At 69.5% G+C, this 114,972-nt stretch carries 99 protein-coding genes and 7 pseudogenes; 40 read left to right on the top strand and 66 right to left on the bottom strand.

Annotation, left to right across the window (positions count from 1 at the left end; translation table 11 throughout):
* Positions 1–224 precede the first annotated feature (224 nt).
* A pseudogene (locus tag PUR53_RS40305) lies at positions 225–715 on the bottom strand (transposase); the annotation flags it as partial.
* Between PUR53_RS40305 and PUR53_RS40300 the strand changes: the two are divergent.
* From PUR53_RS40300 to PUR53_RS40290, 3 genes are all read left to right on the top strand, one after another.
* The gene (locus PUR53_RS40300) at positions 705–1,373 is read left to right on the top strand and encodes a response regulator transcription factor (RefSeq protein ID WP_443080418.1); all 669 of its coding nucleotides are present in this window, start codon (positions 705–707) and stop codon (positions 1,371–1,373) included. The pseudogene PUR53_RS40305 and the gene PUR53_RS40300 sit on opposite strands and share 11 nt — an antisense overlap.
* A 139-nt stretch (positions 1,374–1,512) precedes the next feature.
* Positions 1,513–3,489: a pectinesterase family protein gene (locus tag PUR53_RS40295; RefSeq protein WP_329911751.1), complete on the top strand. Its 1,977-nt coding sequence runs from the start codon at positions 1,513–1,515 to the stop codon at positions 3,487–3,489.
* A gap of 260 nt (positions 3,490–3,749) precedes the next feature.
* Positions 3,750–4,382: an ISAzo13-like element transposase-related protein gene (locus PUR53_RS40290; RefSeq protein WP_329911749.1), complete on the top strand. Its 633-nt coding sequence runs from the start codon at positions 3,750–3,752 to the stop codon at positions 4,380–4,382.
* 596 nt (positions 4,383–4,978) lie between these two features.
* Here the strand turns inward: PUR53_RS40290 and PUR53_RS40285 are convergent.
* From PUR53_RS40285 to PUR53_RS40255, 6 genes are all read right to left on the bottom strand, one after another.
* Positions 4,979–7,225, bottom strand: coding sequence for a LuxR C-terminal-related transcriptional regulator (locus PUR53_RS40285; RefSeq protein ID WP_329911747.1), 2,247 nt, complete (start codon positions 7,223–7,225; stop codon positions 4,979–4,981).
* A gap of 1,093 nt (positions 7,226–8,318) precedes the next feature.
* Positions 8,319–9,749 (bottom strand): nickel/cobalt transporter, encoded by a 1,431-nt coding sequence (locus PUR53_RS40275; RefSeq protein ID WP_329911745.1) that lies wholly within the window; start codon positions 9,747–9,749, stop codon positions 8,319–8,321.
* 5 nt (positions 9,750–9,754) lie between these two features.
* Entirely contained in the window at positions 9,755–10,834 is a 1,080-nt protein-coding gene (locus PUR53_RS40270; RefSeq protein WP_329911742.1) for a DUF3500 domain-containing protein, read from the bottom strand.
* A gap of 428 nt (positions 10,835–11,262) precedes the next feature.
* Positions 11,263–12,270 (bottom strand): VOC family protein, encoded by a 1,008-nt coding sequence (locus PUR53_RS40265; protein WP_329911740.1) that lies wholly within the window; start codon positions 12,268–12,270, stop codon positions 11,263–11,265.
* Positions 12,267–13,130, bottom strand: a complete 864-nt coding sequence (locus PUR53_RS40260; RefSeq protein WP_329911738.1) for an alpha/beta fold hydrolase — start codon at positions 13,128–13,130, stop codon at positions 12,267–12,269. Before PUR53_RS40260 ends, PUR53_RS40265 begins: the two co-directional genes overlap by 4 nt.
* 8 nt (positions 13,131–13,138) lie before the next feature.
* A complete protein-coding gene (locus PUR53_RS40255; protein ID WP_329911736.1) occupies positions 13,139–14,749 on the bottom strand; it encodes a bifunctional 3-(3-hydroxy-phenyl)propionate/3-hydroxycinnamic acid hydroxylase in 1,611 nt (536 codons plus the stop codon).
* 128 nt (positions 14,750–14,877) lie between these two features.
* On the opposite strand from PUR53_RS40255, the gene PUR53_RS40250 reads away from it, so the two are divergent.
* From PUR53_RS40250 to PUR53_RS40230, 5 genes and pseudogenes are all read left to right on the top strand, one after another.
* A complete protein-coding gene (locus PUR53_RS40250; RefSeq protein WP_329911997.1) occupies positions 14,878–15,510 on the top strand; it encodes a TetR/AcrR family transcriptional regulator in 633 nt (210 codons plus the stop codon).
* Entirely contained in the window at positions 15,507–16,295 is a 789-nt protein-coding gene (locus PUR53_RS40245; RefSeq protein WP_329911734.1) for a 2-keto-4-pentenoate hydratase, read from the top strand. The genes PUR53_RS40250 and PUR53_RS40245 overlap by 4 nt, the downstream gene beginning before the upstream one ends.
* A gap of 326 nt (positions 16,296–16,621) precedes the next feature.
* Entirely contained in the window at positions 16,622–17,668 is a 1,047-nt protein-coding gene (locus tag PUR53_RS40240; protein WP_329911732.1) for an amidohydrolase family protein, read from the top strand.
* Between the two features lie 93 nt (positions 17,669–17,761).
* Positions 17,762–18,127, top strand: coding sequence for a hypothetical protein (locus PUR53_RS40235; protein ID WP_329911730.1), 366 nt, complete (start codon positions 17,762–17,764; stop codon positions 18,125–18,127).
* Positions 18,128–18,208: 81 nt separating this feature from the next.
* Positions 18,209–18,392: pseudogene (locus PUR53_RS40230) on the top strand (TetR/AcrR family transcriptional regulator); the annotation flags it as partial.
* Positions 18,393–18,413: 21 nt separating this feature from the next.
* Here the strand turns inward: PUR53_RS40230 and PUR53_RS40225 are convergent.
* Positions 18,414–20,033, bottom strand: coding sequence for an MFS transporter (locus tag PUR53_RS40225; RefSeq protein WP_329911728.1), 1,620 nt, complete (start codon positions 20,031–20,033; stop codon positions 18,414–18,416).
* Between the two features lie 475 nt (positions 20,034–20,508).
* Between PUR53_RS40225 and PUR53_RS40220 the strand changes: the two genes are divergently transcribed.
* Positions 20,509–20,913, top strand: a complete 405-nt coding sequence (locus PUR53_RS40220) for a hypothetical protein (RefSeq protein ID WP_329911726.1) — start codon at positions 20,509–20,511, stop codon at positions 20,911–20,913.
* Positions 20,796–21,602 carry an LmeA family phospholipid-binding protein gene (locus PUR53_RS40215; RefSeq protein WP_329911724.1) on the top strand — a complete coding sequence of 269 codons (807 nt, stop codon included), beginning with the start codon at positions 20,796–20,798 and terminating at the stop codon, positions 21,600–21,602. The genes PUR53_RS40220 and PUR53_RS40215 overlap by 118 nt, the downstream gene beginning before the upstream one ends.
* A gap of 96 nt (positions 21,603–21,698) precedes the next feature.
* On the opposite strand, the gene PUR53_RS48435 is transcribed toward PUR53_RS40215, so the two are convergent.
* Both PUR53_RS48435 and PUR53_RS40210 read right to left on the bottom strand, forming a co-directional pair.
* Positions 21,699–21,917, bottom strand: a complete 219-nt coding sequence (locus PUR53_RS48435; protein WP_443080427.1) for a hypothetical protein — start codon at positions 21,915–21,917, stop codon at positions 21,699–21,701.
* A complete protein-coding gene (locus tag PUR53_RS40210) occupies positions 21,854–22,411 on the bottom strand; it encodes a hypothetical protein (RefSeq protein WP_329911722.1) in 558 nt (185 codons plus the stop codon). The genes PUR53_RS48435 and PUR53_RS40210 overlap by 64 nt, the downstream gene beginning before the upstream one ends.
* 50 nt (positions 22,412–22,461) lie before the next feature.
* Here PUR53_RS40210 and PUR53_RS40205 point away from each other — a divergent pair, with 50 nt between their 5' ends.
* The gene (locus PUR53_RS40205) at positions 22,462–22,716 is read left to right on the top strand and encodes an SDR family oxidoreductase (RefSeq protein WP_329911720.1); all 255 of its coding nucleotides are present in this window, start codon (positions 22,462–22,464) and stop codon (positions 22,714–22,716) included.
* A 53-nt stretch (positions 22,717–22,769) separates the two neighbouring features.
* Here PUR53_RS40205 and PUR53_RS40200 read toward each other — a convergent pair whose 3' ends face one another.
* Positions 22,770–23,783: an AraC family transcriptional regulator gene (locus tag PUR53_RS40200; protein ID WP_329911718.1), complete on the bottom strand. Its 1,014-nt coding sequence runs from the start codon at positions 23,781–23,783 to the stop codon at positions 22,770–22,772.
* 276 nt (positions 23,784–24,059) lie between these two features.
* On the opposite strand from PUR53_RS40200, the gene PUR53_RS40195 reads away from it, so the two are divergent.
* From PUR53_RS40195 to PUR53_RS40175, 5 genes are all read left to right on the top strand, one after another.
* Positions 24,060–25,043, top strand: a complete 984-nt coding sequence (locus PUR53_RS40195) for an SDR family oxidoreductase (RefSeq protein WP_329911717.1) — start codon at positions 24,060–24,062, stop codon at positions 25,041–25,043.
* Positions 25,040–25,531 (top strand): EthD domain-containing protein, encoded by a 492-nt coding sequence (locus PUR53_RS40190; RefSeq protein WP_329911716.1) that lies wholly within the window; start codon positions 25,040–25,042, stop codon positions 25,529–25,531. The genes PUR53_RS40195 and PUR53_RS40190 overlap by 4 nt, the downstream gene beginning before the upstream one ends.
* Before the next feature lie 278 nt (positions 25,532–25,809).
* Positions 25,810–27,078: an NADH:flavin oxidoreductase gene (locus PUR53_RS40185; protein ID WP_329911714.1), complete on the top strand. Its 1,269-nt coding sequence runs from the start codon at positions 25,810–25,812 to the stop codon at positions 27,076–27,078.
* The gene (locus PUR53_RS40180; protein ID WP_329911712.1) at positions 27,075–27,908 is read left to right on the top strand and encodes a hypothetical protein; all 834 of its coding nucleotides are present in this window, start codon (positions 27,075–27,077) and stop codon (positions 27,906–27,908) included. The genes PUR53_RS40185 and PUR53_RS40180 overlap by 4 nt, the downstream gene beginning before the upstream one ends.
* On the top strand, positions 27,905–28,864 hold the full coding sequence (locus PUR53_RS40175; protein WP_443080426.1) for an alpha/beta hydrolase: 960 nt from the start codon (positions 27,905–27,907) through the stop codon (positions 28,862–28,864). Before PUR53_RS40180 ends, PUR53_RS40175 begins: the two co-directional genes overlap by 4 nt.
* A 1,043-nt stretch (positions 28,865–29,907) precedes the next feature.
* On the opposite strand, the gene PUR53_RS40170 is transcribed toward PUR53_RS40175, so the two are convergent.
* Together PUR53_RS40170 and PUR53_RS40165 are read right to left on the bottom strand one after the other, a co-directional pair.
* Positions 29,908–30,330, bottom strand: coding sequence for an SDR family NAD(P)-dependent oxidoreductase (locus PUR53_RS40170; RefSeq protein WP_329911711.1), 423 nt, complete (start codon positions 30,328–30,330; stop codon positions 29,908–29,910).
* Positions 30,331–30,436: 106 nt separating this feature from the next.
* Positions 30,437–31,858 (bottom strand): ROK family transcriptional regulator, encoded by a 1,422-nt coding sequence (locus PUR53_RS40165; RefSeq protein ID WP_329911709.1) that lies wholly within the window; start codon positions 31,856–31,858, stop codon positions 30,437–30,439.
* A 213-nt stretch (positions 31,859–32,071) separates the two neighbouring features.
* Here PUR53_RS40165 and PUR53_RS40160 point away from each other — a divergent pair, with 213 nt between their 5' ends.
* The gene (locus PUR53_RS40160; RefSeq protein ID WP_329911995.1) at positions 32,072–33,679 is read left to right on the top strand and encodes a subtype B tannase; all 1,608 of its coding nucleotides are present in this window, start codon (positions 32,072–32,074) and stop codon (positions 33,677–33,679) included.
* 207 nt (positions 33,680–33,886) lie between these two features.
* On the opposite strand, the gene PUR53_RS40155 is transcribed toward PUR53_RS40160, so the two are convergent.
* Positions 33,887–34,321 carry a hypothetical protein gene (locus tag PUR53_RS40155; RefSeq protein WP_329911706.1) on the bottom strand — a complete coding sequence of 145 codons (435 nt, stop codon included), beginning with the start codon at positions 34,319–34,321 and terminating at the stop codon, positions 33,887–33,889.
* Between the two features lie 6 nt (positions 34,322–34,327).
* Between PUR53_RS40155 and PUR53_RS40150 the strand changes: the two genes are divergently transcribed.
* Positions 34,328–34,603: an SDR family NAD(P)-dependent oxidoreductase gene (locus tag PUR53_RS40150; RefSeq protein ID WP_329911705.1), complete on the top strand. Its 276-nt coding sequence runs from the start codon at positions 34,328–34,330 to the stop codon at positions 34,601–34,603.
* Here the strand turns inward: PUR53_RS40150 and PUR53_RS40145 are convergent.
* Together PUR53_RS40145 and PUR53_RS40140 are read right to left on the bottom strand one after the other, a co-directional pair.
* Positions 34,563–34,753: pseudogene (locus PUR53_RS40145) on the bottom strand (SDR family NAD(P)-dependent oxidoreductase); the annotation flags it as partial. The gene PUR53_RS40150 and the pseudogene PUR53_RS40145 overlap by 41 nt on opposite strands.
* 232 nt (positions 34,754–34,985) lie before the next feature.
* Positions 34,986–35,636 (bottom strand): TetR/AcrR family transcriptional regulator, encoded by a 651-nt coding sequence (locus PUR53_RS40140; protein ID WP_329911704.1) that lies wholly within the window; start codon positions 35,634–35,636, stop codon positions 34,986–34,988.
* A 129-nt stretch (positions 35,637–35,765) separates the two neighbouring features.
* Between PUR53_RS40140 and PUR53_RS40135 the strand changes: the two genes are divergently transcribed.
* From PUR53_RS40135 to PUR53_RS40105, 7 genes are read left to right on the top strand one after another with little or no spacing between them, the layout of a single operon-like run.
* A complete protein-coding gene (locus tag PUR53_RS40135; protein WP_329911703.1) occupies positions 35,766–36,935 on the top strand; it encodes a VOC family protein in 1,170 nt (389 codons plus the stop codon).
* A complete protein-coding gene (locus PUR53_RS40130) occupies positions 36,932–37,891 on the top strand; it encodes a fumarylacetoacetate hydrolase family protein (RefSeq protein WP_329911702.1) in 960 nt (319 codons plus the stop codon). The genes PUR53_RS40135 and PUR53_RS40130 overlap by 4 nt, the downstream gene beginning before the upstream one ends.
* Positions 37,888–39,795 (top strand): acyl-CoA synthetase, encoded by a 1,908-nt coding sequence (locus PUR53_RS40125; protein WP_329911701.1) that lies wholly within the window; start codon positions 37,888–37,890, stop codon positions 39,793–39,795. The genes PUR53_RS40130 and PUR53_RS40125 overlap by 4 nt, the downstream gene beginning before the upstream one ends.
* Entirely contained in the window at positions 39,788–40,141 is a 354-nt protein-coding gene (locus tag PUR53_RS40120) for a DoxX family protein (RefSeq protein WP_329911699.1), read from the top strand. Before PUR53_RS40125 ends, PUR53_RS40120 begins: the two co-directional genes overlap by 8 nt.
* Positions 40,142–40,149: 8 nt before the next feature.
* Positions 40,150–41,901, top strand: coding sequence for an FAD-dependent monooxygenase (locus PUR53_RS40115; RefSeq protein WP_329911698.1), 1,752 nt, complete (start codon positions 40,150–40,152; stop codon positions 41,899–41,901).
* Positions 41,898–42,659 (top strand): hypothetical protein, encoded by a 762-nt coding sequence (locus PUR53_RS40110; protein ID WP_329911696.1) that lies wholly within the window; start codon positions 41,898–41,900, stop codon positions 42,657–42,659. Before PUR53_RS40115 ends, PUR53_RS40110 begins: the two co-directional genes overlap by 4 nt.
* Before the next feature lie 38 nt (positions 42,660–42,697).
* Positions 42,698–42,901, top strand: a complete 204-nt coding sequence (locus tag PUR53_RS40105; RefSeq protein ID WP_329911695.1) for a hypothetical protein — start codon at positions 42,698–42,700, stop codon at positions 42,899–42,901.
* Between the two features lie 333 nt (positions 42,902–43,234).
* Here PUR53_RS40105 and PUR53_RS40100 read toward each other — a convergent pair whose 3' ends face one another.
* From PUR53_RS40100 to PUR53_RS40080, 5 genes are all read right to left on the bottom strand, one after another.
* On the bottom strand, positions 43,235–44,314 hold the full coding sequence (locus PUR53_RS40100) for an Ldh family oxidoreductase (RefSeq protein WP_329911694.1): 1,080 nt from the start codon (positions 44,312–44,314) through the stop codon (positions 43,235–43,237).
* A 20-nt stretch (positions 44,315–44,334) separates the two neighbouring features.
* Complete coding sequence (locus tag PUR53_RS40095) at positions 44,335–46,062, bottom strand: thiamine pyrophosphate-dependent enzyme (protein WP_329911693.1); 1,728 nt, start codon at positions 46,060–46,062, stop codon at positions 44,335–44,337.
* Positions 46,063–46,075: 13 nt separating this feature from the next.
* Entirely contained in the window at positions 46,076–46,936 is an 861-nt protein-coding gene (locus PUR53_RS40090) for an amidohydrolase family protein (RefSeq protein ID WP_329911691.1), read from the bottom strand.
* A 149-nt stretch (positions 46,937–47,085) separates the two neighbouring features.
* The gene (gene lhgO, locus PUR53_RS40085; protein ID WP_329911689.1) at positions 47,086–48,294 is read right to left on the bottom strand and encodes an L-2-hydroxyglutarate oxidase; all 1,209 of its coding nucleotides are present in this window, start codon (positions 48,292–48,294) and stop codon (positions 47,086–47,088) included.
* A 32-nt stretch (positions 48,295–48,326) separates the two neighbouring features.
* Positions 48,327–49,775, bottom strand: a complete 1,449-nt coding sequence (locus PUR53_RS40080; RefSeq protein ID WP_329911688.1) for an aldehyde dehydrogenase family protein — start codon at positions 49,773–49,775, stop codon at positions 48,327–48,329.
* A 231-nt stretch (positions 49,776–50,006) separates the two neighbouring features.
* Here PUR53_RS40080 and PUR53_RS40075 point away from each other — a divergent pair, with 231 nt between their 5' ends.
* Complete coding sequence (locus tag PUR53_RS40075) at positions 50,007–50,294, top strand: putative quinol monooxygenase (RefSeq protein ID WP_329911686.1); 288 nt, start codon at positions 50,007–50,009, stop codon at positions 50,292–50,294.
* Between the two features lie 60 nt (positions 50,295–50,354).
* Here PUR53_RS40075 and PUR53_RS40070 read toward each other — a convergent pair whose 3' ends face one another.
* From PUR53_RS40070 to PUR53_RS40015, 12 genes are all read right to left on the bottom strand, one after another.
* The gene (locus PUR53_RS40070) at positions 50,355–51,383 is read right to left on the bottom strand and encodes a methionine synthase II (cobalamin-independent)-like protein (RefSeq protein ID WP_329911684.1); all 1,029 of its coding nucleotides are present in this window, start codon (positions 51,381–51,383) and stop codon (positions 50,355–50,357) included.
* A gap of 3 nt (positions 51,384–51,386) precedes the next feature.
* Positions 51,387–51,866, bottom strand: coding sequence for a GlcG/HbpS family heme-binding protein (locus tag PUR53_RS40065; RefSeq protein WP_329911682.1), 480 nt, complete (start codon positions 51,864–51,866; stop codon positions 51,387–51,389).
* The gene (locus PUR53_RS40060; RefSeq protein ID WP_329911681.1) at positions 51,863–52,651 is read right to left on the bottom strand and encodes an alpha/beta fold hydrolase; all 789 of its coding nucleotides are present in this window, start codon (positions 52,649–52,651) and stop codon (positions 51,863–51,865) included. Before PUR53_RS40060 ends, PUR53_RS40065 begins: the two co-directional genes overlap by 4 nt.
* A 26-nt stretch (positions 52,652–52,677) precedes the next feature.
* Positions 52,678–53,049 (bottom strand): VOC family protein, encoded by a 372-nt coding sequence (locus PUR53_RS40055; RefSeq protein ID WP_329911680.1) that lies wholly within the window; start codon positions 53,047–53,049, stop codon positions 52,678–52,680.
* On the bottom strand, positions 53,046–53,816 hold the full coding sequence (locus PUR53_RS40050; protein WP_329911679.1) for a fumarylacetoacetate hydrolase family protein: 771 nt from the start codon (positions 53,814–53,816) through the stop codon (positions 53,046–53,048). Before PUR53_RS40050 ends, PUR53_RS40055 begins: the two co-directional genes overlap by 4 nt.
* Positions 53,813–55,261: an NAD-dependent succinate-semialdehyde dehydrogenase gene (locus tag PUR53_RS40045; RefSeq protein ID WP_329911678.1), complete on the bottom strand. Its 1,449-nt coding sequence runs from the start codon at positions 55,259–55,261 to the stop codon at positions 53,813–53,815. The genes PUR53_RS40050 and PUR53_RS40045 overlap by 4 nt, the downstream gene beginning before the upstream one ends.
* A 70-nt stretch (positions 55,262–55,331) precedes the next feature.
* Positions 55,332–56,249, bottom strand: a complete 918-nt coding sequence (locus PUR53_RS40040) for a VOC family protein (protein ID WP_329911676.1) — start codon at positions 56,247–56,249, stop codon at positions 55,332–55,334.
* Between the two features lie 97 nt (positions 56,250–56,346).
* On the bottom strand, positions 56,347–57,258 hold the full coding sequence (locus tag PUR53_RS40035) for a LysR family transcriptional regulator (protein ID WP_329911674.1): 912 nt from the start codon (positions 57,256–57,258) through the stop codon (positions 56,347–56,349).
* Positions 57,259–57,361: 103 nt separating this feature from the next.
* A complete protein-coding gene (locus tag PUR53_RS40030) occupies positions 57,362–58,324 on the bottom strand; it encodes a sugar ABC transporter substrate-binding protein (RefSeq protein WP_329911672.1) in 963 nt (320 codons plus the stop codon).
* Between the two features lie 89 nt (positions 58,325–58,413).
* Positions 58,414–59,430, bottom strand: a complete 1,017-nt coding sequence (locus PUR53_RS40025; RefSeq protein ID WP_329911671.1) for an ABC transporter permease — start codon at positions 59,428–59,430, stop codon at positions 58,414–58,416.
* Complete coding sequence (locus PUR53_RS40020) at positions 59,427–60,971, bottom strand: sugar ABC transporter ATP-binding protein (protein ID WP_329911670.1); 1,545 nt, start codon at positions 60,969–60,971, stop codon at positions 59,427–59,429. The genes PUR53_RS40025 and PUR53_RS40020 overlap by 4 nt, the downstream gene beginning before the upstream one ends.
* A gap of 38 nt (positions 60,972–61,009) precedes the next feature.
* Complete coding sequence (locus PUR53_RS40015; RefSeq protein ID WP_329911669.1) at positions 61,010–61,567, bottom strand: carboxymuconolactone decarboxylase family protein; 558 nt, start codon at positions 61,565–61,567, stop codon at positions 61,010–61,012.
* Between the two features lie 232 nt (positions 61,568–61,799).
* Here PUR53_RS40015 and PUR53_RS40010 point away from each other — a divergent pair, with 232 nt between their 5' ends.
* Positions 61,800–62,204, top strand: coding sequence for a cupin domain-containing protein (locus tag PUR53_RS40010; protein ID WP_329911668.1), 405 nt, complete (start codon positions 61,800–61,802; stop codon positions 62,202–62,204).
* A 110-nt stretch (positions 62,205–62,314) separates the two neighbouring features.
* Here the strand turns inward: PUR53_RS40010 and PUR53_RS40005 are convergent, their stop codons facing one another.
* From PUR53_RS40005 to PUR53_RS39960, 10 genes are all read right to left on the bottom strand, one after another.
* The gene (locus PUR53_RS40005) at positions 62,315–62,965 is read right to left on the bottom strand and encodes a CoA transferase subunit B (protein ID WP_329911994.1); all 651 of its coding nucleotides are present in this window, start codon (positions 62,963–62,965) and stop codon (positions 62,315–62,317) included.
* 20 nt (positions 62,966–62,985) lie between these two features.
* Complete coding sequence (locus PUR53_RS40000) at positions 62,986–63,741, bottom strand: CoA transferase subunit A (protein ID WP_329911666.1); 756 nt, start codon at positions 63,739–63,741, stop codon at positions 62,986–62,988.
* A gap of 13 nt (positions 63,742–63,754) precedes the next feature.
* Entirely contained in the window at positions 63,755–64,498 is a 744-nt protein-coding gene (locus PUR53_RS39995) for an SDR family NAD(P)-dependent oxidoreductase (protein ID WP_329911665.1), read from the bottom strand.
* Complete coding sequence (locus PUR53_RS39990; protein WP_443080425.1) at positions 64,495–65,238, bottom strand: SDR family NAD(P)-dependent oxidoreductase; 744 nt, start codon at positions 65,236–65,238, stop codon at positions 64,495–64,497. The genes PUR53_RS39995 and PUR53_RS39990 overlap by 4 nt, the downstream gene beginning before the upstream one ends.
* Before the next feature lie 5 nt (positions 65,239–65,243).
* On the bottom strand, positions 65,244–66,215 hold the full coding sequence (locus tag PUR53_RS39985) for a fumarylacetoacetate hydrolase family protein (RefSeq protein WP_329911662.1): 972 nt from the start codon (positions 66,213–66,215) through the stop codon (positions 65,244–65,246).
* A 106-nt stretch (positions 66,216–66,321) separates the two neighbouring features.
* On the bottom strand, positions 66,322–67,260 hold the full coding sequence (locus PUR53_RS39980) for a VOC family protein (RefSeq protein WP_329911661.1): 939 nt from the start codon (positions 67,258–67,260) through the stop codon (positions 66,322–66,324).
* Positions 67,261–67,286: 26 nt separating this feature from the next.
* Entirely contained in the window at positions 67,287–68,336 is a 1,050-nt protein-coding gene (locus tag PUR53_RS39975) for an amidohydrolase family protein (protein WP_329911660.1), read from the bottom strand.
* Entirely contained in the window at positions 68,333–69,469 is a 1,137-nt protein-coding gene (locus tag PUR53_RS39970) for an FAD-dependent oxidoreductase (RefSeq protein ID WP_329911659.1), read from the bottom strand. Before PUR53_RS39970 ends, PUR53_RS39975 begins: the two co-directional genes overlap by 4 nt.
* A gap of 57 nt (positions 69,470–69,526) precedes the next feature.
* Positions 69,527–70,489 (bottom strand): cyclase family protein, encoded by a 963-nt coding sequence (locus PUR53_RS39965; RefSeq protein WP_329911658.1) that lies wholly within the window; start codon positions 70,487–70,489, stop codon positions 69,527–69,529.
* A complete protein-coding gene (locus PUR53_RS39960) occupies positions 70,486–71,466 on the bottom strand; it encodes a fumarylacetoacetate hydrolase family protein (RefSeq protein WP_329911993.1) in 981 nt (326 codons plus the stop codon). The genes PUR53_RS39965 and PUR53_RS39960 overlap by 4 nt, the downstream gene beginning before the upstream one ends.
* 137 nt (positions 71,467–71,603) lie before the next feature.
* Between PUR53_RS39960 and PUR53_RS39955 the strand changes: the two genes are divergently transcribed.
* The 3 genes and pseudogenes from PUR53_RS39955 to PUR53_RS48430 form a co-directional block, all read left to right on the top strand.
* Positions 71,604–72,518 (top strand): LysR family transcriptional regulator, encoded by a 915-nt coding sequence (locus PUR53_RS39955; RefSeq protein WP_329911657.1) that lies wholly within the window; start codon positions 71,604–71,606, stop codon positions 72,516–72,518.
* Positions 72,519–72,738: 220 nt separating this feature from the next.
* On the top strand, positions 72,739–73,992 hold the full coding sequence (locus tag PUR53_RS39950; protein WP_329911656.1) for an MFS transporter: 1,254 nt from the start codon (positions 72,739–72,741) through the stop codon (positions 73,990–73,992).
* Between the two features lie 127 nt (positions 73,993–74,119).
* A pseudogene (locus tag PUR53_RS48430) lies at positions 74,120–74,524 on the top strand (nuclear transport factor 2 family protein); the annotation flags it as partial.
* Here the strand turns inward: PUR53_RS48430 and PUR53_RS48425 are convergent.
* The 7 genes and pseudogenes from PUR53_RS48425 to PUR53_RS39915 all read right to left on the bottom strand — a co-directional run bounded on the left by PUR53_RS48425 (position 74,470) and on the right by PUR53_RS39915 (position 80,842).
* Positions 74,470–75,381 carry a ricin-type beta-trefoil lectin domain protein gene (locus tag PUR53_RS48425; protein WP_443080424.1) on the bottom strand — a complete coding sequence of 304 codons (912 nt, stop codon included), beginning with the start codon at positions 75,379–75,381 and terminating at the stop codon, positions 74,470–74,472. The pseudogene PUR53_RS48430 and the gene PUR53_RS48425 sit on opposite strands and share 55 nt — an antisense overlap.
* Positions 75,382–76,831: 1,450 nt before the next feature.
* Positions 76,832–77,118: pseudogene (locus tag PUR53_RS39940) on the bottom strand (NAD(P)(+) transhydrogenase (Re/Si-specific) subunit beta); the annotation flags it as partial.
* 125 nt (positions 77,119–77,243) lie between these two features.
* Positions 77,244–77,726 (bottom strand): annotated as a pseudogene (locus tag PUR53_RS39935) (aldehyde dehydrogenase family protein); the annotation flags it as partial.
* A gap of 310 nt (positions 77,727–78,036) precedes the next feature.
* Entirely contained in the window at positions 78,037–79,053 is a 1,017-nt protein-coding gene (locus tag PUR53_RS39930) for an MFS transporter (protein ID WP_329911654.1), read from the bottom strand.
* A 6-nt stretch (positions 79,054–79,059) separates the two neighbouring features.
* A complete protein-coding gene (locus tag PUR53_RS39925; RefSeq protein ID WP_329911653.1) occupies positions 79,060–79,323 on the bottom strand; it encodes a hypothetical protein in 264 nt (87 codons plus the stop codon).
* A gap of 42 nt (positions 79,324–79,365) precedes the next feature.
* Positions 79,366–80,271 carry an SDR family oxidoreductase gene (locus PUR53_RS39920; RefSeq protein ID WP_329911651.1) on the bottom strand — a complete coding sequence of 302 codons (906 nt, stop codon included), beginning with the start codon at positions 80,269–80,271 and terminating at the stop codon, positions 79,366–79,368.
* Between the two features lie 4 nt (positions 80,272–80,275).
* Entirely contained in the window at positions 80,276–80,842 is a 567-nt protein-coding gene (locus PUR53_RS39915; RefSeq protein WP_329911992.1) for an RraA family protein, read from the bottom strand.
* 348 nt (positions 80,843–81,190) lie between these two features.
* Between PUR53_RS39915 and PUR53_RS39910 the strand changes: the two genes are divergently transcribed.
* Positions 81,191–82,114 carry a LysR family transcriptional regulator gene (locus PUR53_RS39910; RefSeq protein WP_329911649.1) on the top strand — a complete coding sequence of 308 codons (924 nt, stop codon included), beginning with the start codon at positions 81,191–81,193 and terminating at the stop codon, positions 82,112–82,114.
* Positions 82,115–82,772: 658 nt separating this feature from the next.
* Here PUR53_RS39910 and PUR53_RS39905 read toward each other — a convergent pair.
* The 11 genes from PUR53_RS39905 to PUR53_RS39855 all read right to left on the bottom strand — a co-directional run bounded on the left by PUR53_RS39905 (position 82,773) and on the right by PUR53_RS39855 (position 94,110).
* The gene (locus PUR53_RS39905) at positions 82,773–84,227 is read right to left on the bottom strand and encodes a HoxN/HupN/NixA family nickel/cobalt transporter (RefSeq protein WP_329911648.1); all 1,455 of its coding nucleotides are present in this window, start codon (positions 84,225–84,227) and stop codon (positions 82,773–82,775) included.
* Positions 84,224–85,330 carry a DUF3500 domain-containing protein gene (locus PUR53_RS39900; protein WP_329911647.1) on the bottom strand — a complete coding sequence of 369 codons (1,107 nt, stop codon included), beginning with the start codon at positions 85,328–85,330 and terminating at the stop codon, positions 84,224–84,226. The genes PUR53_RS39905 and PUR53_RS39900 overlap by 4 nt, the downstream gene beginning before the upstream one ends.
* Positions 85,331–85,788: 458 nt before the next feature.
* Positions 85,789–86,184 (bottom strand): SRPBCC family protein, encoded by a 396-nt coding sequence (locus PUR53_RS39895; RefSeq protein WP_329911646.1) that lies wholly within the window; start codon positions 86,182–86,184, stop codon positions 85,789–85,791.
* Between the two features lie 261 nt (positions 86,185–86,445).
* Positions 86,446–87,906 (bottom strand): aldehyde dehydrogenase family protein, encoded by a 1,461-nt coding sequence (locus tag PUR53_RS39890; protein ID WP_329911645.1) that lies wholly within the window; start codon positions 87,904–87,906, stop codon positions 86,446–86,448.
* A 49-nt stretch (positions 87,907–87,955) separates the two neighbouring features.
* The gene (locus tag PUR53_RS39885; protein ID WP_329911643.1) at positions 87,956–88,756 is read right to left on the bottom strand and encodes an SDR family NAD(P)-dependent oxidoreductase; all 801 of its coding nucleotides are present in this window, start codon (positions 88,754–88,756) and stop codon (positions 87,956–87,958) included.
* A gap of 27 nt (positions 88,757–88,783) precedes the next feature.
* A complete protein-coding gene (locus PUR53_RS39880) occupies positions 88,784–89,632 on the bottom strand; it encodes a fumarylacetoacetate hydrolase family protein (RefSeq protein ID WP_329911642.1) in 849 nt (282 codons plus the stop codon).
* Entirely contained in the window at positions 89,629–90,501 is an 873-nt protein-coding gene (locus PUR53_RS39875) for a fumarylacetoacetate hydrolase family protein (RefSeq protein WP_329911641.1), read from the bottom strand. The genes PUR53_RS39880 and PUR53_RS39875 overlap by 4 nt, the downstream gene beginning before the upstream one ends.
* Positions 90,498–91,106 carry a carboxymuconolactone decarboxylase family protein gene (locus PUR53_RS39870; RefSeq protein WP_329911640.1) on the bottom strand — a complete coding sequence of 203 codons (609 nt, stop codon included), beginning with the start codon at positions 91,104–91,106 and terminating at the stop codon, positions 90,498–90,500. Before PUR53_RS39870 ends, PUR53_RS39875 begins: the two co-directional genes overlap by 4 nt.
* Before the next feature lie 30 nt (positions 91,107–91,136).
* Positions 91,137–91,892 (bottom strand): SDR family NAD(P)-dependent oxidoreductase, encoded by a 756-nt coding sequence (locus PUR53_RS39865; RefSeq protein WP_329911639.1) that lies wholly within the window; start codon positions 91,890–91,892, stop codon positions 91,137–91,139.
* Positions 91,893–91,912: 20 nt separating this feature from the next.
* On the bottom strand, positions 91,913–92,566 hold the full coding sequence (locus PUR53_RS39860; protein WP_329911638.1) for an MBL fold metallo-hydrolase: 654 nt from the start codon (positions 92,564–92,566) through the stop codon (positions 91,913–91,915).
* Between the two features lie 8 nt (positions 92,567–92,574).
* Positions 92,575–94,110, bottom strand: a complete 1,536-nt coding sequence (locus PUR53_RS39855; protein ID WP_329911637.1) for a carotenoid oxygenase family protein — start codon at positions 94,108–94,110, stop codon at positions 92,575–92,577.
* A 184-nt stretch (positions 94,111–94,294) separates the two neighbouring features.
* Between PUR53_RS39855 and PUR53_RS39850 the strand changes: the two genes are divergently transcribed.
* Positions 94,295–95,236 carry a LysR family transcriptional regulator gene (locus PUR53_RS39850; protein ID WP_329911635.1) on the top strand — a complete coding sequence of 314 codons (942 nt, stop codon included), beginning with the start codon at positions 94,295–94,297 and terminating at the stop codon, positions 95,234–95,236.
* 390 nt (positions 95,237–95,626) lie between these two features.
* Here PUR53_RS39850 and PUR53_RS39845 read toward each other — a convergent pair whose 3' ends face one another.
* Positions 95,627–97,798 (bottom strand): alpha-galactosidase, encoded by a 2,172-nt coding sequence (locus tag PUR53_RS39845; RefSeq protein ID WP_329911634.1) that lies wholly within the window; start codon positions 97,796–97,798, stop codon positions 95,627–95,629.
* A gap of 164 nt (positions 97,799–97,962) precedes the next feature.
* On the opposite strand from PUR53_RS39845, the gene PUR53_RS39840 reads away from it, so the two are divergent.
* From PUR53_RS39840 to PUR53_RS39805, 8 genes are all read left to right on the top strand, one after another.
* A complete protein-coding gene (locus tag PUR53_RS39840) occupies positions 97,963–99,036 on the top strand; it encodes a LacI family DNA-binding transcriptional regulator (RefSeq protein WP_329911633.1) in 1,074 nt (357 codons plus the stop codon).
* A gap of 175 nt (positions 99,037–99,211) precedes the next feature.
* Positions 99,212–100,273, top strand: a complete 1,062-nt coding sequence (locus tag PUR53_RS39835) for a LacI family DNA-binding transcriptional regulator (RefSeq protein WP_329911991.1) — start codon at positions 99,212–99,214, stop codon at positions 100,271–100,273.
* A 182-nt stretch (positions 100,274–100,455) separates the two neighbouring features.
* Positions 100,456–101,859 (top strand): ABC transporter substrate-binding protein, encoded by a 1,404-nt coding sequence (locus PUR53_RS39830; protein WP_329911632.1) that lies wholly within the window; start codon positions 100,456–100,458, stop codon positions 101,857–101,859.
* Complete coding sequence (locus PUR53_RS39825; RefSeq protein ID WP_329911631.1) at positions 101,859–102,845, top strand: carbohydrate ABC transporter permease; 987 nt, start codon at positions 101,859–101,861, stop codon at positions 102,843–102,845. The genes PUR53_RS39830 and PUR53_RS39825 overlap by 1 nt, the downstream gene beginning before the upstream one ends.
* Complete coding sequence (locus PUR53_RS39820) at positions 102,842–103,729, top strand: carbohydrate ABC transporter permease (RefSeq protein ID WP_329911630.1); 888 nt, start codon at positions 102,842–102,844, stop codon at positions 103,727–103,729. The genes PUR53_RS39825 and PUR53_RS39820 overlap by 4 nt, the downstream gene beginning before the upstream one ends.
* A 32-nt stretch (positions 103,730–103,761) precedes the next feature.
* Complete coding sequence (locus PUR53_RS39815) at positions 103,762–105,765, top strand: hypothetical protein (RefSeq protein WP_329911629.1); 2,004 nt, start codon at positions 103,762–103,764, stop codon at positions 105,763–105,765.
* Positions 105,766–105,911: 146 nt separating this feature from the next.
* Positions 105,912–107,969 (top strand): beta-galactosidase, encoded by a 2,058-nt coding sequence (locus tag PUR53_RS39810; protein WP_329911628.1) that lies wholly within the window; start codon positions 105,912–105,914, stop codon positions 107,967–107,969.
* A gap of 121 nt (positions 107,970–108,090) precedes the next feature.
* A complete protein-coding gene (locus PUR53_RS39805) occupies positions 108,091–110,634 on the top strand; it encodes an RICIN domain-containing protein (RefSeq protein ID WP_329911627.1) in 2,544 nt (847 codons plus the stop codon).
* 502 nt (positions 110,635–111,136) lie between these two features.
* Here the strand turns inward: PUR53_RS39805 and PUR53_RS39800 are convergent.
* The 4 genes and pseudogenes from PUR53_RS39800 to PUR53_RS39785 form a co-directional block, all read right to left on the bottom strand.
* Positions 111,137–112,462, bottom strand: a complete 1,326-nt coding sequence (locus tag PUR53_RS39800) for an MFS transporter (RefSeq protein WP_329911626.1) — start codon at positions 112,460–112,462, stop codon at positions 111,137–111,139.
* A 143-nt stretch (positions 112,463–112,605) separates the two neighbouring features.
* The gene (locus tag PUR53_RS39795) at positions 112,606–113,556 is read right to left on the bottom strand and encodes a catechol 2,3-dioxygenase (RefSeq protein ID WP_329911625.1); all 951 of its coding nucleotides are present in this window, start codon (positions 113,554–113,556) and stop codon (positions 112,606–112,608) included.
* Between the two features lie 10 nt (positions 113,557–113,566).
* Positions 113,567–114,655 (bottom strand): 4-oxalomesaconate tautomerase, encoded by a 1,089-nt coding sequence (locus PUR53_RS39790; protein WP_329911624.1) that lies wholly within the window; start codon positions 114,653–114,655, stop codon positions 113,567–113,569.
* A 79-nt stretch (positions 114,656–114,734) separates the two neighbouring features.
* A pseudogene (locus tag PUR53_RS39785) lies at positions 114,735–114,972 on the bottom strand (4-carboxy-4-hydroxy-2-oxoadipate aldolase/oxaloacetate decarboxylase); the annotation flags it as partial.

Raw genomic sequence — 114,972 nt, 5'->3', positions numbered from 1 at the left:
GGCGACAAAGAAGTGAGCCCCGGCCGACGCCCGGCCGGGGCTCACCACTGCCGGTAAGCCGGAAGCTGCTTCCCCTGGGCCAGCAGCGCGAGAGCACCAAGTCGTCGACGACGTCGACCTACGTAAGCGAGCCTCCGGCGATTGTGGCTTCGGATCCGGGGGTGCCTCTACGTCCTTCGTCAAGGCACCCCTGTCGGGTTGGGGGTGATTCGGTCTTGCTGGGGTTATACGGCGAGCTCGACGTCCGCGGGCGTGCGGGATTCGTAGAAGGTGCCGTCTCGGAGCATGGCCAACAGGACGCTGATGCGTTGGCGGGCGAGGCGGAGGAGTGCCTGGGTGTGGGTCTTGCCGCGGGTGCGTTGCTTGTCGTAGTAGGCGCGGGAGGCCGGGTCGGCGTTCAGGCAGGCGAAGGCGGACAGGAACATCGCCCGTTGAGCTGGCAGTTTCCGCCCCGTGGCGCGTGTTCACCGTGGATCGAGGTCCCGGACGACTTCGTGGTCGGGGCGAGGCCGGCGTAGGAGGCCAGGTGGGCGGCGGTGGGGAAGCTGGTGCCGTCGCCTACGGTGACCAGCAGGACGGCGGCGGTCCTGACGCCGACGCCGGGCATCGATGTCAGGACCGGGGAAAGAGGGTGCGCCTCCAGCAGGGCGTTGATCTGGGCTTCCATCGCCCGTCGCTGGGTGTGGACGGCGGCCAGGGAGGGGATGACGATGTCAGGGGGAAGGTTCAATGAGCGGCTGGCCCACGCGCACGCACTGTGGACCCTCGGGTACGACGCCTGGATACGCGGCGACCACGACGGGGCCTCCATCCTCGTCCGGAACGTGCTGGAGAATGAGCAGGGCTTCAACGACTACAACCGAGTCGCGCTGATGCTGGAGGAGCTGGCCTGGATCACCGCCGCACGGGGCGACCGGGAGGAAGCGGCACGGCTGCTGGGCGCCGCGCGCACCCTGTGGCGGGACACCGACACCACCATCGCGACCTTCGGCCCGCACATGGTCGAGCAGCATGCCCGCTGCGAGGACGACGTCGTAGGAACCCTGGGCCCGGCCGCGTACGAGCAGACCCTCACGGAGGGCGGCCGCCACCGGGGCCCCGACGAGGCCATCGCCTACGCTCTGCGCGCGCGACCCGAGCCGACCGCCGCAGCCCTCTCCCCGAGCCCGCTGACGCCTCGGGAGCGGGAAGTGGCCGCACTGGTGGCACATGGCATGAGTAACCGGCAGATCGCCTCCGCCCTCGGACGCTCCCCGCGCACGGTCCACGGCCACGTCGAGAACATCCTGGCCAAGCTCGGCTTCGCATCCCGTCCCGGATCGCGTCCTGGTGGACAGCGAACCAGATGCCCACCCCGTAGGACAACCCCGTAGAAATACCCGGGCCGGGACCCACCCAGACCCGTACTAATACCCATGGCCTCGGAGCGGACCCCGCACCGAGGCTTTCGGCATTGACGTACCGGATCTGTGGCGGGAACGCGGCCAACGACCGGTGGCAGAAGGAGCTCATGTGACGAACGAAACGCGGGGTCAGCTTCCCCGGAGGTCATTTCTCACCAGCGCCGTCGCTGTGGCGGCCGGCAGCATGCTGGCCGGCGGCGCGATGCTGTCCGGCGCCCCCAGCGCCAGCGCCGCGACCGGCGCGAATGTCACCTGGCGGATCACCGGTGAGCCCGCAGACGACAGGAGGGGCTACGCCCGAATGCTGAGGGGCGTCACGGACGCAATCTCCGACCACCAGACCAGAACGCTGGACCAGGGTGTCGAAGTGGGGCACCCCGTCGACGTGACCCAGAGCAGCGGGGCCAACGCGTACATCACCATCGATCTGCACGCCGAGGACAGGCCCGAGTTCATCCGGGTGTTCCTGCGCCGGCTGGACGCCTACGTCGTGGGCTGGTTCCCGGGCACCGAGGACGGCGGCGGCGTCGTAACGCTCGGCGACTTTTTCCCGCTGGAACCGAACCTGACGAACGGCCAGGGGGGTATTCCGCAAGGCAGAGCCCGCCTGACCAACGGTCCGGACGACCCTGGCAGCATTACGAACCGCCGGTACGAGAACCTCGCCGGTTACGACGCCCTGAGGGGACAGGGCGCCACCCGCGACAACATGCAGATCAGTGTCCAAAGCCTCAACGATGCCGTGCTGAGGCTGCACGCAGGTGACAGCAGCCTCGTCGGTTACGTCCGGATCGCGGCGGCGTCCATCCTTCAAGTAATCGTGGGAGTCTCCGAAGCCGCTCGGTTCCGGAACCAAGCGGCTGGGACCATCGAGGCGTTTCGAACAGGGCAGGCGTACACCGTCCCCCCGCAACACATAGAGCAGCACAACAACTGGCTCCGGATGAGCGAAACGTATCTGGACGCGTTCCTGAGGGGGCTTCCCGTCCTCTCTGCGACACTGACGATCGGCTCAGTCGTCTACCGCTTGGCGAGAGAACTCGCGAGGGACCTCAACCTGGCCCACCACGCGAGCAAGGACACCTACAGCCACCCCCGCAGCCATAGGGACGAACTTCTCGAGGGCGGCACGCTGCTCGTCGCGGCCAACGGCACCGGCGACCACTGGACCGTGCAGGAGGCGATCAACGCCGCAGACAGTAGCGGCGCGAACACCATCGTCATCGACACGGGTGTCTACCACGAAATCCTCAGCGTCCCGAAGGACAGGACCGGGCTGACGATCGAGGGTGTCTCGGGCCAGCGCTCGGACGTCGTCATCTACAACACCAGGTGCAACGGGATGATCAACCCTGCGACCGGCCTGAAGTACGGCACCCAGGGCAGCGCCGTGGCCACCTTCAGGCCGGCCAACCTGACCGTCCGGCACCTCACGATCAGCAACACCTTCGACCGCAACGCCCACCCGGAGATCAGCCCGTACGAGACCCAGGCCGTCGCGGTCGCCGCCATGGGTGACCGGCAGGTGTACCACAACGTCGCGATCATGAGCCATCAGGACACCCTGCTCGTCAAGGGGGAGACGTCTACGACCCAGGCCCGGCAGTACTTCGTCAACTGCTTCATCCGGGGCGACGTGGACTTCATCTTCGGTAACGCCACCGCGGTGGTCGCCCTGTCCACGATCCAGGTGCTCCCGTGGCCCAACGGCACGATACTCGCGCCGAACACCGACTACAGCAAGAAGTACGGGATCCTGCTCGACAGTTGCACGATCACCACCAGCGGTGTATCGAACGACACGATGCACCTCGGCCGACCGTGGAACAACACGGAGGACGCATGGCCCCAGGCAGTAGTGCGCAGCTGCGACATCGGCGCGGGCATCAAGGACGCGCAACCCTGGACCGACATGCTCCCCGACCAGCCCTGGCGGTTGTTCGGCCGTTTCAGGGAGTACCACAACTTCGGTCCCGGGGCCGGCCACGGCTCGGAGTCACCGCAGCTGACTGACGCCGAGGCTGCCGAGTACACCGCCCAGAAGTACCTGGCCGGCACCGACGGATGGAACCCGCTCGGCTTCTGACCGCAGCCGCGGTGGCAGGCACAACGCCCACCGTCACCGCCCTCGCCCTCGCCCTCGCCCTCGCCCTCGCGGGGCGGTGAACCACGGCGGGGCCGGGACAGCACGACCGTCCCGGCCCCGCCGCCCCCGCCGCGAGCCTCTGGGCCGGCCGTGGCACCGCGCTCGCCGAGACCAGGCCCTTTCCGGGAGGGCCCGTCGGTTGTCTACGGGTTGCTTCCGGGACTTCGGTCCGTTGATGTGGTAAGGGGCGTTTCGATGAGTTGATCGGTCCGCTGCGGGCGAAGCTGGAGGCGGTGTCGCCGCATCCGAACGAGCGTCAGCGGCGGCTGTTGTACGGGGCGGAGGCCCGGCAACTCGGTCGTTCGGTGGGATCGCCGCCGTCGCCGAGGCAGCCGGGGGTCTCCACCGGCTGCGTCTCACGGGAGCTGGCCGAGCTGGAGGAAGACGCTGGACCGGATGGCCGCATCCGCCGTCCGGGAGCGGGCCGCCCACCTGCGGCCGTGAAGGGCCCGGGGCTGCGCACGGCGCTGCTGACCCTGGTCGAGGACGCCACGCAGGGCGACCTGGCAGGGCCGCTGACCTGGATGACGAAGTCACTGAGGCACGCGGCGGACGAACTCGCCGCCCGGGGACACGCGGTGGGCCGCGACACCGTCACCGCCTTGTTGAAGGAGGCCGGGTTCAGCCTGCGCGCGAATGCGCGGGTCCTGGCGGGCAGTTCGCACCCGGACCGCGACGCACAGTTCCGGCATCTGACCGACAAGGTCCGCGAGTTCCTGGCCGCCGGGGACCCGGTGATCAGCGTGGACACCAAGAAGAAGGAGCAAATAGGGCTGACGGACAAGAATACACCAACCTGGCGAGGAACTTACTCGGACTTAAAGTGCAATTAGGCCATATCAAACGCTCTCTGAGTGTCCGGCTGATGCCGGCCGGCCCTCATCTCGTTCCTGATGTCGTTGAGCAACTTGGCGTATTTCTCTCTCGCTTCGGAGGGCTCGGTGCTGATCTTCCAGGTGACGTGCGCGCCGTCCGCGGCGATGGCGCTGGGGGCGGCGGCGACCACCAGGCCCAGGCCGCTAACGGCCATCGCGCTGACGGCTGTCGCGGCGGCAAGGAATGTTCTACGGGAAGGTCAGCCCTGCTCTGTGCTCGTCACTTGAGCAGCTCTTGGTTGGTGGTGGCCCACTGGCCGGGTTGCGAGTGCTGGGAACGGAATGCTTCGCATCCGCGAAAGCCGAATGCTCTGAATTTGCAGGACGCATACACCGCCGGCGGCGGCCACCGACTGTCTGCCCAAGAGGGATGACGGGAGGCAGATGCCGTGTGGTTCGGGCGCACCCCTGGGCGCGGGTTTGAAGCCCGCGGCGCAAGGGCCGCTTTGGTGTGCGTCATGCCGGCAAGCATCGGCGCGGGGTACGCCCCAGGACCATGCGTACTGTTACGCGGCGGGCCCGGTAACGGATCCGCGTGGTTTTACGGGGTTGTCCTACGGGGTGGGCGCCTGGTTCGTTGTCCACCAGGACGCGATCCGGGCGCGGGATGCGAAGCCGAGCTTGGCCAGGATGTTCTCGACGTGGCCGTCGATCGTGCGCGGGGAGCGTCCGAGCGCGGTGCCGATCTGCCGATTGCTCATGCCCTTGGCCACGAGCGCGGCCACCTCACGCTCCCGGCGGGTCAGGGGGCTCGGGGCGATGTCCGGTTCAGGGGCAGCCGGGCCGGTGCCGGTGGCGGCGTAGGTGGGGAGTTCCAGGGCGAAGGCGATGGCCCGGTCGGGACTGCCGTGCAGGCCGCCTTCCGTGAACGCTCTCTCGTACGCGGCCTGGCCCAGGGCGTCGATCACCTCCGCCTCGCAGCGCGCGTGGTGCTCGGCCATTCTCGGGTCGAACGCGGTGATGGCGGTGCCGGCGTCCCGCCATAGGGTGTCCGCGGCGCCCAGCAGCCGGGCGGCCTGCTCGCGGTCGCCCGCACAGGCGGTGGCCCAGGCGAGCACTTCCAGCATTCTCGCGACCGCCGAGTGGTCGTTGAAGCCTCGCATGCTCTCCAGCGCGGCCTGGGCGCGTCCCCTGGTCTCCTCGCGGTCACCTCGTTGCCAGGCGTCGAAGCCCAGTGCCAGCAGGACCTGCGCGCGTCCCCACCGCTCCCCGGTCGCCTCGGCGGCGGTGATCAGGTGCCAGCCGGTCTCCGCCGCACGTGGGTCCCCGACGTAGGCCTGGAGGCAGGCCAGCGCGAGCAGCCAGCCGGCCGCTCCGCGCTCGTCGCCCAGCGCCGTCAGGGCGGCCAGCGCGTCCTCGTACCGGGTCATGGCGTCCCCCACCTGCCCCCGGTAGTGCGCCGACACGCCGCGAAAGCCCGTCACATCGGCCCGTACGGCCGGGTCGCCCAACTGTTCACCCACCGCGTCGGCCTCGTCGAGCCACTGGTCGGCCACCGCCAGATCGCCCTGGCACAGTGCGACCCAGACAGCGCTGATCAGCGCGCGGGCTCGTGCCGGTGAGGGCTCGGGCGCCACCGCCAGAGCCCGGTCGAGCTGACGGCGTCCCTCGCCGAGGAAGCCGCCGACGCACCAGTGGAAGGCCAGCGCGGCGGCCAGCGCGAGCCGGACCTGGGGGTCGGCACCGCAGTCGAGGGCCGCCAGCAGGTTGCCGTGCTCGGCGCGCAGCCGGGCCAGGTTCTCCACCTGCCCCGGGCCGTACCAGCCCGTGTCGACGTGCTGGGCGAGGGCGAGGAAGAAGTCGCGGTGCCGCAGCAGCAGCCGTTCCTCTTCGCCGGAGTCGGCGAGCCGTTCCCGTCCGTACTGCCGGATGGTCTCCAGCAGCCGGTAGCGCGGCTGGCCCTCGACCTCGCAGGTCAGCACCACGGACTGGGCGACGAGCCGGTCCAGGAGGTCCAGTACCTCGCACGCCGAGACCCCTTCGCCCGCGCAGACCTCCTCGGCCGCGTCCAGGGCAAAGGTCCCGGCGAAGACCGACAGCCGGTTCCACAGCAGCCGCTCGGCGGGAGTGCACAGCTCCCAGCTCCAGTCGACGAGCGCGCGCAGCGTGCGCTGGCGTGGCGGTGCGATCCGGCAGCCACTGGTGAGCAGCGCGAACCGGTCCGCCAGCCGGTCCGCGGCCTGGCCGACGGTGAGGGTGCGCAGCCGTGCGGCAGCCAGCTCGATCGCCAGCGGCAGCCCGTCCAGGTCGGCACAGAGCCGGCGGACCTGCGCCTGGTTCGCCTCGGTAACGCGGAAATCCGGCCGGACGGCGGAGGTCCTGGCCTCCAACAGCTCGACCGCCTCGTCCGGGGCCAGCGGGGGCACGGTGAAGACGTGCTCGCCGGTCATACCCAGCATCTGCCGACTGGTCGCCACCATGCGCAGCCCGGCGGCGGCCGACAGCAGCGTCTTCGCCAACTCGGCGCAGGCATCGACGAGATGCTCGCAGTTGTCCAGCACGATCAGCGTGTGCCGCCCGGCCAGGTATCCCGCCAGCTGCTCCGGGACGGGCCGGGTGCCCAGGTCCAGCACCCCCAGCGCGGTCGCCACCGCGTCCGCTACCGCCGACGGCACCCGCACCGGGGCCAGGTCCACCACCCACGCCCCGTCCGTGAAGTACTCGCTGGACGCGGCGGCCACTTCCAGGGCCAGCCGGGTCTTGCCCACCCCGCCGACCCCGGTCAGGGTCAACAGCCGTGCGGTGGCCAGCGCATGACGGACCTCGGCGACCTCCCGGCTCCGGCCCACGTACGGGGTCAAGGCCGCAGGCAGGTTCCCCGCTTCGGGTATCACACGGGTCGGGACAACCATGTTCACTCTCACCGGCAATCGTGTGGGCGACGTGCCGAAGCACCATGGGCATGGTGCGGCCGCAGCACACCGTTGCCCCCGCGGCCTCGGACCCAGCCGAGGCATCTGCCCCTCGCCCCGTGCAATGGCGTCATCCGCCCGGCAGGGGACAGGGACCGCCCCCGGCGGCCGAGGCTCTCAGCGCAACAAGGGCGGCATACTTGGGTGAATCGCCTTCCGCGTGTGCACGTGACGAATATCGGCACCGCACTATCCCTTTCAACTGGAGCAGCCAGACCACACTTGCACACATGCGAGCAATTATCTAAATGACGGTGCTCACAGTCCGCTACAGCAACACCTGGATACTCGACGCCCAGAGCAGAGACGCCAGACGTCCTGACCTGTCTCGTCACGACCGATCCGGCACGTGCGCAAGCACATCCACCGTCATGTCATACGGCTTGCTGCACGGTGGGCGCGAAGCGCACCGGAGGTCTTTCGTCGTGACTAAGCCCAGCCACTGTCAGGGGATCAGGCTCGTCGCCGCTGCAGCCGAGGTCCGGGAGGTCACGGTTTCGCGCGGGGTGTTCTGACCGGTTCCCCGGACGACGCCTGAGAACAGATTTCGTGCGGAGACGGCGCGAAGGGCCCTCGGGTCTACGACTGCTCTGCAGTCAGGCCAGCCTGTCCCGCCCCGAAGGGGTCGCTTCCTGCCTCGCCTTCACCCCCGCAGAGGCAGACGTCTCCGAACTGGTCCGCGTGGCCGCTCCGGATCGGCCGTCGAGGAGTTCTGCCCGGCCGCGAAGAACGAGTGCGGCCTGGACTACTACGAAGTCCGCCGCTACGTGGGCTGGTACCGCCACATCACGCCGCCCATACTCGCGCACACCTTCCTGGCCGCGATGGCCGCCCACGCCCTCGAAAAGGGGGCCGTAGACGCGGTCCGAGCAGTCTCGTTCCCCTCGCCGTGGCAGAAGTGCGACGACTCCTGGATCTTGCCCATTCCCCAGCAGCCCGGCTACCGCGGACCATCACGAACCACCACCTACCTGACGCAGCGTCAGTTCAATAACTGAACATGTACGACGACGAGGACAAATAGAGAAACCCAACTGGAGTACTTACCGAGCAGTCCGCTCACTCCACTGATCGTGATGGTCAGGCCGAGGATGGTCACGACGGCCGCGGAGACCATCGGCAGCCACCGGATCAGCGGGCTCCACCTGTCCGGGCGCTGGAAACTTCCCAGCCTCGTACGGGCGCTGACCAGGATCAGCCCGAGTCCGACCAGCACCCCGGCCAGCCCGACACTGAACGCGACGATCATGGCCAAGCCCAGCGCCGTGCGGTTGAGCCCGATGGCGAGCACGAGCACGCCCAGGGCCTCGGGGCAGGGAATGATGCCACCGGAGACGCCCATGGCGGCGAGACCGCGGAAGGTGGTGGGGACGGTCAGGGGCGCGTGATGGTGGTGATGGCCCTCCCTGTGACTGTGGTCATGGCTGTGCCCGTGGTCGTGCCGGTCGCGCTGGTGCCAGCGGCGCAGTACCAGTCGCGCGCCGAGGACCAGTACGACCGCCCCAGCGGTGATCTCCAGTACCGGCACCAGAATTTCGGGTACGACGAACCGGCCCGCGAACAGCACCAACGTGCCGAGGGCGATCACGGAGGCGGTGTGGGTGATGGTGATGACCGCGCCGAGGGCGACCGCCTGCCGGGGGGTGCTGTTGGCGCCGACCAGGTAGGAGGCGAGGAGAGCCTTGCCGTGTCCGGGTGTCAGGGCGTGAAAGGCGCCGAGCAGGGCGCAGGTGCCGATCAGCAGGAGCAGTGCCCAGGGGGAGGTCAGCGGGGCGCGCAGGGCACCGAGCATCGTCCCCTCCCCCTCCCCCGCGTCGGCGGAGCTCGGAACGGCGGTGACCTCCCCCTCCCTGAACGTCAGCGTCATGGCCCGCCCCTCGTCCCCTCGCTCGAATCCGCTGGGGCGGACCGCGTCCGTCGCCGCGACCAGCACGTCCGCCTGGACCGTCGTACGGACGCCGGGGTCGTACTCGTTAGTGAAGACGACCTGGCCGAGGCTGCCGGGCGAGGGCAGTGCGGCCGTCAGGTTGACGCGTACCGCGCCGCCGGCCGCGGCCAGCAGCGCGTACTCGGCGTACTCGCTGCCCGTCACGGTCAGCTTCACCTCCCGGCCGTCCACGCGCAGCGCAAGGGCCGAGGTCACCCGGTCCAGGTGGGCGGCTCGCTCGTGGGCGTCCAGTTCCCCGTCGCCGTCGGTGTCGATGGACTCGGCGAAGGCAGGCGCCATCAACACGCCTGGTGTGATGGCGAGTTCGACGTCGAGTTGGGTGGTGGTGGGCGTCAGGTACGCCTGCTGCACCACCTCGTCGCTGGGGTGCGCCTCTGCGGGTGTGGCGGCGAGACCTGCCCCGGCGACGGCCAGCGCGAGGGCCGCCGTCCTCCGGGCCAGGCGACGGGTGCGGGGAGAGGTCACGGACTTCAGTCCTCGGCGCCGTAGTCGTTACCGTTCTCGCGGTAGATGGAGTGGATATGGGTGACCCCGCCGGCGTTGGCGCCCTGCCCCTGCTGATGGGCAAACTCGATCGTGAACGACGGGCTCTGCACCCGGTAGTAGATCGGCTGGTCGCTCTCGGTCGAGCCGTACCAGGCGAAGTACGTGTTCTTGAGGTTCTTCTCGGCGTCCGCCAGCCTGGCCTTCGCCTGCTCGTCGTTGAGCGGGGTGATCCACTCGTCGATCAGGTCCAGCAGCAGCTTCTGCTGGTCCGCGTCGAGGTCGGACGCCTTGACGCCCTCGCTCTCCAGGGTCTTGCCGTCCTGCCCGGCGCCCAGCACGATCTCGGTGACCGCCGTGTCCAGCTCGGCCGTGTCGAACTGCTCGTCGTCCAGCGACTGCGCGACCTGGAACGCCTTCTCCGTCTCGCCCTTCAGCGGCTCGACCTCGGAGCCGTCCTTGTCGTAGTACGCGGGCTGGGCGGCCCACAGGGTCGGGCCGAGCGTCATGGTGTCGCCGGTCAGGGTGACATTGACGGCGAGGTGGTGTCCGCCGTACTGGAGCGTCCACTGTCCGGTCTCGGACGGGGTGCCCAGGACGCGGATCCAGTAGTGGTCCGCGCCGAAGTCGAGGTCGATGCCGCCCGCGTCCTTCAGGACGCCGTCGCCGTACGTGATCCCGGTGACCTGCTCGTAGCCGTCCTCGCTGAGCGCCGCCTTGAGGATGGCGAGCACCGCGGCCTGCTGCTCGTCGTCGAGGGAGTCCATCCTGAGGCCCGCGCGCTCGAAGAGCTGGTCGGGCAGGTTGGACCACTGCGACAGGTTGGCCGCGGTGCGCTCGGCCTGCACGGACACCTTCTGTTCGTCGTCCAGGATGGCCAGGAACGCCTTGGTCGCGGTCAGGACCTGGGTGGCCGCATGGCCGCCGCCGGAGCCGGACGGCGTGGTGGCGGAGGCTGAGGTCGAGGCGTCCGTGGACGTCGACGACGACTCGGAGTCACCCGACCCGCAGGCGGTCGCGAACAGAAGCAGGGCAGCAACACCGGCCGCGAGACGGTATTCGGACACGGCAGTTCTCCAATGGAGGGGGAGGGGAGGGTGGAAAGCGGGGAGCGGGGAGCGGGGAGCGGGAGGGAACGCTCCAGGCGGTGGTCATGGGGAATTCTGATGGAACCGTCAAGTGCGATCGGGGCTGATCTCGTTGCCCAGCGGTAGTCGAAAACGCCGTATATGCAGATAGGGCGTGCGTTTCGCCGCTCGATCGCTGACAAAATTGCTAACAAAATGACAGGTTCGGCCGCCTGTCATCGTCGGCCGTCAGCCGCTACACCGATCTCATTCTGAAACGCTCAATAGTGAGGATGCCGTAGGCGCTGGCAACGGCCGCGATGACGTGACTTTGCCCCTGACCAGCAGCGCGGCACGCTGGGCAACGAGATGTGCCCCGCACCCGCCGATCGGGACCGGCTCCGACGCCGGTCCGGACAGGGGCGCTGTCAGTCGTCGGGGATACCGGCACCGCTGAGTGCCGGGACGGTGTTCTCCGGACGGGCGAGGGAGAGAGCGCCGAGCCGGAACTGGTCGAGTTTGTCGACGATGGTCTGGCCGACCGGGGTGTGGCCCCAGATGCTGATGCCCTGGTGGGTGGTGGGTTCCCACGTCGTCTCGTCGATGACGATCGGGTTCCAGCCGACCTCCCACTCGAAGCCCGAGGGGGTGCGGGCGTAGTAGGAGAGTTCCTTGTCGTTGGTGTGCTGGCCGACGGACAGGGCCATGTCGAAGCCGAGTTCGCACACCCGCTGATAGCTCCGGGCCACGTCGTCCAGGGTGCTCACCTGGACGTTGAGGTGTTGCACCCGGGTGCGGATCGGGTCGATGGGCAGGCCGCGGACGGCGGCGATGGCGATGGAGTGGTGGCGTTCGTTGACCCGCAGAAAGCGGATCTTGAGTTTCACGCCGCTGATCGTCTCGTCGATGTAGTCGGTCAGCCGGGCGTCGAAGACGGTGTTGAAGTAGCCCCGCAGCTGAGCCGGCTTGGTGGACGTGATCGCGATGTGCCCCATGCCCGAGTCTCCGGTGACGAACCCGGAGGCGAGCATCCGCAGCGGCTCGGCGGACTTCACCGGGGTGGTGTAGATCTCCTGGGTGATGCCCTTGGGGCCGGGGAAGCGCAGCAGGCGCTCGACGCCCCGCAACTCCGCCTCCTCCTTGGTGCCTTCGACGACGGGGACGCCCTGGGCGCGGATGCGGGCCTCGATCTGCTCGAACGTGCCGTGGTCGTCGAGGTGCCAGCCGGTGGCGACGACGTCCTCGGCGGGCCCACGCCGCAACAGGAAGCGGCACTCCTGGTCGTCGAGCCGGAACCGCATCAGACCGGAGTCGAGGTCGTCGCGGTGCATGCCGATGGCCTCGGTGCCGAACCGGCGCCAGTCGGCGAAGCGGTTGGTCTCGATGACGACGTAGCCCAGGTGGACGGCACCGAAAACCGAAGCGGTGGCGTTCATCGACGGCCTGCCAGGAAGTCGGCGCACAACCGGTTGAACAGCTCGGCGCGTTCGAACTGGACCCAGTGCCCGGTGTTGGCGACCTCGTACAGATCGCAGTTGGGCATCCGCCCGGCCAGCATGGGCCCGCCGGAGGGCCGGTTGACCTTGTCCGCCGCGCCCCACAGCACCAGGGTGGGCACGGGCAGCCGGGCCAGGCGCTTGTCGCGGGTGAAATCCATCTTCCACAGGGCGCGCAGCGACTTCGGGCGCCTCAGCGGCGGAGCCGCGACGACCTCCGGGTCGATGCTGTCCTGGTACCGCGCGTCGATCACACTGTCCGGCACGTCGGCGGCGTTGAATACGAGGTAGTTGCGGATGAACTTCTCCAGCTTCAGCCGCGAGGGCCCGTCCCCGGAATAGTAGTTGAGCAGGCTGTTGAGGCCCGGGGTGGGCAGCGCACGCGTGGTGCCGATCCCGCCGGGGCCCATGAGGACCATCCGGTCGACGCGGTCGGGGGTGTCCAGGGCGAGGCGCAGGGCGCAGGCGCCTCCGTAGGAGTTGCCGACCAGGTGGGCCTTGTCCAGGCCAAGTCGGTCGAGCAGAGCGCGGACCGTGTCGGCGAGGTACCCGAAGGGGTCGGCGCCGTCGACGCCCTTGGCGCTGCGTCCGTAGCCGGGCAGGTCGGGGACGATGACCCGGTACTCCTTGGCCAACTCGGCGATGTTCCGAGCGTAGTTGGCGACACCGGAGGCGCCGGGGCCGCCGCCGTGCAGGAGCAGGACGGGCGGGCCCTCTCCTGTCTCCGCGACGAAGATCTTCTTTCCTGCGACGTCGAGCAGGAACTCCTGCATCGACGGCAGTTCGGTGTGGGTGGTCATGGCAGTCCTTACAGGGTGATCGAGGCGGTCGAGGCGGTCGCGTGCGGCGCCGGGGTGAAGCCGGCGGGAGGCGGCGGGAGTGGGGCGCCGGTGCGTGCGGCGGCGTAGACGTAGGCGTCCGGGCGCAGGGCGAGGGTGGCCGCGCGGTGCTCGGCCATCCAGGGCAGTAGGACGCCGTCGCTGTCGACGACCGTGCCCTCGGCCGGCTTGGAGCCTGCGGGCGTGACGGTCAGCGAGGGAACACCGGCGCGGCCCCAGGCGGGCTGGGGCACGGACGGTCCGCGGTGCAGGAGCACCCAGCGGCCGCCGAGTACGTCGTCCAGCCGTACGCGTTCACCGTCGGGGCCGGTCACCCAGGGCTGCGGGATCTGGTGGCCGGACGCCTTGGTGCGGGGGCGGGCCTGGAAGCCGTCGGCGTAGTGGGCGACGGGTATCCAGTTGGAGTCCTGGAGCCAGTTGCTGAAGCCCGGTATGCGGTTGAGGGCGCGCAGTGCGGTGTTCCGGATGCGGGTCACCGGGAGGCGCCGTTCGGTGATGATCCGTCCGACGAACACCGCACGCTTGGTGATCTCCTTGACGTGTGGCTTGCGTTCGGTCTCGTAGCTGTCCAGCACCGTCTCGGGCAGTTCGCCGCGCAGTACGGCGGCCAGCTTCCAGCACAGGTTGGCCGCGTCGCGTACGCCGGCGGCCATGCCCTGGCCGATCCACGGCGGCATGGCGTGGGCGGCGTCGCCGGCCAGGAAGACGCGGCCCATGCGGAAGCGGGCGGCGAAGCGGACATGGTGGCTGTAGACGGTGGCCCGCAGAACTTTGATGCTGTCCCGGCTGATGCCGTACCGGGACACCATCGCGGAGATCGCGTCGTCGGTGGTCAGGTGCTGCTCGTCGTCGCCGGGCAGGATCGGGAACTCCCAGCGGTGGTGACCGAGCGGGGTCGGGCAGTCGACCGCCGGGCGGGCCGGGTCGCAGCGGAAGCGCAGCCGGTCGTGGTCCGGCCAGGGCTTGAGCATCTCGGTGTCGATGACCACCCAGCGGTCCTCGTACGTCTTGCCCTCGTAGCCGATGTTCAGTTGCGCACGGATGAGACTCGACCCGCCGTCGGCCGCGATCACGTACGACGCGCGCAGCCGGGAGACGGAGTCGTCGGCGGTCCCTACCACCGTCAGTTCCACGCCCTCGGCGTCCTGTCGCAGCCGCAGGCATTCGTGCCGCAGCCGGATCTCCACGTTCGGGTGGCGGTCCACCCCGTCGCGCAGAACCTGCTCCAGCGCCGGCTGGTAGATGAACATCTGCGGCGGATGTCCATGGCCGCGCGTGGTGGGGTGCGCGCTGAGGAAGGTGCGGCCCCGAGCGTCGACGAAGTCGAGCGGCCGCTCGGCCAGCATGTCCTGCTTCAGCCGCTCGGCCAGGCCGATGCGCTGCCAGATCCGCATGACCTCCTCGTCCGTGGAGATCGCCCGGGCGCGGGCGTAGACCTCGGCGTCGCGTTCGAGCACGACGACCCGCAGGCCCATCGCCCCCAGCAGGTTCGCCGCGGTCACACCCGTGGGCCCGTAGCCGATCACCGCCACGTCGTACGCACTGTCGTCGGCTCTGTCCTTGGCGCTGATTTCACTCACCAGGCCACCTCACTGTCGTCCCTGATGCTACGACTCTTGTTGTAGCGTTTACTCCAATTGGAATAGCCGCTACGGTAAGCTGGGTGCTGGAGACGGTCAAGAGCCGGCACAACAGGAAGGGCGCCTTCATGACCAAGCCGCAGACGGCGCGCAAGAAGCGCGCGAACGGGGTGGAGTCGCGGCAGCGCATCCTCGACGCCACCGTCGAGATCGCGGGCGAGCGCGGGTACGAGGGCACGTCCATCGCGGCGGTCAGCGCCAAGTGCGGACTGCCCGCCAGCTCGATCTACTGGCACTTCAAGGACAAGGACGACCTGATCGCCGCGGTCATCGAGCGCAGCTTCGAGACCTGGCTGAAGGCCGTCGAGCTGCCGGGAGAAGAGACCGGTACGCCACAGCAGCGGATCGCCACCATGGCGGCGAACGTGGCCAGGTCGCTGATCGAAGCGCCCGACTTCCTGCGCCTCGGCCTCATGCTCGCCCTGGAGCGACGACCGGTGGAGCCCCGGGGCCGGACCGTGTTCCTCCAGGTCCGTGACGTCACCCAGCAGAAGATCACCGAAGTTATCGAGGCGCTCGTCCCAAACCTGCACGAGGACGACGTGCGCACCCTAAGCACCTACGCCGTCGCGGGTGCCGACGGCCTGTTCATCCAGCGGGAGATCACCGGTGACGGCGTGGATCTGGTCGCACTGTTCAAGCTGCACGCACAGCTGGTCTACGAGGCGGCGGTCCGTATGGCGGCGAGGAGCGAGGGATGACCCTGACAGCCGAAGAACGCGCGCAGGCGGCACGGCTGCTGCGCCATGCCGAGCAGCGGGTGTCTCCGATCGCCCCCCTGTCGGTTCTGCTGCCCGCCCTGGACCTGGCCGATGCCTACGCCGTCCAGCAGGCCAACATCGCCCGGCGCCTGGCCGACGGCGCGAGCGTCGTCGGCCACAAGGTCGGCCTGACCGCAGCGGCGATGCAGCAGCTCCTGGCCGTCGGCGAGCCCGACTTCGGCCAACTGCTGGACGACATGGTCCACCGCGACGGCGCGCGGGTCCTCGCGGCGCGCTACTGCGGGCCGCGCGTCGAACCGGAGATCTGTTTCCGCCTCGCCGAGCCCCTCCGCGGTCCCGACGTCACCGTCGGCGACGTCCTGGCGGCCACCCAGGCGGTCGCCCCGGCGTTGGAGATCGTCGACAGCCGCATCCGCGACTGGAAGATCACCCTGCTCGACACGGTCGCCGACAACGCCAGCACCGCCGGCCTGGTCCGCGGCCCCTGGACACCCCTGGCCGACGTGCCCGCCCTGGCCGACGTCACTGTCGACCTGCTCGTCGACGGCGAGCGCGTCGCTTCGGGCAGCGGACGCGAGGTACTCGGCCATCCGGCCGCCGCCGTCGCCTGGCTGGCCAACACCCTCGCCACCTTCGGCACCGCCTTGGAGCCCGGACACGTGGTGCTGCCCGGCGCCATGATCACCGCCCCCTTCGTGAGCGCCGGCCAGAAGATCGAGGCCCGCTTCAGCGCTCTCGGCCCGGTGTCGGTGACCTTTGGGTGATTCGCCTTCCACTTGAATCACCCGACCTGATTCACCCGACGAGTATCCGCATGCCGCCTGCTCCCGCCCCGTCACCACTCGCCGTCATCGGCTCCGGGCGCCACCGGCATGCCGAGCCGCATGACGAAGCCCGCGTGCCTCGCCCGGTCGGCCGGGAGTAGCTGGCCAGCTCAGCCGCGACCGGTTCGCCGTACCAAACCCTGTCGACGTTCTCGTGCGACGACTAAGGCTTCGCCTCGTCCAGCTGAACGCGGGACACGGTCGGCGGTCAAAAAAGGCGCTGCCCGACGTGACCCTCGACCCGCTCACCACCTGGAGGCTGCCACATGACTGGCATAGCAGGACGCATCGACGTCCACCACCACCTCATCCCGCCCTTCTACCGCAGCCTCCTCGCCAAGGCGGGCATAGCCGAGGCCGGTGGCCGCGCGCTACCCGACTGGAGCCCCGAGGGGGCCTTGGCATCGATGGACCTGCTGGGTACCGCCATGGCGATCGTGTCCGTCTCCACCCCCGGCACGGGCTTCCTCACCGATTCGGACGAGGCCGCCGACCTGGCCCGGCGCCTCAATGACTTCTCCACTTCCCTGGTCGCCGAACACCCCGGCCGCTTCGGGCACTTCGCCACCCTGCCCATGCCCGATGTCGCTTCCTCCGCGGCCGAGGCCGAGCGGGCCCTGGACGAGTTGGGCGCCGACGGCGTCACCCTGCTCGCCAACAACCAGGGAACCTATCTCGGCGCGGACGGCCAGGACGCACTGTGGCGGACCCTGAACGACCGCAACGCCGTCGTCTTCGTCCACCCGGCCGAGCTGCCCGCGCCCGCCGTCGAGAACATCCCGCCGTTCGCCGCCGACTTCCTCCTCGACACCGCCCGGGCCGCATACCTTCTCGTCCGCAACGGCATCGTGCGCAGGTACTCAGACATCCGGTTCATCCTCAGCCATGCGGGCGGTTTCGTGCCGTACGCCTCCCACCGCATGGCCGTCACCATCGCCGGCGACACCGGCCGCAGCCCCCTGGACGTGCTGGACGACTTCCGCGCCTTCTATTTCGACACCGCCCTCTCCTCCAGCCCCGCCGCCCTGCCCACCCTGCTCGCCTTCGCCCGCCCCGGCCACATCCTGTTCGGCAGCGACTGGCCCTTCGCCCCCACCGCGGCCGGTCAGTACTTCACAGGCGGCCTCGACACCTGCGTCGACTCAGGCACCCTGACAGCCGTCAACCGCACCAACGCCGAAGGCCTCTTCCCCCGCCTGGCCGGCGCCCCCACACCGGCTCCGGCGCGTCCGGCCCCGATGCGCCTGCGCCACGCCGCCCAACGAGCAGCTGCCCGGCTCGTCTTCAAGCTCGTCCAACCCGGTACAGATTGAGGCCCTCCCCATGAGCGCCATCCCGCACCCCGGACACCTCGGACACCGAGGAGCAGGCGCAGTTCGTACCGGTCACCAAGGGAATCCGCATGGATGGCGTACGTGACCCTCGCCGACGCCACGGTCAGTGAGGACGACCTCCTCGCGTGGGCCGCCGCGCACGTGAGCGAGGCAGCCGCCGCCCCCAAGGCCGTCCGCGACCTTGACGCGCTCCCAGTCACCGCGGTCGGCAAGCCGTACAAGCTCCCGCTGCGCGCCGACGCCACCCGCCGCGTGCTGCACGACCTCCTCGGCGATGTCGACGATGTCGAAGAGATCCGCGCCGACTCCGGGACGGTGACGGTCACCGTGACGCTGCGCGCCCAAGCAGCGGCCGCCACCACGGCCGAAGTGGAGCGCTGGGTCGGCAACTTCGCCGTGCTTTGCCGCATCGTCTCGGAGCACGAGGGAGACGACTGACATGGTCGCCCTCATCGTCCTCACCGCCGTCCTGGCCCTCCGGCTCAGCGCGCGGATAGCCAAGTCCTACGCAGAACTCACGACCCGGCCTTCGCCCTGTCCGCAGGAGGTGGGACCCTGCTGTCCCGGGTGGAGTTGAGGTCCACCCGGGACAGCCTGGGCGGCGACGAGGCCACCGGCGAACCTGGCCAAGATGCTCCTTCTCCTGCTGGGCGTTCCGCCGGACGACGCCCGCGAGGTCGCCCGGCGCCCGCTGCCCGATCTCGGCCGAGGAGGCCGGCCGGGATCACTGCACGGAGTCGCTGTACTTGGCGTCGCGGGCTTCCGCCTCCGCCTCCCCCGTCGGCCGGTGCTGGTCGGCGCTGCGGCTGCCGGGCAGGACGGCGAGGACGATCAGGGTGCCGACGGCCATGATGATGCCGCCGATGAGGCTGGTGTGCGCGACGCTGTGCGCGAAGGACTCATTCACAGCGTCCACCAGGGCCTGCGCCTGCTGGGCACCCGTCGAAGGGGTCTTCGCGAGCTGCTCGGCGACCGCGAGGCCGCCGCCCACGGATTCCTTGGCTGTCTCCAGCGCATCGGCCGGGAGTTGCCCGCCGACCAGGTCGGTCAGCTTGTCCTTGTATGCCGTGCCCAGCAGTGAGCCGAGGATCGCGATGCCGAGGGAGCCGCCGAGTTCCATGGAGGTGTCGTTGGCACCACCGCCGACGCCGAGTTCGGACTCGGGGAAGGAGCCCATGATGGTGTCGGTGGCCGGGGACACGCTCAGGCCGATCGCGAAGCCGAGCAGCATCATCGGCGTCAGGAAGTCGGTGTACGTGGAGCCCTTGTCGACCAGCGTGAGCAGGAAGACACCCGCCGTGCCGATCAGCATTCCGGCCACGACCATCGGCTTCATGCCCAGCTTCGGGGTCAGCTGCCCGGTCACCACGGCGCCTAGAAAGACGGCACCGGCCAGCGGCAGCAGGCGTACGCCGGTTGCCAGCGCGTCGTAGCCAAGGACGAACTGCAGGTACTGGGTGGAGTAGTAGATGGCGCCGAAGGTACCGAAGAAGAAGAACAGCACCGCGAGCATCGCACCGCTGAAGGGGCGCAGCCGGAACTTGCGCACGTCCAGCATGGGGTGCGGGTGGCGCAGCTCCCACGCGACGAAGGCGACCAGGCCGACTCCGGCGACCACCGCGGCGGCGATCGGGCCGGCGCCCCAGCCGAAGTGCGGGCCCTCGATGGTCGCGTAGACCAGGCAGCCGACGGAGACGATGGAGAGCAGACCGCCCACATAGTCGATCCGGCCCATGCCTTCCGCCTTGGACGGCGGGATCAGGACCAGCGCGCCGATGACGGCGACGACTGCGATGGGGACGTTGATCAGGAAGGTCGAGCCCCATGCGTGGTCCTCCAGCAGCCATCCGGCGACCAGCGGGCCGACGGCGATGGCGAGACCGGAGGTGGCGGTCCAGGCCGTGATGGCCCGGGTCCGCTCGCTCTTGGGGAAGGTCGCGACCAGCAGGGACAGCGTGGCCGGCATGACCACGGCGGCGCCCACGCCCATGATCGCGCGGGCCGCGATGACCAGTACGGTCTCATCGACCAGGCTGCCCATCACCGAGCCGCCCGCGAAGATCACCAAGCCGGTGACGAGGGCGCCGCGGCGGCTGTACTTGTCGCCGATCGAGCCCAGCACCAGCATCAGCGCGGCGTACGGGACGGTGTAGCCGTCGATGACCCACTGCAGGTCACTGCTGGACAGGCCCAGGTCCGTGGTCATGTCGGGCGCGGCCACGATCAGCGATGTGTTCGCCATGACCACGATCAGCAGGCTCAGGCACAGCACGATCAGAGCCCACCAGCGGCGGGGATAGGGCCCTGTCATCTTCTCGACGGGTGTTGCGGCGATCAAGGGCATGGGGGCTCCTGGGACGAGTTAATTGCACATTAACGGGCAGGTTAGTTTATTGCCCACCGATGTGCAAATATTTCCGGGACCCCTTGCCCCTTCCCCGCCAGAGGTGCTGATGTGACGAACCGACCAGACCCGCACGTGCCACGGCGCCGCGCGGCGCGTACCACCCGCGAACGCATCCTGGAGGCGGCCGGGCAAGAACTGGGCCGCAACCCCGACAGCAGCCTCGCCGACATCGCCGAAGCCGCGGGCGTGGCACGTCGAACCGTCTACGTCCTACTTCGCCCGCCGGACCGCGCTCGTCGAGGGACTCGCCGCGGACGCGGGGGAAGCGATACGCCTCGCGGTCACCGTCGGGAAAACGCCGTCCCCCGACCCGGCGAGTGCACTGGCGCGCTTCGTCCTCAGCCTGTGGCCGGTCGGCGATCGCTACCGCACACTCATCGCCCTCGCCTGCCGGGATCTGGGAGCCGATCGGGTGAGCGAACTCCTCTCCCCCGCCCGCGACACGGTCGCCGGGATCCTCGCCCGCGGCCAGCGGCAGGGCGTCTTCCACACCAGCGTTCCGCCCGGCCCCCTCAGCAGAGCCCTCGAAGCACACCTGCTGGCACTGCTGGACAGCGTCAACTTCGGGACCTGGGCCGATGACGGCACCGGCGCAGCCACCGCCGCGCTGATCGTCGCGGGCGTCGGCCAGGACGACGCAGCTTCCACGGCCCAGCGTCTGCACGGCGCCGGGCACAGCCACCCCTCTGAAGGAGTCTCATGCGCCAGCCCCGGTACGGATATGAGGACGACGTCACGTACGCGTCATTCGAGCCACCCGCGGCGCCCCGCAGGGCCCGACGGCCGGTCGTCGTCGGCGTCGTCCTGGTCGCGCTGACCCTCGTGCCCCTCGCGGTCGACCGGGTCGCGACGGCTCGCGTGGAGTCGGGCACGGCGAAGGCATTCCAGCAGGGCATGGACACACCCGAGCGGCCCGAGGTCCGCGTCCGCGGCTACCCCGTGCTGACTCAACTGGCCTCCGGCACCCTGCGGCACGTGGACATCACGGCGCACGACATACCCGCCGACGGGTCCGCCCGCCCTCTGCCGGTCTCCCGACTCGACCTCGCACTGGACGGACTGTCGAAGTCCGGCGACGACACCGCGGCGGTGGCACGCTCGGCGGAGGCGACGGCCTACCTGTCGTACACGGACGTGTCCCGCGTCATCGGCCTCGAGGTCTCCCAGGGCACCCGCCCGGGCCGGATCAATGCGAGCGTCCTGCTGCCCCTCGGCGGTGAGGTCACCGTGACGGCCACCGTCTCGGCGGTCCCCAACAACCGTGTCGCCTTCAAGGACTTCGAGGTCACGGGCGGCGCACTGGCCACCACCCAAGCGCTGATCGACAAGATCTTCGAGAAGCCGATCCGGCTGCGGAACATCCCCGAGGGCCTGCACCTGCGCTCGGTCACCCCCACGGCGAGCGGACTCAGCGCTCGCTTCTCCGGCGAGTCGGTCACTTTCCGCCCCAGCAGCGGGTCACAGCGCGACTCGGCTCAGGACAACTCGTCGTACCGGCAAGCGTGATGACGATGATGAGCCCTCGGCCGTCCGCGGTTCCAGAAGAGACCGTGCGGGTCACTGCCTCCCGCGTGCCGTCATCAGCCCGAACCCGGCGAGTATTCAGGGATGGGACGGTAGAAGCGTGAGGTGACCTCGTAGGGACGCGGGACCGGCGGCACCGAGTGCCGCGAACGCGGCGAGCCAGGTGCGTACTTCGTGCGCGGAGTTGCCAGCGTCGGCGGCCATCGCCTCGGGAGTGAGCGCGTCACAGGAGGTCAGGTCGCCGGAGGTGCAGATGTCGAGGAACCGCTCGTCCCATTCCGGGTTGAGATCCTTGATGTCCGCCTCGCCGAGGGCGAACTGCCTCGCGGTGTCGGTGACGCTTGCTGACGGGCGGCCCGGGCGGCGGCCGTCGGGTGCCTGCCGTTCAGCAGCATGTCCCGCTGCGCCAGCGTTGCCGACGCCCACTGAGGCACGGGCGGATCATGGGACACCCCGCCGGAACCGATCACCAGAACGCGCTCGGACAGATCGCGCAGACGGCTGCCGACGGCCTCTCCCATACGGCGGACGCGGCGCATGGAGGTGAAGGGCCGGGCCATGACGAAGACCGGGATGACAGACCGGTCGTCGATCCGGCCGAAGAGGAACTCCAGTGGCTGGACCGCTCCGTGGTCGACCTCCATGCGGCGGGAGATCGCCATGTCGATGTCCTGGTCGAGGACATGCTGGGCCAGTGCCTCGGCACGGTCGGCGGGAACGTCCAGGGGGCCGGACCGTGTGTCGTAGTCGCCGACGGCGCGGGCGGAGTAGCCGATGCAGAACGGCGGCATGAGTTCGTAGAAGAAGCCGTTGCAGTGGTCGAGCGAAGGAGACGACCAGGGTGGGGGGCGAACTCCTTGACGAAGTCCCGTGCGGTGGTGAAGGCCCCCTCGACGGCCTCGCGGACATCCGCCGACGGTTCACCGAAGACCAAGTTCCAAGCCGTGGCACTCGGTACGCCGTAGAGGCCGTACCGCTGCGCCGGATCGGCACCCCGGGCGAGGTGTCCGACACAGTCCTCTTCGTGCTCTCCGATGCCTCGCGTTTCGTCACGGGCCACACCCTCGTGGTCGACGGTGGCGGTCGCCACCGCTGAGCGCGGCAGCGGGGCCCCGAATCCCCGCGAGTGGCTCCGAAATCCCCTCGGGTTCAGCGGTTGCCGCGCCGGAGCGCCGTCGGCGTCTGCCCGAACCAGCGCTTGCAGGCTCGCGTCAGTGCCGACTGTTCGGAAAAGCCCAGGGCGAGCGCCACATGCGACATCGAGAGGGAGGACTCGATCAGGTACTGCTGCGCGAGCTCCCTCACCGCTTCGTCACGCAGGTGGTCGAAACTGGTCCCCTCCGCGGCCAGGCGACGCTGTAGCGTCCTGGGGTGGAGTGCCAGCATGCTCGCCACCTGCTCCAGGCTCGCTGCCGCCCGCCCGCCGGCGGTTCGCGCCATCGCGGTGCGCACCAGGTCGGCCGTGGACGAGCCAGGGGCCGGATAATGCGTGTGGAGGTAGCTGGTCGCGATCCGGCGGATCGTCTCATCGACGTCCTGGAGAGGGACGTCCATCAGAAGCTCGTCGATGATCAGGGCGCCATGCGCCCGTTCCGGTCGCACTTCGGCTCCGAAGAACCGCACATAGCACGACAACGGGGCGGCGGGCGAGTGCGGCAGCAGTACAGCACGGGGCCGGTATCCACCCCTGACGACGAGGCCGAGGAGTCGGTGGGCCGTGGCGAGACTCAGGTCCATCGCCTGTCGGGCGGGCGGACGGGGGTCGAGCACCATCTCGAAGCGCATCGCGACGTGGCCGGGGAACTCCTGCCCTGCGGGAATCAGCGCCAGGGTGAGCGACGGACTGTGTACGAACAGGTACTGCGCCGCGGTCTGGATCATTTCCCGCACGGTCGGGGTGTTCTGCAGGACCAGGGCCAGCGGTCCAAGTGCGGTCGGATCCTGAGCATGCGCCATCCGCAGGCCGAAGTCCGGGCAGCGGAGAGCTATCGCCGATGCCTCCAGCAGGTGCATCGCGGGGCGCGCGGGGACCAGGGCATCCTCGTACTCCAGTGCGTGACCGGGCAGGCGCGCCGACGCGAGCAGAGCGTCCGGGTCCCCGCCGAGCTCGCGGACCAGACTCGCCCAGCCCCGCAGGGTTGCCGCCCGCACCAGTGGTTCCATGTCGCGCAAGGTAAAAATTCTGTCGCCTGGTGTCAAGCAAACCCAGGTGTGCCGCGCCACACTCTCTGCTGGCGCCAGTTACTTCAGGTAGCGGACACGCCGTTGCGGGCCAGGGGACAGGCTCGCCAGCCAGCAGGGTCACATGCCAGGTCCGGCCGCCGGGACGCGTCGTGGACAGGGCAGGTGACGGACCGAATATTGGTCGGGCTGCTGTCCTGAGCCCACCCGCCATCGGCCTGCGGCCCAGTCCGCACCCATCGAAAGGTATGGAGCCGCGTGACCGCATTCAAAGGCAGGGTGGCCGTCATCACCGGAGCGGGCTCCGGTATCGGTCAGGCGCTGGCCGTAGCACTCGCGTCCGAGGGGCAAGGCTGGCACTCTCCGACGTCGACACCCGGGGTCTTGCCGAGACAGTACTGCGGGTCGAGGCGCTCGGCGCGGACGTCGAGGCAGCGCAGGGTCGACGTCACCGACCGAGAGACTGTCCAACGGTGCGCCGGCGAGGTCGTCGGCCGGTTCGGGAACGTCCACCAGCTCTACAACGACGCCGGCCTGGCCTACCACGGCGCGTTCGAGCGGTCCGCACTCGAAGACATCGAGCAGATCATGAACATCGATTTCTGGGGCGTGCTGAACTTCAGCAAGGCGTTCCTGCCGCACCTGATCGCGTCGGGCGCAGGACACGTGGTCAACATCTCGAGCATTTTCGGTCCGATGACGGTGCCCGGCCAGACCGCCTACAGCTCGGCGAAGTTCGCGGTGCGTGGCTTCACCGAGTCGCTGCGCCAGGACATGCTGGCGGCCAGTCACCCCGTCAAGGTCACGTGCGTCCACCCGGGCAGCGTCAGGACTGCCATAGCACGCAACGCGGGTATGGCGGCCGGTGAGGACCGGTCTGCGGTCGTCTACCTCTTCGACCGCAAGATGGCCCGCCTCTCCCGACGACGCGGCGCGGACGATCCTGCGCGGCGTGCTCAGAAACAAGGCACGTGTACTCGTCGGCGCCGACGCCAAGCTCTTCGACGCCTTCATCCGCATCGTGGGGCCCTCCTACCAACGCGTCACCGCGGCCGTCGCGGCACGAGCGCTTCCCAAGTAGTAGCGATCTGCCGTCCTGGACGACCGACCACGAGGCATCTGCGCATCACAGCAACCCATCAGGTAGAGGAGAGCCGCCTGTGCCTACCCCGCCGACGAGCCCTGTATTTGCCGAAGGCTCATCCGCCGCAGAACCCAGGTCTGGGAACGCGATGTCGATGAACAACGCCCCCCAGCATGCAAATTCGAGACGCGCGTTGTTCACCGGCGCGACCGCAGCCGGCCTGAGCGCCATCCTGGCGGCCCGCGCCCCGCAGGCAGCTGCGGCCGCCTCGGATCCAGTCAAACTCGTGTGCGCCCTCCGACGGCGGGAAGACCTGTCGGCCGCCGAGTTCTACCGCTACTGGCTGTACGACCACGGGCCCCATGCCACGAAGCAAATCAAGAAGCTCGGGGGCTACCGTTACGTCCAGAGCCACACCAACAACTCGGACCTCAACCTCCTCTTCACCGCATCACGCGGCCAGGTGGGTCGGGCCTTCGACGGCGTAACCGAAGTCTGGTTCCCCTCGCGCGAGGCGTTGGTCAAGGCGCTCGCCTCGCCGCAAGGAGCGGAGGCCAACCTACGGCTCGCTGAGGACGAGAGGAACTTCATCGACCTGCCGCGGTCCTCGTACTTCTTCACCAAGGAACATGTGCTGCTCGGCTAGAAGACAGGGAGCACGAAGGACAACGGAACCTTGCCACCAAGCCGGTCGAGGACAGCGGGCGTGGGCAAGGTCGTCGAGCGGCTGATGGACCGCGCCAACGCGGAACTCCCCGCCGCTCCGTCCGCACCGTGCGGCCCACGCGTCACCGCGCCTGTCTCGGCACGAACGCTTCCTGATCACCAACGACCGCCGGCACCAGCGACCGGCGCGTCGTGGCCGAGTCGTCCACGACGCGCCCGAACAATCACAGCAGCTCATGAGGTAGAGGAGAGCCGCCGATGTCTACTCCCCCGACCAGCCCGCTCCTGCGTCCCTTGCAGATCGGCACGCTCACCGTGCCGGGACGGCTGTACAAGTCTGCAACCAGCGAGACCCGGGCCACCGACGACGGGTACGTGACCGACGAGTTGCTCGAGTTCTACGAACCCATGGTGCGAGCCGGGACCCCGCTCATCGTGACCGGAAACCTCTACGTCTCCCGGCAGTCCAAGTCCGCGGGACGTCAGGCCGGCATCGACGCCGACGACAAAAAGGCCGGACTGCGGGACTGGGTCGACCTGGCCCACAGCGGCGGCAGCCTCCTGATCGCCCAGCTCAACCACGGCGGCCGCCAGATGGTCAAGTCGGCGGACCCGGGCAAGACGCCGGTGTCCGCGTCAGCGGTGCGCGAGCCCCTTTACGGGACGAAACCGCGGCCCCTGCGCCTGGACGAAATCCCTGCAGTGGTCGAGACCTTCGCCGCGGCCGCGGAGCGGGCCCAGGACGTGGGGTTCGACGGAGTGCAGATCCACGCCGCCCACGGCTACCTGCTCAGCCAGTTCCTCACCCCGCACACCAACCGCCGAACGGACGAGTACGGCGGCAGCCTCGACAACCGGATGCGCCTACTGCGCGAGGTCTTCCGCGCTGTTCGCGCCCGGGTGGGCGACGACTTCCCCGTGCTGCTCAAGCTGAACGGCACGGACATGCTCCCGCTGCGCCGGGGCGCGACGACCGCCGAACTCGTACGCGTCGCCAAGGCACTGGAGAGCGAGGGCATCGACGCGGTGGAGATCTCAAGGGCCCACTACGAGTCGTGGCCGGGCATGATCCTGGGACACTACAAAGGTTTTATCCGCGGACAAATCACCGAAGGATCAGGGATGGCCATGACGCGTCGGCGCCGCATAGCGATGCTCGCCGCGGCCCCCGTCATCGAAGGCGTCGCGGAACGTCTCGCTCCTGGCAGTGAGGGTTTCAACCTCCCCCAGGCCGAGCAGTTCACCGCGCAGCTGGACATCCCGGTGATCTGCGTCGGTGGGTTCCATACGAGGACCGGGATGGAGTCGGCCATCGAGAACGGCCGCTGTGACGCCGTCTCGGCGGCCCGAGCCATGATCGCCGACCCGTTCCTGTTCAAGAACGTGCAGGCCCCCCTGCCAGGACGGCCGGTGTGCGAGTACCGCAACGGATGCATCGCCCGTTTCGGCGGCAAGCCGATCGACTGCTACGTCGAGCCGATCCGCATCCAGAAGAACCACATGCTGCAAAAAACGGAGCAAGCGTGAACCACATGCCCACCCACCACGAACCCCGCGGCGCCCGCCTGGGGAGCACGACCACCGGGAATGCGACCATTCCCGTACCGACCTCCTCAGGAATCTTCGCAGTCTGGCTCCGCGAGGATCTGACGAGAGAAGCCGCCGTCGAGTACTGGAAGGGACCGCACGCACGGATCGTCGAGGGGCTGCCCACCAACGCCGAGTACCTCCAGCATCACTTCTCGCCCACCGATCACGGCTACTGGCCCTCGTCTCCCACGGTCGGCACCGTCGTGCCCCCGAGCTGGCGCTGCGACGGTATCGCCGAGGTCCGCCTGGCGAGCATGGCCGCCGCGATCACCTCCCCGGCCCGCCTGCGGAAGGTGTACCTCGACGAGCAGAACGTCTTCGACCGGGTCCTCGGAAACCTGACCGGCCCCCGAGGAGGCCGCTGGTGGACCGAAGGCCACGACACGAACGTCGGCCACCGCACGGTCCTGCTGCTGCGCCGACGCCGCGGAGTGGGCCGCCACGCCTTCCGCAAGTACGTCCACGACCGCATCGGCCCCGCGCTTCATGAGGCTGGTGCGCGCGACCTCCGCACGTACACCTTCCTCCGCTGGTCCTCGCTTCCGCACCCCACACCCGGCATCTCGCACGACAATCCGGTCTTCCGCCGCTACCACGGATGTGTCGTCCTCGGAGCCGACAGCCGCGCCGCCATGGACGGGATCCTGGCGTCCAAGCCGGTCGCCGACCTCGTCGCTGACCAGCACACGGTCATGACAGGCGTCCACGCGTTCACCGTCGAGCACACCGAAGCGGTCACCACGACGGTCCCACCGGTCCGGCCCTGACACACGCCACCTGCGGGGCTTGGCGGCAAAGGGACTACAAGGAGAAGCAAGTAAGCAACCGGCTGGACGTCACCTTCGGGTCGGGCGGCGAGAGGTGTGCGGCCTGGCTCTATCCCGCCAAGAGCCCTTCGAGCCCGATCGTGCTCCTTGGCCACGGCCTCGGCGGGGTCCGTGAGATGCGGCTCGATGCGTTCGCCGAGCGCTTCGCCGACGCCGGCTACGCCTGCCTCGTGTTCGACTATCGCCACTTCGGCTCAAGCGGCGGTGAGCCACGCCAGTTACTCGACGTCAAGCTCCAGCTGGACGACTGGGCGGCCGCGATCGGCTACGCGCGGACCGTGGCCTGCGTTGATCCCGAGCGGGTCGTGCTGTGGGGATCGTCGTTCGGGGGCGGCCATGTGATCATCGCCGGCGCCCGCGATCGACGCGTCGCCGCGATAATCTCGCAGTGCCCGTTCACGGACGGTCACGCGTCGGTTCGGGCGGCGAACCCGCTCGGCCTGGCCAAGGCCACCGGGCTCGCGCTTCGCGACGCCGCGGGCACATTGCTCAGGCGCGCACCGACGATGATCGCCACAGCTGGCCCACCCGGCTCGGCCGCGCTGATGGCGGCGCCCGACGCCGAGCCCGGCTATCTGGCACTCGTCCCCGAGGGTGCGCCGTTCCGCAACGAGGTCGCGGCCCGCTTCGCGCTTCATGTCGGGTTGCACCGCCCGGGAAAGCGGGCGGTGGACCTGCGCTGCCCAGCGCTGTTCCAGCTATGTGAAAGCGACAGCGTCGCGCCGGCGAAGGCGGCGGAGAGGGACCTGCGCAGAGCGCCGAAGGGCGAAATCGTCACCTATCCCTACGGGCACTTCGACATCTACGTCGGAGCGCCGTTCGAGCACATCGTGGCCGACCAGCTCGCGTTCCTGGAACGGCGCGTGCCGGTCGCCGACCGGCAGGAGCTCGCCTGACGTCTTTGGCTCGCGTTCCCGCTCAACGGCCGCACAGTCGTGATCAACGGCTGAACCGGCGGGCTGGTAACCCTCGTGCGCGCCAAGTTCGCGTCCGGGGCCGCCGATGTCGCCCTGCTCGGCCTCGGCTGCGAGGCAACCGCCCTGCCACGCGACAGAAATCGGTGTGACCGCGTCGCCGCGACTGGGTGGCCGATATCCGCGACCTCTCCTCGCTCCCAGAACGCGATGGACTGGGCAGCCGAGCACTTCGACCGGCGATTCCGTTCCCGCCGTCCCGTCGGCCCCGCGACAGGCAACAACGTTACGCAGAGGTGGATCCGGTCAAGGGCCCCTCATCAGCGGTCAGGCGGTTCACAACGGGGCGACTGCCTTGAAAGCAACGGCGGCGCAGGAACATGTTGCGGGTGTCAGCGGGGCTGGGGCCGGGCCACCGTGCCGGGTCGGTGAGTGAACAAGTCACCCTTGGCCAGGGCCCGGCAGAGGCTGGTCCGGCGAGTGATGCGCGGGCTGTTTCAGGCTGTGGTCCGGCCGCCGGGCCCAGGCACGCAGCTACCCCGCGGGATGCGTGTGCCAGCCCTGGACGGGACGCTTCTGGCCGTTCCCGCCTCCGGACTGTCCGCAGGTGAAGGTGCTCGCGTTGGTGGAGTGCTCGACGCGCGGTGCTGGACGCGGTGATCGTCACTTTCAACGGCTCCGAGCGGATCGTGTCCGCCAACTGGAGGCCCACATCGGTGCCGGAACCCTGGTCCTGGCCGACTGCGGGTGGACGTGACCGCCGCCTCGGACTCACCGAGATCGGCGGAAGCCTGCTGCCGCGACGGCGCTCACGCGAGTGCCCTCGCAAGAGCGATGTCGTGCATCACCCAGTACGGCAGCGATGTCCCTGACGGTAGCCGCTGGGCGAGGCTGGCTTGCAGGTTCGCCAGCTTCTTCATGGCCCGCAAACGGGGCTCCTTGCTCCGGGGCCGATACGACGGTCTGCCCCCATCGAACCGAGCCGCGCGCGCTCCTCCTTGCTCTCACGGCCGGTTCGGTGCCCCTCAGATCACCGTCTCTCGGCCATCGATGACGACCACGGAGCCCGTGGTGGACCCTGCGTCGGCGGAGAAGGCGTGACAGACCGTCCCGGCCAGCTCCTCCGGTCGCCCGATACGTCCGAGGGGCCTGCAGGTCGAGGCCCGAGCAATGCCTTTCCACGGGCTCCCTCCCCCACGAGCCGTCCAGAGCGGCTCGGTCAAGCCGGTGAGGACACGCCCCGGAGCCACCACGTTGACGCTGACGGCCGGGCCGATCTCGGGTGCCAACTGCCGCGTGAACCCGACGATCGCGGCTTTCGCCGTGCCGTACGGCACGTTCCCCTCCTGCGCGACGAGCGCGGACCGACGCGACGTTGTCGACGCCCGCCGTCCGCACCGGCTGGTGGGCCGCGACCAGCACGTCTTCCTGCGTGGTCGTGCGGGCACGGGGGTCGTACGCGTTGGTGAACGTGACCGCGTGGGCGCGGGTCAACAATTCTGTCGACCGACGCATCTGGCCGGTAATCAACGGCCACTGGTCAGCGGCCCATACTCACAGGCAGCGCACAGTCGTGGTCGGCACGGTGGTCGGATCGTCGAGGATCCGGTCTCGGCCCACCTGGACGGCCCCGTGGAGCGTGGCGTCGGCGCCGAGGACGCCGGCGGACACGGTGAGTCCCACGCCCGGGATCTCGGTGCGGCGTCCGGTGAGGCGGGCGTCGATGCCGGGGGTCAGCCAGGGCGCCCACTCGGCGAGGTAGCCGCCGAGGATGGCCTCGCCGGCGTCGGTGGCGCTGGCGACGGCCAGGAGTGCGGCGCCCAGGGCGTGGCCGGCGTGGTCGAGGGCCGCGAGAGCCTGAGGGTCCACCGACCGGAGGCGGCGGCCGAGTTCGGCTCGGTCGTCGGCGGGCCGCTGGCCTGGGGCGAGGGGGCCCATCCCGGCAGCCGCGATCAGGGCCCTGAGGCTGAGATAGGTGTCCAGGCAACCGCGCGAGCCGCACAGGCAGGGCCGGCCGTCGAGGGACACCGGCATATGGCCGATCTCGCCGGCCATGCCATGGCTGCCCTGATGGACACGGCCCCCTACGAGCAGTCCGCCACTGACTCCGATCTCGCCCTTGACGTAGACGACGGTGTCGGGATGGCTGACGCCGGCGGCGGCCAGGGCGTGGTACTCGGCCAGCGCGGCCACGTTCGCCTCGTTGACGACCTCGACCGGACAGCCCAGGGCAGGCAGGTGTCCGGCGACAAGCGCCGCCAGATCGGTCACCCCCCACCCGAACCCGATGGCCGCCCCGACCACACCCCCGATCACCGGCCCAGGCACAGCGACGACAACCCGCCCCACATAGGCGCCCCCGGCCCGAGCGACCGCACGCTCGACGGCCCGGGCGATCGTCTCGGCCACAGGCCCGGGCTTCCGCCCGGCCTTCCACCTGGGCATCGGCCCCCTCATCGGCCCAGTTCGCCGCCCGGCCGCCGATCCAGCGATCGGCCCGCCTCCCGGTCCCGCATCCGGTCCGGTCACTGACCCGGTCATCCGCCCCGCCCCCGGTTCCCCCACCGGACCATCCGCCGGCCCAGGAACCCCCGCCGGACCCCCTACCGGCGGCCCAGGAGCCCCCAGCGGCACGTCATGCGCCAGCCGCTCCGTATGCACGACCGCACCCTCAAGATCCGCGGCCCACACATGCACGTACTCCCACGTCACCTGCACGGCCACCGTCCATACCCGCCCCGGAACCAGCCGCAGCAGCCGGCGCGGGCGCCCCCGCCCGCCCGAGGCCGCCACGCCAGCCTCCTCCACCAGGCCCCGCTCGACAAGGTCCGCGACCAGCGCCGTCACCGAGGCGTGCACCAGCCCCGTGGCGACGGCGATCTCGGTGCGCGCACAGGGACCGGACGCCTCGATGCGCCGGAGCACGAGGGACAGGTTGGTGCGGCGCACGTCCGCGGAGTCGGCTGGGCTGATCACGCAACCGATTGTCCCCGATCGGTCTGGTAGCGTGAAAGAATATTTTTCAGAGATTGAAAAATTTAGCTGAGCGTTCCCTGAGAAGTCGACGAAATTGTTGACGATCCTCTCGAAGTGTCACTAACTTCATGAATGCCAACACAACGGGCACCAACTGCGTGACAGAGGAGAGAGACCGTGAAGCACAGGGCAATGAAGCGCAGGACTGTCGTCATGGGGATCGGCGCGACCGCGGGTGTCGCGGCGGTCGGGGGCATCGCGCTGACGGCGCAGGCGTCGGGCGAGTCCGGCGGCAAGAAGGGCTCCACGACGTCCTCGGACGCCCTGGTCTTCGACAAGGACGACTACACCGAACTGACGGAGACGATCACTGACGCGGCCGGCACCGAGCACTCAGTGATCTACCACTTCTACAAGCCCCGCAACTACGTCACCAACCCGAGCGACGACAAGCACCAGAGCCTGGTCGTCAGCGTCCCGGTCAAGATCGACGGCAAGGCGGTCGACGCCTCCAGGGCACCGATCGTCCTGGCGAACGCGGTGGGCGCCTACATGCCGTCGAGTGTGGCGACGGCCACGGGCGTGGGTCAGGCCGCGCTGGAGATGGGCTCCATGGGCGGCGGCACCGGCGGGATGCCCAGTGGGATGCCGTCCGGAATGCCCAGCGGAATGCCGTCGGGCGGCCCGGGCGGGGGCGGCACGGGAGCCATCAACGGGATGGTCAACCTCGCGAAGCTGGCCCTGGTGGCGGGCTACGTCGCCGTGGAGCCCGGCACGCGCGGCCGCAGCCTCACCGACTCGGACGGCACCTACTACGGCACGGCCCCCGCGGTCATCGTCGACCTGAAGGCGGCTGTCCGGTACATCAAGTTCAACAAGGGCCGCATCCCCGGCAACACCAACCGGATCGTCTCCACAGGCACCAGCGCCGGTGGCGCCGTCTCCGCCCTGCTGGGCGCGTCCGGCGACAGCAAGCTCTACGCCAAGTACCTCAAGGAGGCCGGCGCGGCCGACGCCTCCGACGCGATCTTCGCCACCGGCGCCTGGTGCCCGATCACCGACCTGGAGCACGCCGACGGCGCCTACGAGTGGAACTGGGGCAGCAACGTCACCCAGTCCACCGGCAAGGTCGTCGACCAGGCGGTGTCGAAGGAACTCCAGTCCCAGTTCGCCGAGTACCAGGCGAAGTTGAAGCTGCGCGGCCTGAACGGCTACGGCGCCCTGACGGCCCGTAACTACGACGACTACCTGCTCACGACCTACCTCCAGCCGTCCGCCACCAAGTACCTCACCGGCCTGTCGGACTCCGAGCGCGAGACCTACATGGCCAAGAACACCTTCATCACGTGGTCCGGCGGCAAGGCGACCTTCACGTGGGAGGACTACCTCACCCACGTCGGCGTGCGGAAGAAGACGACCCCGGCCTTCGACGCCTTCGACCTGTCGGCTGGCGAGAACAACGAGTTCGGCACCGGCACGACCGCGACCCGCCACTTCACCGCGTACAGCGCGAAGAACGACAGCACGGGCCTCAGCACCAAGCGGGTGGCGAGCGACATTCCAGAGCTCCTGAACCTGATGAACCCGATGTACCACCTGCTTGAGAAGCACAATCCGAACCGGTCGAAGCACTGGTGGATCCGCCTGGGCACCAGCGACACCGACACCTCGCACGTCATCGCCGCCAACCTCGCCGCCGCCGTGGACAACCTCGGCGACGACGTCAACCACGCGTACTACTGGGACCAGGGCCACGCCACCAACGAGGACCCCGGCGACTTCATCACATGGGTCGCCAAGGTCACTGGCTACAAGAAGTAGACCGCCGGAGCAGCCCTCCGCCCCAGGCACACGCATACACATGGCGTCCGCCTCGTCGGTGCGCCCCCAGGAAGTCATCCACCACGGTGCCGAGCCCGTCTGCACCAGCCGGGCTCGGCACCGTGGTGTTCCCGCGCCCACCGAGGCTGCAACAGACGTGCACTTTGACTCGTATCCTCCGCCGGTGCTTGATGCAGCCGACCCATCTCAGGGGCGGTCGAGGTCCTCGTACACGGTGAGCAACCCGCGCAGCGCGCCGCCGACAGCGGCGACGTACATCCGCAGGACGTGGTCGAGGCCCTCGTCGGGGTGGGTCAGCCACCAGTGGCCGAGTTGCTCCCCGATACCTGAGATGACGTGGGCGGCTGCCAGGAGGCTTGGCCGGTCGACGCCGGCGATATCGGGCGGGGCAAGATCGGCGATGCGCTCGATGGTGTGCCGGCGAAGCCTGATCAGCTGTGCGGCCATGTCGCCCCCGAGGCCGGAGGAGCAGGTGAGCAGCAACGCCCACCGGCGCGGGTTGTTCGCGACGAGCTCGAGAAAGACGGGGCCTCCGGCGGTGATCAACTCGTCCATGTTGCCACCGGTTGTCGAGATCGCCGTGGCAAGGGTGTCCTCGAACTTCTGCCGGGCTCGTCGCACGCAGGCGTGAACATCGGATCGACCTCCGGAGTGCTCACCTCACCCTTCGCCGGTGTGTACTGCTCCACCAAGTCCGCCGTCCATGCCCTCACCGACGCCCTGCGCATGGAACTCGCGCCCTTCGGGATCACCGTCGTACGCATCGAACCGAACCAGTTCCGCACCCCCTTCGGCGACACCGCGACCGCCGGCCTGACCGCCCGCATCTCAGACGCTTCGGCCTGGACAGGCGTCATCCGTCGCCAGGTCGGCACAGGTCGGCCCTCAGCGCCTCCGCCTTGATGCCGCGCCGGTGGTGCAACTCGGCCGCCTGCTCAGGCAGCCGCTTCGTGTCGCGTGCCACCAAGACGAGGTCTGACCGCCAGCCGCCATCCGCCGAGCGAAGGCGGCACCGATACCCGCGGTCGAACCGGTTAGCCAAGCGAACTCCACGAAACCGCCCCGGTACCGACCTTCGCCTGTCCAGTCCACACTCAACACCGATCACAGCCACACCTGCCGTCACCGTTGGTTGGCCTGCCACCCAAGAAGACTGCCGCGAGGCGGAGAAGTCTCGGACGCCGACGGCTTCGTTCCGCTGACCCCTCTCCTCGCTGAGCCGGGCCTCTGGGGCCCGGTGTGCGATGCACCGAAACCCCACACCTCGCAGACCGGATGACGGCGCTCAACCGACGACGGTGTCACCGAGATCGATGTCGGGCAGGTCGAGTGAGCAGATCCGCGCGGCCTCGTCGGCGGGGATGCCGAAGTGACGCAGGAGGCCGCGGGCGACCAGGTCCGAGGAGTACGCGTCGTCACGGTCGGACTGCGCATGCAGCAGGGAGCCCAGGGCCAGCTGAGCACTGACCGTCATCGCCAGGGCGAGGTCCAGGTCCTCCACCTCGAATCGCCCGGCATCCGTCGCGGTACGGATGTCGCGCAGCGCGCGCGGGGCCAGGCCCCGGTCGGAGTAGGCCACTTCGAGCCCATGATTGAGCAGAACCAGACTGAGCTGCGGGAAGCGGCGGTGCAGGCGGCCGGTCATGCGGAAGCTCTGGGCGTACGCGACTGCGGGATCGTCGATGTCCGCGGTGAGCCGGTCCATCAGATCGCCGAACCACTCCAGTACCTCCTCGACCGCGACGCGGAAGAGGTCCTCCTTGGTGTCGAAGTGGTTGTAGAACGAACCGACCCCGACGTCGGCAAGCTCGGTGATCTCCTGGATGGGGATGTCACTGCGCCCTTCTGCCAGCAGGCGCTGGGCAGCGCGCACCAGCGCGCTCCGCGTCCGGGCCCTTCGCCGGTCGGCTCGCCGGGCCGCGGTCTTCTCGGTCATGCCCCCTCCATCCCACCCGCACTCGATCCACCTGCACTCTAACCGCCCCGCACCACATTTGAACATTTCTTCATTTCTATTGACTGACGTTACCTTCGGAAGTGAAGCTTTCTTCAGGAGGTGGTGACCATGGCTGTTCATCCCCATGCCGAACCCGGCACTCCCGACGGCCCTCACGGGACGCACAACGACCTGCACTCCGAGCAGGGCGCACTCGCCGGAGAGCATCCGGGCCGGGCGGCGAATCCGGTGGTCAAGGTCCACGACATCGCGTGGCTGGAGTTCCACAAACCCGACCTGGACCGTGCCGAGACCTTCGCCCGGGCGTTCGGCTTCGTCACGTCGTACCGCGACGGCCGCGAGCTGCACCTGCGGGGAACGCAGGCGGGCGCGCCCTGCGTGATCATCCGCAAAGGCCGCACCTCGCGGTTCGTCGGCCCGGCCTTCCGCGCCGCCGACACCCGCGACCTGCTGCGCCTGGCCCAGGCCACCGACACTCGGGTGCACCCGCTGCCCTCGACGCTAGGCGGATCGGTCGTCGACCTGCGCGATCCCGGTGGGCTTCGGGTGCGTGTTGTCGCCGACACGGACGACCTGCCCGCCCTGCCCGGGCAGGAGCCGCAGCGATTCAACGTCGGCGGCGACATCGACCGGGCCAACGCCGCCCAGCGACCGCCACGGGAACCGTCCGGCGTACGGCGTCTGGGCCACGTGGTCCTGCAGTCGACGACCTACCTGCGGACGCTGAACTGGTACCTGGAGCATCTGGGCCTGATCGTCAGCGACTTCCTCTACTACAAGGGGCAGCGCGAGCGCGGCCCGACGATGAGTTTCATCCGCTGCGACCGCGGCCAGACCCTGACCGACCACCACACCCTGGCGCTGACACTGGGGCCCTCCAACCGGTACGTGCACTCGGCGTACGAGGTGAGCGACCTCGACGCGCTGGCCGCCGGCGGTCAGCACCTGCTTGACGAGGGCTACTTCCGGTCCTGGGGGATCGGCCGGCACATCCAGGGGAGCCAGATCTTCGACTACTGGCGCGACCCCGACGGCTTCCTGGTCGAGCACTTCACCGACAGCGACATGTTCGACTCCAGCCTGGAGCCCGGCTGGGCGCCCATGACGGCCTCCGGCCTTGCGCAGTGGGGCCCGCCGACCACCAAGGACTTCCTGGGCGTCGCGCCCGGCCGCGAGTCGCTGGCCGAGCTGCGCTCGATCGTCGCCGCCCTCCGATCCGACGACAACGAATTCGACTTCGAACGCCTGCGCGGCCTGTTGAAAGTGGCTACCTCATGAGCATCTCAGTCCTCCGCACCTCCGACGCGTGGTGGGTCACGCTCGACGAGCTCCGGGCCGTCCCGGTCGAGACCTCCGCGACGACGACCGCCGAACTGCTCGACGACGTGGTCACGGTCCACATGGCCCTGGCCGAGGCTCGCTCGGGCACCCTCGCGGCCGAGCCCCGCCGCATCGCCGACCTCCCGCTCGTCTCACCGGTCACCGCGCCGTGCCGGGTGGTCGCGCAGATGACCAACTTCGTCTCGCACGTGCGCGACTCGGGCATGGACCCCGAGACCGTCCCGCTGACGTTCTTCCGCAAGACTTCCGGCTCCATCAGCGGCCCGTTCGACGCGATCGTGAAGCCGGAACATGTCCGGTTCCTCGACTACGAGATCGAGCTCGGACTGGTCATCGGGAGCCCTCTCGCGGTCGGCACCACCGTGACCGCCGCCAACTGGAAGGACCACGTCGCCGGCCTGGTCATCACCAACGACATCTCCGCACGCGACGTACAACTCCCCAAGACCCAGTTCTACGAGGCCAAGTCCTACCCGACCTTCACGCCGGTCGGCCCCTCCCTGGTCCTGCTCGACGCCGACGAACTCGACCGCCTCGCCGAGCTCAGGCTGGTCCTCAAGGTCAACGGTGAGGTCCGCCAGAACAGCGACCTGACCGACATGATCTACAGCCCGCTGCGGGCCCTGCAGGAGCTTTCCCGTTTCCAGGCTCTCGCCCCCGGCGACCTCGTCCTCACCGGCACGCCCGGCGGTACGGCCCTCAAGGCGCCGCCCAAGCCGGTGGAGATCATCGGCGCGCTGCTGCCGCCGGCGGCGAAGTGGAAGGCGTTCTTCAAGTCCCAGGCCAAGAACGAGAAGTACCTCCATGACGGGGATGTGGTGGAGCTGTCCATCCGTACCCCTGACGGTGCCATCGACCTCGGCACCCAGCAGAACAAGGTGAGGTACGCGTGACCACGATCCCCGACACCCACGTGGCCTGGCCGCGCTACGACCACCCCGACGACCTGGCCGTCCTCGAGGCCATCCCGCTGTCAGAGCGCGGGCTGCCGGGCACGTCGTACGACCTGTTGCGGCGGACGGCCGAGCAGTGGCCGGAGCGGACCGCGCTCACGGTCCTCCCCGACGGCGCGTCCTGGCGTACGCCGCAGACCCGCACCTACGTGGATCTCCTCTCCGACGTGCACCAGGCGGCCAACGCCTTGCACGGTCTCGGCGTCCGCCGCCACGACACCGTCGCACTGCTCTCCCCGAACTGCGACGAGTTGATCACCGCGCTGCTGGCCGCCCAGCTCGCCGGCATCGTCACCCCCGTCAACCCCGCGCTCTCCCGGGACCACGTCGCCGAGCTGATCCGCCGGGCCGGCGCCCGCGTGGTCGTCACCCCCTCCCCGGAACTGGACCCCGAGACGTTCGCCACCAGCACCGAACTAGCCCGGGACGGGCTGGTCGACCACGTGCTCGTCCTGCGCCCGACGCCTCGGCAAGGGGGCGCACCGCTGCCGGCGGTGGAGAACGCCACCGTGGCCTACCTCAGCGACCTCGCGGCCGACTGCCCGAGCGAGCACTTCCTCGGCGAGCCGCCCACCACCACCGACCTGGCCGCGTTCTTCCACACCGGCGGCACGACCGGGGCACCGAAACTCGCCGCACACACGCACGCCAACGAGATCAGCGACGCCTGGATGATCGCGGCCAACTCCGTACTGGACGAGGACTCCGTCGTCTTCGCCGCGCTGCCGTTGTTCCACGTCAACGCGCTCGTCGTCACCCTGCTCGCACCGCTGTTGCGCGGCCAACAGGTCGTGTGGGCAGGCCCGTTGGGCTACCGCGACATCCCCCTCTACCGCGAGTTCTGGCGCATCGTCCAGCACTACAAGATCGCCACGATGAGCGCCGTACCCACGGTATACGCGGTCCTGGCCGCCTGCCCGGTCGACGCGGACATCAGCTCTATGCGCTGCGCGATGGTCGGCGCCTCCGCGCTGCCTGACGGCATACGCTCCACGTTCGAAACGGCCACCGGGATTCCGCTCCTCGAAGGCTACGGTCTGACCGAGGCGACCTGCGCCAGTGTCCGCGGCTTCCTGGAACTCCGCCGGCCAGGATCGGTCGGACAGCGGCTGCCGTACCAGCACATCAGGATCGTCGACACGGAGACGGGCGCGGAACTGCCGGCCGGTGAGACCGGCACCGTCCACATCAGCGGCCCCACGGTCTTCCCCGGTTACGTCGAGGGCCGCGACGACGACGGCCACCGGATCAGCGGCCAGGGCAAGGTGGTCGACGGCTGGCTCGACACGGGCGACCTCGGCCACCTCGACGAGGCCGGGTTCCTGTACCTCACCGGGCGGGCGAAGGACCTCATCATCCGCGGCGGCCACAACATCGACCCCCGCATCGTCGAGGACGCCCTGCTCTCCCACCCCGCGGTCACCGGCGCCCAGGCCGTAGGACAGCCCGACCAGCGTGCGGGTGAGGTGCCGGTGGCGTACGTGACCCTCGCCGACCCCGCGATCCGTGAGAACGACCTCCGCGCCTGGGCCGCCGCACACGTGAGCGAGGCAGCCGCCGCTCCCAAAGCGGTCCGAGTCCTCGACGCGCTCCCCGTCACCGCGGTCGGCAAGCCGTACAAGCTCCCGCTGCGCGCCGACGCCACCCACCGCGTGCTGACCGACGCCCTCGACGGCATCGGCGACGTCGAGGAGATCCGCGCCGACGCCGGCTCCGGAACGGTGACAGTCACCGTCACTCTGCGCGCGCAGGCACCGGCCGCCACCACAGCCGAAGTGGAGCGCCGGGTCAGCGCCTTCGCTGTGCACTGCCGCATCGTCACACAGACACGGGGAGATGGCTGACGTGGCACTCGTCGTCATCACCTCCGTGCTGGCCGTCTGCTTCGCACTGCTGGGGACCGGAAAGCTCCTCGGCCTCCCCGCGATGGCGGAGCGAGCCGCCCACGTGGGGTTCAGCCTGGGCAGCTACCGCATCATCGGCGTACTGGAACTCGCCGGTGTGATCGGTCTGTTCGCCGGATGGGCGGTCACCGGCCTGGGCGTCGCCGCTGCGACCGGCTTCCTGATCCTGCTCGCCGGCGCGGCCCTGGCACACCTGCGTGCCGGCGACCCGCTGCCCGCACTGGCACCGGCGATCGTCTCGGCCGCGCTGGTGGTGGCCTACGTGATCGTCCTCTTCCAGAAATGAGCCACGAGATGAGCAAGCCAACACCCCCGACGGTCGAGACCACGTCGGTGCTCGTGGTCGGTGCGGGGCCGGTCGGCCTGACGCTGGCCATGGAACTGGAGCACCACGGCGTCGAGGCTCTGCTCGTGGAGCGCAACACCGCCACGACACAGCACCCGAAGATGGACGTCACCAACGGCCGCAGCATGGAGCTGTACCGCCGTCTCGGTGTCGCGGACGACCTGCGCAAGATCGCCATCCCGACGGATCACCGCACCAAGGTGACGTGGGCGACCAGTGCGGTGGGCTGGGAACTGGCCTCGTTCGAGTACCCCAGCGTCGACGAGACGCACGATACGATCCGCGACCGCAACGACGGCACCCTCCCCCTCGAACCCTGGATGCGCGTGTCCCAGGTGATCCTCGAACCGGCGCTGCGCGACCTGCTGGAAGCCCGCTCCCAGCACGTGAAAGTGCAGTACGGCTGGGCACTGGAGAGCTTCGAGGAGGACACCGAGGGCGTGACGGTCCACCTGGTGTCCGCGGACGGCGACCGCCGGCGCACGGTCCGCGCCCGCTACCTCGCCGGATGCGACGGCGCCGGCAGCCGCACCCGCAAACAGCTCGGCATCGGCCTGCACGAGATCGACCTGCGGCGGATGCTCATCAAGGAGCTCGGGATCCCCCGTACGGCCGCGATGCTCGCGAGGGCCTACAAGGCGACCGGGGAACGCCCCCTGGACGGCCGTATCTACCTCGTCCACTTCACCACGCCCGACCCAGGGATCTTCCGGTACTTCGGCAACGTCTGGCACCTGCAGTCCCCGCAGGGCTGGACGTTGATCTCACAGAACGACAGCAACACCTTCACCCTCCACGCCCCGCTGAGCATGGGCACCGACGCCGACCGCATCGATCCGCGAGAGTTCGTCTACGAACGCGTCGGCCGCCGCTTCGAGATGAACGTCCTGGTGGCCAACGCCTGGACGCCCCGTCTCACCGTCGCCGACTCCTACGGCCGCGGCCGGGTCTGGCTCGCCGGCGACGCCGTCCATCAGGTTCCCCCCACCGGCGGCTACGGCATGAACACCGGCGTCGGCGACGCCGTCGGACTCGGCTGGGCGCTCGCCGCCGTGCTCCAGGGATGGGGAACCCCTGGACTGCTGCGCGCCTACGAGCACGAGCGCCGGGCCGTGGCCCTGCGCAACCGCGCCGCCTCCGCCCGGCACAGCGCCGTCCGGGGAGCGGTGAAGGCCGCCTACCGGAGCGCCGTGCACAGCGAACGCTGGCTCGGCGCCCGCGCCCGACAGAGGCTCGGACGCGAGATCAACGACCTGGGAAACCTTGAGAACGAGGCCCTCGGCATCGAACTCGGCTACCGCTACGACACCTCTCCCGTCGTCTGTCACGAACCAGGCGGACAGGCCCCGCCCCAGACGATGGACGAGTACACGCCCAGCACCTGGCCGGGCGCGCGGCCACCGAGCGTGCTGCTGCGGGACGGCCGCGCGATCTTCGACCTCCTGCACGCCGGCTTCACCCTGCTGCGCTTCGCCGACCACGACGTCACCGCGCTCGCCGAGGCCGCCGCCGAGCGATGCCTCCCACTCAAGATCGTCGACGTACGCGACCCGCACGCCCGCACTCTCTACGAGCGCGACCTCGTCCTCATCCGCCCCGACCAACACGTCGCCTGGCGAGGCGACACCCCGCCTGCCGATCCGCCTCACGTCATCGACCGCATTCGGGGAGCCCACCGCTCGCCGGGGGAGACATCATGAGCCGCCCCGTGAAGACCACCTCATTCGTGGCCCCGGTCTGGCTCCGCGCGGACCTGCCGAGAGAAACAGTCCTCCGATACTGGGCAGGACCGCACGCACAGGTCGTCGGGCAACTGCCCAACATGACCGAGTACGTCCAGTGGCACTTCTCGCCCACCGACCACGGTTACTGGCCGTCGTCCGCCACGGTTGGCACGATCGTGCCGCCGGGTTGGCGTTGCGACGGCGCGGCCGAAGTCCGCTTCGCCGGCACCGGCGCCGCGCTCACCATGCCGGTCCGCATGCGGGAAATCTACCTGGACGAGCAGAACATCTTCGCGCGAGTTCTCGGCCAGGTCACCGGGCCGGGCGGAGGCCGCTGGTGGACCGACGGTCACGACGACGCCGCAGCCCACCGCACGGTCATCCTGCTGCGGCGGCGCCGTGGGGTGCGCGGCCGCGCGTTCCGGACGTACGTCCACGAACGCATCGGTCCCGCGCTCCACCGGGCAGGAGCGGCCGACCTGCGCACGTACACGTTTCTGCCCTGGACGCGGTTCGTTCACCCCGCACCCGGCGTCGCTCACGACAATCCGGTCTCCCACCGCTACCACGGATGCGTCGTCGTCGGCGCCGACAGCCGCGCCGCCATGGACGAACTACTGAAGTCCGAGCCGGTCGCCGGGATCGTCGCCGACCAGCACACGGTTCTGACGGCAGCCCACGCCTACACCGTGGAACGCACGGTGCCCGTCATCCGAAGGCGGACATCCAAATGAGCGCTGTCAGGCGGCGGCCGCGTCATACGATCCCAGGGATGTCCTCCAAAGCATTCGCCGGCGCCAGGTCGGCGGTTGTGGTGACGGCCGGGGCTGCCGTCGCCTATGCCGCACGCGGCGAGTCCCCCGGCCCCGGCGAGGTCCTGTCCAGCGGCACCCTGCCGGGCTGCTGCGGGCTGGAAATGCGCCGCTCCCAGAGAGTTGCAGCCTGCGGCCGCACCGTGTACGCGACCGGGCTGTAGACGCTGGCCCTGGCCGACCTGGCCGACCTGGCCGCCGCCGGACTGCGCGTCGCCGCCCTCAACGTCACTAACACCGGCGGCATGAACGCGTTACTGGAAGGCCTGGGCAGGAAGGGCAGGCCGGCCTGCCCGCCGACGCGGCACGGCGCCTCAGCGGCCGACCGTCGAAAGCCGCATAACCCGCTGTGAAGTGAGGTCCCTGGGGCCAGCGGCACTACATCACCGTATGGCCTGTACAGCGTGCCTCGGCTTGGAGAGACCCCATGCGGCCTGATCCCGGCCGGGGGGCCGCCGGCCGTCCTTCCTCGAACGGTCGGCAGGCTCACCTGGCTCTCATTCCGGCGTGTGGGTTTCGGGAGGCGCGATGCCCAGCTTATCGGCGCTTTCCACCAGTTCGCGCCACACCTTCGGCGCCACCGGCACCCCGTCCGCCGCCCGGCCCTCGGCCAGTGCGGCACTGCGCTCACCGGGGTAGAACACGCCCGCCGCGCCGTCCGCCACCGGCAGCCCCTTCAGGGTACTCAGCGTCGCGTCGACGGCCTCGGTGAAGCCGTCCGGGTCACCGAACGCCCCGGGGTCGATGGCGATGAGCAGAGCGTTCTGGCGGTGCTTGCGCCCCTGGGGGTCGTCGGAGTGGAACGCGGAGAGGATGGGAGCGCCGACGAGCACGCTGGTGAGCAGTTCGAGGGCGAGCGACATGCCCGAGCCCTTGGCGCCGCCCAGCGGCAGGGGCATGACCGCCTGCTCCGGGTCGGTGGTCGGGGTGCCGTCCGCGGTGGCGGCGGCGCCCTCCGGCAGCGGGGTGCCGGAGGCCTTGGCCTGGCGAATCTTGCCGAGGGCGATGGTGGCGGTGGCCATGTCGAGCAGCAGCGGGGCACGGTCCGCTGCCGGTACGGCGATCGCGAGGGGGCTGGTGGCCACAGCGGCGCCCTTGACGCCGGTGTAGCCCATGTTGGGCATGCCGGCGACGAAGCCGATGCCGACCAGGCCCTGCTCGGCGATCCTCGACACGTAGTGGCCGATGGCGCCGGTGTGGACGGTACGGCGTACACCCACGGAGGCGATGCCGGTCGTCCTGGCCCGCCGTACGGCTTCCTCGGCGGCGGCGGTGAGGGCGACCGGGCCGGGCGCGCGGTCGGCGTCCAGGACGGCGGCGGCCGATGTGGTGGACTCAATCTTGATGTCGGGGCGGGCGTTGGCCACACCCTTGGCGAGCAGTTCGAGGTAGGCGGGGACGCGGGCGATGCCGTGGGAGTCGATGCCGCGCTCGGCGGCCCAGACGAACACGTCGGCGGTGGTGCGGGCGTGCTCCGGGCTGAGACCTGCCTTCTCCAGGAGGGCGGCGGCGAAGGCGCGCAGGTCCCCGACGGGGACAACGGCCTTGGCAGGCTTGGGCGTTGGGGTGTCGGACATGGTGGCGGAAGTCTCCTGGGTCAGCGGGTGACGAGGACGTCGACGACGGCGGTCGTGCCGTCCGCCACGGCCTTGAGGGCGCGCTCCAGGGCGGGCGCGAGGGCGTCGGGCGCGTCGATGGTCTCGGTGTGCATGCCGAACGGCTCGACGAAGGCGGCCAGTCGGGGCAGCCGGTGCAGATCGGTGCCGAGCCACTCGCCGGTCTCGGCCGCCGCGCCCTCGGGGTAGAAGCGGCGGTGGTTGAGGTTCATCGACTTGTAGACACGGTTGTTGAACACCACGATCAGCAGCGGCAGTTCGTACGTCTTCGCCGCGTCGTACGACGGGATGACCGGGTTGTAGGTGAAGGCGCCGTCGCCGATGGTGAGCACCACCGGGCGCTCCCGGGCGGCGAGTTTGGCACCGAGGGCGACCGCGATGCCCTGGCCGAGGCCGCCCTGGACGTAGAAGTACGAGTCGGGGTCCGATATGCGCAGATGTCGCTTGACCACTCGGCTGTGCGTGATGGTCTCGTCGACGACGATGGCGTCCCGTCCGTCGAGGAGCCCCCGCAGCGTCGCGGCGACGAGCACGGGGTCGATGCCCTCGGCTTCTTCCGCCTTCGCTTCCGCGGCGGCGATGGCCGCCTGTTCGTCGGCGTGCCGCTGCTCCTGTGCCGCACGGCGGGCGGTGACGGCGGCCACGTCGAGGTTGGTCGCGCGTTTGGTGAGCTGGCGCAGCGTGTTGGCGACGTTGCCCTCCAAGTACCGGTCGGCGTACAGGACTTGGTAGACGACGTGGGGTCGTTGCGGCACCTCGTCGATGACGACGACCTGGGCCTTGGCCGGGCGGCGGGAGGGTGGGTAGAAGGGGGCGCGGCAGTTGACCAGGAGGATCAGGTCCGCCTCGTCCAGCCATGGGCCGACGTCGGAGCCCGCGTGCAGCGGATGCGTGCGCGGGAAGTTGCCGCACACGGCCGAGTCGGGCTCGACGACCGGGATGTTCCACGCCTCGGCGAAGGCGAGCAGGGCCTCGAAACCGCCCGCCTCGCGACCCGCCGTCTCCGTGACGATGACGGGGTTTTCCGCCTCGCGGATCATCTGTGCGACGGGGTCGACCTCCTCGGGCGAGCTGTGCGTGGAGCCCGGCGAAACGATCGGCTTGGCCTCGCGGCCGTCCCACTCCTCCAGGAGGATCTCCAGGGGGATGTTGAGGTACGCCGGTCCCGCCGGGGCCCGCCAGGCCAGTTCCGCCGCACGCGTGATCATCGTGGGCAGCGTGTGGACGCTGGCGGCCTCGTTGGACCACTTGCTGAACGGGCTGGCGATCCCGTGCGGGCCGCCCACGACGGACAGGTTGCGGTACCACTGGCCGCCCGGGTCCTTGCCCGGCCCGTCGCCGTAGGTGGCGGACTCGGAGGAGGCGACCACCATGGGCACACCGGCGAGCAGCGCGCCGTGCACGGCCATGGAGCCCTGCAGCAGGCCGGGGGCGGCGTGCAGCAGCACGCCCTGAGGTCGGCGCTTGAGGAGTCCGTAGCCGGTGGCCATGCTGACGGCCACGGTCTCGTGGGTCAGGTCGAGGTACTCCGGGCAGGGCAGTCCGTCGCGGTGCCGGCGGGCGAGGGACTCCCACACTGGGGCCCACTCGGACCCCGACGAGCAGAAGAGGTAGTCGGCGCCGGCCGCTTCGAAGGCGGAGACAAAGGCGTCGCCGCCGTCACCGCCGTCACCCCCGCCGGGGCCCGGGGGGTTCATGGTGTCCGTCATCACGGGTGCGTCCTCAGCCCTCGATCGGCCAGTTCAGGACCTCGGAGATGCCGCGGCCCATGATCCATTCGAGTTCCTCGGGCGTGAAGTCCCAGTGCTTGGTGAACTGCTCGATGGTGTCGGTGTAGGTGATGCCGTGGCCGAGCAGGCGGGTGATGTCGGTGCCGTAGAAGCAGCGCTGCGGTCCCATCTTGTCGACCATCTCGCGCACGTACTTCTGGATGTTGTTGTTCGGGAAGGGGTGCGTCGAGTAGCCCGGCAGCGCGGAGACCTTGACGTAGATGTTGGGGTGGGCGGCCAGGTCGGCGGTCTCCGAGACCCAGTAGCCGATCGCGTCGTCGACGCAGCGGGCCATGATGCCCATGTGGTCGATGATGATCTTCAACTCGGGGTGCTTGGCGGCGATCTCACCGAGTTCACGCTTCCAGATCGGGGCGTGGACCATCGTCGGGATGCGCAGCTCCTCGGCGATCGGCCAGTACCAGTCGTTGGTGCCGTCGATCATCCAGTTGCGGTCGATGGGCCGGTGGAAGGTGAGGCGGGTGCCCTTGACGTGCGGGTTCTGGGCGAAGTCCTTCAGCATGGCCTCCCCCTCTTCGGGCTTGTTCTGCGGGATGCGGGCCATGATGCCGAACCGGTCCGGGTGTGCCTCGCACGCCTCCAAGGCGTAGTCGATACGGTCGCCCTCCCAGGACGGCGGCAGGATCAGCGCCCGGTTGACGCCGGCCTCGTCCATCAGCTCCAGGGCCTCCTCGTACGAGAAAGGGTCCTCGCGGTGGCCGTTGAGACGGATGCGCTCCCGCGCGCCCGGGACCCAGGGACGGTCCGGGGTCTCTTCCAGCCAGATGTGGATCTGCGTGTCGACGACGAACATGTCTTCAACTCTTTCTCTCGAACGAGGTGGCGGTGGGGGTGCGGAAGGAACGCTAGGCGGGAGGTGAGCCCTTGCGGAGTCCCTGGGAGCGCAAGCACTTGTTGCACGCAAGTGCGCTGTATGCAGGGCATTCTTTGCACGCGGAGGGGTCAGATCGCGGAACGGTCCTCGAAAACCGCGGAGACGATGTGCTCGGCGACCGCCATGGAGGCCGTGGCGGCCGGGGAGGGCGCGTTGCGGACGGCCGTGACACGGCCGACCTGATGGATGCGGAAGTCGTCCACGAGGGTGCCGTCCCGGTCCAGGGCCTGGGCGCGTACGCCCGCACCGCCGCGTACGACGTCGTTGACCGAGACCTCGGGCACGTACAGCCTGGCGTCCTTCATGAAGGATGCCGTCGAGAACGAGCCGCGGTACTCCCTGATGCCGGTACGCCAGTGCCGGGCGGCCATCTTCCAGGCGCCCGGGTAGCAGGCGAGGCCGAGCAGGTCCTTGGGGGAGATCCGGGTGCGGGTGTAGCCCTCCCGGGCGAGCGCCAGGACCGCGTTGGGGCCCACCTCCACGGAACCGTCCACACGGGGTGTGAAGTGCACGCCGAGGAACGGGTAGCGCGGATCCGGCACCGGGTAGATCAGGCCGCGCACCAGATCGGACTTCTCCGGCTTGAGCAGCATGTACTCGCCCCGGAACGGGACGATCTTCGGCTCCTGCCTGTCCTGGGCCAGCTTGGCCACGGCGTCGGACTGGAGGCCCGCGCACAGAATGAGCCGGTCCACGCGGACGCGTTCCTGTCGGGAGGCCACTTCGATGCCGCCTGGCGCGTTGGTGATGCTCATGACGGGGAAGCCGAGCCTGACCTCGCCACCGGAGTCGATGACGTCCTTGGCGAAGGAGCGGGCGATCGCCGGGTAGTCGGTGATGGCGGTGCGGGGTGAGTGCAGCGCCGCCACACCGGCGACGTTCGGTTCGAGTTCCCGGATCTCCTCCTTGGAGATCTTCCTCAGGTCGGGCACGTGGTTGTTCCTGGCCCGCTCGTAGAGGCTGTTCATCCGGGCCAGCTCGTCCTCGCGGACCGCCACGACCAGCTTGCCGATCTCCCGGTACGGCAGCTCGCGGTCCTGGCAGTACTCGCGCAGCAGGGACACCCCCCGCACCGTCAGGTCGGCCTTCAGGCTGCCGGGCGTGTAGTAGATGCCGGCGTGCACGACGCCCGAGTTGTGGCCGGTCTGGTGGAGCGAGACCTCCTGCTCCTTATCGAAGACCACGACCCGGGTGCCGGGTCGGCTCAGGGCGATCTGACGGCCCGTGGCCAGGCCGACGATGCCGGCCCCGACGATGCCGATCGTCTCGTCGGCCATCGGCATCCTCCTCTCTCGTTGCTCCCTCGGCTTCAGGCGCCGAAGTTGACGGCGACCGTCTTGACCCGGGTGGAGAAGCGAAGGACCTCGTCGCCCTGCTCCTTGTAGGCCGTACCGGAGTCGCGGAAGCCGCCGAAGGGCAGGTGGACGTCCCAGCCGGTGGTCGTGGTGTTGACGGCGACCTGCCCGCACTCGGCCTCGTCGGCGAAGCGGTGGGCGTTGCCCAGGTCACGGGTGAAGACGGCCGCGGCGAGGCCGAAGTCGGAGTCGTTGACCGCGTCGACGGCCGCGGCGAAGTCGTCGACCGCGCGAAGGGCGAGGACCGGGCCGAAGACCTCCTCCCGCCAGATCGCCGTCTCGGAGGTGACGCCGGCGAGGACGGTCGGCTGCACGTAGCAGCCGTAGGCGCGCTCGCCCTCGGTGTCCGCCCTGCCGCCGGTCAGCACGGTGGCGCCCTGCTCGACCGCCTTGTTCAGGTCGGCGAGGACGCTGTCGCGCTGCTTCGGGCTCGACAGCGGGCACAGGGTGGTCGCCGGGTCACTGCCCGGGCCGATCCGCAGCGCCTCGACCTCGGCGACCAGGAGCCGGGCGAACTCCTCGTACACCGGCTGTTCGACGATCACCCGGCTGGTGGCGGTGCAGCGCTGTCCGGCCTGGCCGAAGGAGGCGGCGGCGACGGCCTTCGCCGCGGCCGGCAGGTCGGCGTCCTTGAGGACGACGGAGCCGTTCTTGCCGCCGAGCTCGCCCTGGAAGCGCACGTTGCGGTCGGCGAGACGGCGCCGGATGCGGCTTCCGACGGCGTTGGAGCCGGTGAAGGTGATGCCGACAATCCGGGGGTCGCCGAGGAGGGCCTCCTCGATCTCCGTGGTACGGCCGGTCACCACGTTCAGAACACCGGCCGGCAGCCCGGCGTCGTGCAGGGCGCGGGCGAAGTGCAGGCCCGCCAGCGGTGTCTCAGTGGCCGGCTTGAACACGGCCGCGTTGCCGGCCGCGAGCAGTGGGGCGAGCTTGCGGGCCGGGGTGATCAGCGGGTCGTTCCAGGGGCTGATCACGAGGATCACGCCGATGGGCTCGCGCTGGGTGTGGGTGCGGTGGTTGGGCCGTACATCGTGCAGGAGGGTGCCGTAGCCCTGGCGGGCGAGACCGGCGTAGTACTCCAGGAAGTCGGCGGCCTTGAGGGTCTCGCCGCGGGCTTCGGCCCGCGTCTTGCCGTTCTCGGCGGTGACGTCGGCGGCGATCTCGTCGAGCCGCTCGCGGATCAGCCGGGCCGCGTCGGTGAAGATCCGCGCCCGATCGAAGGGGCTGGTGCGCTTCCACACCGTGAACGCGCGCTCGGCGTGGTCGTAGGCACGGGTGACGTCCTTGGCGGCGAGGGCGGGGACGCGGGCGATCGGGGCGCGGACGTCGGCCGGGTTCCGCACGTCGATCCACTCGCCGGTCGTCACCCACTCCCCGCCGGAAAGGGCTTCCACAGTACGCATGAAGATCACTTCCTTCGTCCGCCGCGGTGACGCGGGCTGCACTTCAGAACGGCCGTGCGGGCCGGATGCGACAACACACCATGTCGGGACAGGCCGCCAGGCCCGCGAGGGCAGGCATTGCTTGCGCCGCGCGCAGGTCGGCGGGCGGTTGATCCGTGCTGGAATCTGCAGGCCGGAGGGCATGTGCGAAGTGCCGCCGGGAGACGGAACACCCGCTGAGGAGAGACAGTCATGGCCTACGCAGTCATCGCCCGCTACCACTGCGACCCCGCCGACGAGGCCACCGTGCGTGCCGCGCTGCTGAAGATGCGCGAGCACACCCGTGCCGAGCCCGCGAACCTGGCGTACGAGGTGCACTCGGCGGTCGACGAGCCGGGCGTCTTCGTGCTGTACGAGCAGTACGCCGATCAGGCCGGCTTCGAGGCGCACAAGGCGGCGGACCACTTCAAGGAGCTGATCGTGGAGACGGTGTGGCCGCTGCTGACCGCCCGGTCGGTGACGTTCGCCGAGGTGTTGTGAGACGAGGGGCTGTGAGACCAGGGGCCGGGCAGTCGCTGCCCGGCCCCCTTCGTCATCGGGTCAGAACTCGTTGCCCCAGACGTACCGTGCGAGCGTCTCCACCAGCACGATCTTCTTGCGCTGCTCCTCGGCGCTCAGCAGCGGCCGGCTCGCCACGTCGGCGAAGCCGCGCGACGGTGACAGCGCCGCGTCCTCGATGTCCTTGAACTCGTCGACGGCGTCGATACGGGCCATCACCGTGTCGATGTCCTCCAGCTCGGGCACGGTCGCGTCCACCACGCCCAGGCACATGTCCCGGTCCGCCGGCAGCGCCCGGACCAGATCGAGCTCGGCCTCGGCGCCCTGGTCGAAGGGCAGAACCCAGCGGTCCGCGGGGACGTCGCCGTACAGCCGCTCGGCCCGCGCCCGGTCCACCGCAGCGGGCGCCGTCCAGCCGGGGCAGAGGCCGATACGGACACTCTCGGGGCGCTCGTCCAGCCGTACCGCCAACGCCTCGACGGCGAGCGCGTCCGCGAAGGACAGCGCGCCCGGGTCGACCGGGTCAATGGCCAACTGGCCCAGCAGGAGCGGGTTGTTGAGCTGGATCAGGCGTACGCCCTTGGAGACCAGCAGTGCGATCTCCGCCTGGATGATCTCCGCGAGGGCCTCGCCCAGCTCACGCGCGGACGACAAGCCGAGGCCGGGCTGGAACGTGGTGGCGGCCAGGTACGCGGGGGACGGCAGCGAAGCCTTCGGGGCGATCACCGTGAGGTCGGCGAGCTGTGCGGCCCAGTCGGTGAGCAGCGGGCCGTTGGCCTTGGGCAGGGCCTCCGCCACCCAGCGGGTGAGACCGTCGGCGTCGGTCTCGTCCGTACGGCGGAACCCCGACACGGCGTCGAAGACGGCGCTGCGGAAGTCCTCGCGGGGGAGATCGCCGTCGGTGACGACGGTGGAGCGCAGCTTGCGCTGGTAGGCCACCGCCTCCGTGACCGCCGTGACCTCGGCCTCACGCAGGGCCTCCTGCTCGCCGGTGGCGCGGGCGGCGAGGAGTTCGGCGGGGCGGACCAGGCTGCCGTGGTGGTCGATGCGGTAGTTGAACGTGTCCGCCATGGCTCACGCGTCCTTTCCGGAGGTTCCGGCAGGCTTGCCGGCGACGCCCCAGGCGGCGAACTCCAGCTCGTAGCCGAGGGATTGGAGGACCTCGTCGGCGATTCTCTGGTCCTCGTCGGCGGTGCCGCCGGCGATGCCGAGGCCGCCGATGATCTCGCCGTCCTTCTTGATGGTGACGCTGCCCTCGGTGGCCATGATCGGCAGGGCGGCGCCGGGGAGCTGGGAGAGCTGGGCGAAGAAGACGGGCTGGCTCTCCTGCCACTTCTTGAGCATCGTGCCGGGCCGCTGCATGACGGCCGCGGTGTAGGCCTTGGCGCGGGCGATGTCCGGGGTCAGCGGGCGCGCCCCGTCGGCCCGGCGGATCGCGACGGGGAAGCCGCCGGCGTCCACCACGGCCACGCTCACCGCCTTGCCGACCGCCTGGGCGCGCTTGTGGGCTGCGGCGACGATCTCCTCGGCGGCGTCGAGAGTCAGGCTGCTCATGCTGCGGTGTCCTTCGGTTCGGTGAGGGTGCGGCGCAGGCGGGCGACAGCCGCGTTGTAGGGGCCCGGCGTCTCCCAGTACATGGAGTGCGGGGCGCCTGGAACGATCTCCAGGTGCGAGCCGGGCAGCAGTTCGTGGGCGCGGGTGACGGTCTTCACGCTGAGCACGGCGTCCCGCTCGCCCGCGAGGAAGGCGACCTTGACGCCCGAGCTCTGGATGTCCTCCAGGGACGGCCCGTTGGTGTCGAGGTTGCGCAGGTCCTGCATCCTGGCGACGTTGAAGGTGCCCATCTGCTGGAACAGGAAGGTCAGGTCGGCGCGCTCCTGCTGGAACGGCTTGGTCAGCAGGCGGTCGATGACGGGCAGCTTGACGGCCTCGGCGCGGTCGGCGGCGGCCAGCTCCTTCAGCTCGGGGTGGCTGATGCCGCCGAGAGAGTGGCCCAGTACGACGGAACCGACTCGCTCGGGCCGAAGAAGCCCGGCGCGCAGCGCGGCGACGGAACCGATGGACTGGCCGACGAGCATGACGTCGGTCAGGTCCTCCTGGTCGAGTACGGCAACCACGTCGCCGGGGAAGTCCTGACCGTCGAACTCGGCCATGGACGAGTCCGACTTGCCGAAGCCGCGCAGATCCACGGTGACAACGGTGAACTCGTCGCGCAGCGCCGCCACTTGCTGCCACCAGACGGCGTGGTGGCCACCGCTGCCGTGCACGAACAGGATCGCCGGGCCGCTGCCGTGACGCTCGTAATAGATGGAAGTGCCGCCGGAGTCGACTGTGGGCATGGGGATGAACTCCTGTACGTCTTCGGTCAGTTGGGGCGCTTGGCGTGGTACACGAGTTCGATCATGGTGTGGTCGGGGTCGTGGATGTAGCAGAACTTCGACTGGTTCTCGGGCCGCTGGATCGGCCGGGTGTGGCGGATACCCAGCTCCTTGAGGTGCGCCAGGAAGTCGTCCCAGTCGTCGACCTCGACGGCGAAGTGGTAGGGCGCCATGCGCTCCATCTCCTCGACCGGCGTGAAGTGGAGGTCGAAGTTGCCCCGGGTCATCAGCACCACACGGGTGTTGGACTTGGGCATGATCCGCTTCATCCCGAAGACCTTCGTGTACCACTCGGCGGTCCGGTCGGGGTCGGTGGTCGGGAAGTTGACGTGGTGGATGTAGCGCGGTTCCTTGCTCATGCTCGATTCCCTTCGAGTCGTACGGGGTTGGACAGCACACCGATGCCACTGATCTCGACCTCGACGGTGTCCCCCGGTTCCAGCTGGCAGGTGGACTCGGCGCCCATCCACAGCACGTCGCCGGGGTGCAGGGTGATGTACCGGGTGATCTCGACGATGTGGTCGAAGGGGTCGAAGACCATGTCGCCGGTGGGGAACCGGGAATGGACCTCGCCGTTGACCCGCAGCGTGGTCGTCTGGGCCAGCGCGTCGACGTCCGTCTCGATCCACGGCCCCATCGGCTTGAAGGTGTCGCTGTTCTTGCTGCGCCAGAACGAACGGTCCTGGTGCTGCCAGGCGCGGGCGCTGACGTCGTTGCCGATGGTCCAGCCGAAGACGGACTCACGCGCCTCCTCGTGAGTGGCGCGGCGAACCGTACGGCCGATGACGGCGACGAGTTCGGGCTCGGCCTCGAACCGGCCCTCGACCTCGACCGGCTTGACGATGGGCGAACCGTGCCCGGTGAGCGCGTTGTTGGCCCGGTAGCCCACCTCGGGACGCTCCGGGGTCGCGGCTCCGGCGTGCGCGATGTGCCGCGGATAGTTGTAGCCGACCGCATAGAAGACGGGCGGCACAACAGGGGGTAGCCATACGGCGGTTGAGCGGGGAACCGTGCCGACGACCTCCGTGGTGCCTTCGATCGGTGAGCCGCCCAGCAGCTCGATCCGCGACTCCCCCACCCGGCCCCACACCGCCCGACCGCCCACCGAGACTCGCGTGTACCTCATGGCGCCAGCAGGTGGGAGACACGCTTGGTGATCAGGTAGGCGTCCAGGGCTTCGGGCCCACCCTCCCGGCCGTATCCACTGTCCTTCACCCCGCCGGAGGGTGCCTCGTGGACCGAGCCGCCGCAGTGGTTGATCGACAGGATCCCGGCCTCCAGCACGGCGGAGAGGCGCTCGGCGGTGGCTGCGGACTGCGTGAAGCCATAGGCGGCCAGGCCGTACGGCAGCCCGTTCGCGGTCGCGAGCGCCTCGTCGAGGTCGGTGAAGGGGACGATCGGGGCGAGCGGTCCGAAGGGTTCCTCGTGCATCAGCTCCGCGTCCGCCGGTACGTCGGTCAGGACGGTCGGGGCGAAGAAGTACCCGGCGCGCTCCAGCCGTTCGCCGCCGGTGAGGACCTTGGCGCCGCGGGCGACGGCGTCGGCGGTCAGGCGCTCCATCGCCTTCAGGCGGCGCTCGTTGGCCAGCGGCCCCATGGTGGCGCCCTCGGCCAGCCCGTCCCCGACGACGACCGCCTCGGCGGCCTTCACGAACTCGGCGGTGAAGTCCTCGACCAAGCTCTCGTGCACCAGGAAGCGGCTCGGTGAGGTACACACCTGCCCGGCGTTGGCGAACTTGGCCTGCGCGGCCTTACGGGCTGCTGGTACCGGGTCGGCGTCGGCACAGACGATCACCGGGGCGTGGCCGCCCAGCTCCATGAGGGAGGGCTTCATGACTTTGCCGGCCTCGGCGGCGAGCAGCTTGCCGACCGGGACCGAGCCGGTGAAGGCGACGACGCGGGTGATCGGTGAGGCGATGAGGTGGGCGGAGACCTCCGCGGGCTCACCGAAGACGAGGCCCAGGACTCCGGCCGGGAGCCCTGCGTCGGCGTAGCAGCGGACCAGGGCGGCGGCGGTGGCGGGGGTCTCCTCCGAGCCCTTGATGACGATCGAGCAGCCGGCCGACAGCGCCGAGGAGATCTTCCGGTTGGGTCCGCCGACAGGGAAGTTCCAGGGGACGAAGGCGGCGACGGGGCCGATGGGCTCCCGACGGACGGTCAGGACGGTACCTGGCGCGGAGGGGATGATGCGGCCGTACGCGCGGCGGGCGTCGTCGGCGTGCCAGCGCAGGGTGTCGGCGGTGCGCAGGGCCTCGCCGGTGCTCTCCTTCAGGGGCTTGCCCTGCTCCAGGGTCATGATCCGGCCGATCTCGGCGGCGCGCTCGCCGATCAGGTCGGCGGCGGCGTGCAGGATCGCGGTGCGCTGGGCGACGGGCGTCTCCCGCCAGACGCGGAAGCCCTCGTCGGCGGCGCTGAGAGCGCGGTCCAGGTCGGCGGCGGTGGCCAACGGTACTTCTCCGATCACCTCCTCGGTGGCCGGGTTCACGATCGGGGCGGTCTGTCCGGTTCCGCCCTGGCACCACTCGCCCGCTATGTACATGCGGACGGCGGGGTAGCCGTGGTCGGTGGTCATGGGTGGGTGCCTCTCAGGCCGGCGGGCGAAGCGAGTCGGAGTCCTCCGGCCGAGGGCCGGGGGCGGTGTTTCAGGAGGCGGGAGCGTCCTGGTCGCGGTTGGTGCGCAGCGCCCAGATGTGGTGGGGCGGAGTCGTCTCGTGCACGCGGGTCTCGTACGCGTCGTCGACGCGGTCCATGTCGGCGGCGTACTCCACGCGGCCGCCGCACGGGGCGTGCAGAAAGCGGAAGACGTTGGAACCGATGGTGTGGCGGCCTAGCCGGCGTGCCTCCCGCCAGCCGCGCTCGATCATGTGGTTGCCGCCCTCAATGACGTCGTCGAAGCCGGGAACCTCGTAGGCGATGTGGTTGACGCCGGCCCGGTCGGGGCGGTGGCACAACAGCATGGTGTGCTGGTCGTCGTCTCCCGGTGCCTGCATGAAGACACCCATGGGCTCCACCACGTCGGTGGGCCGGAAGCCGAGGCGCTCGGTGTAGAAGGCGACCGCCTCCTCCTTGCCCGGCTTGGGGATGTTGAGGGCCACATGGCACATCCGCAGCGGACGGACCCGGTCGATCGGCTCCAGGCAGGTGTTCCAGCGGTTGACGTTGCCGAGCGCGTTGGCCGGCCGCGAAGTGACGGGCACATGCTTCGGCCGGGCCAGGGTCAGTCCGACGCCGAAGCCGGTCTCGTCCACGGTGTGGTGGACGCCGTCGGCGCTCTCGCGGACCGCACGTTCCTTGCCGACCGCGGCCACCAGGCGCTCCAGTTCCTCCCGGGTGTCGACGCCCCACACGACCTCGCGCAGCGTGGGCCCGGACTCCACCGGGGGCGGCAGCAGCGGGCTCGGGTAGGCGTCGAGGTGGAGCGTCTGACCGGTCAGTGTCTCGAACACCGCGTGGTCGTCGGTCCTTTCCACCGGGAAGAGCCCGAAGTCGTCGAAGAACCGGACGCATTCGTCGAGGTCGTCGACGCTGTAGGTGACCGATTCGATTCTCTGGATGCCCATGGATTCCTCGTTTCCGGGTCGCCTCGTGAGCGTAGGTTTCGGGGTACGGCGGCCTCAATGTCTCGAGCTCTACGAGGTGCGCAATCGTTTCTTGCGGTTACGGCCGGATCGCCGGCATCGGATTCTGTGAGAACCACTCGGCGAGGAAGTCCAGGAACACACTGACCTTGCGCGGGGTGTCCTGCCCGGGGCCGTAGATCGCGTACAGGGGACGGTCGGGCACGGCCAGGTCGGGCAGCAGCACCTGGAGGGCGCCGGAGACCAGGTCGTCGTAGGCCGGACGCTGTGGGAGCAGGGCGAGGCCCCGGCCGTGTACGGCCGCTTTCTGCAGGGCGATATAGGAGTTGGACGAGAAGGCGATGTTGCGGATCTTGTGCAGGGTGCTGGCGTGACCGTGGCCGATGCGCCAGACGGGGTCGTTCACGTGGACCAGGCAGTCGTGGGCGGCGATGTCGTTGGGGTGGGTCAGCGAGCCGTGCCGTTTCACGTACTCCTGCGACGCGCAGAGCACGAACGGCAACGAGGAGATCTTCTTGAGCCGGACGCTGGAGTCCCTCAGGTCCCGGGTGTGGAAGGCGACGTCGAACCCGCTGTCCAGGAAGTCGTACGTCCGGTCGGACATGCCGCCGAGTTCGAAACGGACCTGGATTTTGGGATGAGCGGCGGAAAACGCGGCGATGGCGTCCCCGAGATCCAGGCTGCCTATCCATTTGGGGCAGATGATGCTCAGTGTTCCTTCGGCGCGGTCGTGGAGTTGGGCTATGCCGGCGTCCTCGGCCTCGATTTCGTCCAGAATGCGTGCGGCGAATTCGGCGTACCGCTGTCCCGGTTCGGTGAGGCTGACGGAACGGGCCGTGCGATTGACCAGGCGGACACCCACCTGTCGTTCCAGTTCGGCGACATGCCGTGACACCAGCGAGCCGGAAGAGCCCAGCTTCTTCGCGGCCCCGCTGAAGCTGCCGACCTGCGCGACGGTGACGAAGCTGTGCATGAGGAGCAAGCGATCCATGTTCCCTCCGGGGGCTCCCCCTCTCACGGGGGATGCCGGGAGCAGGCGGAGCGCAAATGCGGCTCGGAGACTGTGGGGCACGCACCGTTTCCCGACGAGGGCCCTACTTCGGGCAGTACTGGGGTGCGTCGCTCACGTTGTCCTTGGTAACCAAGACAAGAGGAATGTTGGCAATCTTGTCAACAGCTTGATCGCCATCCAGGAGGCCGATGGTGTTCTTCACCGCCGTCCGACCGATCGTCATGGCCGAATTGGCTACGGTGGCGGACAGCTGGCCACTCTTGACCGCGGCGATGCCGTCCTCGGTGCCGTTGACGGTGACGATCTTGACATCCTTGGCGCCGGCGGCGTCGAAGGCCTTCCGGACGGCGAAGGCCATCTCCTCGTTGGCGACGAAGGCGTAGTCCAGGTCGGGCTGGGCCTGGATCATGTTCTCCGCGACGTCCTGCGCCTTGGCCGGGTTGAACATTCCGGGCTGGTTGGCGACGACCTCGGCGTTCGCCGGCAGGGCGCCCTTGAAGCCGCCCACCAGCAGGTCGGACGCGGCACCGGGGGCACCGGCGACGATGCCGACCTTCACGTTCTTGCCGACGGCGTCCTTCTCGATCCAGCCGGCGTCCAACTCGCCCACCTTCTTCAGGTCGACCTTGGCGACGCCCAGGACGTCCGACATGTCCGAGGTGGCGACGGAGGTGAGGAAGATCGGGATGCCGGCGCTCTTGGCCTTGGCTATGTCGCCCTCAAGGGCGTCGACGTTGACGGTCTGGACGATCAGGGCGTCCACGTTTCGGGCGATCATGTCCTCGATGTTGGACAGCTCGGTGCCTGCGTCCTGCTTGGAGTTGGCGGAGTAGAGGGTCGCCTTCTCCGCCTCGGCCGTCTGCTCGACGGACTTGAGCAGACACTGGTGGAAGTGAGTGTTGGCGCCGTTGACGAACCCCAGGGCGACCGAGTCGCCGGCGGCGCCCGAGCCTTCGTTCGCCGTGCCGCAGCCTGAGAGCACCAGGGCGGCGGTGCCGATGAGTGAAGCCGCGGTGGTGCGGCGGGAGCGGGTGGTGGGCTTCATGGGTCGGCCTTTCCTGCGTCAATGAAGAGAAGGTTGCGTTGTGGGCGCACCGGGGGCTGCGCAGAACCGGGACAAGCGGGGGTACGGCGCTAATGGCCTGGTGTGGACTTGCGCTGGAACTCGTTGATGATCGCCGCGACGAGCAGCACCCCGCCGGTCACGACGAACTGGTAGTAGCTGTTGACCTGGAGCAGGTTCAGCGCGTTGGCGACGACACCGAGCAGCACCACACCAAGGACGGTTCCCACGACGGTGCCGTGGCCGCCGGCGAGCGAGGTGCCGCCGATGACCACCGCGGCGACGGCGGTCAACTGGAGCTGGAGACCGCCGGTGTTGGGGGCGGCGGCGCCGAGCCGGGACAGCAGCATCAGTCCGGCCAGACCGGCGAGGGCGCCGGCCAGCGCGTACAGGGCGAGTTTGCGTCCGGAGACGTTGATGCCGCTGAGGCAGGCCACGTGTTCATTGCCGCCCATCGCGAAGGCGTCCCGGCCGAAGGTGGTGAACCGCATGGCCAGCCCGATCACGGCGAGCACGAGGATCGCGACGACGCACAGGTAGGGAACGCCGAGCACCTTGTCGTTGCCGAGGGCCCACATCCGCTGCCCGATGGTGATGGACTCGCCGTTGAGGACCAGCAGCGCCACGCCGTCGAGCAGCATCGCGGAGGCCAGGGTGGCGACGAAGGGGGCGACCCGGGTGAACGTCACCACCAGACCGTTGGCCAGGCCTATCAGGGTGGCCAACAGGAGGGTGACGGCCACGGTGACGGCGGTGGGCCGGCCGTCGTGCAGCAGCGTCGCGCCCACCGAGACAGTGACGGCCGCGTTGCTGCCCATGGAGAAGTCCATGCCGCCCGCGGTCATCAGCAGGGTCAGCCCGGCCGCGATGACCGCGGTCACGCTGATCTGCCGCAACACGTTGAGCAGGTTCTGCGAGCTGGTGAAGGAATCCGCCTGGAGGGCCGTGAACAGCGCCACCAGCACGAGGACCACGATCAGGCCGCCGTGCGGGACGCGGAGCACGGCCTGGGGCGACAGGCTGGACGCGGGGCGCTCCGGTGAACCGGCCGCGAGGTCGGGGGCGGCGGAGGGGGTCTTGAGGCTCACTGTGGCTGACCTCCGAGGGCGGTGGCGACGAGTTCGTCGCGGGTGATGGCGGTGATGTCGTGTTCGGCGACCGTTCGGCCCGCGCTGACGACGACGACCCGGTCGGCGAGGCGCATGACCTCCTCGGCGGAGGAGGAGGCGAGCAGCACAGCCACGCCGCGCGAGGCGAGGTCGTCGACCAGGGTGTGGATGTCGGCCATGGCGGCGACGTCGACCCCGTTGGTGGGGTCTTCGAGGAAACAGGCGACCGGGTCGGTCTCCAGCCACTTGCCCAGCAGCACCTTCTGCTGGTTGCCACCGGACAGCGCGCCCACGGGCGGATTGCCGGAGAGGGTGACCACGCCGTAGCTGCTGCGCAACGGGGCGGCGCGGCGGGCGAGTTCGGTACGGCGGTGCAGTCGGCGGCGGGCGAAGCGGTCGCCGGCCAGCATCAGGTTCTCGTCCAGGGTCATCCCCTGGACCAGCCCCAGGGTCCGACGGTCGCCGGTGACGCAGCGCAGACCGCTGGCGAGCGAGGCCGGGACCCGGCCGAAGGGCACGTCACGGCCGTCGACGAGCAGTTCGCCCGCGTCGGGGCGCTGCCGTCCGGAGAGCAGGTCGAACAGCCGTGACTGGGCGTCGCCCGCGGGGCCGAGGACGGCGACGATCTCGCCCTTGCGCACCTCGACGGTGAAGTCCTGGACGGCCCGGCCATGGCTCAGACCGCGAACGGACAGCCCGCTCTCGTCCTTCGGGGCGGGCCGCTCGGGCCGCTGCGAGACGACATCCCGGCCGACCATGCTGCGCACCAGCGAGGCACGGTTCATCTCGGCGGCAGAGGCGGTGGTCACCACTCCCCCGTCGCGCAGGACGGTGAGGCGGTCGGCGACGGCCATGACCTCGTCGATGTAGTGCGAGATGTAGACGACGGCGACACCGTCGTCCCGGAGCGTGCGCACCAGCGCACGGATCTGATTGGCGTCCTTGGCGCTGAGGCAGGCCGTCGGCTCGTCGAGGATCAGGATGCGGCCCCCGCGGCGGACCTCGCGGGCCACCTCGACCATGGTCTGTTCGGCGACCGTGAGGGTGCCCGCGACGCGCTCCACGTCGATGGCGATGCCGAGGCCGGACAGCGCCTCACGCGCCCTGTCCCTGACCGCCTTCCAGCGCACGGCACCGCTCCGGGTGGGCAGGTCCCCAAGCATGACGTTCTCGGCGACGGTCAGCCCCATCGCCAGCTCGCGACGCTGCGGCACACAAGCGATGCCGAGCCTGCGGGCCTTACGCACGGTCAGCCCAGGGTGCTCTTGCCCTCCGATCTCGATGGTGCCGCTGTCGGCCTGGTGCACTCCGGAGAGGATCTGCACCAGGGTCGACTTGCCAGCGCCGTTCATGCCCATCAACGCGTGGATCTCGCCCGGGTACAGGTCGAGGTCGACGCCTTTCAGCGCGGCCGCCCCGCCGAAGCTCTTGGTGACGCCCCGGACCCGCAGTATCGCGCCGCGGGGTGCCGTACCGGCGCCGCCGTCCGCCAGGGACCCTGCCGGTGTCCCGGGGGTCACAGCGGTACCTCCCTGCGTGTTCGCGTCCATGAGGGGACTCACGGCTGGTCGCCGTCGGGGGTCACGCGCCCGTATCCCCGAATGTCCGGGAACGGGGGCTCTTTGTCGGCCTGCAGGTCCACCTGGAAGGTGTTCAGGCACATGCCGAGCATGGTGAAGTTGCCGAGCGCACCGATGGTGTCGACCAGGCCCCTGGCCCCGAAGTGTCCGAGGGCACGGGCAAAGGTCTCGTCGGTGACGAAGTGCTCTTCCAGCACCTCCTTGCAGAACTGGTAGAAGGCCTGGTCCGCCTCATTGTCGAAGACCGCCTCCCGCTTCTCGGCGACGGCCTTCACGGCGGCCTCGGGGATGCCGGCCTCGATCGCCTGGTGCACATGCGCGTTCCAGGAGTACTGCGCGTCCCAGTTCCGAGCGGCCATCAGCAGTGTCAGCTCGCGCAGGTGCTTGGGGAGGCTGCAGTCGAAGCGGGCGAACGCGCCGAGGGATTCCGCGCGCTCACACATCTCCGGGCTGTGCAGCCAGACCCGGAAGGGTCCGCGAACGGCACCGCGGCGCCCGGCGATGCGGGCGGCCAACTCCTGCTGTCGCGGAGCCATTTCCTCTTCGCTGAGAACGGGGAGCCTCATCTGGCCTACCTGCCTATTCTTTCCGGCGCGTTTCCGGCACGGATCCACAAGCCGTGCGGTGGGAGCCGACGGTACAGCCGGGTTCGCGAAGCTCACCCCTCCCGGAACGCAAGGTAAAACTGCACGCCGGAGGGCAGCCATGCGCGGGTGCGCGACCTAACGTCAGTCGACGCACTACCGTGAAGTGGAAAGGAATCCCCGGATGACCACGATCATCAAAGTCGCGTCGGTACCGCTGCTCGACCGTGGCGGAGCGGTGGTCACGACACCGCTGATCACCACGCCGTCGACCGGCGGGGAGAACAGGATCACCAGCGGGATGAGCGTGTACCCGGTCGGCTCCGGAGCGCCGTTGCACTCGCACAACTGCGACGAGCACGTGACCGTCCTCGAGGGCGAGGCAGAGGTCTGGGTCGACGGCGAGGTGACGAAGCTGGAGCAGTTCGACACCACCTACGTTCCGTCCCCCGTTCCCCACCTCTTCCGCAACATCGGGAGCACCCCGCTGCGCATCCTGTGGGTGTACTCCTCAGGCCACGTGACCCGCACCTTCACCGAGACAGGCAAGACGGTGGAACACCTCTCGGCCGAGGACCAGATGGGCTGAAGCCTCCAGAGCTGTTCCGCGCCTGCGGGGCCGGGTGTCCGGCGAGCGGTTCCCGCGGCGAGGGCTTCGGCCGGTGAACCGCCGCAGGCGCCGCCGACGATGAACCGGTGTCAGCAGGCGGCGGTGACCGCGTCGGTGTGCAGGGGGGCGTCGGTGCGGGCGGTGATGTCCTCGATGGTCACGCCGGGGGCGGTCTCGACGAGGGCGAGGCCGTCGGCCGTGATGTCGAGGACGCCGAGGTCCGTGATGATCCGGTGGACGCAGGCCTCACCCGTGAGCGGCAGGGTGCACTCCTTGAGGATCTTCGGCGAGCCGTCCTTGGCCGTGTGTTCCATGAGGACGATGACACGGCGGGCGCCGTGGACGAGGTCCATGGCGCCGCCCATGCCCTTGACCATCTTGCCGGGGATCATCCAGTTGGCCAGGTCACCGACGGCGGAGACCTGCATGGCGCCGAGTACGGCGGTGTCGATGTGGCCGCCGCGGATCATGCCGAAGGAGAGGGCGGAGTCGAAGAAGGAGGCGCCGGGCAGGACGGTGACGGTCTCCTTGCCGGCGTTGATCAGGTCGGGGTCGACCTCGTCCTCGGCGGGGTAGGGACCGGTGCCGAGGATGCCGTTCTCGGAGTGCAGGACGACGTGCACTCCGGCCGGGAGGTGGCCGGGTATGAGGGTGGGCAGGCCGATGCCGAGGTTGACGTAGGAACCGTCGGTGAGCTCGGCGGCGGCGCGGGCCGCCATCTGGTCCCGGGTCCAGCCCAACTGCGTACCGAGGGTCGTGCTCATGCGCGTACCGTCCTCTTCTCGATCTGCTTGTCGGCGGCCTGGTCCGGGCTCAGCCGCACCATCCGCTGTACGAAGATGCCGGGGACGTGGATCTCGTCGGCACGCAACTCGCCCGGTTCGAGGAGTTCCTCGACTTCGGCGATCGCGATGCGGCCGGCCATCGCCGCCAGGGGGTTGAAGTTGGCGGCGGCCCTGCGGAAGACGAGGTTGCCGTGGTGGTCGCCGCGCCAGGCCCGTACGAGGGCGTAGTCGGTGGTGATGCCGTGCTCCAGGACGTGCGGGCGCCCGTGGAAGTCGCGGGTCTCCTTGGGCGGGGAGGCGACGGCGACCGAGCCGTCGGGCGCGTAGCGCCAGGGCAGACCGCCCTTGGCCACCTGCGTGCCGACACCCGCCGGGGTGTAGAAGGCGGGGATGCCCGCGCCGCCCGCGCGCAGGCGTTCGGCGAGAGTGCCCTGCGGAACGAGTTCGACCTCCAGTTCGCCTGACAGGTACTGGCGGGCGAACTCCTTGTTCTCGCCGACGTAGGAGCCGGTCACGCGGGCGATACGGCCGGCGGCGAGCAGGACGCCCAAGCCGCGGCCGTCGACGCCGCAGTTGTTCGACACGACCTCCAGACCCGTGGCGCCCTGCTCGTACAGGGCCCGGATGAGGATCTCGGGTACGCCGCTGAGGCCGAAGCCGCCGACAGCCAGCGAGGCATCGTCGGGGATGTCGGCGACCGCCTCGACGGCGCTCGCGCTCACTTTGTTCACTTGCGGTGTCCTTTCAGTGCACGGCGCCAGGGAGCACCGTCGACCAGCCGCCGTCCACGACGAGGTTGGCTTTGGTGATGTACGAGGCCTCGTCGGAGGCGAGAAGGACGGCGGCGTCGACCACTTCGTCGGGGACGCGGACGCGGGGGATGGTGCGCATGGGGTGGTCGTCGGCGAGCAGGTCGCCGCGTGAGCCCTCGGTGTCGATCGTTCCGGGGCTGACGCAGTTGGCGCGGATGCCGTACCGGGCTCCCTCAGCGGCCAGTTGGCGGGTCAGGGCGATGACCGCGCCCTTGGACGCCGAGTGCGCGGTGCGCTGGTTGTTGAGGCCGGCCGTGGAGCCCGCCGTCAGGACGCAGCCGCGGCTGCGTCCGAGATGAGCCCAGACAACGTGCGCGGCAAGCCACACCGGGGCGAGTTCGGCGCGCATCGTGAACGTGAAGTCCTCGTAGGGCTGGGTGCCGAGGGTGCCGAAGCGGACGGCGTGGGCGTGGAGGATGTGGATGCCGCCGAAGGCCGCGACAGCCTCCTCCACCCACGCCCGGACAGAGCCCTTTTCGATGACATCCGGTGGGCCGGGAGTCAGAGCCGTGTCGCCCGCCTTCGCCATGAGCCGCTGGGACTCAAGGGCAGCTTCGTGCAGCAGGTCGCCGCCGACAACGGTCGCGCCCTCGGCCGCGAAGCGGAGGGCCGCCGCCCGGCCCTGTCCGCGGGCGGTTTCCGAGATCAGGGCCACCTTGCCGTCGAGTCGTTTCATGAGGCGCCCTCGCGCAGCGCGTCGGAGATGGATTTGACGCCGCCGTGCGCGGTGAGGCCGCCGTCGACCGGGATTTCGGCGCCGGTGATGAAGGACGACTCGTCGGACAGCAGGAAGACCACAACGGGTGAGACCTCGCCGACCGTGCCGGTACGGCCGAGCGGGGTCTCGCGGATGTTGGCCTCACGGAAGGCGGGCGCCGCTGAGGCGGTCATCTCGGTCTCGATGAACCCCGGGTGGATGGTGTTCACGCGGATGCCGCGCGCGCCGAGCTCCGTGGCAGCTGTCTTCGACAGCCCGCGCAGGGCCCATTTGCTGGCCGTGTACGCGACCGGGTAGTGGCCGGTGAGGGCGGCGGACGAGCCGACGTTGACGATGGAGGAGCCTGGCGGCATCAGCGGGGCCAGGTGCTGGATGCCCAGCAGCGGTCCGGTGACGTTGACCGCGTGGACACGGGCGAAGTCCTCGGGGTCCACGCCGCCGATGCGGGCCCTCCAGGTGATGCCGGCGTTGTTGACCAGGCCGTGGACCTGGCCGTACGACTCCCGCAGCTCGGCGGCGAGTTCGGCCCACTCCGCGTCGCACGTCACGTCGAGGCGGCGGCAGTCGCCCTCCGGCTTCACATCGGTGGCGATGACCCGGGCGCCCTCCCGGGTGAGCGCCTCGGCCTCGGCGGCACCCTGGCCTCGCGCGGCGCCGGTGACGACCACGACCTTGCCGACGAGCCGCTGGCGGTGCATGGCGTTCACGGCCGCTCCCGGGTGCGGCGGCGGGCGGTCGGCAGCGGCACCGAATCGGCGCCCGCGACCACGGTGTTGGAGACGGAGCCGATGCCCTCGACGGTGAGCGTGACGGTGTCGCCGGGCTTCAGCGGCGGCGGGGACTGCTCACCCCGGATACCCCACAGCTCCGCCAGACAGCCGCCGTTGCCGCAGGTGCCCGAGCCGAGCACGTCGCCGAGGCGCACGACGGTGCCACGCGAGGCGTAGGCGACCATCTCCTCGAAGGTCCAGCTCATATTGGACAGCAGGTCCCTGCCGACCACCTCTCCGTTGACCTCGGCGGTGAGCGCCAGGCGCAGGAAGCCGTCCGCGTCGCGGTACTTCTCCAGTTCGTCGGCGGTGACCAGGTACGGGCCCAGGGTGGCGGCCGTGTCCTTGCCCTTGCAGGGGCCGAGACGGACCTGCATCTCACGGGACTGGAGGTCGCGCGCGGACCAGTCGTTCAGGATCGTGTAGCCGATGATGTGGTCGCGGGCCTGCTCGGGGGTGAGGTCGCGGCCCTCTCGGCCGATGACGGCGGCGACTTCGAGTTCGAAGTCGAGGACCTTCGAGCCCGGGGGCACGGGCACGTCGTCGTACGGCCCGAGGACCGCGTAGGGGTTGGTGAAGTAGAAGGTCGGCGCGTCGTACCAGGCCTCCGGCACCCCGCCCACGCCGTCCACGGACCGCCGTACGCCCTCGACGTGCTCCTCGAAGGTGACGAAGTCCCGGATGGTCGGCGGCTCCAGCGGCGGCAGCAAGCGTACCCGCGACACGTGGAGCCTCGCCGGGGTGGCGAGGGCGGCGGCGCCCGCTTCGAGCAGCGCGGCGAGGCCGTCGCAGAAACGGATCAGCTCGTTGAGCGACCGTGCGCCGGGGACGGGGTGGAGGGTGCCGTCCTCCTCAACGACGGCCATGCCGCGCTGGTGCTGGTGTTCGTAGGCGACGAAACGCATGAGCGGCTCCAGGCTCCGGAGGTCTCCGGGAAAGAGGGGCCCGGGGGCGCGGCGCGGGGAGTCAGGGCAGTTGACAGGGCCACCGCGCCCCCGGAGCTGAAGGGGATCAGACGGGCGGGGCGACGAACACGCCGCGGTCGACGTCGTTGAACGACTCCTTGGCGACCAGTTCGTTCATGGGATTCGCGGTGCCCCACTGGTCGGCGACGTCGGGCTGGGAGAAGTCGTAGACGTGGGGGTGCCAGGTGTCCTCGTCGAGGACCTCCAGTTCCGTCGTGTACTCGACGGTGTTGCCGTGCGGGTCCAGGAAGTACGTGAACGTGTTGTCTCCCGCCATGTGCCGGCCCGGCCCCCAGACCTTCTTGAAGCCGGCCCGGATCACCCGGCCCGAGCCGCGCATGTACTCGTCGATGCCGCGCATCTCGAAGGAGATGTGGTGCAGGGCGGTGTGCGGGCCCTGGGCGATGGCCATGGAGTGGTGCTGGTTGCTGATCCGCATGAAGTGCATCGCCTCCCCCATCCTCGGGTGCATGAGAGTGTCGGAGAGGCGGAAGCCGAGGTGGCGCTCGTACCACTCCCGGGTGCGGTTCAGGTCCGGGGAGTTGAGGACGACGTGCGACAGCTTGACCGGGATCGACTCCTTCTCCTCGATCCTGCGGTGCTGCCGTACCTCGACGTCGGCGGAGACCTCGATGGTGCGGCCGTCGACGTCGAAGAAGCGGAAGCCGTAGCCGCCGCCGGGGGTGTCCACCTTGCTCGGCTGGGAGATCAACTGCACTCCGCCGGAGAGGAGTTGCTCGGCCAGCGTGTCGACGTCCTCGGTGCTCGCGGCGCCGTAGGAGACGAGGTCGAGGCGCTTCTCGTCGGCCTGGCGCAGCCGTACGACGTACTGCTCGGGCGAGCCCTCGGCGGCCAGGAAGGAGATGCCGGAGTCCTCGGCGACCTTGGTCAGGCCCCAGACGCCGGCGTAGAAGTCGAGCTGCTTGTCGTAGTCCGGTACGGCCAGGTCCACATGCCGCAGATGGGTGAGCAGACGTGCGCTCATGGTGGGAGTTCCTCCTCGTTCGAGGTTCAGGTGAGGCGCAGCAGCGCTGTCGCGTTGCCGCCGCGCACGGCACGGAAGTCGTGGTCGGGCAGCCGGGCTGCCCGCAGGGCGCCGACCGGGTCCTCGGCGCCCATGTCGAACGGGAAGTCGGAGCCGAGCAGGACCCGGTCCGCGCCCACCGCCCGCACCAGCTCCCGCAGCACGTGCGGGTCGTGGACCAGGGAGTCGAAGTGGAGGCGCTTGAGGTAGCTGCTGGGCAGGTGGGCGCAGCCCGCGCCCGCGTCGGAGCGGGCCGACCAGGCGTGGTCGGAGCGGCCGATGTGGGTGGGCAGGTAGCCGCCGCCGTGCGCCGCGATGATCTTCAGGTCCGGATGCCGGTCCAGGACGCCGGAGAAGATGAGATGCGAGAGCGCTACGGCGTTCTCGGTGGGCTGGCCGACGGTGTTGGACAGATACCAGCGGTCGAGCCGCTCGTCGAGGGTGCAGCCGAAGGGGTGCAGGAAGAGGATCGCGCCGGTCTGCTCCGCCCGTGCCCAGAAGGGTTCGTACGCGGGGTCCGACAGCTCCCGCCCCGGTGCGTGGCTGGAGATCTCGACACCCAACAGGCCCTGCTCCAAGGCGTGGTCGAGGGCGCGCACCGCCTGCGTCGGGTGCTGCAAGGGGACGAGTCCGAGCCCGTACAGCCGAGTGGGTTCCTGGGCGCAGTGGGCGGCCGTCGCCTCGTTGGCCAGCCGGTACACCTTCTCCGCCGTCTCCTCGTCCGCCCAGTAGTGGTAGTGCGAGGGGGAAGGGCTGACGAGCTGGACGTCCACGCCCTGCGCGTCCATCGCGGCCAGCCGTACGGCGACGTCGGTCAGCTTCGGGGTGCGCTCGCGCACCATGGGGCCGTTGACGGCCAGGGCGGCGGGGCCGTTGCGGCGGGCGTCCAGCGCCCTGGCCTCGGCCAGACCGGGCAGGTCCGCCACGAGGGCCTCGACCTCGGGTACCAGGATGTGCGCGTGCACGTCGACAACCGGGGAGGGGTGCGCGTCAGCGCTCGATGAGGGGTCGTTGCCGGGCGACGTGTGGGCGCTCACGGCAGCTCCTTGAGGACGGCCATGGTGCGACCGATCAGTCCGGGCACATCCGCGTCCAGCACCCCGTCCAGTTGCCACTGGCCGAGCTGCACCGACGCGTCGACGACGGTCCGCACCCGCGGGACGCGGCGCTCGTAGTAGGCCTTGAAGAGCTCTTCGTCCCATGGCCGGCCGCTGGTGAGCAGCTCGGCCAGGACGGACGCGTCCTCCAGGGACATGGCCGCGCCCTGGGCGAAGGTGGGCGGGCAGCAGTGGGCGGCGTCGCCGACGAGCACGACCCGGCCGCGGTGCCAGGAACCCTCGACCAGCAGTTGTCGGAACCAGGTGTAGTTGACCTTCTCGGGGTCGGTGATGGACTTGGAGATCTCGGGCCAGGCACCGCCGTACTGCTCGGTGAGCCGACGCATCTCGTCCGCGAAGGCGGACGAGTCGATGGAGCCCCGTTCGCGGCAGGCCTCGACGACGTAGGCGTAGATCGTGTTCTCGCCGGTGGGGGTGTAGCCCGCGATGTAGGCCGGGCCGCCGTAGGTGAGGTCCGTACGGGTGACGCTCTCGGGGCGCGGGGCCGGGGTGCGCCAGATGGCCATGCCGGTGGGCTCGGAAGTGTCGGGAATGCCGATCGCGACGCGGGTGGTGGAGTGGACGCCGTCGGCGGCGATCACCAGGTCGTAGCGTCCCTCGGTGCCGTCGCTGAACCAGACGGAGACACCGTTCGCGTCCTGCTCCAGGTTCTCGGCGGTGGTGCCCAGGCGCACGGTGGCGCCGGAGGCGCGGACCGCGTCGATGAGGATCTGCTGCAGCTGGGGGCGCTGCATACCGAGGGTGGCCGGCAGGTCCTCCCCGCCGGTTTTCATGTCCTCCTTGAGGAACAGGAGGGTGCCGTCGACGGCGGTCATTCCCAGCGAGGTGTAGGGGAATCCGCAAGCGCTCACCTTCTCCCAGACGCCCAGCTCGCGCAGTACGCGCAGGGCGTTGCCCTGGAGGGTGATGCCGGAGCCGGTGGTGGCGTTCCAGTCGGGCTTCGCCTCGATCAGGTCCACGGCCAGGCCGGCGCGGCGCAACAGGATGGTCATGGCGTTGCCGGAGGCGCCACCGCCGATGACGAGGACGGTGCGGGGATCGGTGTCGGTCATGGGGAACTCCCTTGTTCCTCTGCTGCGCAGAGTTGCTTGTTCCTCTGCTGTGCAGAGCTACTTGACGGCGACCGGGTTGACCGGGGAGCCGACGGCGCCGGTGATGGGCAGGGGCGCGGCGGTGAGCCAGAACTCGTACACGCCGTCCGCCGCACAGTCCGCGGCAAGCGCGTCCGGGTCCCACATCTCACCGATGAGCAGGCCGATGTGGGGGATAGCGACCTGGTGCAGCGGCTGGAAGGCGCGCTCGAACTCGTTCGGCCGCACCTCGAAGCCCCAGGTGTCGGTGGCGACCGCCGCGATCTCGCTGCGGTGCAGCCAGCCGGCCGTGGTGAACGACAACCCGGGCGAGTCGCCGCCCGCGTAGTCGCCCCAGCCCTCGCGACGTGCCCGGGACAGCCGCCCGGTGCGTACCACGACGATGTCACCTCGGCCGACCGTCACCCCGTGCGCGGCCGCGGTCTGCGTGAGGTGCTCCTCGGTGATGGCGAAGCCATCGGGCAACTCGCCCTGATCATCCAGCACACCGCCCACGTCGAGGAGTACGCCACGGCCGGCGACGTACGGCGCCATGTGCTCGATGCCGGTGACCAGGTCGCCGTCCGAGGTGACGACCTGCTCGGCCCGCCGGCCGTTCCAGGCGTTACCGTGGTCGAAGATGTGCCCGAGCCCGTCCCACTGGGTGGAGCACTGCAACGGCATGCTGATCACGTCGTCGGCGCCGCCGATGCCGTGCGGGAAGCCCTGGTTGCCCAGCGCCGCGTCCGTGCCGGTGTCCAGCATGGTGTGCACCGGGTTGGTGCGGCGCCGCCAGCCCTTCTGCGGGCCGTTCATGTCGAATCGCTGGGACAGGGAAAAACTGACGCCCCGCCGGACGAGCGCGGCACCCTCGCGCCGCTTGGCCTCGTCGAGGAAGTTGAGGGTGCCGAGCACGTCGTCCTCGCCCCAACGACCCCAGTTCGAGCAGGCTTTGGCAGCCTCGGCGATCGCGCCCTCGGGGTCGTGACGGTCCAAGCTCATGACGACTGCTCCGCCACACAGCGGGTGCGCTGGGCGCCGAGGCCGGTGATCGCCCCGTCCATCACGTCTCCGTCGCGCAGCAGCCGACCCCAGTGCATGCCGTTGCCGGCCGGAGACCCCGTCAACACCAGGTCTCCGGGCAGGAGTTGGGCGGTCTGCGAGGCGTACGACACGATCCGCGCGACGCCGAAGATCATGTCCTTGGTGGACTCGTCCTGCATCGTCTCGCCGTTCAGTTTCAGCGAGACCCGCAGGTCGCCCGGGTCGGCGATCGACTCCGCCGGCACGATCCACGGGCCGAGGGGGGTGAAGCCGGGCGCGTTCTTGCTGCGCAGCCAGTCGGTGCCGATGGCCTTCATGTCCCGGCGGAAGACGGTGGCACGGTCGGTGAGATCGTTGGCGATCGTGTATCCGGCGACGTACTCCAGAGCCTCCTCGACGGACACCTGATACGCCGGCCTGCCGATGACGGCGGCCAACTCCAGTTCCCAGTCCGGTTGTTCGGCCCACGCGGGCAGCACGACGTCGTCGTACGGACCCGTGACGGCGCTCGACAGCCCGATGAAGACGTACGGCAGGTCCTCCGCCGCCCGCCGGTCCATGACCGCGGCGATCTCCGCGCGAGCCTCCTCGACCGTGCGGGGGTCGTCCGGGGAGCGGTGGGCGACCTCGAGATCGATCACGTGTTGCCGGTAGTTGGCGCCGGACTGGAAGACCTGGCGCGGCTCGACCGGGGCGTGCACCCGCAGGCCCTGAAGCGGTTGCCAGTCGCTGGACACGTCCGCCGCCAGGGCCTGCAACCGGGGCCACGCCCCTGCCCAGTCCTCCAGGAGGCCCCGGACCGTCAGGGCGGGGGCATCAAGGGCTGTACGGAGGTCGAGCGCCCGGCCGTCCGATGTGACGAGGGCTGGGAAGGGAGCCCCGTCGTGGGCCGAGAGGGTGCCGAGCGCGAAGGGTCCGGCGAAGGGGGCGGACATGGTGGCGGGTTTCACGGACGTGTCCTCCTCGTTGCGATGGGACTAATCTGGCCCGGCATCCAGTAATTGGGAAATCGATTCGCTGGATCTGATCATCCATCCCGTCTATGCCGTCGCTCGGCCCCTTGGAGCGTGCCGTGAACCTGGCCAGCCTCGACCTCAACCTCGTCGTCGCCCTGCGCGCGCTGCTGGAGGAACGCAACGTCACCCGCGCGGGCAAACGGATCGGCCTCAGCCAGCCCGCGATGAGCGCCGCCCTGGCCCGGCTGCGCCGTCACTTCGAGGACGAGCTGCTCGCCCGCGTCGGCGGCCACTACGAGCTCACCGCTCTCGGCCAGGTCCTCCTGGACCGCACCTCAACCGCCTGCGACCTGCTGGAACGCCTTTTCACCAGCCAGGCCGACTTCGACCCCGCACGCGAGGAACACGAGTTCACCCTGGTGGCCTCCGACTACGCGGTCGCCGTCTTCGGGGCCGAACTCGCCCGCGCCGTTCACCACAGGGCTCCCGGCATCCGGCTGCGCTTCAGCCAGGTCCCGCCCGGCATCGTCGAACAGGCCGGCACGCTCCTGAGCACGACCGACGGCCTGCTCATGCCGCACGGCATCATCAGCGACTTCCCCGCCACCGAGCTCCACGAGGACCAGTGGGTCTTCCTCGTCGCCGACGACAACCACGAGGTCGGCGACCATCTCACCCGGAAGGATCTGGCCCGGCTGCCCTGGGTGACGTACCAGCGCACCTACGACGCCCCTGCCGTCCGCCAACTCGGCATGCTCGGCATCGAACCCCGGGTCGAGGTGTCCATCGACACCTTCCAGGCCCTGCCCTTCCTGGTCGCCGGCACGCGTCGCATCGCCCTCGTCCAGAGGCTCCTCGCGGAGCGCCTGCGTGGCGTCGCCCCGGTGCGGATCATGAAGCCGCCCTACGAGGCCGTCCCCCTCCGCCAAGCCCTTTGGTGGCACCCGGTCCACACCCGCGACGCCGCGCACATCTGGCTGCGCGAGACGGCCGCCCAGGTCGCGTCCTCGCTCCCCGCGCAGGCCGCGTGACCGTGGGACCATCCACAAGCTGGATGAACGCGATCCAGGAATTCGATCGCGCGGGGTCTAGGCGCCGGGAGGAGCCTGGCCCATAGTCGTGCCAGTTCGTGACGCCCGCTCTCCCGCCGGGCGCATTTCCCCTCGGGTGCACCGGCGCCCCGCGGCGTGGCACGGCCACGGCGGCGGCGCGGCTCCGCGCCCCCTGCCACCGCCCTCGTGGAGGCCTCGCATGCCCGGTTTCGCTTCCCCACCCCTGCCCGCTGACGGGATCGCCGCCCAGAGCACCGAGCCCGTCACCGAAGCCGGGGGCCGTCTGCGCATCGTGCTCCTGATGGCCGGCAGCTGTCTGCCGATCCTCGGCGCGGTGCTGCTCGCTCCGGTGCTGCCGAAGATGCAGGAACACTTCGCGACGGTGCCCGGCGCCAAGGCGCTGGTCCCGGTGGTCCTGACGATCCCCGCGCTCGCGCTCGCCTTGCTGGCCCCCTTCGCGGGTGTCATCGTCGACCGGCTGGGTCGCAAACGCCTGCTGATCGTCGCGGCCGTCCTGTACTCGCTGTTCGGCACCGCACCACTGTGGCTGGACTCGCTCCATGCCATCGTGGCGAGCCGCGCCCTCCTCGGCGTCACCGAAGCCGCCATCATGACCGTCTGCACCACACTGATCGGCGACTACTACACGGGCCGGGTACGCGACCGCTACCTGGCCATGCAGACCATCTGCGCCTCCGCCGGCGCCACCGCCTTCTTCGTGCTCGGCGGCGCGCTCGGCAGCTCGGGCTGGCGTACCCCGTTCTGGCTCTACGCCGCCGGACTGCTCCTCGCCCCCGCCATGGCCGCGTTCCTGCCCAAGCCCAAGCCCAAGCCGGGCACGGTCACGGAAACGGCTTCGGCCGCCGAGAAGCGGCCGTTCCCCGCGCGCCGACTGGCGGGCATCTGCGTGCTGTCAGTGTTCGGCGGCATGGTCTTCTACACTGTCCCGGCGAACACGGCCTTCCTGCTGGACGACCTGGGCGTGAAGTCCAGCGGCGTCATCGGCATGGCCACCGCGCTCGCTAGCGCCGCCACCGTCGCCGGATGCCTCACCTTCGCCAGGCTGACCGGTCGGCCGGAGCGCAGGCTGCCCGCGATCTTCGCCCTGTGCGGAGCCGGATTCTTGGTGATGGGCCTGGCCCCGAACACCGCGGTCCTGGTCGTCGGCGCGGTGCTCAACTGCGTCGGCACCGGCTTCCTGCTGCCCTCGCTGCTCACCTGGGCGATGTCCAAGCTGGAATACGCCGACCGCGGCCGTGGCACCGGTCTGTGGACGGCGGCGTTCTTCTTCGGACAGTTCATCTGCCCGCTCGTCCTGATCGCCGTCGCGTCCGTCACCGGCAGCCTCGCCACCGCCGTCGGCCTCCTCGGCATCGCCTCGGCCCTGGTGGCGGCCGGGCTGCTGCCCATGCTTCGCCGGACGACGGCCGCGCAGGAGATTCCACAGGCGTGAGCCGGCACCCCTGGTCTGCCGAGTCCGTCGGGCTCGGCAGACCAGGGCCGTTCCGCTCGCCGTCCCGGAGCACCCACCCGCACAGCCCCGTCCGCACGACCCCGTTCACAGAGGAGTCCAAACCCGCATGTCCACGCCACCCTCCCCCCTTTCCCTGCCGGACGGCGCTGCCGCGCCGGGGGTCCCCCAGCCACCGTCCGACCCAGCCGCGCAACTGCAGTGGCTGGTCGACCGGGCTCACATCAGCGACCTGCTCATCGAGTTCGCACGGGCACTCGACGAGCGGGATTGGGACGCGTATGTCGCTCTCTACGTGCCCGAAGGAGTCGTCTCCGCCGGCGAGACCATGCGGCTGGCAGGGCACGAGGAACTGCGTCGCGTGGGCACCCCACAGGCGCTGGGCCGCTACAGCGGTACCTGGCACCTCAGCTCGAACCACGCCATCCACATCGACGGCGACACCGCCGGCACGCGCTCCTACCTCCTGGGCGTGCACATGCTCGACGACAACACGTTCCGGCACGCCGACGGCGCGGGCTGGTACGACTGCACACTCCGGCGCACACCCGACGGGTGGAGGTTCGTGACGGTCCGCGTCCATGAGGTGTGGCACGCGGGAGAGCCACTGCCGCACGTGCCGCGGCACCCCGTGACTCCCCAGCAGCCCTGACGGCCGCAGGCCCATCTGCCAACAGGTCTCCGGCGACTGCCGAGACCGGTGCTCGCAACTCGCCTACCGCGTTCTCCCCGCCAGCGGGTAGTGGTGACGGCGGCCTCATCCTGCGGCCGAAGACTCCCGGCCGATCCGCGACGGTGAGGTGAGGGGGCGGACGCCTCGTCGGTGCGCCAGCGCTGGGACCTGCGGACCCTGTCCTGCGGGACGGGCTCCAGGAGGATGATCGACCCCTCGGCACGGCGAACGGGTGTCAAAGCCACTCCGGGCTCCGTGTCGAGGGTGAGAAGGCCGTCGGCCGCCAGGTCGTACCGTGTGTCGCCGGACGCCTCACCGTCCGGGCTCTCCGGAGCGGCACACGGCCGCAGGGCGACGGTGCCTTGTGGCTCGGCGTTCAGACACAGCCCAGGGGCCGCCTGGTTCCGCAGTCGTCCCCCGTCCTCCAACCACCACATCTGGGTCGCCGATCCCCCGCACTCCGCCGTCACCGCGGGCGCGCCCGCCACCTCCGCCGAAGCACGTAAGTCGAGGCACAGCCCGGTCCTCACGTTGCGCAGCCGCGTGACCAGGGTTTCACTCGCGCCTGGGGCCGTAGAGGCGCTGGACGACGGGGTCACGGTGGACAGTTCGGGGGCGGAGCCGGACGGGCTCCGGGTCGGCCCGGACACCGCAGCGCCCGCCGTCTCGCGGTCGTCCTCGGTTCCGCTGAGGGCCATGGGCGTCGCCGCGATCACCCCGCACAGAACCACACCCAAGGCGACCTTGAGCGGCCACTGGCGCCGCCGCGGTGCGGGGTGACCCGCGGCGGTCTGCCGGTCCTCGGCGCCCGCAGGCTGCCGGGCGGGCTCCGAACGCGCGTGAGCCGACGCGATCGTCCGGCGGGCGGCACGGGTCGCGAGGTAGTCCGCCGCGCGGAATCCCAGTACGGCCTCGGCGAGCAGGGCGGGGAGCCGGTCCGGGGACTGGTCCAGCTGGTCCACCGCCGCCCCGCAGTAGGCGCAGTCGTCGAGGTGTGCACGCACCTCCGCCACCGTCCCGCCGGACCTGCGGGCGTGGATGTCGATGAGCCGGTTGAGGCGACGGCAGCGCTCGTCGGGCGCGAGGTCTAGGTGGACCCGCACGCACTCGTCGCGCAGCAGCGTGCGGACGCGCTCGGAATTCAGCAGAGAAGGCTCAGCGCCGAGCCGGGACGCCACCGACTCGGTGTCCTCGGCTTCGACCACGGTGTGCCACAGCAGTACATGAGCGCGGTCCGGCAGGTTCCGTAAGGCGTGCAGGAGCAGGCTTCTGTCGCCGCTCTCGCGGTCCGTGCCGGACACCGCCCGGCGCGCGTCACTGATTCCGCCGTCCTGCAGGTCCGGGTGGAGGGACGAGCACCTGTCGTCCGCGCTCCACTCCCGGGCGGCCTCGAGGACCGCCGCGAGCAGCCGCGGCCGCCACGGGAAGTCGTCGCCGGCATGCGATGCCGCGTCGCCGTAGGTGTTCCGGAAGGCCTGCCCGGCGAGCCGCTCCGCGGCGCCCGGGCTCGGTCCGGTGCACAGCGCCGCGTAGTCCAGGACGGATTTGCCGTGCAGCGTCAGCAGCTCCTCGACCGAGAGCGCTGCGTCTCCTCGTTGCTCTTCCCTGGGCTCGGCCTGCTCGAAGACGTAATCGTCTCCGGGCGTCATGCGCTCTCCTCCGCAGAACGGAGCTTTCGCCGCGGAAACACCATCCATGAAACCGGTCGCCTCCCTGTTCCGCACCCTCGATACGGCCGACCACGGTTCCGCGCTCAAACACCCAAGCCGGATGGTCGCGATCACACCAGGATCGGTCAGGAGTACGTGCCGTACGGTTACACGGTTCACTGCGGGCGGTGCCATCGGAGGTCGGACTGCTCCGGACGACGACCACGCCGATACGGAGGTCACCCGGGGGTTGTGGGACGCAGATGTCCAGCTGGCGCGGCCGGCACCACACCGGAAGGAACATTTCCGCAGGTCAGATGGGTTCTGTCGCGCCGGTTCGACCGCCTCTCCCTCTGCCCCGCTCGCCCCCGACCTCGACGTCGGGGGTGCGAAGCTCCAGTAACCGACGCGACGCGGGGCGAAGCCCCGTCGATGCTGCTGTTCAGTTGGCCGTGCCGACCATGGCCGGAGCCGGCGCGTCGGTGGCGTCGAGGCTGCGCAGGATGTCCTCCAAGTGACCGGGCAGTCGGCCGGCGACCGGGTGGATGCCGAAGCGCACCTCGATGCCACGCTCGCGCAGCTTGCGCGCCAGCTCCGCGACCGGGTACTGGGCCTGGGCGACGGCCATGCCGTAGCCGGGCGTAATGATCACCGAGGAGGCGTCGCGCAGGAGTTCCGCGGTGTCCCCCGCGCTGATCTCCCGGTGCTCCCCGTGGTCGCTGTCGTCGCTCGTCACCGCCGGGCCCCGAATCCGCCCGCAATCACCGAGAGGAAGGAGCGGTTCATCGGTGCCCTGATCCTTCCCGTTCGACCCTGCGAGATGGTCGTGCCCAGTAAGTCGTCGGGAAAACGAGGTTGATTCCACCGTGCGACGGGGCCGGCCAGCACTGGGTGACGGCCTTGGTGTGGGTGAAGAACCACATCGGCACCATGACGGGGAAGTTGAACGGCGAGATGACCGCGACCGGGCCGAGCGGCTGTCGGACGGAGTGGACGTCGACACCGGTGGACGCCTGCTCGGTGAAGCCGCCCTTGAGCAACTGCGGGATGCCGCAGGCGTACTCGACGACCTCGACGCCGCGGGCCACCGCGGCGAGCGCGTCGGAATGCACCTTGCCGTGCTCGGCGACGATGATCGCGGCCACCTCCTCGCGACGTGCGTTGAGCAACTCGCGGAACGCGAACAGCACTTGTCCGCGCTTCGCCACGGATGTCCGACGCCAGTGCCTGAACGCGTCGGCAGCCGCGGCCACTGCCCGGTCGACCACGTCGGCCGAGGCGAAGTCCACCCGGCCGGTGATCCGGCCGGTCGCCGGGTCGTGGATGTCCCCGGCTCGTTCGGCGGCACCGCTCCACGGCTGTCCGCCGATCCAGTGCGTGAGGTGGGCGACCATGATGTGTTCCTTGTCAGTCGGGTGGGGGCGCCGGGCCCGCTCGGTGGGGCGGGCCCGGCGTCGGGGAGGGTGAGTGTGTCCCGCGACCTTGGCGGCCGACCGCGACGTACCCTGCCGTCAGGGGTTTTGTGGCAGGGGCGTCGACCGCGCGTGCCGGTCGGGGAGAGCGAGGCTCTGGATGCGTTCGCCTCGCTGAACGGAGTGCGGGGGACGAGCGGTTGACCGGTCGCACGAGCCCTGTCGGCGTCGCTACCTGGTGAACCGTTCGGTGAAGGCCTCGTGGCCTGGGAGAGGGGAGACTCGGCCGTCCTCAGACGGCGGAGAGGTTGCTGGGAGTCGCGGTCGCGGGCACCGCCCCGACACCCGGCTTGAGGTGCATGCCCTTCGTCTCGGGAAGCAGCAGGGTGATCACGATCGCGACGCTGTAACCGAGCAGTGCGATCAGCCCGATGGCCTCGGCCAAGGTGATCCACTGGGCGAGGATGCCGATGCAGGTGACCGCGAGGGCACCGGCCGCCTTGCCGAAGTTGTAGGCGAAGCTCTGCCCGCTGCCGCGGACGGCGGTGGGGAACAGTTCCGTGAAGAACGGGCCGAGCGTCGCATAGTTGCCGATCGTGAAGAAGCCGAACGGCACACCCATGAGGACCAGCCCCCACCCGGACAGCGGCAGGAACATGTATCCGATGGTCACCAGCCACGAGCAGGCCAGGAACAGCTGGAACGTCCGTCGCCGACCAAGGACGTCGGCCAGATAGGCGCTCGCCAGGAACCCGAAGAAGGAACCGCCGGTCACCAGGAACAGGTAGTACCCCGAGGCGCTGGGCGACAGTTCCCGGACCGTCTTCATGAACGTCGGCAGCCAGTTGACGATCGCCCCGCCGACACCGACCACGCCGAACGCCAGCAGCGACGCCTTGACGGTGATCCCCCGCACGCCCGGCTCGAAGATCGCCCCAAGACCGGGGCCTCGGCCTTCGGCCGCTATGACGGCGCGTGTCTGCTTGTACAGTTCCGGCTCCTCGATGGTGCGTCGCAGCCACAGCACCAGCAGAGCGGGCAGCACCCCGATCATCAGCAGCACCCGCCAGTTGTACTCCGCCGGCACGTGGGCGAGAACCACACCGGCGATGATCGACGCCAGGCTCCAGCCGACGCCGAAGCCGCTCTGGACGGATCCCACCGCCTTGCCGCGATGGGCGGGCCGGATGATCTCACCCATCAACACCGCGCCGGCGGCCCACTCGCCGCCGAAACCGAGCCCCTGCAGCACGCGTACGACGATGAGCTGATCAAAGTTCTGCGCGAAGCCCGCGATGAACGTGAACACCGCGAACTACAGAATGGTGAACTGCATGACGCGGGCGCGGCCCCAGCGGTCCGCCAGAAAGCCGCACGCCCAGCCGCCGATGGCCGCCGACAGGAGCGTCGCCGTGGCCAGATAACCTGCCTGCGCCGTCGTCAGACCCCAGGCCGTGATGAGCACGGGGAGCACGAAGCTGAAGAGCTGCGCGTCCATCGCGTCGACGGCCCATCCGGCGAAACAGCCCCAGAACGTGTTGCGCTCCCGCTTGGAGAGCTCGCGATACCAGTGGAACACCGTTGTTCCTCCAAAGTTGGCTGTTGTATCTGGTTCAGCCGCTCACACGACGAGCGGTGTCAGCGCGCCGTCCATCGTCAGCGACGCGCCGGTCACGTAGGACGCCCGCGCACTGGCGAGGTACAGGGCCGCGTCGGCGACCTCCTCCGGAGCGGCGTACCGTCCGAGCGGGATGCGCTCCTGGTTCTGGCGCAGCAGTTCCCCGGGCTGGATCAGCTCCGCCCGGCTGGTGTTCACCAGCAGGGCCGTCGGCTTCATCAGGGCCAGGTCGTCGGATCCGATCACTCCGGTCGTCGCCTCGTTCAGGCGCAGGTGCACGCTGAGTACGTCCGACTCCTCGAACAGAGCCTGCCTGCTCTCGGCGACCCGGAAGCCCGCATCCCTCGCCCGCTCCAGGGAGCCCTCCCGGCCCCAGACCAGCAGCTCCATACCGAACGCCACACCAATCTGCGCCACCATCGAGCCGAGTCGGCCGAAGCCGTAGACTCCCAGCGTCCGGCCACGGAGTCCCAGCCCGACGGTGCTCTGCCAGCGGCCTTCGCGCAGCGCGGCGCTCTCGAACGGGATGTCGCGCATGGCGGAGAGGATCAGGCCCCAGGTGAGCTCCACGGTGGGGTAGGACGGGCGTGCGGTCAGGGCCGAGGAGGCGATGACGTCGTGCCGGGTGCACGCGTCGAGGTCGATGTGCGGGATGTGGCCGTTCTGGCTGATCAGCTTGAGCTTCGGCAGGCGGCCGAGCAGTGCTTCGTCGACCTTGGTGCGCTCGCGCAGCAGCACCAGCACGTCGGCGTCTGCCAGGCGCTCGGCGAGCACCTCCGCATCGGACATGGAGTCGTTCCAGATCGTGACGTCATGCCCCTGCAGCTTGCTGAAGCAGTCGAGCGTACGGACGACGTCCCGGTAGTCGTCGAGGATGGAGACGCGCAGTCTTCGCGGGGAATCGGTCATGGCCTCAGGCATTCGTAGGGAGATCGGCTACGGCCGTGCCGGCGTCGATCGCCGCGCACTTCTGCTCCTCGAAGGCGGCCTTCCTCAGTGCCCGTTCCAGCACCTCGGCCGCCCGGGCAAGAGGGATGAAGCACACGCCGGTTTCGTCGGCGACGATGATGTCGCCGGGCGAGACGCGGACACCGGAGATCTGGATGTCGCCGTTGATCTCGACCGTCTCGATGCGCCACTTTCCCGTCACCGGGGTGATTTCGGTGGCCCACACCGGATAACCCACCCGCCGGGAATGGCCGACATCGCGAATTCCACCGGAAATGACGGCGCCGGCCTCCCCCTGCCGCTTTCCCGTCTGCGCCGAGATTCCCCCCATGTTGGAGATGCCTGCGACACCGTCGATCACGATGACGTCGCCGGGCAGGGCCAGGTTGTGTGCCTCGAACTCGGCCATGCGATTGACGTGGTCCCGCGCCGTTTCATGAACCGGCTCACGCTGCACGATGTTGCGTACGGTGAGTGCCGGTCCGACGATGTTCGCGGAGGGCAGGGTCGGCTTGAGGACCGAGGCGCCGATGCCCCCCTCATTCCCAGCTCATCCATGATGTCGGAGACGACGCTGGTCGCGTCGGTGATGCGCTTGAACCCCTCGATCAGGTCCTGCGGGGGCCGTGGGGCGCGCATCAGACGAATCCGTTCCGGGCTTATCTTTCCGGTCAGCTTCGGTAGCACATCCCCGACAGGAGCGTCTATCATCGCGGCGAATATCCTTTCGGCGTCTTGCACTCCGGACGTCGGTCACCGACTGTGATCCGGCCGGTCAGATCCCGGCACGTCCGGTGCGTTCGTGCTGATAGCGTTGCCCAAAGCACCGAATGGGTCCAATTCACAGTCTGGGGGTATCGCCATAACCCAGGTGAATAACGTGCGGCTCGACCTCAACCTGCTCCTGGTCATCGAAGCCGTCATGCTCGAACGGAACGTGACACGCGCCGCGACCAGCCTGTCGATGAGCCAGCCCGCCGTCAGCAACGCGCTGCGGCGTGCTCGAAAACTGATGCGGGACCAGTTGTTCCTCAGGGTCGCCGACGGCGTTCAACCGACGGCACGGATGCTGGCCATCTGGCCCGAGCTCCATCGCTCACTGGCGACGCTCCGGTCCTCGATCACACCCCAGCACTTCGATCCCCGTACGGATCCGACCGGTTTCCGTCTCTCGGTGACGGACAGCCTCGCGACGGAAGCGGTGTGCGGCATCACGCTGAAGCTGAGGGAGACGTCTCCCTATGCCCGCGTCGCATTCTCGTTCCACACCAATGCCGGCTCTCTTGACGGAATCGAGCGCGGCACGATGGACTGCGCCGTCGGCATGTTTCCCGCGCTTCCTCGCGACATCCACGTCCGAGTTCTTCGCACAGAGCACTACGTGTGCGTGATGCGCCGCGAACACCCGTTGACGCAAGAGTTGACTTTCGATCAGTTCGCGGCGGGCGGCCATGTCTTGGTGACGCCCTCAGGTATGGATCTGGGTGTGATCGACGGCTGGCTCGGCCTGCAGGGGCGCACACGGACGATCGTGGCCGTCGTCAATCACTTCGCCGACGCGTTGCGGATCGTCGCGGAAAGCGACCTGCTGACGTGTGTGCCGAGCGGTTTCATCGATGGACACGGCCAACCACTCATCAAACAGCACGACTTGGCGGTCCGCCCATTGCCCTTCGAAACCGAGAAGCTGACCTACAAACTCATTTGGCACGAACGGCTGCACCACCACCCCGCTCATCAATGGTTCCGCTCGCTCGTCGCTGATGTGTGCGGACCGCCGACCGACGTGACGGAACCACCGTAGTTCAGCCTTCGGAGGCATGGAGTCGATCAACGTCCCCTGTCGCGCTCTGTTCTCACCGGTTCCCACCAGATCGATGCGTCCGGTGCGGGTCCGCCCGGGCGGACCGACTCCGCCTGTGGCCGCAAGCTGGATGCCCCGGCACTGATCACTCGCCTGTGCGCTCCCGCCCGCAGCGCCCGGGAGCGCGGGGCCTTGAGCCCAACGAGGCAGCTCCGTCACGCCGCCTCAGCAGGCAGGGCGCACGGTCGGCGCCACCCGCGCGTCGCCGGCCGGCACGTCCAGGGTCTGTACGACGCAGGTAGGTGCCCTGGTTCGGGGCTGTCCCTCGATCCCATCCGCGTCCAGCATCTCAACCTCCAGACCGCCCCCCTCGGCCACGTCGTCCGAGCCACCAGCGGGTGCACGAAGTCGGCTTCGACATGGCCCTGCCCGTCGGCCGGCACACCACCCACGAGGACTGTCCTACGACGCCCATACCCGGTCGGACTTCGAGCAAGAGGACGGCCGGAACTCCGTCGTCACCGACGAGTCAACCTGGGAGCCCGGCACCCACCAGGGCATCAGCGCCATGTCGGTCCCTCCTTGGGCATGCCCGGTGGTCGACGTGCGGGACTGTGGTGGCCTGTCGGTCCGCTCGGCTGGCTTCGCGACCGGCGGTTCAGCCGGTGAGGCCGGTTATGCCGTTCACGGTCATGGTCAGGGCGAGGACGGTGACGACAGCGGCGGAGACGAGGGGCAGCCGGGCGACGAGTGCGCTGTTGCCCGGGCGCCTGAATCTGTCGAGTGTCGAGCGGGTGCTGACCAGGACGAGTCCGAGACCGACGAGGACGGCCGCCAGACCGATACTGAAAGCGACGACCATGGCCAGGCCAAGGGCGGTGCGGTGGAGGGCGATGGCGAGCAGGAGGACGCTCAGCGCTTCGGGGCAGGGGATGATGCCGCCGGAGACACCCATGGTGGCGATGGACCGGAAGCCTGAGGGCATGGCCGGGGACGCATGCCGGTGCTCGCTCGCCAGGACGGCCGGAGCGTTGCCGGAGGCACTGCTGCCGTGGTCTCCATGATCGGCGTCCGAGTGGTGGTCGTGGGCGTGATGGGCATGTCCGTGATGGTGGTGGTGCTCGTGGTGGGGGTCGTGGCGCTGGCGCCAACGGCGGGCCAGGAGCCGGACTCCGACGATGAGCACGGCGATGCCGGCGAGGATCTCCAGAACGGGGACGAGGACGCCCGGGACGACGTAGTTGCCCGCGACCAAGGCCACGACGCCGATCGCCACGACGGCGGCTGTGTGCGTGACGGTGATGACGGCCCCGAGGGCGACGGCCTGTCGGGGGGTACTGCGGGCGCCGACCAGATAGGAGGCGAGAAGCGCTTTGCCGTGGCCGGGGGTGAGGGCGTGGAACGCGCCGAGCAGGGCGCAGGTGCCGACCAGGGCCAGGAGGGCCCAAGGGGATGCCAACGGCGTACTCAGCGCGCTGAGCATGGTCGTGTCGTTGGACTGCTCCGTAGCGGCGGGGGCGGAGCCGGCAGGTGTCGGTCGGCCGGTTGGCGTACCTGCCCGTGCGAGGGTGACGGTGATCTCACGTCCCTCGTCCGCGTGCGTGATGCCGTCCAGGTTCGCGGGATCCACCTCGGCAACCAGGACATCCATCTGGACGGTGGTACGTCCCGGAGGGGCGTAGCCATCAGTGAAGGCGATGTCGTGGCTGCCCGTCGGCAGGACGGCTGCGAGCTCGACGGTGACGGTGCCGCCGGCGGCGGCGAGCAGGTGGTAGGAGGGATAGGCGCTCCTGGTCACGGTGAGGGGAACCGTTCTGCCGTTCACGCGCAGCTGGAGAGCCGACGTCACCAGTTCGACGTGCGCGGCCTCCTCGTCGGCGCCGAACCGGTGGTCGCCGTTCGTGTCCACGGCCCGGGCGAAGGCCGGCGCCACCAGCACCCCCGGAGTGAGGTCGAGCTGCACCGAGAGAGCGGAGGCGGTGGGCGTCAGATACACCTGCTGAACGGTCTCGTCGTTGGGGTGCGCATGCGCGGGCGCCGCCAGCAGGACCAGCCCGGTGGCCGCCGGCACGAGTGCTGCCGTCCACCGGGCCAGGTGTCGTGCGAAAGTCACGAAGTCAGCCCTGCGCCGTAGTCGTTACCGGGTTCGCGGTAGATGGAGTGGATGTGGGTGATGCCGCCCGCGTTGGCGCCCTGTCCCTGCTGATGGGCGAACTCGATGGTGAAGGTCGGGCCCTGCACCCGGTAGTAGACCGGGTTTCCGACCTCAGTCGATCCGTACCAGGCGAAAGTGGTGTCGGCCAGGTTCTCCTTCACCGCTGCCAGCTTCGCGGCCGCTTGCTCCTCGTTCAGCGGGGAGATCCATTCGCCGACCAGGCCGAGCAGCAGGCTCTTCTGCTCGGCCGTGAAGGTGGACGCCTTGACGCCTTCGGCCGCCAGGGTCTTTCCGTCCTGTCCCGCGCCCAGCACGATCTCGTTGACGGCCGTGGGCAGAACGGCCTCCTTGAGCTGCGTCGCGTCCAGTGCGTCGACCAGGGCGAAAGCCTTCTTGGTCTCCCCGCTCAGGGGCTCGGTCTCGCTGGTGCCCTTGGTGTAGGACGCGGGCTGCGCGCCCCAGAAGGTGGGTGCCAGCGTCATCTGCTTCCCGGCCATGGTGACGTTGACGGCAAGGTGATGACCGCCGTACTGGATCGTCCACTTGCCGGTCGCGGACGGTGTCCCCAGGATTCGGACGTGGTAATGGTCGGCTCCGAAGTCCAGGTCGATGCCGCCCTGGTCCTTCAGCACGCCGTCGCCGTACGTGATCTGGGTGACCTGCTTGTACCCCTCGTCACTGAGCGCTGCCTTGAGGATCTTCAGCACCGCCGCCTGCTGGGCCGAGCTGAGGGCATCCATCCGTAGCCCCGCGCGCTGGAACAGCTGGTCGGGCAGGTTCGACCACTGCGACAGATTGCTCTGCGTCAGCTCACCGGCGACCGACGTCTTCTGCGCCGAACTCAGCGTGGCCAGGAACTCCTTGGTCGCCGACAGGACCGCCGCCGACGCCTTGCCGCTCGTCGTCGCGTCGTAGTTCGCGCCCCCGGCCGAGGCGGACGTCGAGGGGCTGGTAGTGGCCGCGCTCGACGCACTGGAGCTGTCCGACCCCGTTGAGTTCTGGGACTCGGTGCCGGAGGACGAACAGGCGGTTCCGAACACGAGCACGGCTGCGACGCTCACGGCAAGGCGAGTGCCGCGCCCGGCGGGGCGCAACCGGGCAGAAGGAAGGTGATGCGAGGACAAAGTGGGTCTCCCAAGGATCACGACATGCCGCGCACAGCAGCGCTGGGACGGAATGGACGTCACGTCGGTGCGCGCGTGCGGCCAGGCCTTTTCCGGTCGCTCCCGGGTCTCCGGGGCGCCGGTCGAGGTCACGTGCCGGTGACGCTAGCCGGTTTGATTTTTTCGTGGGCAATATTGAAATCAAAAGTGTCAACAATCACGTCGCGTGCAGGTGCGCGCGGCGAGACGGGGGGTGAGGCTGATCGGCTGGTCTGAACTTGACGACCGGGGGTCCGCGGAAGGGGCCAGCCGCGCAGTGCGTGGACGACGGAGCGCAGGCCACTGAGTGCGGTGCTGTAGCCGGGGGTGATCTTGTCCGCTTGCCGCACCGCACGCTTGTCTGCAGCGCGTACGTCTCAAGGATGTGTGGCGAAGTACCGGGCAATGCCGGCGATTCCGCCACTGACGGCCCGCTCGACGAGGGGCGCCAGGCCCTCCGGAAGGATCTCCTGGCTGTACACCACGCGTGAACCGTCCCCGTCCGGAAGCACGTCGATGGTGCCGAGATGAAAGTCGATCGGCAGGGGCATGCCTTCGACGAACTGGTACTGGAAACGCCGCAGTTCGTCGTTCTTGGTGACGACCAGAGCCTTCAGTGTGCCCTCAGGCGTATGCAGATGGCGGTGCACGCCATCGAAGTGCGCCTCCTGCACGGCAGGGAACCACTGCGGAATCGTGCTCACGTCAGTGAGCACGGCCCAGACACGGTCGGGGTCCTGCACGAGCAGGGTGTCGAAACGAAGACTTGTCACGCGATCTCCCTGGGGCCGCCACGGGGGCGGGTGAACGAGCCCGAGGCAGCGGCGTCAGGCATCTGGCACGACTATGGACCAGGGCTTTTCCGCTGCCCACCCCCCTCGCGTACGAAGTCTCCGATCATGTTCATCCGCCTTTTGGATCGTTCTTCTTCCGGGCCCTCATCGCCGCTGCTGGGACAGGCGGACGGAAGCGTTGGCGGTGCCGCGGTGGCCAGGACCGCGTACACGGTGAGTACTGCGGATCCGGCGAAGCGATCAGAAGGGGTAGTGCGCCCGCTCGGTGGAGAGGGTGACCCAGCGGGTGTTGGAGAAGGACTCCATGCCCCAGCGTCCGCCGAAGCGGCCGTAGCCGGAGGCCGCGAACCCGCCGAAGGGGGCCTGAGGTTCGTCCGCCACCGACTGGTCGTTCACATGCACGATGCCAGTACGGATGCGGCGGGCCACCTTCAGGCCGTGGGTGCCGTTCTCGGTGAGAATGCCGCAACTGAGGCCGTGCTCGGTGTCGTTGGCCAGCGCCACGGCCTCGTCGTCGTCGGAGAAGGCCCTGACGGCGACGACGGGGCCGAAGGCTTCGGTGTGGTGCAGTGTCGCGTCCTCGGGCAGGTCGGTCAGCACGGTCGCCTCGTGCAGGGCGCCCTGCGGTGTGCCGCCCCCGGTGAGGACGCGTGCGCCCTTGCGTACCGCGTCCAGAACCAGGGCGGCGACCCGCTGGGCGGCGGCCTCGTTGACGAGCGGACCGATGACGGTGGTTGGCAGGTTCGGATCACCGCTCGGCAGGTCGGCGATCTTCGCGGTGAAGCGCCGGGTGAACTCGTCGGCCAGGGACGTGTGCACCAGGATGCGGTCGGCGCACATGCAGATCTGGCCGGCGTTCATGAAGGAGGCGAACGCGGCGGCGTTCACGGCGTGGTCGAGGTCGGCGTCCTCCAGCACGAGCACCGAGTTCTTGCCGCCGAGTTCGAGCACGGCCGGCTTGAGGTGCTGGGCGGCGAGGGTGCCGATGATCTGCCCGACGCCGGTCGAGCCGGTGAAGTTGACGGCACGTACGCGCGGGTCCGCCACCAGTGTCTGTGCGATCGCGGCGGCGTCTGCCCTGTCGTTGGTGATGACGTTGAGGACCCCGTCGGGCAGGCCTGCGTCGCGCAGTACGTCGGCGACGAACAGGCCGCACGCGAGGGGGGCGTCCTCGCTCGCCTTGACCACGACGGTGTTGCCCGCCGCGAGCGCGGCGGCGACGGCCCGGGTGCCGAGAATGACCGGCGCGTTCCACGGCGCGAACGCCGCGACGACGCCGAGGGGTTCGCGGACGGCCAGGCTGACACCGCCCGGTTCCTGGGTGGCCAGCACGTCCCCGCGCGGGGCGGTGATCGCGGCGGCTGCCTCACGCAGCATGTTCGCGGCCAGAGCGACGTTGAACAGCGCCCATCCCCGGGTCCCGCCGACTTCCGCGGCCATCAGCTGCACGGCCTGCTCGCCGCGCTGCTCCATGAGGTCCGCCGCGTCCAGGAAGATCCTCCGTCGGGCGAAGGGCGCGAGGGCGGCCCACTCGGCGAAGGCGGCGTCCGCCGCGTCCACCGCGGCCCGCACGTCCTCCGGTCCGGCTGCCGCGACCGTGGCGTACGGCTCGCCGGTCCACGGGTTGATGTCGGCCGTGGTCCGGCCCGAGACGGCGGGAGTTTCCTTGCCGCCGATCAGGAGGTTGCGGTGAAGTGACATGGGGTCCATCAGGTCATCTGCCTTTGGGGTCGGTCCGGTTGGCTGCGGGTCAGGCGCCGATCATGTTGAAGCCGCCGTCCGCGTTCAGGTACGCGCCGGTCATGTGGGCGGCGTCGTCGGTGGCGAGGAAGAGGGCCGTACCGGCGAGTTCCGCGGGGCCGGGGATACGGCCGAGCGGGGTCTTGGAGATCAACTCCTCGCGGCGGCCGGACTTCCAGTCCTCACGGGTGAGGAGCCGTTCGGTCTCGATGAAACCGGGCGCGAAGGTGTTGACCCGCACGGTGGGCGCGAAGGCCTGCGCGTAGGACTTGGTGATGCCGAGAATGCCGTACTTGGCGGCGGCGTACTGCGGGGCCCGCGCGCTGCCGCGCACGATCACGGTGGAGCCGATGTTGACGATCGCGCCATGCCCCTGCACCAGCATGCGGGAACCGAATTCGTGCACGCAGAGCATCGTTCCCTTGATGTCCACGGCGAGCACGTGGTCGATGGACTCCTCGGTGACGTCCCGCCAGGACATCTGGTCGGCCGCCACGTCTCCGACGTTGTTGATCAGCACGTCCAGGCTTCCGAAGCGGCTGAAGACCTCCTCAGCCATGCGGATGACGTCCTGGTGGACGGCGATGTCGGCCTGGACGGTGAACGCCTCGCCGCCGACGTCCTTGATGCGGGCGACGGTCTTGTCGGCTCCGGCGGCGGAGCTGCGGTAGTGGACGGCGACCCGGGCACCCTCGTGGGCGGCGCGGACGGCGATCTCGGCTCCGTAGCCGGTGCCGGCGCCAGTGACCAGGACGGTCCGGCCTTCGAAGCGGCGGGGCAGCGGAGATACGGGCGTGGTGTGCTCGGACATGGGAAAAGTCCTGTTCTGCGAGGGTGATCAGGTAGCGGGTCCGGTGAAGTGCTGGCGGATCTCGCCGATTCCCTGGATCCGGCTGACGAGTTCGTCGCCCTCGGTGAGGTACCGGGGAGGGGTGCGACGGTTGCCGACTCCGGCCGGAGTGCCCGTGAAGATCACGTCTCCGGGGAGGAGGGGCACGACAGCGGAGAGCCGGGCGATGAGCTCGGGGACCGGGAAGATCATGGACTTGGTGCGGTCGTGCTGGACGACCTCACCGTTGAGCAGTCCGGTGATCTCCAGGTCGTCGGGGTCGTCGAACTCGTCCGGTGTGACGAGGACCGGTCCGGTCGGCCCGAAGCCGGGAAAGGATTTTCCGAGGCTGAACTGCGCGGGCTTTCCCTGGAGTTGGGAGACCCGCTCCGACAGGTCCTGTCCGACGGTGAGCCCGGCGACCGTCTCCCAGGCACGGTCCTCGGACACACGGTGGGCGGGCCGGCCGATCACCGCGACCAACTCGACCTCCCAGTCGACCTTGCCCGCGGGGAGCTCGACCGTGGTGCGGGGACCCGTGACGCAGGTCGGGAACTTGGTGAACACCAACGGCTCGTCCGGCGCGGTGAATCCGGCTTCGGCGGCGTGCGGGGGGTAGTTGAGGGCGACGGCGAAGACCTGCCGGGGCCGGGGAACCGGGGCCTGGAGGAGGTCCGGGTCCACGGGGATGTCGTACGCCTCGTCGGGCAGGTCGGCGGCCCAGTCACGGACCGCCTGCCACTGCTCCAGCAGGGCCATCGGATCGGCGGGCATTCGGCCCTGTGAGGCCCAGCGGACGTCCGCGGCCCGATCGCCGCGGACCAGAACCGCGCGGCCGTCGATGACCGCGAGCCTCACCAGTCCACCTTCTGCGGTACCGGGGTGCCGTGGCCCTGCTCCCAGCTGACGATGGGCGTGCGCAGGACACCGAGGCGCTCCACCTCGGCCTCGATGACGTCACCGGGCTTGAGGTACATGTCGGGGTCACCGCTGAAGCCCGCGACGCCCTGGACGGTGCCGGTGGTGATCAGGTCGCCGGCGCTGTAGCCCTGCGGGGAGTGGTAGGCGACCAGGTGCGGGATGGAGACCGACATGCGGCTGGTGTTCGACTTCTGCCGGACCACGCCGTTGACCCGCAGTTCCATGTCGAGGTTCTGGGGGTCGGGGATCTCGTCGGCGGTGACGATGTAGGGCCCGACGGGGCAGAAGGTGTCGATGGCCTTGCAGAAGGAGAAGACGCCGGACTCCATCTCGCGGCGCTGGATGTCGCGCGCGGTGATGTCGTTGAAGACGACGTATCCGGCGATGTGATCGGGTGCGTCGTCCACGCCGAAGAACTTGCCGGGCTTGCCGATGACGACGGCGATCTCCAACTCGTAGTCCAGCTCGCTGGTGAGGTGTTCCGGGTGGATGACGGGCTCGTCCGGGCCGACGATCGCGTCGACGTTCTGGAAGAACACGATGCCCTTGTGCATGGGGTGCGACCAGTCGACGTTCTTCGACTCGTCCTCGTGCTCGCGGAAGTTGCCGGAGGTGTGGAAGAACTTCTTCGGCACGATCGGGGCGCGCAGCCGTACGTCGTCCAAGGAGAGGCGCTCCCCGGTCTCCGTGACCCGGCCGTCGCGCTCGAAGTACTCGCGCGTCGAGCGGACCTCCAGGGGGAGGACGAGCCGTTCTTCCAGCTCCAGTCTGCCTACGCGGCCGTCGTCGAAGGTGATCAGTTTCATGATGTTCCGCTTTCGGTTCGTGATGTGTCGTAGTGATCCGCTGGGCCTTCTCCCGCGAAGACCCGCAACTGAAGGGCAAGCAGGGCGTAGTAGCCGACCAGAGTGGTGAGTTCGAACAGTCCTCGCTCTCCCCACGCGGCCACCGTGTCGTAGTACTCCTGGTCGCTCAGCGCACCGGCGCAGGTCAGCGCCACGACCGCGTTCAGGGCGGCTCGCTCGGCCGGGTCCGCGAGATCGGGCAGTCCGTCGGCGCGCAGTGCGCGCAGCTCGGATTCGGTGAGGCCGCACCGCCGGCCCACCTCCTCGTGGGCCTCCCTCTCGAAGCCACTCCCCCACTCGGCGGCGACGACCAGGATGGCCATCTCTCGCACACGGTCCGTCAGGACCGACTCGTAGCGCACCGCCGTTCCCACCGCCTGGACGGCCAGCCCGACGGGCGGGCTGAGCAACATGGCGTTGAACGGGCCGCGCATCCGGCCCTCCTCGTCGACGAGGGCGAAGGCCTGTGGTCCGGCGGCCCGGGGGCCGGCCGTGATGGCGTGGTAGACCTCGGTCTGCTGCTCGTCCAGCGCGCCGGGCAGCAGTCCGGCAAGGCGTGCGGTCATCCGCGCTCCTTTCAGAGGGGCGAGAGGGCTTCAGACGAGCGTGCGGCCGCCGTCCACGTAGAGCACTTGGCCGGTGACGAAGGATGCGCGGGCCGAGGCGAGGAACAGCACGGCGCCGACCACGTCCTCCGGTGTGCCCAGGCGTCCGGCGGGGACCAGGCTGGTCATCTCCTCGCGCATCCCCGGCTTGTCCAGGTACGCGCGGGTCAGCTCGGTCTCGGTATAGCCCGGGGCCACGGCGTTGACGGTGACGCCGTCGGCGGCCCATTCGCGGGCCATCACCTTGATCAGCTGGTCCAGGCCGCCCTTCGACGCCGCGTACGGGGCGTGGTGGCGGTGGGCGAGCCGGGAGGAGACGGAGGAGAAGAACACCATGCGTCCGTGGCCGAACTCGCGCATCAGCCGACCGGCGGCGCGCCCGGTCCAGAAGGCGCTGGACAGGTTGAGGGTCATGATGCGGTCCCATACCTCGTCCGGTGTGTCCACCACGGGGCGGCGGTCGTTCGTTCCCACGGCGTGCACCAGCACGTCCAGGCCGCCCAGTTCGCGGGCCGACGCCGTGACGGCCCACTCGCACGCGCCGGACGACGTCAGGTCCACGGTGAGGGTCCGCACGTCGGCGGCCGCGAGGACCGGATCGTCACTCAGCTCCTTGAGCCGGGCCGAGTCCGCGTCGACGATCATCAGCTTGGCACCGGCCTCGGCCAAGGCACGGGCGCACGCGGTGCCCAGGCCTCCGGCCCCGATGACGAGCGCGCGGCTCTCCTCGAAACCCAGCCATCTCATCGCGGGTCTGCCTTCCTTGATCATCGGGTGAGCTCGATCTCCGCGTCGGATGCCACCCGCGCGTAGGCGGTGGCGGAGTCCCGTACGCCCGCCATGATCAGGCCGTCCACCAGGCCGTTTCCGCCCTCGCTGAGGCCGCTGTCATGGATCGACAGAGCACGCCGCGGCTTGATCTCACGGACGTAGTCGATGACTTCGCCGGTCTTGGACCACGGTCCGTGTACCGGCACGAGAAGCGTGTCCACCGCGCGGGTGGGCACGGTGAACGCGTCGCCCGGGTGGAAGACGGCGCCATCCGTGTTGCCCACCAGGAAGCCGACGTTGGTGACCCGCGGGAGGTCCGGATGGGTTGGGGCGTGCAGTTCCCCGTGCACCTCGACACCGATGCCCTCGATGTCGAAAGCGTCCCCGTGACCGACCACGGTGACCCGGCCGCCGAGAGCTCCGAGCCGGTCCACCACCGAACGGTCGGCCCAGATCCGCAAAGAGGGGTCGGCCTCGGCCGCCGTGCGGAGCACGGGCTCGGCGAAGTGGTCCACGTGCTCATGGGTCACGAGCACCGCGTCGGCGCCGTCGAGAGCGTGCGGGTCGGAGAAGACACCGGGGTCGATGACGACGACGATGCCGTCCCGCTCCAGCCGGACGCAGGCGTGGCCGCACCTGGTGAGTCGCATCGGGCCGGTCACTTCCGCAGCTCGCTGTCGGGCACCCAGGTGCCGTGGAAGCCGTACCGGAGCCGGAACGGGATCTTCACGGTGGCGATGGGGCCAGCAGCGATGTCGAGTGCGTCGAGGATGACCAGGTCGTGGCGATTCTGGTCGCGTCGGCCGATCAGTGCGAGCAGGTAGCCCTCGCCCTCGGCGGCGTCCGCCGACTTCGGGACGAACACCGGTTCCTCGGGGGCGGCGTGTTCGCCGGGGGCCCAGAAGGTCGTCTCGCCGGTGTGGTCGTCGCGGTGGATGAGGGAGTTGAAGGGCGGGCCCATCGGGCCGACCTCGCACTTCGGTACGTCGGGGTGCATGCCCCCGATCCATGCGTGCCTGTTCTTCTCCATCAGGATCCGGGGGTCGACCCGGGGCATGTCGCCGGGTGAGGCGATGAGCTGTTCGCTGCGGTAGGTGTCGGCGGCGTCGTCCCAGTGGGCGGCGCCCTGGGTGAGGTCGAACGTCCACCGGTGCAGGAACGGGGGCTTCTCGGGCAGCGGGCCGACGGTCGTGATCGGAAACTGTGAGAACCAGCCGGACTTGGTGGTGAAGTGGTCGGCGACCAGCGTGTCGCCGTCCGTCCAGGCGTTGAGGGAGTGCGTCTCCATGAGCTGTTCGCTGCGGTACCAGCGGATGCCGCTCACGCCCTGATCGCGGGGGATGATCGCGACGTAGGTCTCCTGGTTCGGGTCCCAGACGAAGTACTGGGCCTCCCGCTTCAGCTGCTCCGGGTCGGCGACCATGGGTGAGATGGTGAAGACGAAGTGGTCCCGGGTGACCAGCCAGTCGTGCACCATCGACGAGTACGGCACCTCGAAGGTCTGGGAGCGGGTGACCTTGCCGGAGGCGGAGATCTCGTAGATGTGGATCTGCTTGTCCGGCAGACCGCTGGCGTTGTAGGCGAAAGCGATCAGTTCGCCGGTGCGCGGGTCGTGCTTGGGGTGCGCGGTGAAGGTACGTCCGGGGATCTGCCCGGAGAAGTCGTAGATCCCCTTGGTCTCCAGGGTCAGCGGGTCCAGCTCGTACGGGAGGGCCGCTTCCTTGAGCGCGAGCAGCTTGCCGCCATGCCAGATGATCGACGTGTTGGCGTTGCCGTCGTCGATGCCGAGGACCGAAGGGTCGTCGGTGTACGGGTTGCGATAGGCGCCGAAGAGGGCCTGGCGGGCCTGGCGTTCGAGCTCGAAGCGCTGGGTGCGGACGAACTTGGTCTTCAGATCCGCGTGCCCGTTCTCGAACCGCACCATGTGGATCATGCCGTCGCCGTTGATGTAGACATCGTTCGCGAACCGCGGGGGGTACTGGGTGTCCGCGGCGGCGCGGTAGAAGGCGCCGGAGAGCTCGGGGGGTATGCGGCCCTCGACCTCCAGGTCGTAGACGTCGGCCTCGATCCGCGACGGAGCGAAGAACCCCCGGAATTTCGGCGTGTCCGGCCACTTCATGGTCTCCGGAGGCGGCTGCGTGCCGACGGGCTGCTGCCCGGGCGTCCCGCTCGGCTGCGTCGTCGCAGTGGCCATGGCTCTCTCTCCTATGGCAAGCTTGGATCAAGCGAAGAATGTGATCGATGCCCGTCGGCGGCAGCGCTCTACTGCGGGTGCGGGCCTCGTGGAACCGAGCTGATCAGCTCGTCTCGGTCATGATGCTCCCGGCGCATCCTCGACGTCCAACACTGAAACATGCATGAAATGATCGGAGTCTTCGATGGATCTGCGGCAGATGGAGTACGCGGTGGCCATCGCGGACGAGCTCAACTTCACCCGGGCCGCGGCGCGCTGTCGCATCGGGCAGTCCGGGCTCAGCCACCAGATCACCCAGCTGGAACGCGAGGTCGGCGCCCGACTGTTCGAACGGACGAGCCGCAATGTCCGGCTGACCCAGGCCGGTCAGACCTTCGTCTCCTGCGCGCGGCGGGTGCTCAAGACCGTGCAGGAGATGCACGCCGAGATCGCCTCGCTCGACGGCCCGGTGCGAGGGCGGCTACGCATCGGCTCGGTGACGCTCACGGCGGGGAACATCGACCAGCTCGGCCTGCTCAGGGAGTACCAGGAGGCTTACCCCGCGGTCGAGGTCACCCTGTCCGACGCCGACGGCGTGGAGGCCGCCGCACAGCTCCTCACCGGCGAACTCGAGGTCGCCGTCATCGCCCTGCACGAGCACCAACTGCCCCCGGGCATCGCCTACCACCTGCTCCGTCTGGTGCCGCTCGTGGCCGTCGTGGGCCGCCGGCACCGCCTGCGCGGCACCGGCGTCACGGACCTGGCGAAGCTGGCCGACGAACGCTTCCTCGAATGCAGTCCGGACACCGGACTGCGCGTACAGGTGGACGCCGCGTTCGAGCGCGCGCGAGCCCGCCGCCGAGGTGTCTGCGCGTTGCACAGCGCCGGAGATCTCACCTCGCTGGCGTTCGAAGGCATCGGGGTGACCGTCGTACCCCGGCCGGTGGCCGACGCCGTCGTCCCCACCGACCACGCCGACTGCGTCCTGCGCCTCGACGACCCGCAGGCACTCCAGCCCCTGGCCTTCGCCCACCGCGACCCGGCCCCGACCTCACCCGCGGCCCAGGCGTTCCTGCGCCTCGCACTCGCCCGCCTGCCCGGGGAGGGAACACCTGGGCTGGAGGAAACCGCGGCCACATCCGGCTAGCCGTGCCGGGCGCCGGGCCCCGCCCCGCGACGTCCAAGACGTGAATCCGCATCTTCGATCTCGATCGGACGGGGCCGGGCAGCGCCTCCCCGGTGGCCCGTAGGCGTCTCGCCCCGGCGCCGGAGCCGACTCGCCACCAGCCGCTCGGGCGCGGTCATCGCCTCCCTCCCGCTCAGCGGCCCCAGCCGGCGCTTCCCGTACGAAGCGGACCAGCGATTCGCCACCGACCTCACGGAAGCGGCCGCGCTCATCTCGTCCCAGGGCTTCAGCCATCCACTCGGCTCGGCCCGGGCCGCTGACCCGGTGCCGGCAGGCTCACGCATCGCCTCGTACGCCTCTGCGACTGGGTCGGCGCGCCCGCCCTGTCAGCCTTTGGTGAGACCCGCCTCGTCACACTTGGCGACCCTCTGCCGGTGGCACCGCGCTGAGGCAGAGAAGCACAGCGGTGTTCGGGCGCGGCAGGGAGACGGTGAGCTGTCCGTCGGCGGCGTCCCAGGACGCGGTGGCGTCGGAGGTGGCGGGGTAGAGCAGCCTGGGACGAAGGCGGGCGCCGCGCAGGTGAGAGATCGTGACGGTACAGGAGCTTTCGTCGGCTCCCTGCTGGTCTCTTGAGCGCGGGCCCCCTTCTCGCTCGCCGGCGGCCGCCTCCCGGCGCCATAGTGCGAGCCATGTGTCGGCATGGCCGCGCCAGCCGGAGGCGATCCAGGTGTCCTCCCACGAGGGAAGCCCGAGCGGCCAGAACGGAAGGCTGTCGGGAATCTCCGAGCGGATGGCCTTGTAGACGGAGATGCCCGAGCGGACGAGTTCGAACTGCTCCGGGCTCATGCGGTCGAGGAACCCGGACAGGTGGATACGGCCCGGCAGCGCGCCGGTGAGGGTGAAGGCGATCTCGTCGGGGCTGAAGTGCGGCTGGGGGTAGGCCCACACAGCGGCTTGCTCGGGCGTTACCGCGGTGGCGGCCGCGGCCGCGATGGGCGGATAGCGCAGGGGATCTTGTTGGTCGCTGGTGGACTGCAGCTGGACCACCGCCAGCTGCGCGTAGTCCATGCGCAGCCCGCCCGACGCGCAGTTCTCCAGGACGAGGCCGGGATACCGGTCGAGGAGGCAACCGAGCCAGTCGAGGTGCGCACGGTGGTGCCCGAGGAGGCCGGCGCCCGCGCTTTCGGCGCCGTTCTCGGTACCGGGCCCGATGTTGATGTTGTAGTCGAACTTCAGATAGCCCACCCCCCAGTCGCCCACGAGCCGGTCGACGACCTGGTCGAGGTGGGCGCGGGCGGCGGGGTGCCGCAGGTCCAGGTGATGGCGGCCGTGCTCGGTGACACGGACACCGCCCCGGCGGAAGAACGCCTCGGACGGCAGGGTGCGGGCCAGCGGGCTGCGTACGCCGACCACTTCGGGCTCCAGCCAGAGTCCGGGAGTCATGCCGTGCTCCCTGATGGCGTCCAGGACCTTTTGGATACCGCCCGGAAAGCGACTGCCGGAGGCCTCCCAGGCGCCGACCGCGTCCCACCAGCCCTGGGCGTCGTCGTCGTACCAGCCGGCGTCGATGACGAAGACCTCGGCGCCCGCGGCGCCCGCCGCTTCGATGAGCGGCAGGAGTTTGTCAGTGGTGGGGTCGCCCATCAAGGTGTTCATGTAGTCGTTGTAGATCACCGGGAGTGCCGTGTGGTCCTGGTGACTGCGGCGCATACGGCGGCGGTAGGCGGTGAGTTCACCGAACACCGCGTCCAGGCCGCCGGTCTCGGCCCCGACGAGGACGGCCGGGACGGTGGTGAACTCCTGGCCGGGCGCCACTGTCTCGCGCCACTGGTGATGGGCGTCGTCGGGTCCGAACAGAGCGAGGTAGACGGCGCCTTCCCGTTCGCCGGTCTCGTAGCGCCAGCCCGCGCTGGACTCGATCTGCCAGAGCCAGGCGCGACCCGTCCGATCCGTAAGGGCGGCGATCGGCAGGTGCCGTCCCGTGGACCAGCTGCCCTGCGAACACCGCTCGAAGCAGCCGCGCCCTTCGTGGCCATGGGCGGACCGGTTCAGGGGAACGACGTGGTCACGGAACACTGCGTGCCGCCAACGACACTCGGCCAGCCAGTCGTTGTCCGCCCAGTGGAGGGTCAGGCCGTCCAGAGCGCCCATGGCGTCCACGATGCCGCCGAGGGCCAGGCTCGACACGCTCTCCAACCGAAGCGGGGTGCTCCCCTCATTGACCAGGCGCACCTGCGAGCGGAGGAAGCCGGCGCCGGGGCATGTCCGCAGGGTGATGTCGGCGGCAAGGCCGGTCGCCGGATCCGCCAGCCGGATCGTCGTGCACTGCCAGTCCCCGTCCTGAAGCGTCTCGTGGCCACGGTAGGTCAGGCGGTCGCCGATCGCGGTGTCGATGAAACGCTCCCCCGACCAGATACGGCCGTGACCGGTGGCGGTGACTTCGACGAGGGGAAGCAAGGAGGTCCAGTCCTGGCCGGGCGCTCCCAGCCTGACCGACCCGGCGGAATCCGCGAGGGCGTGCAGTCCGAGGGCCTCATGGGACCAGAGAAGAGACCTCTCGGTTGCTTCGACAGCAGTAGTCAACGCGGTTCCCTTTCTGTGGTGTACGAGCCTTCCGTAGGCCCTCCGCCGTCCGTCGGCCGGTGTGCGGCACTCGACGGCCCGTGACGCGCCCCCGGTGTGATCGCCGCGTAAATCTCCGGTTTCCATCTCTTGACGGCACTGTTGTGACCGGTCACAATCCTGGCATGGATGTGACCGGTCACACAAGCTTCGGCAACCACCGGGGCCCCGGCCAGGAACCCCGGAAAGCCGCCAGTATTCGCGACGTCGCTCAGGCGGCGGGCGTCTCCTACCAGACCGTTTCGAGGGTCCTCAACGACCACCCGAACGTCCGCGAGGAGACGCGCAACCGGGTCGAAGCGGCCATCGAAACACTGGGATTCCGGCGCAACGCCACCGCGTTCGCACTGGCCAGCGGCGTGACCCGGTCCGTCACCGTGTTGACGTCGAACACCACCCTCTACGGCTATGCGGCCACCCTGCAGGGCCTGGAGGAGGCGGCCTCCGCCGCCGGCTACTCACTCGGCGTGAAGGTGCTGACGCCCGGGGACGACCTGGACCGCACGATCTCCTCGGCCGCAGCCGGCGGTGGAGGGCTGATGGTCATCGGCTTCGACCGGCTCAGCGCGTCGGCGCTGCGCCGGGTCCCGGCGGACGTGGCGTGCGCCGCGGTCGTCGAAGCGCCCCCACACGGCCGGACACCTCCCCGCCCGGCCGTGTGGGCCGATGACCGTGAGGCGGCCCGCGCCGCCACCGCGTACCTGCTTCAGCTCGGACACCGGACCGTTCACTACGTCGCGATCCCGACGTCAGTGGGCACCCGGCGCTCCGAAGGGCCGCGTGCCCAGGGCTGGCGCAAGGCTCTGGAGGAGGCCGGCATCACCCCACCCGAACCACACGGCGGCAAAGGCTGGGACGCTCAGGCCGGCTACGACGAGGGAGAGCAACTCGCCCGTGACCCGGGCGTCACGGCAATCCTGTGCGGCAACGACGACCTGGCGCTGGGCGTGCTGCGCGCCCTGCATCACGCCGGACGGTCCGTACCCGGAGACGTCAGCGTCGTCGGTTTCGACGACGCCCCGCACGCGGGGTTCGTCACACCGGCCCTGAGCACGGTCCGCATGGACTTCCAGGGGCTGGGCCGCGACGCCTTCGCGCTCCTGCGCGGGCAGTTGGAGAGCGACTACCAGCTTCCCGCACAGACCCTCGCGGGTACTGACCTCGTCATCCGCGAGAGCTCGGGGAGCACGGGCGCATGACACCGACGGCACGATCGGCCCCCGGTCCCCCAGGCGATCCCAGCCCCCAAGACGATCACCCGCCTTCACCACATGGCACCGGCAACCGCCGCGCCCACCCGACCGATTCCAGAGAAGTGTCACGTGAGCTCTTGCTCACTCAGTTGCCCGTGTCTACGCTCGCGAAACTCAATCGATACGCATCGACGATGACGAGAGGAGATGCCAACTCATGTTCACCAGCAAGGATGTCGCCCGCCTCGCCGGCGTTTCGCAGAGCACCGTCTCCTACGTCATGACGGGCAAGCGCCCGATCTCGGAGGAGACCCGCAAGCGGGTCCAGGCCGCGATCGACCTGCTGTCCTACCAGCCGAACGCGGGGGCACAGGCGCTGGCCAGCAGCCGTACGCGGGTCATCGGACTGGTGGTCCCGGTCGGCGGGGACCTGGGCAACACAGGTGTCGTGCCGTTCCTGGAGACGATCACCCAGTGCGCCCGTGAAGCCGACCACGACGTGCTCCTGGTGACCGCGGACGAGGGCGCCTCGGGGCTGACCCGGCTGGACGGCCGGTCGCTGTGCGACGCGATAGTGATGATGGTCATCGCGGCCCGCGACGAGCGCATCCCGGTGATCCCCTCACTGCGGGTGCCGGTGGTCCTGATCGGCATCCCCGACGACCCCTCCGGCCTGCACTGCGTGGACATCGACTTCACGCAGGCCGGCCGGCTCGCGGTGCAGGAGTTGGCCGGCACGGGCCACCAGCGCATCGTGGTGATCGGGCACCCGCCGCACACGATCGCCCGTGGCAACAGCTTCGTGGGCCAGTTCCAGCGCGGTGTCAACGAGGCGGCAGCCGCCGCCGGCATCCGCACGGGACTCGTCCAGCTGCCGGAATCCACGCCGTCGGGCGCCCGCGTCGTGGTGGACGAGGCACTCAGCGGCGCCGAGCCGGCTGACGGGCTGATCGTGCCGCACACCTCGGCCATCCCACATGTGCTGGGAGCCCTGCTCCAGCGCGGGATGGTGCCCGGTCGCGACATCTCGGTCGTCGGGCACTGCACCGACTCGGCGGCCGAGGAGATGGACCCTGCGGTCACCAATGTCTCCCACGCTCCCCGCGAGATCTCCCGTCGCGCGATGCGCACCCTGTTCGCCTTACTGGACGACGAGGGCGGGAACCCCCCGCCCCACGGAGTCGAACTGGTCCCGTCCCGGCTGACCCGCCGCAAGACGACCGTCACCACTCTCCGCCCCTGATCTTCGGGCCAACCACTCCCGCAGAGAAACCCACCGACGCCGAACGCGTACGACATGACACCGGTCGTCGATACGTATCGACGAGCCGTCGACCCCACGCTCACCAGGCATCGCGGCCTGCGCCTGCGCGCATCCGGACCAGCCAGAACATCCAAGTCGCACTGAAGGTAAAGGAGCCACCAGTGTCCAACCACGACAGCGAAACCTCATCACGGCCCGCCAGACAGCCGTTCGCACCCCCCGCCCGCGGAGGGCGGCCCGCGACGAAGCGGCGGTACCTGGCCGCGATCGCCCTCACGATGGCCACCGCGCTCACCGGGGCCGCCTGCTCCTCGGGAGGGTCGGCCGACACCGCGGACGGGCCGGTCACGCTGACCTTCTGGGTGAAGACACCGTTCCCCGACAGCAAGGTCCTGCTCGACCTGTGGAAGAAGCAGCACCCCGACATCAACATCAAGATGGAGATCGTGTCGGCCAGCGGGAACACCATCCCGCAGGCCAAGCTGCTGCTCGATGTCAAGGCGGACAAGGCACCCGACATCGCGGCCTTCGACACCCAGTACCTGCCGCAGTTCGTCACCACCGGGTCCGTGCTCGACCTGAAGACCGTCAGCGGCGGCAACGCTTCCGCGCTCGCCTCCAACTACGAGGCGTGGGCGTGGAGCACGGTCCAGGTCGGTGACGGTCTGTACGGGCTGCCGATCGACTCGGGCCCGCTGTCCCTGTACTACCGCAAGGACCTGTTCGAGAAGTACAAGCTGCCGGTGCCGACCACGATGGACGAGTACGTCCAGTCCTCGATCGCCCTGCACAAGAAGGACCCCAGTGTGTACATGGGGAACCTGCCCACCAACGACGCCTCCCCGTTCAACGCGCTGACCTGGGCCGCCGGAGCCAGGCCGTTCAAGGTGAAGGGCAACAGCTGGGTGGTTGACATCGCCAACCCAGAAGCGCTGAAGGTCGCGAACACCATGCAGAAGCTCCTCGACGAGAAGGCCGTCCTGACGCTGCCGCAGTTCTCCAGCCAGTGGGGGCAGGACCTCAACACGGGCAAGGTCGCTTCCTGGATCAGCGCCGCCTGGGCACCGGGCCCGCTGGAGTCGGTCGCGCCGAAGACCAAGGGCAAGTGGGCCGTCGCCCCCCTGCCGCAGTGGACGCCGGGCCAGGCGTCCAGCGGTAGCTGGGGAGGATCCTCCGCAGTCGTCTTCAAGTCGACCAAGCACCCCAAGGAAGCCCTGGAGTTCGCCAAGTTCATCACCACGAACCAGAAGGTGTGGTCGGACTACTGGATCCCCAAGATCACCATCTACCCGACGAACCTGAAGGCTCAGAAGAGCGCGGCGCTCAGTAAGCCGTCCAGCTTCTTCGGGGGACAGAAGATCTACGACACGATCGCCGCCTCGAACCACAGCGTCGCGCGCGACTTCAACTACGGGCCGGTGGCCAACGAATGGTTCACCACCGAGCAGAACTACCTCAGCCAAGCGGTGAACGGGAAGATGACGCTGGCCGAGGCGCTCCAGCAGACGCAGAAGTCGGTCGTGGCCTACATGCGCAAGCAGGGCCTGAACGTCCAGGAGCCCTGATGACGACGACCCTCGACAGTGCTCCTCGCGCCCGCGGGCGCGAGGAGCCGATGCGGAGCCGCCTGCCGCGGCTCCGCCAGGACCGCAGGCGCCGCGTGGCCGCCTACGGTTTCCTGGCACCGTTCATGCTGCTCTTCGCCGGCCTGTTCTTCTTCCCGATCGGCTACGCCCTCTACACGAGTCTGTACCGGCAGACCTTCGACGGCCTCGGCTTCGGCGGCTCCGAGCTCAAGTTCGTGGGGCTGAGCAGCTACGTCACCGTCTTCACCACCCCGGACTTCTACAACGGCGTCTTCCGGCTTCTCCAGTTCGGCGTCATCGTGGTCCCCCTCATCCTCGGCGTGGCGATTCTGCTGGCACTGATACTCGACTCCCGACTGGCGTTCATGAAGCGGCTGTTCCGGGCCGCCTTCGTCCTTCCGTACACCGTGCCGGGCGTGATCGCGGCCCTGTTGTGGGGCTTTCTCTACCAGCCGGGGCTGAGCCCGATCACCTCGGCCACCCAGAGCATGGGGCTCGGCTCGGTGGACCTCGTGGGCTCCGACCTGGTCCTCGGCTCGATCGGCAACATCATGGTCTGGGCCGGGGTCGGCTTCAACATGCTGATCATCTACGCGGCCCTGCAGTCGATCCCCTCCAGCATCGTCGAGGCGGCGCGGGTCGACGGGGCCGGCGAGATCAGGATCGCGCTGCGGATCAAGCTGCCGATCGTCATGCCGGCTGTCGTGATGACGGGCCTGTTCACCATCATCGGCACGCTGCAGCTCTTCAACGAGCCGGTCATCCTGTCGAAGATCTCGAACGCCATCAGCAGCAACTACACCCCGAACATGATGGCCTACAACGCCGCCTACGGGAACAACGACGAACCGTTGTCGGCCGCGATCTCGGTGTCCCTGGCGTTGATCGCCTTCGTGATGTCGTTCGGGTTCCTACGTTTGACGGCCCGCGCGTCCGGTCTGTCCGCTCCCAAGGAGACGTCATGAGCGTCGTCAGCCGGGCCGCACCCCCGGCCCGCTCGAAGTGGATGCTCGGGCGCATCCCTCTCGGTCTGGTGATGGTGCTCTTCGCCCTGTACTTCTTCATCCCGGTCTGGTGGCTGCTCGTGGCCGCCAGCAAGGACGCGGGCACCCTGTACTCCAGCTTCAGCCTCTGGTTCGCCGCACCCGGCCAAGTCGTGGACAACCTGCGGCTGACGTTCGGCTACGAGAACGGCATCTACCTGCGGTGGCTCGCCAACAGCGTCGGCTACTCGGTGATCGGCGGGGCCGTCTCCACGATCCTGGCCGCCGCCGCGGGCTACGCGTTCGCCAAGTTCGAGTTCCGCGGCCGCGGTTTCCTCTTCACCCTGGTCCTGGGCGGGGTCCTGGTCCCCCAGGCGGCCCTGGTCATGCCCCTGTTCCTGATGATGAGCGCGGCCCATCTGACGGACACCTACTGGGCCGTACTGCTGCCCTCGTTCGTCAACCCGTTCGGGGTGTACCTGGCCCGCATCTATGTACAGTCCATGGTCCCTGACGACCTGCTCAACGCGGCGAGGATGGACGGGGCCAGCGAGTTCAGGACCTTCCGATCGATGGTCCTGCCCACCCTCGCACCAGGTCTGGTGACCATTTTCTTCTTCCAGGCGGTCGCCATCTGGAACAACTTCTTCCTCTCCCTGGTCATGCTCAAGAGCAGCTCGCTGTACCCCGTGACGCTGGGACTGGACATCCTCAACGGGGAGATCCGCACCGTGGGCGCCTCCCCGGACCTGATCAGCATCGTCATGATGGGCTCGCTCCTCTCCATCCTGCCGCTCGCGGCCGGCTTCTTCGCCCTGCAGAAGTACTGGCGCCCCACCCTCGTCGGCACGGGGTTCAACGGATGACCGGGCCGGATGCACCTGACGAAGGAGCACACGTGACACGGCGGTTCGAGTTCGGCGGCGGCCGGGTCGTACTCGGCACGGACGCTTCACCCGTGTCCTTCCAGCACACCTCGGACCCGGACCGGCTCTACCTGCTCGACGAGGTGACGGACACCTGGCACGGGCCGGACCACTCCTGGGGCACGGGCTTCGCGATCACCTCGCGCGGCTCCGGCCGCTGGCAGACGCCGCGGGAGATCGAATGGCGGGCCGACGGCGCGACCGCGCGGCACCGGCCGGTGTCCGGGCTGGAGTTGGAGGTCCAGCGCCAGGTCGCCGGGGATCGCTACACCGAGACCTACACCTGGACGAACACTGGCGACGAGCCGCTCCAGATCACCGGGCTCGGTGTGAACGTACCCGTCAGGGACGTGTACGACGGCGCGGCGGGCGCGCTCGCGCGGAGCTGTCACGCGCATGTGTTCACCGGCGGGGCGTGGTCGTGGGTGCTGGCCGAGCCGATGGCCGGTACTCCCCCACTGCTCGGCGCGATTGTCCGCACGGGCGCGTTGTGGGCGTACTCGGTCGAGTCCCGCAACTCCGTCACCTGGTCCGACATCCGCGGCCACCTCGTCGTCCACCCCACCGACCACGCACGCAGTCCCGAGGCGTTCGGCGGCCAGCCCGTCCTGGACCTCGCCCCCGGGGAGGAGTACGTCCTCGCCTGGGAACTCGGCTGGTACGGCGACCGGGAGGCGTTCCTCGCCGCCACCGACGCACCCGCCGAACTACCGTCCCTGACCGCACCAGTGGGTACGGCCCTCGAAATGCGGCTCGCCGAGGGCACGGTGCTCGCTTCCGGGCCGGGCGACGCCCTCACGTCGTCCCGCCACGGCGTTCAGCACATCGACGTCGAGCGCGACGGCCGCCGGAGCCGGACGGCCGTCGCCTTCCTCGCCCCGGTGCGGGAGCTGGTCGAGGCGAGAGTGGCCCGCATCCTCCGCGAGCACCGCCCGCACGAGCGGCCCGAGCCGGAGCGGTACGCGTTCGTGCCGGTGGACACGCGCACCGGCCTGGCCCAGACCGAGAACGGATGGCAGGACTGGACCGACGGAGCGGAGCGCATAGGCATGGCCGTGCTGCTGCAGCAGGCCCGGCTGCGCGGTTGGGGCGGTTCGGACGGGGTCGACGCGATCGACGCGATCGACGCGGCGCTGCAAGGGTTCGCCCGCTTCGCACGTGAGCGCCTGGTCGATCCCGACGGCGCGGTCCGCCGCGGCAGCCGCCCGTCCCCCGAGACGCTGCGCCTCTACAACACCCCGTGGCTGGCGCACTTCTTCCACGACCAGTTCGCCCTGTACGACGACCCGGCCGACCTCGATCTCGCGGCCCGGCTCCTTGAGGCGTCGTACTCCCTCGGCGTCCGCGACCACCTGCTCATCGGGCAGCCCGAGGCGATGGCCGCGGTGACCGCCACGCTCGACGAGCAGGGCCACACGGCGCGGGCGAAGCGCCTGCGGGAGGCTCTGGTCGACCACGCGCACGGGTTCGCCGACCGGGGCACCGCGCTGCCGCGGCACGAGGTGAGCTACGAACAGTCGATGGTCGCACCGCTGGTCACCCTGCTTGCGACGGCGTACGACACCGCGCCCGACGACCGGCTGCTGACGGCGCTGGGGACGGCGGTCCGGTGGCTGCACGTCTTCGGCGGGCCACAGCCGCACGTCCGACTCCGTGACATAGCCATCCGGCACTGGGACGGGTACTGGTTCGGGATCGAACGTCTGTGGGGCGACACCTTCCCGCACTACTGGAGCGTGCTCACGGCGATCGCCCTTCGGCAGCTGCCCGAGTCCCTGCGGGACGAGGACACCGAGCGGGTCGCCGACGCGATCTTCGCGGCCAACCTTGTCGACTTCGACCCCGACGGCCTGGCGACCTGCGCCTTCGTGATGCCCAGCTGCGTGGACGGGCGTCCCGCGCACCGACCGGACCCGCTGATGAACGACCAGGACTGGGCCCTCGCCCTGCTGCTGCGATCCGCCGAGAGGCGCTGAAGCGCAACCCCCGGCGGCAGCCGTGAGCCCGCCCGCTCCCGCCCCGCTCCGCCCGAGCCGTCCCGTGCTCGAACCACCCCGATCGCCCGCCCTCATGCGGGCCCGCATGCCCCAGGACTGCGGTCCGACAACCCGAAGGAGCCCCCGTGTCCCGTCCCGACCCCGCCGACGAACGTCTGGCCGGCCTGCGGCAACGGCTGCAGGGCCTGGCCTACGGCGGCGACTACAACCCCGAGCAGTGGCCGGCCGCCACCTGGCGGGAGGACGTCCGCCTGATGCGCGAGGCCGGGGTCAACCTGGTCACCGTCGGCGTGTGGTCCTGGGGCCTGCTCGAACCACGGCCCGGTGTCTTCGAGTTCGGCTGGCTGGACGAGGTGATGGGCCTGCTGGGCGAGGCGGGCGTGGGCGTCGACCTGGCCACCCCCAACGCCGCCCCGCCCTCCTGGCTCGCCCACGAGCATCCCGAGACCCTGCCCGTGGACGGCGAGGGCCGCCGGATCGCCTTCGGCTCCCGCGTCCACTACTGCCAGTCCTCCCCGGTCTACCGGCACTATGCGGCCAGGATCGCCGAACGGCTGGCCGAGCGCTACGCGGACCATCCCGCCCTGGCCATGTGGCACATCGGCAACGAGTACGGCGGCTTCGGCTGCCACTGCCCCGCCTCCCTCGCGCACTTCCGCCGCTGGCTGGCCGACCGCTACGGCACCGTCGACGCGCTCAACGACGCCTGGGGCACGGCCTTCTGGGGCCAGCACTACGAGTCCTTCGAGCACGTCGGCACCCCCGCCGCCCGCTCCCGGTTGTTCTCCGGTCCCAATCCCGGTCAGCTGCTGGACTTCGCCCGCTTCTCCGACGCCGCCGCGCTGGAGTGCTACACCGCCGAACGCGACATCGTGCGCCGGTACTCCCCCGACGTGGCGGTCACCACCAACTTCATGGGCTCGTACAAGAACCTGGACTACTGGCGGTGGGCGGCCGAGGAGGACGTCGTCTCCCTCGACATGTACGCGGGGCCCCGGGATCCGGACGGCCCGGCGCTGGCCGCCTACAACTTCGACCTCATGCGCTCGCTGCGCGGCGGCCGGCCCTGGCTGCTGCTGGAGTCCGCCACCGGCCGCAACCTCACCGACGGCCGCAACTACGCCCGTCCGGCAGGGCAGTTGCAGTCCCGTTCCCTGCAGGCGGTGGCCCGCGGCGCGGACTCGGTGATGTTCTTCCAGTGGCGGGCCTCCCGGGCCGGCGCCGAGCGCTACCACTCGGCGATGGTCCCGCACGGCGGCACCGCCACCCGGACCTGGCGCGAGGTGACGTCCCTGGGCCGGGACATGGCGCGGCTGGCCGATCTGTCCGGGGGTGTCTGCGACCGCGCCGAGGTGGCCGTGGTCTGGGACTGGGAGAGCTGGTGGGCCCTGGAGAGCCCCGACCACCCCTCCAACGACCTGTGTTTCCCCGACCGACTGCTCGACCACTACCGACCGCTGTGGGAAGCCAACGTCGCGATCGACTTCGTCCGCCCGGACGGCGACCTGAGCGCCTACCGCCTGGTGGTCGTGCCCAACCTGTACCTGGTCGACGACACCGGCGCCGGCAACATCACCGCGTACGTGCGCGGCGGCGGTCACCTGGTGATGTCGTACTTCTCGGGCATCGTCGACGAGTACGACCGGGTACAGCCGGGGGGCCACCCAGGCCCCTTCCGTGACCTGCTCGGCATCGACATCGACGAGTTCGCGCCCCTGGAGCCCGGCGAGACGTGCGGAATGCAGCACGCCGGTCACGCCGGGACGGCGACCGAATGGCAGGACGTCATCGACCTGGCCGGCGCCGAGACGATCGCCGCCTACGCCGACGGGGAGTTCAAGGGCCGGCCAGCCGCCACCCGGCACCACTTCGGCACCGGCACCGCCACGTACCTCGGCACCTCTCCCGACCGCGAGACCCTGCGCCGTCTCCTTCTGGACTGCGTCACCGGCGCCGGAGTCACCCCCGTACTCGACACTCCCGCGGGTGTCGAAGCCGTCCGGCGCCGCGCCGCCGACGGCACCGAGCACCTCTTCGTGCTCAACCACACCTCCGACGAGGTGACCGTCGGCCTCGGCAGCGGTTCCACCGTGGATCTGCTCGCCGATGGTGCCCCGGCACCCGTCGGAGGCCGCCTGCGCCTGCCCCCGTTCGGCGCGGCGGTCCTGCGCGACGCCCCCTGAGCCGCCCGTGAAACCCGATGAGAGAGGACGAAGCACCACCATGAGGAGATCATCCGCCGCCGAAAGGCGGCACACATCCGCACGTCCGATACGCCGCGTCAAGCTCGGACTACTTGCTGGCATGCTCATGCTCAGTGGGCTGCTGTTCCCCGGGACCAGCTACGCGGCCAATGCCCAGCTGGGGGTCGACCTCTCGTCGACCACCGGAGACATCGCGCACGGCGCGTCCGGGTTCCTCTACGGCATGGGCAACGCCGGCGTCACGACCGACAACGTGCTCCAGCCGCTGCACCCTCAGCAGGCCGCGCAGAAGCCGCAAGGGGGTCTGCAGCACCCCAGCGGCGATGTATTCGATGTGGCTCCTCAGTACCTGAAGGCGGGTACCAAGGAAATCCAGATCTACATGCAGGACATCTACCGGTACTGGCCCTATGAGGAAGCCGGTCTGACCGACTATCTCGGCAAGGTCGACGACATGGTCGCCGCGGTGAAGGCCGACCCCAACTACGGCAAGTACGTCTACGTCCCGTTCAACGAGCCGGACTGGATCTGGTACGGCGGGATGTTCACCAACGCCACCGTGAAGGCCCAGTTCTTCGACGACTGGAAGACGGTCTACAACCGCATCCGCTCGCTGGACCCGTCGGCCAAGATCGCCGGACCGGGCTTCAGCGTCTACAACAACCAGACGATGGCCGACTTCCTGGCGTACGCCAAGGCGAACAACGTCGTCCCGGACGTCATCACCTGGCACGAGCTCCAGAACAACTTCTTCACCGACTACTACAACCACTACGACCACTGGCGTGGTGTGGAGTCGAGCCTCAGCACCCCCAAGATCCCCATCGTCATCAACGAGTACACCCGCGCCACGGGCGACCTCGGCATCCCCGGCCAGCTCATCCAGTGGATGACCCGGCTGGAGAACACCAAGGTGAGCGGTGACCTGGCGTACTGGGTCACCGAGGGCACGCTCAACGGTCTGGCGACCCGGAACAACGAACCGACCGGCGCCTGGTGGCTCTACAACTGGTACGGGGAGATGACGGGCAAGACCGTCACCGTCACCCCGCCGACCCAGAACGGGTCGCTCCAGGGCATCGCGACGCTCGACTCCGCCAAGAAGCAGGCGCGGGTCATCTTCGGCGGCACCTCGGGCGACACGGACGTCGCCGTCCAGGGCTTCGGTTCCACCTCGGGCTTCGGCAGCACCGTGCACGCCATAGTCCAGGCCACGAACAGCACCGGTACCGAGGACGCGGCGGGCCGTCCCGCCGTGGTGCTGGAAGGCGACTTCCCGGTGACCGACGGCAAGATCACCGTCACCGTGCCGGGCATGGCCGCGACGTCCGCGTACCAGATGATCATCACGCCGGGCACGAGCACCTCTTCCGCCGACGTGCCCACCCGGTACCAGGCCGAGTACGCCGACCTCACCGGCAGCGCCAGGGTGACTTACGGCTCCAACACCGGCTACACGGGGACATACTTCGTCGACGGCTACTCCGGTTCCAGCAACGCGAGCACCAACTTCGTCGTATCCGCTCCCAGCAACGGCTACTACGACGTGACGCTCCGCTACGCGGCCGGACCGCACAGCGGCGCCCCCGCCAACAGAAGCACCCGCGTCACGGTGAACGGGACCAAGCTGACCGACCTCGCCCTCACCGGCACGGCGAACTGGAACACCTGGAACACCAAGACGGTCACGATGTACCTCACCCAGGGCATCAACCGGATCGACTACGGCGCCTACACCAGCGACGAGAGCGACAACATCTCCGTCGACTCGATCGACGTGACCACGTCGACGTCGGGCACGACCGCGAGCTACGAGGCCGAGGCCTCCGGCAACACCCTCGGCGGCACCGCGGCCACCACGTCCGACACCGCGGCCTCCGGAGGCCAGTACGTCCACTGGCTCGGCAACGGGGCGGGCAACACCCTGCAGTTCAACGGGATCACGGCCGCGTCCGCGGGCCTGCACCGCCTGGTGGTGACCTACGCCAACGGCGACAACCGGGGTGACGGCGGCAACGACTACAACATCATCAACCGTTACGCCGACATCACCGTGAACGGCGGCACTCCGCAGCGCGTGTACTTCCGCAACACCCGCGGCTGGTCCAACTACTGGACCACGACGGTCAACGTGACGCTGAACGCCGGCACGAACACCATCAAGTTCGGCAACAGCTCCGCGTACGCCCCCAACATCGACAAGGTCCAAGTCGCGTCGGCCATCAGCACCGGGGGCACGTCGTACCTCAAACTGCAGAACCGGGCCACCGGGCTGTACGTCGACGGGGGCGGGCGCACGACCAATGGCTCCGCCGCCGGTCAGTGGGCCGGTGGAACAACCGCCAACCAGGAATGGACGGTCGTCCCCGACGGAAGCTGGATCCGCCTGAAGAACCGGGCCACCGGGCTGTACCTCGACGGCCTCGGAGCGACGGTCACCGGCTCCGCCACCGGCCAGTGGAGCGACCGCGGCGACACTTCGCAGCAGTGGATGGAGGTGACGGCAGGCGCTCACGTGCGGTTCAAGAACCGCGCGACGGAACTGTACGCCGACGGCATGAACCGAACCGCCAACGGATCCGATCTCGGTCAGTGGAGCGACAGCACCAGCGCCAACCAGCAGTTCCGCATCGTCCCGCAGTAGCGGATCACAGCAATCGATCGACCGATTCGGCGCCGGGATCTTCCTTCGGCGCCGAATCGCTGTCGTCGCTTGCCACACCGAACGTGAGGAACCGTCGGCCTGCCGGTCGGACTCCCGCCGCAAGTGTGGGACCTGACCAGCGACCATACTCTGCCCGGAGTGCTGGGATCCTCGCGCCCCGCACCCGGCACGCCACCACCTACTCCGAGCTCATTGGCTCGCGTGCGCCCCGGACACGCCCTACCGCCTCGACTGCGACTGACGCGACCTCTACGCGGCAGCCGTGCTGCGGCGCATGCGTCATGACCAGATGCAATGGGACTCGGCTGGACCAGCCGAGTGCCGAGGTGGTGCTCCTGGTCACTCCTCACGGAGAATCACGTGACCTCCCGCCACGGTCAGCCGAACCAGCGCCTCGGCCGGGGCCTCGACCGGATCGACGCCGAGGGCCGGCTCCTGCTGCCGCGGATCCATTTCCTCTTCGCTGAGAACGGGGCGCTGCTCAGCCCATCGGGGACAGAGACTTCTCGGGGTCGCTCTGCGGTGTCTGTCGGGAGGCGCGCAGGGACGCGATGCCGATAAAGACCATGGAGGAGACACCGGCGAGGGCGAAGGCGGTGAAGCCCCAGTCGCCGTTGTCGGCGGCGAGGAGCTGGCCGCCGAGCCAAGGACCGAAGACGGCGCCGAAGCGGCCCATCCCGGAGGTCCAGCCGACGGCGGTGGCGCGGTTCTCGGGGTGGGAGCGGAGGGAGACCGTCGCGTAGATCATGGTCTGGGCGCTGTTGAGGAAGACGCCCGTGAGGAAGACGACCAAGAAGGTCACGCCCAGCGGCATCCGGACGCTGAGCAGGAAGACTCCGGCGGCGGTCAGCGCGAACCAGATCGCCGAGATGCGCGGGGCGCCGAAGCGGTCGGCGGCGCGGCCCGCGACGAGCATGCCGACGATGCCGCCGAGGTTGAACAGGACGACGAAGGTGAGCGCGGAGCCCAGTTCGTAGCCCTCGGCGCGCATCAGGGTGGGCAGCCAGGTGGCGACGCCGTAGACGAGCAGCAGTCCGCCGAAGGAGGCGACCCAGTACAGGAGGGTCTGGGTCCACTCGCCACTGCGGAAGAGCTTAGCGAGGGCGTTCCAGCGGTCGGTGGGGGCTTTCTTGCCGGGCGCGGCGGGCAGTTCGACGTCGAAGCGGCGGGCCAGCCGCCCGGCCTCGTCGAGACGGCCCTTGGCCACCAGGAAGCTCAGCGACTCGGGCATGAGCTTGGCGAGCACCGGGACGAAGAGCAGCGGGGTCACGCAGATCCAGAAGGCGGCGCGCCAGCCGAAGGGTTCCACGACCCACAGGGCGACGTACGCGGAGAGGATGCCGCCGGCGTGGTGGGCGGTCATCAGCATGCCGATGGTGAGGGCAGCGCGGCCGCGCGGGGCGTAGTCGGAGACCATGCTGATCGCGGTCGGCAGCAGCCCGCCGAGGCCGATGCCGGCGAGGGTGCGGCCGAGGCCGAAGACACCGACGCTGTTCGCCATCGCGCAGAGGCCGGAGGCCAGGGAGAAGAGCGCGACACAGGCGACCATCAGTTTCTGGCGGCCGATACGGTCGGCGACCGTACCGGCGGTGAGGGCGCCGACGAGCATGCCGAAGGTGGCGTAGCTGCCCAGGTCGCCGGCCTGGTCCGGAGTGAGACCGAGGGCCTTCTCCGCCAGCATGTGCGGCAGTACCGAGCCGTAGATGAACATGTCGAGGCCGTCGAAGAGGACGGCCAGCCAGCACAGGCCGATGACCAGCGCGGCCAGCTTGCCGACGCGGGCGGTCGGGGACGGGGAGGAGGACATCTTTGTTTCCCTCTCGGACCAGGAGAACTCGGGTGGGGTGAGCCAGACGCTAGGCAGCTGCACTGTGAGAGTCAACGTTTTTGTCAACAATATCGGCGACAGTTGAGCCTGCCTGGCCGGAGCGGATCCTTCGGCGGAGCCCGTCAGTCGACCGGCGGGGTGCCGTGCGTGTGGAACGACTCGATGGTCTTCAGACCCCACGCCTGCCCCTTGGCGCGTTCCGCCTGGGTCCAGGTGACGAGCGGCCAGTCGGGGGCGAGGACGAGGCGGGTGAGCGGGTTGCACAGCTCGATCCGGTTGCCGCCCGGCTCATAGACGTAGAGGAAGAACGTCTGCTGGATGGCGTGCTTGTGCGGGCCGGTCTCGATGAACACGCCCTGGTCCAGGCAGAGATCGGCGGCCCGCAGGATGTCCTCGCGGGTGTCGGTGGCGAACGCGATGTGGTGCAGCCGACCGCGTGAGCCGGTCCAGTCCTCGGTGTAGACGACGTCGTACGACTTGTTGGTGAAGGTGAGCCACTGGGCGGCGACCTTCCCGGTGTCGAGGACGATCTGCTCGGTGGCGCGGGCGCCGAGCACCTCGCGGGTGAAGGCGGCGTTGGCCTCGACATCGGAGGCGAGGAAGTTGACGTGGTCGAGGCGGCGCACCCCGACGCCGTGCCCGGGTTTGGCCTGGGGCTGGTTCTTCAGGCCGGGCCTGAGGCCGGCCGGCGCCTCGTACCACTCGCTCTCCCAATACAGGGCGACCTCGTGGCCGTCGGGGTCGGTGCTGACGTACAGCGGGCCGATACCCGGTTCGTCCTCGACCCAGCGACCCGTGCGGCCGGTGCTCTCCCACTCCTTGACCCGGCGTCGCAGGGCCTCCTCGCTGGACGTGCGCAGCGCGGTGCGGCGGATGCCGTTGGTGGAGTGGGCGGTGAGGGTGAGGCTGTGGTGTTCGTAGTCGTCCCAGGTCCGCAGGTACACGGAGCCACCGGAGCGGCCGTTCTCGGTCAGGCCCAGGATCTCGGTGAAGAACCAGAGGCTGCGGTCGAGGTCGGGGGTGAGCAGTTCGACATGGCCGAGGTGGGCGATGTCGCCGAGCGGCGGGGTCATCGGTGACTCCTTAGGAACAGGAAGAGGGGTCGGCGGGCCGGGGGAAGACCGTGCCGTCGAAGATCTTGCGGGCGGTGCGGACGACGGCGGTGCGGCTCGCCGAGGGGCTGCCGTCGGGGCCGTACGTCACGCCGGACTCGATGTCGAGGAAGCCGGTGGGGTGCTCGATGCGCAACCGGTCGCCGGTGGGCGGGAGTTGGGCTATGCCCTCGGCCACTCCCCCGGCGACGCGCAGCCCGGCGGCCACGCTCGCGGCACCGAGCACGCCGATGGAGGTGTGGCAGCGCACCGGTATGAAGGTGCGGGTGGCGACCGCGCCGCCGTACCGGGGCGGCGCGAGCAGGCTGAGCTTGGGCACGGTCGTGCGCTCGACGTCGCCGAGGCCCATCAACCGGCCCGCCTCCAGCCGGACTGCACGCAGCCGGTCGGCGAGGGCCCGGTCCGCCTCCAGCGCCTCGGGGGCCTCGTAGCCGGTGACCTCCAGGGCGGCGGCGGGGATCAGGACGGTCGGCATGCCGTTGTCCACGCAACTGACCTCCGTGCCGGCCACGAGGTCACGGGCGTTGCCGGTGGGCAGCAGCGGGCTGCCGCCCTGCGGGAACTCGATCACCACGGGCGCGGCCGTCCCCGGCACCCCGGAGATCTCCGTGTCCCCGGTGACGGCGATCCGGCCGCCGGGGGTGGGGAAGGTGGCGACGGCGAGGTCACCGGTGTTGAGCATGCGGATGCGTACGGAGGTCTCCGGCTCGCCGGCGGTCACCAGTGCGCGTTCGACGGCGAACGGCCCGACTCCGGCGAGCAGGTTGCCGCAGTTCTGACGATCACTCACCTCGGGCTGTTCGACGCCGACTTGGAGGAACAGATAGTCGACGTCGGCTGCCGGGTCGGCCGAGACGGACACCACGGCCACCTTGCTGGTCAGGGGGTGGGCCCCGCCCAGGCCGTCTATCTGGCGCGGGTCGGGGCTGCCCATGACCCGCAGCAGCAGCGCGTCGCGGTCGGCCGGGGCGGCCGGCAGATCCTCGGCGAGGAAGTAGGCGCCCTTGGAGGTGCCGCCGCGCATCAGCGTGCAGCGGATCCCTTCCTGCCACCCGGTCACGGCCGGGCCTCCTCGCCGGCGTACACCCTGTGCGGCCGCACGACTTGGCCGCGCTCGCCGACGTTCGTCCCGTACGGCGTCACGAGCCCGCCTCCTCGCCCGCGTACTCCTCGTAGGACCGGTAGGTCACGCCGAGGCGTACGAGCGTTTCGCGCAACCCGTAGCGGTCCAGGCCGAGTTGGCCGTCGAGGAAGGCGGCGCGGGAGGCGGCCTCCTTCTGTTCGCGGGCGGCGGAGGCCTCGGCCGTGCGCCGGGCCTTCTCGCGGGGGACGACGACCACGCCGTCGTCGTCGGCGAGGATCACGTCGCCGGGGCGG

The organism is Streptomyces sp. SP18BB07 (genome assembly GCF_036322545.1).
Taxonomy (GTDB): domain Bacteria; phylum Actinomycetota; class Actinomycetes; order Streptomycetales; family Streptomycetaceae; genus Streptomyces; species Streptomyces deccanensis.
The sequence above is the reverse complement of the archived record's forward strand: the minus strand, read 5'-3'. Positions and strand labels throughout refer to the sequence as shown.

Excerpts from the sequence above, each read along its gene's own strand:
- PUR53_RS40300 (WP_443080418.1), top strand. The coding sequence starts at position 705 with ATGACGATGTCAGGGGGAAGGTTCAATGAGCGGCTGGCCCACGCGCAC.
- PUR53_RS40265 (WP_329911740.1), bottom strand. The coding sequence starts at position 12,270 with ATGAACGCCACCGCTTCGGTTTTCGGTGCCGTCCACCTGGGCTACGTC.
- PUR53_RS40260 (WP_329911738.1), bottom strand. The coding sequence starts at position 13,130 with ATGACCACCCACACCGAACTGCCGTCGATGCAGGAGTTCCTGCTCGAC.
- PUR53_RS40250 (WP_329911997.1), top strand. The coding sequence starts at position 14,878 with ATGACCAAGCCGCAGACGGCGCGCAAGAAGCGCGCGAACGGGGTGGAG.
- PUR53_RS40245 (WP_329911734.1), top strand. The coding sequence starts at position 15,507 with ATGACCCTGACAGCCGAAGAACGCGCGCAGGCGGCACGGCTGCTGCGC.
- PUR53_RS40240 (WP_329911732.1), top strand. The coding sequence starts at position 16,622 with ATGACTGGCATAGCAGGACGCATCGACGTCCACCACCACCTCATCCCG.
- PUR53_RS40235 (WP_329911730.1), top strand. The coding sequence starts at position 17,762 with ATGGCGTACGTGACCCTCGCCGACGCCACGGTCAGTGAGGACGACCTC.
- PUR53_RS40225 (WP_329911728.1), bottom strand. The coding sequence starts at position 20,033 with ATGCCCTTGATCGCCGCAACACCCGTCGAGAAGATGACAGGGCCCTAT.
- PUR53_RS40215 (WP_329911724.1), top strand. The coding sequence starts at position 20,796 with ATGCGCCAGCCCCGGTACGGATATGAGGACGACGTCACGTACGCGTCA.
- PUR53_RS40210 (WP_329911722.1), bottom strand. The coding sequence starts at position 22,411 with ATGCCGCCGTTCTGCATCGGCTACTCCGCCCGCGCCGTCGGCGACTAC.
- PUR53_RS40200 (WP_329911718.1), bottom strand. The coding sequence starts at position 23,783 with ATGGAACCACTGGTGCGGGCGGCAACCCTGCGGGGCTGGGCGAGTCTG.
- PUR53_RS40190 (WP_329911716.1), top strand. The coding sequence starts at position 25,040 with ATGAACAACGCCCCCCAGCATGCAAATTCGAGACGCGCGTTGTTCACC.
- PUR53_RS40185 (WP_329911714.1), top strand. The coding sequence starts at position 25,810 with ATGTCTACTCCCCCGACCAGCCCGCTCCTGCGTCCCTTGCAGATCGGC.
- PUR53_RS40160 (WP_329911995.1), top strand. The coding sequence starts at position 32,072 with ATGGGGATCGGCGCGACCGCGGGTGTCGCGGCGGTCGGGGGCATCGCG.
- PUR53_RS40140 (WP_329911704.1), bottom strand. The coding sequence starts at position 35,636 with ATGACCGAGAAGACCGCGGCCCGGCGAGCCGACCGGCGAAGGGCCCGG.
- PUR53_RS40135 (WP_329911703.1), top strand. The coding sequence starts at position 35,766 with ATGGCTGTTCATCCCCATGCCGAACCCGGCACTCCCGACGGCCCTCAC.
- PUR53_RS40130 (WP_329911702.1), top strand. The coding sequence starts at position 36,932 with ATGAGCATCTCAGTCCTCCGCACCTCCGACGCGTGGTGGGTCACGCTC.
- PUR53_RS40120 (WP_329911699.1), top strand. The coding sequence starts at position 39,788 with ATGGCTGACGTGGCACTCGTCGTCATCACCTCCGTGCTGGCCGTCTGC.
- PUR53_RS40115 (WP_329911698.1), top strand. The coding sequence starts at position 40,150 with ATGAGCAAGCCAACACCCCCGACGGTCGAGACCACGTCGGTGCTCGTG.
- PUR53_RS40110 (WP_329911696.1), top strand. The coding sequence starts at position 41,898 with ATGAGCCGCCCCGTGAAGACCACCTCATTCGTGGCCCCGGTCTGGCTC.
- PUR53_RS40105 (WP_329911695.1), top strand. The coding sequence starts at position 42,698 with ATGTCCTCCAAAGCATTCGCCGGCGCCAGGTCGGCGGTTGTGGTGACG.
- PUR53_RS40100 (WP_329911694.1), bottom strand. The coding sequence starts at position 44,314 with ATGTCCGACACCCCAACGCCCAAGCCTGCCAAGGCCGTTGTCCCCGTC.
- PUR53_RS40095 (WP_329911693.1), bottom strand. The coding sequence starts at position 46,062 with ATGACGGACACCATGAACCCCCCGGGCCCCGGCGGGGGTGACGGCGGT.
- PUR53_RS40090 (WP_329911691.1), bottom strand. The coding sequence starts at position 46,936 with ATGTTCGTCGTCGACACGCAGATCCACATCTGGCTGGAAGAGACCCCG.
- lhgO (WP_329911689.1), bottom strand. The coding sequence starts at position 48,294 with ATGGCCGACGAGACGATCGGCATCGTCGGGGCCGGCATCGTCGGCCTG.
- PUR53_RS40080 (WP_329911688.1), bottom strand. The coding sequence starts at position 49,775 with ATGCGTACTGTGGAAGCCCTTTCCGGCGGGGAGTGGGTGACGACCGGC.
- PUR53_RS40075 (WP_329911686.1), top strand. The coding sequence starts at position 50,007 with ATGGCCTACGCAGTCATCGCCCGCTACCACTGCGACCCCGCCGACGAG.
- PUR53_RS40070 (WP_329911684.1), bottom strand. The coding sequence starts at position 51,383 with ATGGCGGACACGTTCAACTACCGCATCGACCACCACGGCAGCCTGGTC.
- PUR53_RS40065 (WP_329911682.1), bottom strand. The coding sequence starts at position 51,866 with ATGAGCAGCCTGACTCTCGACGCCGCCGAGGAGATCGTCGCCGCAGCC.
- PUR53_RS40060 (WP_329911681.1), bottom strand. The coding sequence starts at position 52,651 with ATGCCCACAGTCGACTCCGGCGGCACTTCCATCTATTACGAGCGTCAC.
- PUR53_RS40055 (WP_329911680.1), bottom strand. The coding sequence starts at position 53,049 with ATGAGCAAGGAACCGCGCTACATCCACCACGTCAACTTCCCGACCACC.
- PUR53_RS40050 (WP_329911679.1), bottom strand. The coding sequence starts at position 53,816 with ATGAGGTACACGCGAGTCTCGGTGGGCGGTCGGGCGGTGTGGGGCCGG.
- PUR53_RS40045 (WP_329911678.1), bottom strand. The coding sequence starts at position 55,261 with ATGACCACCGACCACGGCTACCCCGCCGTCCGCATGTACATAGCGGGC.
- PUR53_RS40040 (WP_329911676.1), bottom strand. The coding sequence starts at position 56,249 with ATGGGCATCCAGAGAATCGAATCGGTCACCTACAGCGTCGACGACCTC.
- PUR53_RS40035 (WP_329911674.1), bottom strand. The coding sequence starts at position 57,258 with ATGGATCGCTTGCTCCTCATGCACAGCTTCGTCACCGTCGCGCAGGTC.
- PUR53_RS40030 (WP_329911672.1), bottom strand. The coding sequence starts at position 58,324 with ATGAAGCCCACCACCCGCTCCCGCCGCACCACCGCGGCTTCACTCATC.
- PUR53_RS40015 (WP_329911669.1), bottom strand. The coding sequence starts at position 61,567 with ATGGCTCCGCGACAGCAGGAGTTGGCCGCCCGCATCGCCGGGCGCCGC.
- PUR53_RS40010 (WP_329911668.1), top strand. The coding sequence starts at position 61,800 with ATGACCACGATCATCAAAGTCGCGTCGGTACCGCTGCTCGACCGTGGC.
- PUR53_RS39995 (WP_329911665.1), bottom strand. The coding sequence starts at position 64,498 with ATGAAACGACTCGACGGCAAGGTGGCCCTGATCTCGGAAACCGCCCGC.
- PUR53_RS39990 (WP_443080425.1), bottom strand. The coding sequence starts at position 65,238 with ATGCACCGCCAGCGGCTCGTCGGCAAGGTCGTGGTCGTCACCGGCGCC.
- PUR53_RS39985 (WP_329911662.1), bottom strand. The coding sequence starts at position 66,215 with ATGCGTTTCGTCGCCTACGAACACCAGCACCAGCGCGGCATGGCCGTC.
- PUR53_RS39980 (WP_329911661.1), bottom strand. The coding sequence starts at position 67,260 with ATGAGCGCACGTCTGCTCACCCATCTGCGGCATGTGGACCTGGCCGTA.
- PUR53_RS39970 (WP_329911659.1), bottom strand. The coding sequence starts at position 69,469 with ATGACCGACACCGATCCCCGCACCGTCCTCGTCATCGGCGGTGGCGCC.
- PUR53_RS39965 (WP_329911658.1), bottom strand. The coding sequence starts at position 70,489 with ATGAGCTTGGACCGTCACGACCCCGAGGGCGCGATCGCCGAGGCTGCC.
- PUR53_RS39960 (WP_329911993.1), bottom strand. The coding sequence starts at position 71,466 with ATGTCCGCCCCCTTCGCCGGACCCTTCGCGCTCGGCACCCTCTCGGCC.
- PUR53_RS39950 (WP_329911656.1), top strand. The coding sequence starts at position 72,739 with ATGCCCGGTTTCGCTTCCCCACCCCTGCCCGCTGACGGGATCGCCGCC.
- PUR53_RS48425 (WP_443080424.1), bottom strand. The coding sequence starts at position 75,381 with ATGGCCCTCAGCGGAACCGAGGACGACCGCGAGACGGCGGGCGCTGCG.
- PUR53_RS39920 (WP_329911651.1), bottom strand. The coding sequence starts at position 80,271 with ATGACCGATTCCCCGCGAAGACTGCGCGTCTCCATCCTCGACGACTAC.
- PUR53_RS39890 (WP_329911645.1), bottom strand. The coding sequence starts at position 87,906 with ATGTCACTTCACCGCAACCTCCTGATCGGCGGCAAGGAAACTCCCGCC.
- PUR53_RS39885 (WP_329911643.1), bottom strand. The coding sequence starts at position 88,756 with ATGTCCGAGCACACCACGCCCGTATCTCCGCTGCCCCGCCGCTTCGAA.
- PUR53_RS39875 (WP_329911641.1), bottom strand. The coding sequence starts at position 90,501 with ATGAAACTGATCACCTTCGACGACGGCCGCGTAGGCAGACTGGAGCTG.
- PUR53_RS39870 (WP_329911640.1), bottom strand. The coding sequence starts at position 91,106 with ATGACCGCACGCCTTGCCGGACTGCTGCCCGGCGCGCTGGACGAGCAG.
- PUR53_RS39865 (WP_329911639.1), bottom strand. The coding sequence starts at position 91,892 with ATGAGATGGCTGGGTTTCGAGGAGAGCCGCGCGCTCGTCATCGGGGCC.
- PUR53_RS39860 (WP_329911638.1), bottom strand. The coding sequence starts at position 92,566 with ATGCGACTCACCAGGTGCGGCCACGCCTGCGTCCGGCTGGAGCGGGAC.
- PUR53_RS39855 (WP_329911637.1), bottom strand. The coding sequence starts at position 94,110 with ATGGCCACTGCGACGACGCAGCCGAGCGGGACGCCCGGGCAGCAGCCC.
- PUR53_RS39850 (WP_329911635.1), top strand. The coding sequence starts at position 94,295 with ATGGATCTGCGGCAGATGGAGTACGCGGTGGCCATCGCGGACGAGCTC.
- PUR53_RS39840 (WP_329911633.1), top strand. The coding sequence starts at position 97,963 with ATGGATGTGACCGGTCACACAAGCTTCGGCAACCACCGGGGCCCCGGC.
- PUR53_RS39825 (WP_329911631.1), top strand. The coding sequence starts at position 101,859 with ATGACGACGACCCTCGACAGTGCTCCTCGCGCCCGCGGGCGCGAGGAG.
- PUR53_RS39820 (WP_329911630.1), top strand. The coding sequence starts at position 102,842 with ATGAGCGTCGTCAGCCGGGCCGCACCCCCGGCCCGCTCGAAGTGGATG.
- PUR53_RS39805 (WP_329911627.1), top strand. The coding sequence starts at position 108,091 with ATGCTCATGCTCAGTGGGCTGCTGTTCCCCGGGACCAGCTACGCGGCC.
- PUR53_RS39800 (WP_329911626.1), bottom strand. The coding sequence starts at position 112,462 with ATGTCCTCCTCCCCGTCCCCGACCGCCCGCGTCGGCAAGCTGGCCGCG.
- PUR53_RS39795 (WP_329911625.1), bottom strand. The coding sequence starts at position 113,556 with ATGACCCCGCCGCTCGGCGACATCGCCCACCTCGGCCATGTCGAACTG.